This is a genomic window from Moraxella sp. CTOTU47915, assembly GCF_031986685.1.
GTDB lineage: Bacteria > Pseudomonadota > Gammaproteobacteria > Pseudomonadales > Moraxellaceae > Faucicola > Faucicola tetraodonis.
Genome location: NZ_DAMAAE010000003.1, coordinates 1 through 115,343, shown reverse-complemented (window position 1 = coordinate 115,343; position 115,343 = coordinate 1). Strand labels below are relative to the sequence as shown.

The 115,343-nt window shown below is 44.6% G+C and carries 95 protein-coding genes and 1 pseudogene; 33 read left to right on the top strand and 63 right to left on the bottom strand.

Features of this window, described 5'->3' with window-relative positions:
* Positions 1-92 precede the first annotated feature (92 nt).
* Positions 93-1,241 carry a metallophosphoesterase gene (locus RTL34_RS03825; protein ID WP_157796996.1) on the bottom strand — a complete coding sequence of 383 codons (1,149 nt, stop codon included), beginning with the start codon at positions 1,239-1,241 and terminating at the stop codon, positions 93-95.
* A 519-nt stretch (positions 1,242-1,760) separates the two neighbouring features.
* On the opposite strand from RTL34_RS03825, the gene nadB reads away from it, so the two are divergent.
* Positions 1,761-3,458 carry an L-aspartate oxidase gene (gene nadB, locus RTL34_RS03820; protein WP_267284284.1) on the top strand — a complete coding sequence of 566 codons (1,698 nt, stop codon included), beginning with the start codon at positions 1,761-1,763 and terminating at the stop codon, positions 3,456-3,458.
* Between the two features lie 96 nt (positions 3,459-3,554).
* Here the strand turns inward: nadB and tmk are convergent, their stop codons facing one another.
* The 4 genes from tmk to RTL34_RS03800 form a co-directional block, all read right to left on the bottom strand.
* Positions 3,555-4,196, bottom strand: coding sequence for a dTMP kinase (gene tmk / locus RTL34_RS03815; protein WP_312114710.1), 642 nt, complete (start codon positions 4,194-4,196; stop codon positions 3,555-3,557).
* A gap of 12 nt (positions 4,197-4,208) precedes the next feature.
* Positions 4,209-5,525 (bottom strand): endolytic transglycosylase MltG, encoded by a 1,317-nt coding sequence (mltG, locus tag RTL34_RS03810; protein ID WP_312114708.1) that lies wholly within the window; start codon positions 5,523-5,525, stop codon positions 4,209-4,211.
* 86 nt (positions 5,526-5,611) lie between these two features.
* Positions 5,612-6,538 carry an aminotransferase class IV gene (locus RTL34_RS03805; protein ID WP_312114706.1) on the bottom strand — a complete coding sequence of 309 codons (927 nt, stop codon included), beginning with the start codon at positions 6,536-6,538 and terminating at the stop codon, positions 5,612-5,614.
* A gap of 60 nt (positions 6,539-6,598) precedes the next feature.
* A complete protein-coding gene (locus tag RTL34_RS03800) occupies positions 6,599-7,375 on the bottom strand; it encodes a hypothetical protein (protein ID WP_157819351.1) in 777 nt (258 codons plus the stop codon).
* Between the two features lie 226 nt (positions 7,376-7,601).
* Between RTL34_RS03800 and aroE the strand changes: the two genes are divergently transcribed.
* On the top strand, positions 7,602-8,420 hold the full coding sequence (gene aroE / locus RTL34_RS03795; RefSeq protein ID WP_312114702.1) for a shikimate dehydrogenase: 819 nt from the start codon (positions 7,602-7,604) through the stop codon (positions 8,418-8,420).
* A gap of 136 nt (positions 8,421-8,556) precedes the next feature.
* Here aroE and RTL34_RS03790 read toward each other — a convergent pair whose 3' ends face one another.
* From RTL34_RS03790 to rlmE, 6 genes are all read right to left on the bottom strand, one after another.
* Positions 8,557-9,279, bottom strand: a complete 723-nt coding sequence (locus RTL34_RS03790) for a YidB family protein (RefSeq protein WP_312114700.1) — start codon at positions 9,277-9,279, stop codon at positions 8,557-8,559.
* Positions 9,280-9,465: 186 nt separating this feature from the next.
* Positions 9,466-9,987 (bottom strand): hypothetical protein, encoded by a 522-nt coding sequence (locus tag RTL34_RS03785; protein WP_312114699.1) that lies wholly within the window; start codon positions 9,985-9,987, stop codon positions 9,466-9,468.
* Between the two features lie 9 nt (positions 9,988-9,996).
* Positions 9,997-10,263, bottom strand: coding sequence for an FAD assembly factor SdhE (locus RTL34_RS03780; RefSeq protein ID WP_065253600.1), 267 nt, complete (start codon positions 10,261-10,263; stop codon positions 9,997-9,999).
* A gap of 50 nt (positions 10,264-10,313) precedes the next feature.
* Positions 10,314-11,192 (bottom strand): dihydropteroate synthase, encoded by an 879-nt coding sequence (gene folP / locus RTL34_RS03775; RefSeq protein ID WP_312114697.1) that lies wholly within the window; start codon positions 11,190-11,192, stop codon positions 10,314-10,316.
* A 104-nt stretch (positions 11,193-11,296) separates the two neighbouring features.
* Positions 11,297-13,198, bottom strand: a complete 1,902-nt coding sequence (ftsH, locus tag RTL34_RS03770) for an ATP-dependent zinc metalloprotease FtsH (protein WP_040403605.1) — start codon at positions 13,196-13,198, stop codon at positions 11,297-11,299.
* 243 nt (positions 13,199-13,441) lie between these two features.
* Positions 13,442-14,074, bottom strand: coding sequence for a 23S rRNA (uridine(2552)-2'-O)-methyltransferase RlmE (rlmE, locus tag RTL34_RS03765; protein ID WP_007116170.1), 633 nt, complete (start codon positions 14,072-14,074; stop codon positions 13,442-13,444).
* Positions 14,075-14,404: 330 nt separating this feature from the next.
* Between rlmE and RTL34_RS03760 the strand changes: the two genes are divergently transcribed.
* A complete protein-coding gene (locus tag RTL34_RS03760; RefSeq protein WP_082168297.1) occupies positions 14,405-14,722 on the top strand; it encodes a YhbY family RNA-binding protein in 318 nt (105 codons plus the stop codon).
* A gap of 7 nt (positions 14,723-14,729) precedes the next feature.
* A complete protein-coding gene (locus RTL34_RS03755) occupies positions 14,730-15,500 on the top strand; it encodes a DOMON-like domain-containing protein (RefSeq protein ID WP_312114694.1) in 771 nt (256 codons plus the stop codon).
* Between the two features lie 87 nt (positions 15,501-15,587).
* Here RTL34_RS03755 and RTL34_RS03750 read toward each other — a convergent pair whose 3' ends face one another.
* Entirely contained in the window at positions 15,588-16,283 is a 696-nt protein-coding gene (locus RTL34_RS03750) for a M23 family metallopeptidase (RefSeq protein ID WP_312114692.1), read from the bottom strand.
* A 191-nt stretch (positions 16,284-16,474) separates the two neighbouring features.
* On the opposite strand from RTL34_RS03750, the gene RTL34_RS03745 reads away from it, so the two are divergent.
* A complete protein-coding gene (locus RTL34_RS03745; RefSeq protein WP_312114691.1) occupies positions 16,475-16,963 on the top strand; it encodes a hypothetical protein in 489 nt (162 codons plus the stop codon).
* A gap of 338 nt (positions 16,964-17,301) precedes the next feature.
* Here RTL34_RS03745 and lpxC read toward each other — a convergent pair whose 3' ends face one another.
* The 7 genes from lpxC to murG all read right to left on the bottom strand — a co-directional run bounded on the left by lpxC (position 17,302) and on the right by murG (position 25,941).
* On the bottom strand, positions 17,302-18,177 hold the full coding sequence (gene lpxC / locus RTL34_RS03740; RefSeq protein WP_312114689.1) for a UDP-3-O-acyl-N-acetylglucosamine deacetylase: 876 nt from the start codon (positions 18,175-18,177) through the stop codon (positions 17,302-17,304).
* A gap of 198 nt (positions 18,178-18,375) precedes the next feature.
* Complete coding sequence (gene ftsZ / locus RTL34_RS03735; RefSeq protein WP_007116178.1) at positions 18,376-19,596, bottom strand: cell division protein FtsZ; 1,221 nt, start codon at positions 19,594-19,596, stop codon at positions 18,376-18,378.
* A gap of 149 nt (positions 19,597-19,745) precedes the next feature.
* A complete protein-coding gene (gene ftsA, locus RTL34_RS03730) occupies positions 19,746-21,026 on the bottom strand; it encodes a cell division protein FtsA (protein WP_007116179.1) in 1,281 nt (426 codons plus the stop codon).
* 25 nt (positions 21,027-21,051) lie between these two features.
* Positions 21,052-21,930 (bottom strand): cell division protein FtsQ/DivIB, encoded by an 879-nt coding sequence (locus RTL34_RS03725; protein ID WP_312114684.1) that lies wholly within the window; start codon positions 21,928-21,930, stop codon positions 21,052-21,054.
* Between the two features lie 197 nt (positions 21,931-22,127).
* On the bottom strand, positions 22,128-23,051 hold the full coding sequence (locus tag RTL34_RS03720) for a D-alanine--D-alanine ligase (RefSeq protein ID WP_312114682.1): 924 nt from the start codon (positions 23,049-23,051) through the stop codon (positions 22,128-22,130).
* A gap of 213 nt (positions 23,052-23,264) precedes the next feature.
* The gene (gene murC / locus RTL34_RS03715; RefSeq protein WP_312114868.1) at positions 23,265-24,674 is read right to left on the bottom strand and encodes a UDP-N-acetylmuramate--L-alanine ligase; all 1,410 of its coding nucleotides are present in this window, start codon (positions 24,672-24,674) and stop codon (positions 23,265-23,267) included.
* A gap of 148 nt (positions 24,675-24,822) precedes the next feature.
* The gene (gene murG, locus RTL34_RS03710; protein ID WP_007116183.1) at positions 24,823-25,941 is read right to left on the bottom strand and encodes an undecaprenyldiphospho-muramoylpentapeptide beta-N-acetylglucosaminyltransferase; all 1,119 of its coding nucleotides are present in this window, start codon (positions 25,939-25,941) and stop codon (positions 24,823-24,825) included.
* A gap of 346 nt (positions 25,942-26,287) precedes the next feature.
* Between murG and RTL34_RS03705 the strand changes: the two genes are divergently transcribed.
* A complete protein-coding gene (locus tag RTL34_RS03705) occupies positions 26,288-28,261 on the top strand; it encodes a PhoX family protein (protein WP_312114681.1) in 1,974 nt (657 codons plus the stop codon).
* A 73-nt stretch (positions 28,262-28,334) separates the two neighbouring features.
* Here the strand turns inward: RTL34_RS03705 and gshB are convergent, their stop codons facing one another.
* The 8 genes from gshB to RTL34_RS03665 form a co-directional block, all read right to left on the bottom strand.
* Positions 28,335-29,312: a glutathione synthase gene (gshB, locus tag RTL34_RS03700; RefSeq protein ID WP_312114680.1), complete on the bottom strand. Its 978-nt coding sequence runs from the start codon at positions 29,310-29,312 to the stop codon at positions 28,335-28,337.
* 42 nt (positions 29,313-29,354) lie between these two features.
* Positions 29,355-29,936: a hypothetical protein gene (locus RTL34_RS03695; RefSeq protein ID WP_312114678.1), complete on the bottom strand. Its 582-nt coding sequence runs from the start codon at positions 29,934-29,936 to the stop codon at positions 29,355-29,357.
* 67 nt (positions 29,937-30,003) lie between these two features.
* The gene (gene pyrE, locus RTL34_RS03690) at positions 30,004-30,756 is read right to left on the bottom strand and encodes an orotate phosphoribosyltransferase (RefSeq protein WP_312114677.1); all 753 of its coding nucleotides are present in this window, start codon (positions 30,754-30,756) and stop codon (positions 30,004-30,006) included.
* A 36-nt stretch (positions 30,757-30,792) separates the two neighbouring features.
* Positions 30,793-31,728: a hypothetical protein gene (locus tag RTL34_RS03685; protein WP_312114676.1), complete on the bottom strand. Its 936-nt coding sequence runs from the start codon at positions 31,726-31,728 to the stop codon at positions 30,793-30,795.
* A 67-nt stretch (positions 31,729-31,795) separates the two neighbouring features.
* Positions 31,796-32,710 (bottom strand): Rossmann-fold NAD(P)-binding domain-containing protein, encoded by a 915-nt coding sequence (locus RTL34_RS03680; protein ID WP_312114675.1) that lies wholly within the window; start codon positions 32,708-32,710, stop codon positions 31,796-31,798.
* Between the two features lie 67 nt (positions 32,711-32,777).
* Positions 32,778-33,671: a carboxylating nicotinate-nucleotide diphosphorylase gene (gene nadC, locus RTL34_RS03675; RefSeq protein ID WP_219333805.1), complete on the bottom strand. Its 894-nt coding sequence runs from the start codon at positions 33,669-33,671 to the stop codon at positions 32,778-32,780.
* Positions 33,672-33,733: 62 nt separating this feature from the next.
* The gene (locus tag RTL34_RS03670; RefSeq protein ID WP_312114672.1) at positions 33,734-35,401 is read right to left on the bottom strand and encodes a DUF3999 family protein; all 1,668 of its coding nucleotides are present in this window, start codon (positions 35,399-35,401) and stop codon (positions 33,734-33,736) included.
* Positions 35,402-35,934: 533 nt separating this feature from the next.
* Positions 35,935-39,093, bottom strand: a complete 3,159-nt coding sequence (locus RTL34_RS03665) for a DUF2339 domain-containing protein (protein WP_312114670.1) — start codon at positions 39,091-39,093, stop codon at positions 35,935-35,937.
* A gap of 186 nt (positions 39,094-39,279) precedes the next feature.
* Here RTL34_RS03665 and ampD point away from each other — a divergent pair, with 186 nt between their 5' ends.
* Together ampD and murJ are read left to right on the top strand one after the other, a co-directional pair.
* Positions 39,280-39,864: a 1,6-anhydro-N-acetylmuramyl-L-alanine amidase AmpD gene (gene ampD / locus RTL34_RS03660; protein ID WP_138018726.1), complete on the top strand. Its 585-nt coding sequence runs from the start codon at positions 39,280-39,282 to the stop codon at positions 39,862-39,864.
* Between the two features lie 171 nt (positions 39,865-40,035).
* Complete coding sequence (gene murJ, locus RTL34_RS03655) at positions 40,036-41,622, top strand: murein biosynthesis integral membrane protein MurJ (protein ID WP_312114668.1); 1,587 nt, start codon at positions 40,036-40,038, stop codon at positions 41,620-41,622.
* 131 nt (positions 41,623-41,753) lie between these two features.
* On the opposite strand, the gene fur is transcribed toward murJ, so the two are convergent.
* Positions 41,754-42,191 (bottom strand): ferric iron uptake transcriptional regulator, encoded by a 438-nt coding sequence (gene fur / locus RTL34_RS03650; RefSeq protein WP_201664863.1) that lies wholly within the window; start codon positions 42,189-42,191, stop codon positions 41,754-41,756.
* Between the two features lie 321 nt (positions 42,192-42,512).
* Between fur and RTL34_RS03645 the strand changes: the two genes are divergently transcribed.
* On the top strand, positions 42,513-42,896 hold the full coding sequence (locus RTL34_RS03645; protein ID WP_007115778.1) for an outer membrane protein assembly factor BamE: 384 nt from the start codon (positions 42,513-42,515) through the stop codon (positions 42,894-42,896).
* Between the two features lie 87 nt (positions 42,897-42,983).
* Here RTL34_RS03645 and RTL34_RS03640 read toward each other — a convergent pair whose 3' ends face one another.
* The 6 genes from RTL34_RS03640 to RTL34_RS03615 all read right to left on the bottom strand — a co-directional run bounded on the left by RTL34_RS03640 (position 42,984) and on the right by RTL34_RS03615 (position 48,259).
* Positions 42,984-43,259: an RnfH family protein gene (locus tag RTL34_RS03640; RefSeq protein ID WP_312114667.1), complete on the bottom strand. Its 276-nt coding sequence runs from the start codon at positions 43,257-43,259 to the stop codon at positions 42,984-42,986.
* Positions 43,256-44,347, bottom strand: coding sequence for a hypothetical protein (locus RTL34_RS03635; protein WP_096488447.1), 1,092 nt, complete (start codon positions 44,345-44,347; stop codon positions 43,256-43,258). The genes RTL34_RS03640 and RTL34_RS03635 overlap by 4 nt, the downstream gene beginning before the upstream one ends.
* A 301-nt stretch (positions 44,348-44,648) precedes the next feature.
* Positions 44,649-45,257, bottom strand: a complete 609-nt coding sequence (locus tag RTL34_RS03630) for a TerD family protein (RefSeq protein ID WP_007115781.1) — start codon at positions 45,255-45,257, stop codon at positions 44,649-44,651.
* A gap of 91 nt (positions 45,258-45,348) precedes the next feature.
* On the bottom strand, positions 45,349-46,101 hold the full coding sequence (locus tag RTL34_RS03625) for a TIGR00266 family protein (RefSeq protein ID WP_312114666.1): 753 nt from the start codon (positions 46,099-46,101) through the stop codon (positions 45,349-45,351).
* A 193-nt stretch (positions 46,102-46,294) separates the two neighbouring features.
* Complete coding sequence (locus RTL34_RS03620) at positions 46,295-46,870, bottom strand: TerD family protein (protein WP_065254149.1); 576 nt, start codon at positions 46,868-46,870, stop codon at positions 46,295-46,297.
* Positions 46,871-47,185: 315 nt separating this feature from the next.
* On the bottom strand, positions 47,186-48,259 hold the full coding sequence (locus RTL34_RS03615; RefSeq protein ID WP_312114664.1) for a DUF475 domain-containing protein: 1,074 nt from the start codon (positions 48,257-48,259) through the stop codon (positions 47,186-47,188).
* Positions 48,260-48,533: 274 nt separating this feature from the next.
* Here RTL34_RS03615 and RTL34_RS03610 point away from each other — a divergent pair, with 274 nt between their 5' ends.
* Complete coding sequence (locus RTL34_RS03610) at positions 48,534-49,445, top strand: LysO family transporter (protein ID WP_007115786.1); 912 nt, start codon at positions 48,534-48,536, stop codon at positions 49,443-49,445.
* 19 nt (positions 49,446-49,464) lie between these two features.
* Here the strand turns inward: RTL34_RS03610 and RTL34_RS03605 are convergent, their stop codons facing one another.
* Positions 49,465-49,836, bottom strand: a complete 372-nt coding sequence (locus tag RTL34_RS03605) for a hypothetical protein (RefSeq protein ID WP_312114662.1) — start codon at positions 49,834-49,836, stop codon at positions 49,465-49,467.
* Positions 49,837-50,045: 209 nt separating this feature from the next.
* Positions 50,046-51,170 (bottom strand): N-ethylmaleimide reductase, encoded by a 1,125-nt coding sequence (nemA, locus tag RTL34_RS03600; protein ID WP_076775105.1) that lies wholly within the window; start codon positions 51,168-51,170, stop codon positions 50,046-50,048.
* Between the two features lie 407 nt (positions 51,171-51,577).
* Between nemA and RTL34_RS03595 the strand changes: the two genes are divergently transcribed.
* On the top strand, positions 51,578-52,756 hold the full coding sequence (locus RTL34_RS03595) for an iron-containing alcohol dehydrogenase (protein ID WP_095356124.1): 1,179 nt from the start codon (positions 51,578-51,580) through the stop codon (positions 52,754-52,756).
* Between the two features lie 66 nt (positions 52,757-52,822).
* Here RTL34_RS03595 and RTL34_RS03590 read toward each other — a convergent pair whose 3' ends face one another.
* The 6 genes from RTL34_RS03590 to RTL34_RS03565 form a co-directional block, all read right to left on the bottom strand.
* The gene (locus RTL34_RS03590) at positions 52,823-54,331 is read right to left on the bottom strand and encodes a cation:proton antiporter (RefSeq protein WP_312114658.1); all 1,509 of its coding nucleotides are present in this window, start codon (positions 54,329-54,331) and stop codon (positions 52,823-52,825) included.
* A gap of 170 nt (positions 54,332-54,501) precedes the next feature.
* A complete protein-coding gene (locus tag RTL34_RS03585) occupies positions 54,502-56,169 on the bottom strand; it encodes a GAF domain-containing hybrid sensor histidine kinase/response regulator (RefSeq protein WP_312114656.1) in 1,668 nt (555 codons plus the stop codon).
* Positions 56,170-56,214: 45 nt separating this feature from the next.
* On the bottom strand, positions 56,215-56,994 hold the full coding sequence (locus RTL34_RS03580; protein WP_472796813.1) for a tRNA threonylcarbamoyladenosine dehydratase: 780 nt from the start codon (positions 56,992-56,994) through the stop codon (positions 56,215-56,217).
* Positions 56,995-57,023: 29 nt separating this feature from the next.
* Entirely contained in the window at positions 57,024-57,950 is a 927-nt protein-coding gene (locus RTL34_RS03575) for a TatD family hydrolase (RefSeq protein ID WP_312114652.1), read from the bottom strand.
* Positions 57,951-58,436: 486 nt separating this feature from the next.
* Complete coding sequence (locus RTL34_RS03570) at positions 58,437-58,688, bottom strand: hypothetical protein (RefSeq protein WP_312114650.1); 252 nt, start codon at positions 58,686-58,688, stop codon at positions 58,437-58,439.
* Positions 58,689-58,921: 233 nt separating this feature from the next.
* Entirely contained in the window at positions 58,922-60,502 is a 1,581-nt protein-coding gene (locus RTL34_RS03565) for a peptide chain release factor 3 (protein WP_007115798.1), read from the bottom strand.
* A 230-nt stretch (positions 60,503-60,732) separates the two neighbouring features.
* Here RTL34_RS03565 and RTL34_RS03560 point away from each other — a divergent pair, with 230 nt between their 5' ends.
* Complete coding sequence (locus RTL34_RS03560; RefSeq protein WP_172823606.1) at positions 60,733-61,881, top strand: AI-2E family transporter; 1,149 nt, start codon at positions 60,733-60,735, stop codon at positions 61,879-61,881.
* Positions 61,882-61,894: 13 nt separating this feature from the next.
* Here RTL34_RS03560 and RTL34_RS03555 read toward each other — a convergent pair whose 3' ends face one another.
* Complete coding sequence (locus RTL34_RS03555; RefSeq protein ID WP_312114646.1) at positions 61,895-62,998, bottom strand: RNA-guided endonuclease InsQ/TnpB family protein; 1,104 nt, start codon at positions 62,996-62,998, stop codon at positions 61,895-61,897.
* A gap of 446 nt (positions 62,999-63,444) precedes the next feature.
* On the opposite strand from RTL34_RS03555, the gene RTL34_RS03550 reads away from it, so the two are divergent.
* Positions 63,445-63,933, top strand: a complete 489-nt coding sequence (locus RTL34_RS03550; RefSeq protein ID WP_065254139.1) for an FKBP-type peptidyl-prolyl cis-trans isomerase — start codon at positions 63,445-63,447, stop codon at positions 63,931-63,933.
* A gap of 308 nt (positions 63,934-64,241) precedes the next feature.
* Positions 64,242-64,451 (top strand): CsbD family protein, encoded by a 210-nt coding sequence (locus RTL34_RS03545; protein WP_060995603.1) that lies wholly within the window; start codon positions 64,242-64,244, stop codon positions 64,449-64,451.
* Between the two features lie 329 nt (positions 64,452-64,780).
* Here RTL34_RS03545 and RTL34_RS03540 read toward each other — a convergent pair whose 3' ends face one another.
* Both RTL34_RS03540 and RTL34_RS03535 read right to left on the bottom strand, forming a co-directional pair.
* Entirely contained in the window at positions 64,781-66,964 is a 2,184-nt protein-coding gene (locus RTL34_RS03540; RefSeq protein WP_312114642.1) for a carboxy terminal-processing peptidase, read from the bottom strand.
* Between the two features lie 151 nt (positions 66,965-67,115).
* Entirely contained in the window at positions 67,116-68,876 is a 1,761-nt protein-coding gene (locus RTL34_RS03535; RefSeq protein WP_007115431.1) for a proline--tRNA ligase, read from the bottom strand.
* Between the two features lie 283 nt (positions 68,877-69,159).
* Between RTL34_RS03535 and RTL34_RS03530 the strand changes: the two genes are divergently transcribed.
* The 4 genes from RTL34_RS03530 to RTL34_RS03515 all read left to right on the top strand — a co-directional run bounded on the left by RTL34_RS03530 (position 69,160) and on the right by RTL34_RS03515 (position 75,038).
* Positions 69,160-69,864 (top strand): DUF4230 domain-containing protein, encoded by a 705-nt coding sequence (locus tag RTL34_RS03530; protein WP_312114640.1) that lies wholly within the window; start codon positions 69,160-69,162, stop codon positions 69,862-69,864.
* Between the two features lie 341 nt (positions 69,865-70,205).
* Complete coding sequence (locus RTL34_RS03525; protein WP_312114638.1) at positions 70,206-70,676, top strand: hypothetical protein; 471 nt, start codon at positions 70,206-70,208, stop codon at positions 70,674-70,676.
* 887 nt (positions 70,677-71,563) lie between these two features.
* A complete protein-coding gene (locus RTL34_RS03520) occupies positions 71,564-73,969 on the top strand; it encodes a sensor histidine kinase (RefSeq protein ID WP_312114636.1) in 2,406 nt (801 codons plus the stop codon).
* A gap of 139 nt (positions 73,970-74,108) precedes the next feature.
* Complete coding sequence (locus RTL34_RS03515; protein WP_216635196.1) at positions 74,109-75,038, top strand: response regulator; 930 nt, start codon at positions 74,109-74,111, stop codon at positions 75,036-75,038.
* Between the two features lie 136 nt (positions 75,039-75,174).
* Here the strand turns inward: RTL34_RS03515 and glyA are convergent, their stop codons facing one another.
* The 3 genes from glyA to RTL34_RS03500 all read right to left on the bottom strand — a co-directional run bounded on the left by glyA (position 75,175) and on the right by RTL34_RS03500 (position 78,622).
* The gene (gene glyA / locus RTL34_RS03510; protein WP_312114634.1) at positions 75,175-76,434 is read right to left on the bottom strand and encodes a serine hydroxymethyltransferase; all 1,260 of its coding nucleotides are present in this window, start codon (positions 76,432-76,434) and stop codon (positions 75,175-75,177) included.
* Between the two features lie 368 nt (positions 76,435-76,802).
* Positions 76,803-77,384, bottom strand: a complete 582-nt coding sequence (locus tag RTL34_RS03505; RefSeq protein ID WP_312114632.1) for a chorismate--pyruvate lyase family protein — start codon at positions 77,382-77,384, stop codon at positions 76,803-76,805.
* Positions 77,384-78,622 (bottom strand): GNAT family N-acetyltransferase, encoded by a 1,239-nt coding sequence (locus RTL34_RS03500; protein WP_312114630.1) that lies wholly within the window; start codon positions 78,620-78,622, stop codon positions 77,384-77,386. The genes RTL34_RS03505 and RTL34_RS03500 overlap by 1 nt, the downstream gene beginning before the upstream one ends.
* A 240-nt stretch (positions 78,623-78,862) precedes the next feature.
* Here RTL34_RS03500 and RTL34_RS03495 point away from each other — a divergent pair, with 240 nt between their 5' ends.
* The 3 genes from RTL34_RS03495 to RTL34_RS03485 all read left to right on the top strand — a co-directional run bounded on the left by RTL34_RS03495 (position 78,863) and on the right by RTL34_RS03485 (position 81,037).
* A complete protein-coding gene (locus RTL34_RS03495; RefSeq protein WP_309592900.1) occupies positions 78,863-79,582 on the top strand; it encodes a pseudouridine synthase in 720 nt (239 codons plus the stop codon).
* A gap of 52 nt (positions 79,583-79,634) precedes the next feature.
* Positions 79,635-80,342: a DUF1345 domain-containing protein gene (locus RTL34_RS03490; RefSeq protein WP_099833424.1), complete on the top strand. Its 708-nt coding sequence runs from the start codon at positions 79,635-79,637 to the stop codon at positions 80,340-80,342.
* 194 nt (positions 80,343-80,536) lie between these two features.
* Positions 80,537-81,037, top strand: coding sequence for a YfbM family protein (locus RTL34_RS03485; RefSeq protein ID WP_312114626.1), 501 nt, complete (start codon positions 80,537-80,539; stop codon positions 81,035-81,037).
* Between the two features lie 119 nt (positions 81,038-81,156).
* Here RTL34_RS03485 and RTL34_RS03480 read toward each other — a convergent pair whose 3' ends face one another.
* Positions 81,157-81,807, bottom strand: coding sequence for an OmpA family protein (locus RTL34_RS03480; RefSeq protein WP_007115417.1), 651 nt, complete (start codon positions 81,805-81,807; stop codon positions 81,157-81,159).
* A 568-nt stretch (positions 81,808-82,375) separates the two neighbouring features.
* On the opposite strand from RTL34_RS03480, the gene RTL34_RS03475 reads away from it, so the two are divergent.
* From RTL34_RS03475 to minE, 5 genes are all read left to right on the top strand, one after another.
* A complete protein-coding gene (locus tag RTL34_RS03475; protein WP_007115416.1) occupies positions 82,376-83,344 on the top strand; it encodes an acyltransferase in 969 nt (322 codons plus the stop codon).
* A gap of 148 nt (positions 83,345-83,492) precedes the next feature.
* Positions 83,493-84,554 (top strand): hypothetical protein, encoded by a 1,062-nt coding sequence (locus tag RTL34_RS03470; RefSeq protein ID WP_312114624.1) that lies wholly within the window; start codon positions 83,493-83,495, stop codon positions 84,552-84,554.
* A 181-nt stretch (positions 84,555-84,735) separates the two neighbouring features.
* Positions 84,736-85,737, top strand: a complete 1,002-nt coding sequence (gene minC, locus RTL34_RS03465; RefSeq protein ID WP_312114622.1) for a septum site-determining protein MinC — start codon at positions 84,736-84,738, stop codon at positions 85,735-85,737.
* A gap of 255 nt (positions 85,738-85,992) precedes the next feature.
* Positions 85,993-86,805, top strand: coding sequence for a septum site-determining protein MinD (gene minD / locus RTL34_RS03460; RefSeq protein ID WP_062332529.1), 813 nt, complete (start codon positions 85,993-85,995; stop codon positions 86,803-86,805).
* Between the two features lie 3 nt (positions 86,806-86,808).
* Positions 86,809-87,084: a cell division topological specificity factor MinE gene (gene minE / locus RTL34_RS03455; RefSeq protein WP_007115412.1), complete on the top strand. Its 276-nt coding sequence runs from the start codon at positions 86,809-86,811 to the stop codon at positions 87,082-87,084.
* Between the two features lie 88 nt (positions 87,085-87,172).
* On the opposite strand, the gene RTL34_RS03450 is transcribed toward minE, so the two are convergent.
* The 9 genes and pseudogenes from RTL34_RS03450 to pilG form a co-directional block, all read right to left on the bottom strand.
* The gene (locus RTL34_RS03450) at positions 87,173-87,730 is read right to left on the bottom strand and encodes a cytochrome b (RefSeq protein WP_062332532.1); all 558 of its coding nucleotides are present in this window, start codon (positions 87,728-87,730) and stop codon (positions 87,173-87,175) included.
* Between the two features lie 104 nt (positions 87,731-87,834).
* The gene (locus RTL34_RS03445) at positions 87,835-88,398 is read right to left on the bottom strand and encodes a hypothetical protein (protein WP_312114617.1); all 564 of its coding nucleotides are present in this window, start codon (positions 88,396-88,398) and stop codon (positions 87,835-87,837) included.
* A 57-nt stretch (positions 88,399-88,455) separates the two neighbouring features.
* Entirely contained in the window at positions 88,456-89,409 is a 954-nt protein-coding gene (locus RTL34_RS03440; protein ID WP_312114615.1) for a chemotaxis protein CheB, read from the bottom strand.
* Positions 89,410-89,437: 28 nt separating this feature from the next.
* Entirely contained in the window at positions 89,438-96,148 is a 6,711-nt protein-coding gene (locus tag RTL34_RS03435; RefSeq protein ID WP_312114613.1) for an Hpt domain-containing protein, read from the bottom strand.
* Between the two features lie 256 nt (positions 96,149-96,404).
* A complete protein-coding gene (locus RTL34_RS03430; protein WP_309597125.1) occupies positions 96,405-96,623 on the bottom strand; it encodes a hypothetical protein in 219 nt (72 codons plus the stop codon).
* A gap of 96 nt (positions 96,624-96,719) precedes the next feature.
* Positions 96,720-97,754, bottom strand: a pseudogene (locus RTL34_RS03425) (methyl-accepting chemotaxis protein); the annotation flags it as partial.
* A 419-nt stretch (positions 97,755-98,173) separates the two neighbouring features.
* Positions 98,174-98,710: a chemotaxis protein CheW gene (locus RTL34_RS03420; protein WP_312114608.1), complete on the bottom strand. Its 537-nt coding sequence runs from the start codon at positions 98,708-98,710 to the stop codon at positions 98,174-98,176.
* Positions 98,711-98,715: 5 nt separating this feature from the next.
* On the bottom strand, positions 98,716-99,078 hold the full coding sequence (locus tag RTL34_RS03415; RefSeq protein WP_312114606.1) for a response regulator: 363 nt from the start codon (positions 99,076-99,078) through the stop codon (positions 98,716-98,718).
* A gap of 246 nt (positions 99,079-99,324) precedes the next feature.
* The gene (gene pilG / locus RTL34_RS03410) at positions 99,325-99,711 is read right to left on the bottom strand and encodes a twitching motility response regulator PilG (protein WP_007115403.1); all 387 of its coding nucleotides are present in this window, start codon (positions 99,709-99,711) and stop codon (positions 99,325-99,327) included.
* A gap of 490 nt (positions 99,712-100,201) precedes the next feature.
* Between pilG and RTL34_RS03405 the strand changes: the two genes are divergently transcribed.
* From RTL34_RS03405 to RTL34_RS03375, 7 genes are all read left to right on the top strand, one after another.
* On the top strand, positions 100,202-101,422 hold the full coding sequence (locus RTL34_RS03405) for an efflux RND transporter periplasmic adaptor subunit (RefSeq protein WP_312114604.1): 1,221 nt from the start codon (positions 100,202-100,204) through the stop codon (positions 101,420-101,422).
* Between the two features lie 64 nt (positions 101,423-101,486).
* A complete protein-coding gene (locus tag RTL34_RS03400; RefSeq protein WP_312114602.1) occupies positions 101,487-104,669 on the top strand; it encodes an efflux RND transporter permease subunit in 3,183 nt (1,060 codons plus the stop codon).
* Between the two features lie 302 nt (positions 104,670-104,971).
* Positions 104,972-105,709, top strand: a complete 738-nt coding sequence (locus RTL34_RS03395) for a response regulator transcription factor (protein WP_312114600.1) — start codon at positions 104,972-104,974, stop codon at positions 105,707-105,709.
* 169 nt (positions 105,710-105,878) lie between these two features.
* Complete coding sequence (locus RTL34_RS03390) at positions 105,879-107,483, top strand: sensor histidine kinase (protein ID WP_312114598.1); 1,605 nt, start codon at positions 105,879-105,881, stop codon at positions 107,481-107,483.
* A gap of 168 nt (positions 107,484-107,651) precedes the next feature.
* Positions 107,652-108,389: a methionine ABC transporter ATP-binding protein gene (locus RTL34_RS03385; RefSeq protein WP_312114597.1), complete on the top strand. Its 738-nt coding sequence runs from the start codon at positions 107,652-107,654 to the stop codon at positions 108,387-108,389.
* 67 nt (positions 108,390-108,456) lie between these two features.
* On the top strand, positions 108,457-109,146 hold the full coding sequence (locus RTL34_RS03380) for a methionine ABC transporter permease (RefSeq protein ID WP_312114595.1): 690 nt from the start codon (positions 108,457-108,459) through the stop codon (positions 109,144-109,146).
* A 162-nt stretch (positions 109,147-109,308) separates the two neighbouring features.
* A complete protein-coding gene (locus RTL34_RS03375; protein WP_312114594.1) occupies positions 109,309-110,286 on the top strand; it encodes a MetQ/NlpA family ABC transporter substrate-binding protein in 978 nt (325 codons plus the stop codon).
* 147 nt (positions 110,287-110,433) lie between these two features.
* On the opposite strand, the gene RTL34_RS03370 is transcribed toward RTL34_RS03375, so the two are convergent.
* The 5 genes from RTL34_RS03370 to rpmI all read right to left on the bottom strand — a co-directional run bounded on the left by RTL34_RS03370 (position 110,434) and on the right by rpmI (position 115,086).
* Positions 110,434-110,751: an integration host factor subunit alpha gene (locus tag RTL34_RS03370; protein WP_095356749.1), complete on the bottom strand. Its 318-nt coding sequence runs from the start codon at positions 110,749-110,751 to the stop codon at positions 110,434-110,436.
* Positions 110,752-110,874: 123 nt separating this feature from the next.
* On the bottom strand, positions 110,875-113,289 hold the full coding sequence (gene pheT / locus RTL34_RS03365) for a phenylalanine--tRNA ligase subunit beta (RefSeq protein ID WP_312114593.1): 2,415 nt from the start codon (positions 113,287-113,289) through the stop codon (positions 110,875-110,877).
* A 9-nt stretch (positions 113,290-113,298) separates the two neighbouring features.
* A complete protein-coding gene (gene pheS, locus RTL34_RS03360; protein WP_312114591.1) occupies positions 113,299-114,369 on the bottom strand; it encodes a phenylalanine--tRNA ligase subunit alpha in 1,071 nt (356 codons plus the stop codon).
* A gap of 114 nt (positions 114,370-114,483) precedes the next feature.
* Positions 114,484-114,843: a 50S ribosomal protein L20 gene (gene rplT / locus RTL34_RS03355; RefSeq protein WP_007117209.1), complete on the bottom strand. Its 360-nt coding sequence runs from the start codon at positions 114,841-114,843 to the stop codon at positions 114,484-114,486.
* Between the two features lie 48 nt (positions 114,844-114,891).
* Positions 114,892-115,086 carry a 50S ribosomal protein L35 gene (gene rpmI / locus RTL34_RS03350; RefSeq protein WP_036604595.1) on the bottom strand — a complete coding sequence of 65 codons (195 nt, stop codon included), beginning with the start codon at positions 115,084-115,086 and terminating at the stop codon, positions 114,892-114,894.
* Between the last annotated feature and the right edge of the window lie 257 nt (positions 115,087-115,343).

Genomic DNA, 115,343 nt, shown 5'->3' with positions numbered 1-115,343 from the left:
CTATAGCAAATCAGGTTATAGACCCCATTCAACCCGATAATAAGGCAGCAGCTGGTTTATAGTGGCTGGTTTACAGTGGCGAATGGTATGGGTTAAGCATCAACCGTTTGAACCTGGATAGTTAGCACATCAATGGTGGGCGGGCAGTTAAACCGAAACGGCAACCCTGTCATGCCAATCCCAGTATTCACCCATACTTGGTAGCGTTTGCTGGGTTTGTTAGCCGCATTGAGTGCTTTGGGATGATAGTCGGATTGTTTGGGTATATCGGGTTGACGTAACCCTGCCGCCAGTTTATTACCTGTCAATGCTCTCACCATCAGCGGTGTCAGTATAGGTATATTGACCTGCCCACCATGGGTTTGCCCCGCAATCACCAAAGTATCGTTGTTGGCGTCACTTAACGTTCGCGGATTGGCTTCTAACTGCTTGATATCATGGGTGGCAATCACTAATGGCTGCCCCGCGCCGCGCTGCTGTTCAATCACGCGCGGTAAATCCATTGTACTGCCATTATGAATGCCTATGATTTTTATCCCGGCAATGCGCAAGCCTTGCTCAGGCAATAATTGAATACCGAAGGTTGGCAAAATATTCATTAACTGCATATTGCTAGCAGGTTCGCTATTTTGTGCATCATCGACAACCTGCTGGGTATCGGCATCGCTAAGGACGGTATAGCAAGGCTTGTTCAGCGTTTTAAATGGGCTTAGATGGGCATCCAAAGTTGTCGCTTGATATAACCAATCACCCAAAATCAGCACCGCATCAACATCTAAGCGGTTAAGGCATTTCACCAAACGCGCTAACTGATGGGGGTTAGAAAATATACCAATGTGGATATCACTCAGCACCGCAATTTTTGCAGCTTGTCGTTTGATAGATTGTGATAATGGCGCAGCCAGTGAAATATCGGTCGCAGGTTGATAGGTCGCAGATACGGTCAAATTGATTGAAAAATGCGAAACGCGCAGCCGATTGGGCTCAACCCAGCTCATATAGATATACAACAAGGATAACGCGATAAGCAGCCAGTAAATAATTTGGTTGTCATACAGCAGTTGCACGTTTGCCCACACCAACAACCAAACAAACCAATAGCGCGCGTAGAAACTGACCAGTTGCAGCAGGATTTGCAGATTATCTGTTCGCGCTTTGAGTTGCACGGTTTTTAGGCACGACCATAGGATTACCAAAACGGCAATGAGCGCTCCAAGATGACCTAGCCAACTGCCAATCATGCTACCACCCATATCAAGCGTTACCTAAATTTACTGAATAATCAATAATTTGCATGACAAATACGTATAAAAAAAGCGCCCATTATAAATGGCAATGATGAATATGACAATTTAAACTGTCATCATATCGCAAAAAATGGATTAACAGCTAGGCGAGTTTTTTGTATTAAATTGCTTTAAAAAACGCCTGACTTTGCATTTTCCCCCATTGTCTGTCAGCGACGGCAAAACAAAGACGAGCGCGTTTGCATACGTCGTACCCTGTTTAGCCTTAACCATGGGCTATTTAGATGGGCTAGCTACTTAAAAAACAAACCATAGAAAAAATCCGCCATCATTTATAAAAGCTGATATGATAGCTTATTTTCCCATGGCTTTTTAACCATAGCCTTTTAACCATAGCTTTTAAAATAGCCTTTTAAACACAGCCTTTTAAATGTAGCACGGTGACCCAATTTGCTCAGCGCTTGCTTAGATTTTTTGGCTCTTTAACTCATTAATTTGAAGGACGTCAGCGTTATGACAGCAAGCGTTAATGTGTCAAACTCCCCTATCAAAGAAACTCTCCAGCCGCAAGCACAGGCTAACCATCGCCACGCGTTTGATGTGGTAATTGTTGGCAGTGGCGGTGCAGGTTTATCGTTAGCTTTATCCTTGCCAAGCCATCTATCGATTGCGGTTTTGGCAAAAGACAAGCTCACCGAAGCCAGCACTTTTTATGCCCAAGGCGGCGTGGCAGCAGTACTATCGGATGATGACTCGGTTGATGAGCATGTCGATGATACCTTGATTGCAGGGGCAGGTCTTTGCCATGAAGATGCGGTACGTTTTACGGTAGAGCATAGCCGAGAAGCGGTGGAGTTTTTGCTCAAACAAGGTGTCAAGTTTACCTTGGATGAGAACGAAACCTTGCACCTGACCCGTGAAGGTGGTCATACCAAACGTCGTATCATCCATGCGGCAGATGCCACTGGGGTGGCCATTTCTACCACGTTAGTCAAACGTGTCAAACAATGTCCGAATGTCAAACTGTTTGAGTATGTCGCTGCCATTGATGTCATCACCACCAACAAACTTAGCAAACACAACTACAGTCCGATTAGCGAGCCCAATCGTGCCGTGGGGCTGTACGCCCTTGATTTGGCCACCAATCAAGTCATTACCTTTACCGCGCCCTTTATCGCCTTAGCATGCGGCGGGGCATCAAAAGCGTATTTGTATACATCTAACCCAGATATTGCCACGGGCGATGGTATCGCGATGGCATGGCGCGCAGGTTGCCGCGTTGCGAATTTGGAATTTAATCAGTTCCATCCTACTTGTCTATATCATCCAGAAGCGCGTTCGTTTTTAATCACCGAAGCCATGCGCGGTGAAGGTGCCTACCTGCGCCTGCCAGCAACCAAAGAACATCCAGAAGGTGAGCGCTTTATGCTTCGCTTCGATGAACGGGGTGAGCTGGCACCGCGTGACATCGTGGCTCGCACCATCGATTTTGAGATGAAGCGTTTGGGAATACGTCATGTTTGGTTAGATATTACTCATAGAGACCCAGCGTTTATTAAAGGTCATTTCCCTATGTTATATGAGCGGCTACTAGAGCTGGGCATTGACATGACCCAAGATAAAATCCCCGTGGTACCCGCCGCTCACTACACGTGTGGTGGGGTGATGGTCAATGAAAATGCCCAAACCGACGTGCTTAATCTATATGCCATGGGCGAAACGTCCTTTACCGGTCTGCATGGTGCCAATCGCATGGCGAGTAACTCGCTGTTAGAATGTTTTGTGTACGGGATGAGTGCAGCGCGGCATATTGCCGCTGCATTTGCAGAAAATCGCGTTCCCCCCATTCCTACTATCCCTGACTGGGACAGCCAAGATGTGACCGACCCTGACGAAGAAGTCATCGTGCTACAAAACTGGGATGAGCTGCGCCAAAGCATGTGGCACTACGTTGGTATTGTGCGCTCAGACAAACGCCTGCATCGCGCACTCAACCGCATTTTGTTGTTAAAACAAGAAGTCAATGATTACTACGCCAACTTTGTGGTCAGTAAAAATCTGATTGAATTGCGTAATTTGCTGCTAGTCTCTGAGCTGATTGTCCGCTCGGCGCTACTTCGCCACGAATCGCGTGGACTGCATTACAACAAAGACTTTCCACAAACTTTGCCAGTGGCGGCAGACGTGATTTTAACCCCATCTATGCCATAGTATGGGTTAAATAAAAAAGGGGAAGTTTATCATCCCCTTTTTTTATAATAATTCTAAAAGCTTTATGATACTAAGTAATAACACTAAATAACGACATTAAATACCCAGCTGTGTTAGCACTTTTGCCAACACTTCATCAGGTGTACCCTGCGCATCAATGCGTTTGACGCGCTGCGGTTCTTGCTGTGCTTGATAAGCAAACCCTTGATGCACCCGCTCAAAAAACGCTAGCTGATTTTGCTCAAAGCGGTCTAGTTTGCCGCGATTTTTGGCACGGCTCATCCCTTCTGTCACCGGTAAATCTAGCCAAATGGTCATATCTGGCATTTTTGCCACAAACTGTTGAATCAGTAATTCAATTTTGCTAAGTTCTGCCCTATCGCCCTGTTTGCGCCCAAACCCTTGATAGGCAATGGTGGAATCGGTAAAGCGGTCGCACAGCACCCATTTACCCTGAGCGAGCGCTGGTAAAATCACTTGCGCCACATGATCGGCACGTGCCGCAAACATCAATAAGAGTTCACTGTCCTCTGTCATGGTGGTTGCAGGGTCAAGTAACATGGCGCGTAACTGCTCAGCAAACGGACTGCCGCCCGGTTCACGGGTCTGGATAAAGTCGATGCCTTGCGCGGTCAAATGCGCTGCGACATTGGCAATCAAGGTGGACTTACCCACCCCTTCGGTACCTTCAAATGAGATAAATTGTTCGCTAATAGGGGCTTTCGCAGCTGTTTGCATGGGTATCGTTTTTTACTGACCTGATTGGCTGTTTTGGCTGGCGCGTTTTTCACGCATCACCCGCAAATAGTCTTGCACTGCTTGGTTATGGTCTTCTAAATTACTGGTAAATTTATGACCGCCATTGCCCGTTGCCACAAAATACAGCGAATCGGTTTGATTTGGGTTAAGTGCCGCTTTAATCGATGCAGTACTTGGTAAGGCAATCGGTGTTGGTGGTAAGCCGTCAATTTGGTAGGTGTTGTAAGCGGTTTTTTCTTCAAGGTCAGATTTGCGAATATTGCCATCGTAACGATCGCCCATGCCATAAATCACGGTAGGGTCGGTTTGTAGGCGCATATTTCTCTTTAGACGATTGACGAACACGCCTGCGACTTCACCACGCTCACTTTCGACACTGGTTTCTTTTTCAATAATTGATGCCATAATTAGCGCTTCATACGGTGTCTTGTACGGCAAATTGGCTTGTCGATTGTTCCAATTTTCCATCAGCGCCGTGTGTTGACGGGTAAATAAATCCGTTAGCACTTTTTTGTCACTACTGCCTTCATTAAAGTAATAGGTATCCGGTGAGAACCAACCTTCAAGGTTGCCATTCGGGTGATAGTCAGCAGGGATATTGAGCCCAAGTTTCTCAACGTCAACTTTGCTGCCCTGGATAACTTCGTTTTTAATCCCTTTATTGTCCATCAAATGTTGATATAAATCTTTGGCTGTTTTGCCTTCAATGATTTGCACTTTGATAAAAGCGACTTTTTCACCTTGTTGTAGCATGGCTAAATAATTGGCAAAACTTGGATTTTCAGGCAGTTGATAGACCCCTGAATGGAGCGGTTTATCCACCGTCATTTTGATATATAGTTTGGCCAGTGGCGCGACGAACAGCTTTTTCTTTTTATCCCAGTCGTCTACCAGCGCATAGTAGGTTTGACCTTTATTAATAGTCACCATCTGCTTAGGCTGGGTGATAGTGCCATATAGGGTGTTGTACCAAGCAAATAACAACCAGCCTAGCACCAATACAATAAACCCCACTAGCCCCAGTAGACGGTATTTATTTTTTTTGTTTCTACCGGTGATGTGGTCATTGAATTCTCGCGTTGAACGATTAATCAGACAAGCATCATTAATATTGACGTTTTTGCTATGCGGGTCTTCGTCATCCTTATCATTGATATCCTTGTCATCGATACCCTTATCTTTGCTATGATTGTCCTGCAATTGAGAATCTGGAATATCCGCGGCGTGAGGGGCGTCACTGTGCTGAGTAGGATGATGCTCAGAACCGTCTGAGTTACTAGACATATTATTATCAGATTGGTCGTTCATAGAGAAGGCTTATATTGACTCAATAAGCGAGAATTTAACAATTAATGACAAAAATAGCAATTTTTTTTAGTTACCAGCAACACGATTTAAGTGAATTTTTGCGCATAGATTGGGGTCAAATCAAGCGCGGTTGACTGCCCATTAGGTAGCATCAATGCCTGAATGGGCAAAATCCCGCGTACAGCATTGCAAAAGAACAAGCTTGTGATATTGGCTAACTCCTCGCTGGCTAAATACCGCTCCTCATGAGCCCTATCAGAGTCGGCAAACTTAGCCAATAACACCTGCCGCATCACCCCTTTTACCCCTGAGCGGTTGATGGGCGGTGTGTACCACACGTTTTCATGATTAAGCTGATAAAACACATTGCAAAAGGTACCTTCTACCCAATGCCCCATCACATCTTGTACCAGCCCATCAATCATTTGCGCATTTTGAGTTTGGTGCTGCCACAGCTCGTGACTTGCCATCACTTTATCTTGGGCGTTTAGTAGCTTAAGTCCTACCAAGGGTTTGGGTAGACACGCAATTTGCTGCGTAAGACAGATGGCGGTAGCGGCAGATTGGATGATGACTTGATTGGCTTGCTGTGATAATGGCTTATCCGTGCGCATAAGCTTAATAAAAGCGTCAAATTCAGAGTTACAAAATCCATAGCCTTTGATAGGTTGGTTTTTTCGGCAGACTATCAGCTTGAGCATACCGTGATTGAGGGTTTTAGCAAAATTGGCTAACTGACTATTAAAGTATGCGCGAATAGTATGATTGGGGGATTCTAAATTGGCTGCGTCTAAATTGGCTGCGTCTAAGTCCGCGTTGGTTAAATTGAGTTGTAACGCATGGGCACTCTCTTTGATTCTATCTAAATGGTAATTTAGCCAATTGATTTGTCCTGCCACCACCGCCATGGTGGTAAAAAACCCATCGCCATACGCTATCACCCGTGAGTCAATATCGATAGCGGTGATTGGCGTTTGCTTGGCATACTGAGCATCAGATAATGAATACCACATGGTTATTTGGCTACTTGATTAAATTAATAGTTGACTGTATGACAGTGAAAGCCGCAGCAATTAGCCGCTTTTTTTAGCGGTTTTGGCGGTGACAGTGGGTTTTCTGACCACCAAATCACAATGATAATTGTCACAGCGTGCTAATTCTACCAAAATTCCGTGGTAGCTCGCATTTTTAATCGGCTGTCCTTGCACCATGTGGGCAACAATGTCTGAGCCATCTTGTCCAAACCAATTTTGGGTCAGGTGAAACGCTGTTTTGGCATGCTTGATGCTGATGTTTTTAACGCTGGCATTGTCATAGGCACTGGCATAATACCACTGTACCTCGATATACATAGGCGAATCAAGCAAATCAAAATACGGCTCGCCAGTTTTGGCAAAACTATATTTACTTGCCACATTGCTTCGGTAGTCCAAACTTTGCGTATCAATGGTGATGGGTTGACCCAATAATAACGTCACAGCGTCGATATCGTGAATACTGACTTTGTTTGCCAGCGTTTGTTGCTGCCATTCATTGATGGGATAGACCACAGGTGTTGGCTGCGAGGTAGGGTTGATAGACGGATTGGCGGCTGCGGTCGATGCGGTAGTGCTAGCAGTCACACTGGCATTATGCTGTGAGGCGATTTGTTTGACCTTATCACAGCCAGTTAAGGTGAGTGTTAGAATAACGCACCCCCCGCCAAGATTTTTTAGCCAAGTGGGTTTATTTTGGGTAACGCTTTTTTGGGCAGCGCATTTTTTGGTAGCGCCTTTTTGAGTAGCGCCTATCGGATGTTCTGAGCGGTTTTGACGCGGTAAAAAAAGCGGTTTGCGGGCAATTAGCTTCATTGTGTAGTATATAACGGGTTGGTGTGGATAGCGCATTGTAACAAGGCATTGACAGCAGTTAACAGTACGCTTTTGTTGTTATTTTTAGCCAAATCGATGAAATGCTACGCTTTACACCCACCCAATCAATACCTAGCCAATCAAAACCCAGCATTGATATAGCAGCTACAGTTATTGTAAAGTGAGGGGAATTGGTAATTTTGCTCATCGTATTATAGGTTTTCCCATGTCATCAATTCCTGATTCAAACGTCCGTTATCATTGCATGGTAATCGGCAATCCGATTGCCCATAGCAAATCGCCTGATTTGCACCAAGCCTTTGCCAAACAAACGGGCATCACCTTGTCTTACCAACGCCAATATTGTCCCAACGATGTCGACAGCTTTACCGCTGTCGTCGAAGCATTTTTTGCAGGTGGTGGCACAGGGGCAAATGTGACCGTACCTTTTAAAGAGATGGCATTTGCGCTGTGCCAGCAGCGCGGTCAGCTATCTGAATACGCGCGCTTGGCGGGTGCAGTCAATACCCTTGCCATCAAAGGGGGCAAACTGTATGGCGACAATACCGATGGTCGCGGCTTGGTGGCGGATTTATTGTCGCAAGGCGTCAGGTTAAAAGACACAAATGTTGCTATTTTGGGGGCAGGTGGGGCGAGTCGCGGCGCGATTTTGCCATTGCTAGATGCGCAAGTAAAATCGCTACATATTGCCAATCGCACCGTAGAAAAGGCAAAGAATTTAACCCAATTATTTGATACTGATAAGCTCACCTTTTCAAGTTTGACGGATTTGCCCAACGATATTGAGGTGATTATCAATGCAACGTCGATAGGTCTGAGCGGTGACACCTTGCCGTTTGCCAAGGATATGACGGTCGATTTTGCCTATGACATGATGTATGGCAAACCATCAGCGTTTTTGGACTTTTTTAAGGCGAAACATGCCAAAACCTCGGATGGCTTAGGAATGCTGGTCAATCAAGGGGCATTAAGTTTTGCGCTTTGGACGGGTAAACAAGTCGATTTGACGAATTTTCACTTTTAGCTGTTTTATAAAAAAGCAGTTAGCACTCGCCTATGCTTTAGATGAAATAGACAAAACCAAAATTTGCCCAAGAGAGCGCAGGAAAACCCAATAAAAAAAGCCAGTTTTGTCACTGGCTTTTTTTAGTCAGGCTAATTTAGCGATTCGCATTCCCTAATTGCGCCAAAATATCACTGATTTCTTTATTGGCTTGGCTTTCGGTTTGGGTATCACCATGTGGTGTCAAGTTGTCAAATAACTGTGGCAAAAGCTCCGCCATACTTTGACGGACTTCGCTTTGGTCGACACCAGTTTGTGCCGCAACTTGCGCCAACTCATTATTATCAAATAGCTGATTGATATCATTGGCATCCAATGGTTGGTTTGTTTGGTCAGCACTCATCCAAGAGTTGGCTTGATGGCCAAATCCCATATTTTGGATTTTATTAAAAGCGCCTGATAGACCACCATTACGCTGAATAAACATCAACGCAATTGGCAACAAAGCCGCCATTAACATACCCTTACCACCAAAGCCACTTTGGCTTTGTGGAAATTGGTTCATACCTACGTTATTGCCCATGCCACCGCTTAGGCCGCCGCCCATGCCACCCCCTAGCACGCTACCCAGCACTTGTCCTAGCACGCCACCTTGTGACATACCTTGATTTTGGTTCATTGCCATACCGATGATATCATCCAACCCAAACCCATTAGACTGCATTTGCGGTTGCTGCACCCCGCCGCCTAAGACATTACCAAAAATATTCCCTAGGCCGCCCATATCCGCTTGGCTTTGACCGCCCATTCTGCTTTGGCCCATTTTGCTTTGAATGGCACTTTGCGCCACTTGTGTTACTAGACTTGTTAATAGACCCATGGTCGTTCCCTTTTATTTATCTTTTTCAATGATTATTGTATATCACCAATGATACCGCGCTGACGTATGCCAATTGCCAACTGCACTTAAGTTCAAGACTTAAGTTCAAACTAAAATGCGCTGTCGCCTCAACACTTGGTTGATTTAATTGTAGCAATATTGAATATAACTTATATACCATTTTTGTTATCGCCCTAGCGTGTTTGCTAGCACCTTAAATTGCCGCCATGTATCGCGGTCCACTTGGTCTTGCCAAATGGTTACGCTGATTTTAGTTGGCGCTGATTCTATCAAGCCAAATGTTAAAATCACTAGGCACCCCATATCAGCGATGCCCAGCAAGCTTGCCTGCCACACCGCTTGCTTATGATGTATAGGCACTTTGACAACCCCACGTACCCACTGGATTTGCCAAGTTAAAAAATCAAAGTTGTCATAGGGTAAGGTTTGATCGTTCGTTTGCGGTTTGGCGTGTAACGATGAAATAGCCAATAAGTGACAACTAGAGACTTGCCCGAACCAAAGACTGGCTATAGCGACCATACCTAGCAAAATTTTGTAGGTAAGCGACAAAGGTACGAGTGCCAAAATACCAACAACCACCCATAAACAAGCCCCCCAAAGCAGTTTTTTATCCACACTGGGTTTGAGCGTGGCATCAATGTCAATAAATGAGGTATTATGACGCGATAAATAGCGCTCGTTCATCTAAATCAATTAAGAAGAAGCTTTTAATGATTTGAGCTTGGCTATCAAATCAGCAAATTCTGGCTTGGTCGGATGATTGTGTAAAAACCAATCCAGCAAATCAGGATCTTCTTCTTTCACCAATTCTGCAAAAATTTGCTGCTCTCGTGAGTCGGCTTTTAGATAGTGCGCTCTCACATACGGGTCAAAATAATAATCGAGTTCTTTTAGACCGCGTCTGGCACGATAGATGACTTTGCGCTGCTCTAATGTAGGTTCTGGCTGATTGTCACTCATGATAAATCCTTGTCGTTGCGCGTTAAATTCATGTATTTTTTTACCTGTTATTAAGCTTTTGCCTGTTGCGTCGCTTGCCACATCGCAAGCCCTGCTTTAGTCGCTGCTACATTATGGGTGCGCAAGATACACGCCCCTTGCTGCACAGCAAATAGCCCTGCAACCATACTAGCAACATCTCTATCGGTAGGGTCATGGGGTAGATTGGCTGACTTGAGGACTTCCCCAACAAAGCGTTTACGGGATAATGCCACCATGACAGGTAAGTTAAACGTATGCAACCGATAAAATTCATTCAGCCATGCCAGATTTTGCTGGGCGTTTTTGGCAAAGCCAAACCCTGGGTCAATGATAAGATTGTCACGTCTGACCCCACCCTCCATAACCTCATCAATGCGCTGCTGTAACTCGCTAATAACATCGGTATATAAATCTTGATAATTATCTAGCTGATTCATGGTCGTTGGCTCACCGCGCATGTGCATGAGCATGACAGGGATATCGAGTTTGGCAGCGGTAGCAATGGCATCGGGGCGCGTCAAGGCTCGTACATCATTCCAAATTTTGGCGCCGACTTGACTGGCGAGTGTCATCACGGTCGGGCTACTGGTATCGACCGACACCCACACTTGCTCACCAAAGTTATGATTAATCGCTTCAACCACTTTGATGACGCGGTCAACTTCTTCTTGCTCACTCACAGGGCTGGCATTTGGGCGAGTAGATTCACCACCCACATCGATAATCGTCGCCCCGTCTTTGATCATCTGCTCGGTATGACGCAAGCCTTGGTCGATATGATTATATCGACCACCATCAGAAAATGAATCTAGGGTGACATTTAAAATACCCATGATATGGGGATTAGATAAATCGAGCGTTTGATTATGATAATGAATGGCAAAGTTGGGAATGGGCTGTAACTGCATGATGTCCACAATGATTGCTAAAATTTTTTACTATTTTAAGTGAAAAACAAAAAAACCGCTATCAAGTTGGTAGCGGTTTTTGAGTAACTCATATCATGGATAATTTACATTGCAGGTAACGGCGGCGGGGTTAAGCCCGACCCACTTGACGGTGGGTTGCTTGGTTTATCGAAATTTACTCTAACAGGCTCTTGATAAACTTTAGGCTCGCGTGGTGGAATACCTGCCATAATATCTTGCAATTGGTCACGGTCGATAGTTTCCCATTTCATTAACGCGTCGACCATGGCATGCATTTTGTCCGCATTACCTTCAATTAATGCACGTGCGATATCATACTGCGCTTCTAGGATACGACGAACTTCGTCGTCCACTTTCTGCTGGGTCGCTTCTGAAATAGTGCGAGATGAGGCACCAAAGTAACCTTGGTTTTCATCTTCTTCATACACCATCACACCCATGGCATCTGACATACCGTATTTGGTAACCATGGCACGTGCCATTTTAGTAGCACGTTCAAAATCATTTGACGCGCCAGTCGATTGCTGATTGATAAACACTTCTTCGGCGATACGACCACCAAACAAAATCGCAATATCATTTAGCATTTTTGACTTATAAACGCTGGTCTGATCATGCTCTGGCAATTGCCAAGTAACACCTAATGCCCAACCACGCGGCATAATAGTGACCTTATGGACAGGATCGGTACCCGGTAGCATTTCAGCTACTAAGGCATGCCCTGCTTCATGATATGCCGTTGCACGACGCTCTTCTTCACGCAGTACCATCGATTTACGTTCTGGACCCATATACAGCTTGTCTTTGGCTTCTTCAAAGTCGTTCATATCAACTGACGCTTTATTGTTACGTGCAGCAAATAGTGCCGCCTCGTTCACCAAATTCGCTAATTGTGCACCACTAAAACCTGGGGTACCACGCGCCAATGAACGAATATCGACGCCAATTGTTGAGGGCAATTTTTTCATGTGTACACGAAGAATTTGCTCACGGCCTTTGATATCAGGCAAGCCAACTTGTACTTGACGATCGAAACGACCTGGGCGCAACAATGCTTTATCGAGTACATCGACTCGGTTGGTTGCAGCAATCACGATTACCCCGTCATTGCCTTCAAAACCATCCATCTCAACCAATAACTGGTTCAAAGTTTGTTCACGTTCGTCATGACCACCGCCCATACCCGCACCACGATGACGACCGACAGCATCAATCTCGTCAATAAAGATGATACAAGGGGCATTTTTCTTGGCTTGTTCAAACATATCACGCACACGGCTTGCACCGACACCCACAAACATCTCAACAAAGTCAGAACCTGAAATTGAGAAGAATGGTACTTTCGCTTCACCTGCAATCGCTTTGGCAAGCAAGGTTTTACCAGTACCGGGTGGACCTACCATCAACACACCACGTGGAATAGTCGCGCCAAGTTTGGTAAATTTTTCTGGGTCACGTAAGAAGTCGACAATTTCTGTTACTTCTTGCTTGGCTTCATCACACCCTGCCACATCTGCAAATGTCACTTTGATTTGGTCTTCTGATAGCATTTTGGCTTTAGATTTACCAAAACTCATCGGACCCATGCCGCGACCACCACCTGCACCACCGCCGCTCATATTACGCATGATGAACAAGAACAAACCAATAATCAATAGCACTGGGAAGCTTGCAATCAGTAATTGCATCATCACACCTTGACGTTCAGGGGTGGCGCCTTGAACTTCAACATTATGCTTGATAAGCTTTGGCATTAGCTCAGTGTCAGTGACCGCAGGACGCACTGTCTCAAAAGTTGAGCCGTTTTTCTTTTCGCCAGAAATTTGCTCACCGTCAATCTTGACACTTTTGACCTGGTCAGTTGCCACCGCAGTGACAAATTGGGAGTAATTGAGCTTATCAGGTTCATTGCGGGTATCAAAATTGCTAAAGACTAGCACTAATACCCCTATCACAACTAACCACAATAAGGTATTTTTTACCATGTCGCTCACGTTGTTTTTCATCCTTCGCGTTAGGGGGTTGATTAAAAAGTGGGGTTAAATCAAAATGTTTACCAAAGATAGATAGATTTTTCACCAAAAATAGACGTTATATTAATCTTTCAATATAGCATGATATATGGATTTACCTTAACATTATCAAGCGAATTCTCTGTTATTTTCTAGTAAAAACATATTACCAATTTTTATCCAGTTAACTTCATGGATAGACTAAAGCAAATTACCTTATTTGGTGGCAATCCAATACATTTCTTTTGAGCGCGCGCGTGACGCTGCAGGCTTGATACTGCGCACTTTACTAAAACGCTGCTGCATATTTTTTCGTAAAGCATCAGAGCCTTCGCCTTGGAATACCTTAATCACTAAGGTGCCACCTTCAGGGAGCACTTGCTCGGCAAAGTCCATGGCAAGCTCACACAAATAAATCATTCGTGGCTGATCGACTGCAGAAAACCCTGAGGTATTAGGCGCCATATCAGATAGCACCACTTCCACTTTTTTATCGGCGACTTCTGCCATGATGTTGTCAAACACTGCTTGCTCACGAAAATCACCTTGGATAAAGGTCACATTCTCTAGCGTATCCATCGGCAAGATGTCTGAGGCGATAAGTTTGCCAGTGTCACCGACTAGTTTACCCGCAACTTGCGACCAGCTGCCTGGGGCAGAACCCAAATCGACCACCGTCATGCCTTTTTTAATCAGCTGCAGTTTTTCGTTGATTTCTAGCAATTTGTAAGCCGCTCTTGCCCGATAGCCATCGCGCTGGGCAAGTTTGACATAGTGGTCGTCAATGTGCTCTTTCATCCACGCACGGCTACTTTTGGACAATTTTTTGTTGGTAATACGCGTTGCCATAATTCTCTACAAACTACCCTTTATATATAGTTTAAAAATTCTTCATTTAGGATTTGGCTAAAAAACCCAAAGCCATCCTAGAATGACTATCGGTAAATTTTGACAATCTCAAGACTTAAGGCTGTTATTTTAGCATATTTCATCAAGTTAGCTTGTGTTAACTCATGGATTGGCTATTGATTTTTTTAATCCAGTGATTTTTGTAGATTGATAAGTCATGGCAGCGTTTTTGCCTATGTGTTTTTGCCTATGTATTGCCCATAATTTATTAGGCAAAATGATTAATATGGTATAATGCTAGCTAATTTTCTTATAGGTCAATTGACAGTTATGGCAAATTCAAGCTTATCAAATGCTGATATCAAACATTTAAAAGGCATCGGTCACCAGCTGAACCCGGTGGTAATGATTGGTGGTCAAGGCGTTACCCCAACCGTTATTGAAGAAATTGGGCGCGCACTGACCGATCATGAGCTGATTAAAGTAAAAATCCCAGCCGGTAGCAAAGCAGATCGTGACGCTGTGGCAAATGCGATTGCTGAAGCCACTGATGCGATTTTGGTCACCAGTATCGGTCGTATGGTGCTATTATTACGTCGCAATCTGGACGCCAATCCTAAGTTATCAAACTTGGTACGTTTTGGCTAAGGCTACAATGGACACGTTACAGGGTGAGACATTCGCACTGACGAGCACGGTTGAACCATTCACCGTATCGGCAATACTGGACTACCAGCTATCAGTACATGTGGTCGCTGATAGTAAATTTTTAACTATCTTATTTGATGCTGCCCATCCCAAGATTGATGATAGTCAAACCGCTCTACAAGCTGGTCTATGGGCAAATTTTCCGACATTTAGCCCATCGGCACTTCAACGTGTAATGCGTCAAGATTATTTATGGCAAGCAGATTGTTTTGAGTGTTTTATTGCCAAAGATAGCCAAGCGGATAGCCCGTATCTTGAGGTCAATTTGGCGACCAATGGTGAGTTTAATCTTTATTATTTTGACAGCTATCGGACACCGAATGCATTACCCCCTCGGCGCTTGCCTATCACAGCGCTGACTTATGGTGAGGATATCAATTTTTTTAGCCAGGCGGTTACACAAGATAGCGAGCTTCCGCTTGTTTTTTGGTGTTCTGCAAGTCCATTACTCCTCACCCATGTACGAGCGGTACAGCAGCAATATGGGTTTAGCGTTGGTACTTTTCGTGTCGGTATGACATTTGCCAAATCAGCATTGGATAAGTTGGTTGGTGCAAATGGTAATTATGCGCTAAATCCAACGCGTGTGATTCAGCAACCGCCAGACAGCGGCTTAGCAGATAACTCAGCTCCAACCGTCGATGAAATGAGTTATTGGGCCATACAGCATGCACATCCAGCGGACTTTCATAACAAAGCACACTGGATAAACACCTAAATTATGATAGTTTTAAACCATAGCGCAGCGAAAAATAAAAAACTGGCATATAAGCCAGTTTTTTTATATATCGAGATATTGTCACGATTAACGCGCTGGCGCCATTGCTAAGTAAGTTTGCGGATTGACAGCTTGACCATTTTGGCGTACTTCATAATGTAAGTGGGCGCCTGTTGAACGACCCGTGTTGCCTACCGCCGCGATTTGCTGGTTTGCATACACCGTATCGCCAACGTTAACATAGTTTGCAGAGGTATGTGCGTAACGCGTGACAGTACCGTTGCCATGATCTACTTCAACATGACGACCATACCCTGTACCCCAACCTGAGAAAGTCACCACACCATTACCTGTGGCATAAATAGGGGTGCCGATGGGAGCAGCAAAGTCCATGCCTTTATGAAACTGTGATTTACCAGTGACAGGGTGGATACGATAGCCAAAACCTGAACTCATGCGCGCAGATGAAACAATCGGACGTACGGTCAACATGCCATTACCTGCATAGCTGCCCATGGCAGGCATGTTGATAATGGTGGTTGGCTGAGTCGATAGCTTTTGTGCTAAACTTGCGAGGCGGTCTTCTTTTTGCTGGGTTTGCTGGCTTAGGTTTTTGATGGCCGCATTGACGGCATCTGAAGGCAGATAATAATCTTCACCATCATCTTCACGAACAATAACTTGACTGGTTTTACCGGCATTGGTAATCGATAGAATTTGAGCTTGTGCAACACTCATTGTGGTTAAAGCAACAACTGGTAATGCGATTAGAGCTAATTTCATCTTTTATCCTTTGTTAAACCTTATGCTATTAAACCCTGTGCCAATGTCATGTGAACGCTACTTGAACGCATTGGCAAGATTTAATTCACTATAATTTGGTCTTAAAATCACCTACACTAACACTAAGACCCAATACTAAGACTACATCAAATTTTTTGTCGCTTAACTACCCACCACACTGCTCATTGACTATGAAAAAACCAACCAACCATCTTGCTTCTCGCACTGAGCGTCTTGCCAACTATCAATTACCGTTTCAAAAAAAGCTGCAGCAATTACAGCAATTGACGGACGATGTTCGCAGTGCTTGGCAAAACGTATTGACTGAGGAAGTCTTAGCAAGCTTACAAGTGATTGCTTGTGAATCCTTTATACTTGTGGTTAGTACAAATAGTCATACCCTTGCCAATCACCTCAATTACAACCAGCAGCACCTACTGTCAACCCTGCAAGCGTTCGATAACAATTTTCATCAATTTAATCAGTTACGTTTTCGCGTGGTGATTGTCAAAGCTAGTTATGACTCGCAAATGCCAAATTTACAGTGTAATCACAATGTTAGCAATGTAAAGAAGTGTGAGCTAAGCGAATCTACGAAGCGAAATATAACACAGCTATGTGACCTTGTCACGGATAACGAGCCGCTTAGAATGGCGTTACAAAAATTGATAAAAGACTAAAATAACCAAGTTACAATGTAATTTTATGTAAATTATGTTACTGATATCGCAAGATTTATCAATAGATTCATGGCTTATGCAAGTGAAAGTAAAAATATAGGAAAAAATTTACAATTAATAGGATAGACAAAGATATCTTTTTTTTTATTTTTAGTGCGCTTATAGTAGCCAATGGCCAAAAAAAGATATCCAAAAATTAAATGATAAAATTGAGTGGTTGGGTTTAGTTAGTGTAATAAAATGATAACTTCTTGATGAAAAAATGTTACTAATTAACCTGTATGTAAAATTTTTTGATTAGTGAAAATACACAATAAAATTAATAAAGTTAAATAAATCTAGTTAACATTGTCATTCTTTGTTACAACTTTATAGTTAGTTTCATCGCTAAATAAAGCCTGTAACAATTTATTATTGAGCGCATGCCCTGACTTATACGCATAAAACTCGCCCAAAATCTGGTGCCCGGCAAGGTATAAGTCACCAATCGCATCTAGTACTTTATGGCGTACAAACTCATCATCAAAGCGTAACCCTTCAGGATTAAGCACCCCATTGTCATCTAAAACAATGGCGTTCTGCATACTCCCCCCCAGCCCTAAGTTATTGCTTTTTAGGTATTCAATATCTTTTAAAAAGCCGAATGTGCGCGCTTTGGCAATATGCTCGATAAAATTGCCTTCATTAAAATCCAATTTAAACGTTTGATGTGAGGCATTAAACGCAGGGTGATTAAAGTCAATTTGAAAATCTAATACAAATCCATCGTAGGGACGAAATCCAGCGACTTTATCCTCCACGCGAACCTCAATTGGTTGCAACACCTGAATATAGCGTTTGGCAGACGTTTGCTCGGCAATACCCGCTTGCTGCAATACTTGTACAAATTCGATGGCACTACCATCCATGATTGGAATCTCAGGGGCGGACACTTCGATTTGTAAATTATCAATTTGAAGCGCAGCAATTGCACTCATCAAATGCTCGACTGTCCCAATGCGCTGACCTAGCTCATTGGTGAGATTTGAGGACATCATGGTATCGGTTACCGCATGATAGATAGCGGGAATGGGCTTTGCCTGTGCCACATCACTACGTAAAAATTGAATCCCATAGTCAACGGGTGCAGGAGAAAAGCGCAGGTGTACAGGGTTACCACTATGTAAGCCGATGCCTTCAAGATTGATGGGTTGTTGAATAGTACGCTGCTGCATAATGCCCCTTAGTAGATTGCATTCATCCTTAGCCAAAGCTAGGTTGATATAATTTGTTACATTTGGCTATTCTACCATTGTCCCTTTCTACATCATAGTGATGCTTGATTGATTTTATCGACCTTTATGATTGACTCCATTGATAAAAAAACCTCACAACAATTAAGCTGTGAGGCTTTTGAAAAATTATACGGTATCTTAGCGATTTTGCTGGCGACGTAGATAGTCTTGAATACTGTTGCCTGTGCGTTGTGGCTGCGAGGATTGCGGTTGTGCTGGCGCAGGCTCGATAGCTTGCTGTACAGGTGGCTGAGGTGCAGGGATGGATTGTGGTATATCACGGCGTGCCGCATACGCAGGTTCATGCGTGCCTGCTTCCACTTTGTGGGTGCTAGAGGCATCTGAGACAAAATCTCTAGCTGGGTGCTTTGGGGTATTATCTAGCGTAAGACCGGTTGCCACCACGGTCACTTGGATTTCATCGCCCATGTCTTCATCAAATACCACACCGTAGAAGATGTTGGCTTCGTCAATATCCACCAAGCTATGCACTTTTTGGGTGATGCGTTCTTGCTCTTCAAAATTGAAATCTGAGCTAGCCACCACGTTGACCAATAGACCTTTGGCATTTTTAAGTAATAAATTGTCAAGCAATGGGCTTTTGATGGCTTTTTCAGCAGCGATCTCAGCGCGGTCTTCCCCACTGCCTTTACCGATACCCATCATCGCATGACCCCGTGAGGTCATTGCCGTGCGAATATCGTTAAAGTCGATATTAATAAAACCATCTTTTGAAATCATATTAGAGATACCTTGCACCGCTTGAAGTAACACTTCATCGGCTTTTTTGAAGGCGTCTTTCATAGAGATTTTGCCATACACTGTCATCAATTTATCGTTGGGGATAGTGATGATGGAGTCGACAAAGTTAGAAAGCTGCTCAATACCTTCTCTAGCCACTTTATTACGTCTGCCACCTTCAAAGGTAAATGGCATGGTCACTACCGCAACGGTCAAAACGCCCAGCTCTTTGGCAAGTCTGGCGATGACTGGGGCAGCGCCTGTACCCGTACCACCGCCCATACCCGCGGTAATAAATACCATGTCAGAATTTTCTAACAATTGGCGAATTTGTTCTTCATCGCTCTCGGCTGCTTCACGCCCTACTTCTGGGTTGGCACCTGCGCCCAAGCCGCGGTTGTTATTTTTGATACCGAGCTGGATTTTATTGGGCGCTGACAGGCGGTCAAGCGCTTGTCTATCGGTATTGGCACAGACGAAGGTAATGCCTTTTACACCATTTTGTACCATGGTTTCAACGGCATTGCCACCGCCGCCACCGACACCGATAACGGTTAAACGGGCTGAATCGGCAAATGTATCAGTGTGATCTTGTACAATACTAAACTTCGCTTCCATAATTGAAAATCTCCGTATACTGTCAAGTAGGCTTGAGCAGCATAAATAGCAAACATATTAAATTAAATATCAATTAAATCATTACACAATTAGTGGATTTTAGAGTTAATCATAACATGAGCACTCTTAAAATACTAAATATCTCTTTTTTAGAAAAATTTACCAAAAAATTTATTCACAGTTTTGAGTTTTTCTCGCATGGGCTTAACTTGCAAAGAGTCAGGTGAGCTTTTCTCGCTATGATGAAACGCCTCACTTTGGCTATATAACAGTGTGCCAAACGCGGTTTGGTATTTACGCTCACCAATCATTGCCGCAATGGTGCGAAGCTTGTCATCATCACCATATTGGGTATAAGCAGAAATCGCTGAGTGTTGATTGACCTTGTTTACTTTATTGGCAAAGATTTTTTTGGCTAATGGCAATAATCCACGCATTTCAGCACCACCGCCCGTGATCACATAGCCTTGTTGTAAAAACTCACTTAGTCCTTCTTTATCCAGCTCTTTTTTAATATGACCTAAAATACTGATATAGCGGGCTTCCGTGACTTCAAGGAGCTCAAGCATATTAATGGTTTTTTCATCGTCATGCTGTGAACGCTTGATGGTAAAAAATTGGCTTGAGTCAATCCCATGACGATCAACATTGGCTTGGGATTTTTTCATATTCTCTGCTTCAGCAATGGTGACATCTAGCAGCATAGAGATATCCAGTGTTGCGTGATGTCCGCCTTCGGCAAAACAATGGGTATAAATCAGCTTATCTTCACGGTAAACGCAGATACTGGTCGTCGATGCCCCAATATCAATCAGACATACACCATGGTATTTTTCTTCGGGTAATAAACCATATTCGGCGGTAGATACGGCATCAAATAGCATTTGGTCGATACTGACATCACATTCTTGCAGCAGTTGCTGTAAATTCTGGCGACCTTTGACCGGCATCATCATCAGATGATAGAGTACCATCAAGTCACTCGCTTGCATCCCAATCGCATCATCAATCATCTCAGCATTGCCATCTAAAGCAATACCTTGCTGGGCATAATGCATCAAATACAAATCATCTTGGAGATGTTTATTTTTGGCTTGGGTTAGCGCGGCGACCACGTCTTTGGCTTGTACGATATCGTGTTTGATTTTGACTTCGCCCACACTATTGACGCTTTGTAAATCTGGGGTAGAAAAACTAAGCCAAACACTGTTTACGCGGCAATTTGCCATGTCTTCAGCGTTTTGAATAGATTGTTTGATGGCAGATTTTAGACGTTCGCGGTGGCGAATGGTGCCTTGGGCGAAATCATGGTTTTTGACGGTAGATAAACCGATAATACGAATATCTTGCGCACTGTGGATTTGACCAATCACAGTATGAATAGCGGTAGCACTTAGGTGGACGACGACGATCAGATCTGGCTTTTTCATAGAACACTACAAAATTATGTTTCACCTAATGGCTGGGGTTGGCGGTGGTTTTTAAGGCGTTAGTTTTCGAATCGGTTGTTGAGTTGGCATCGGTCACGGATTTAGTATCATCCGATTTGGCATTGACGGCAGCTGTATCACCAGCTTGCTGTATCACAGGTCGTTTGGTAATTGCCATGCCGTTTTTATAGCGTAAATCCACCGTTTGCAGCGTTTTGAGCTGTGGTTTAAGCTGATTTTGTAACATGATGCTTAGTCGATACAGTTTTTCTGACGTATTGTCATTATCAACCAGTACCCGAAGTCCGTTATCAAAGCGAAATAACCATGCCATTCTGGGCGTTACGATGACTTCTTCAATTTTCATACCCAGTGGCATAAACCAATCACTAACTTGCTTGATTTGCTGCATCATGACAACGGCATTTTGGCTATCGCCTTGTAGCTGCATCAAGCTGGCATTATTTAAGTCATTGCTATCGGCAGGTTTAAATACCGTACCATTGGCATCGACTAAACGTTCACTACCAAACTTGGCAACGGCTTGGCGCGGTACTACATTGACCACAATACCTTGTTGCCAATCGCGGCGCACATCGGCTTGCCCTACCCAATCTACTGTCTCAAGTTTTGCTACATAGCTTTGCAAATCAGCCTTGAGTAAGTTTGTGTCTGCTTTTTCGCCCAATAATTGCTGAAGCTGCAGGGTTTGCTGGGCGTTTAACCCTTTATGCTGCAAACTAATCGCTGCATTGGGTAATTTGTTGAACACATTAATCGCCAAAGCCGCTAATATCAGCAACAATAACACAACGCCAAGCATTAATAACTTTGGCAGCAGCTGATGAAAGCGATTAGGGAGCGTAGTATCTAGAGAAGCAGTTGCCACAAATGAATTTGCCATATTGACCAATCATCACTCGGTCTAAAATTATTAATTACTAAAATCTCAACAACAAAAATCACAATAACTAAAAATATTACAAGGATTTATGCTTAGAAGCATATCATAGCAAATTCAATGAAATGAATGGTAAATAGATAATACGCTTCTAGACAATTCAAGTACTTTTTTTGTAAACAAATATAAACGAAAACGACTTATTTGCTCAACGTTTGTTCTAAGATACGCACGCATAGCGTCGCAAAATCCATGCCACGGGCTTTGGCTGCCATCGGCACCAAACTATGACTGGTCATGCCGGGCACCGTATTGAGTTCAAGCAGATATAGCGTGCCTTCGTCATCTCGTAAAAAATCCACACGTGACCAACCTTTGCCCCCAATGGCAGCAAACGCTTTTCTTGCGATTTGGTGCATGGTTTGTTCTTGCGCCTCGCTCAAATCTGATGGGCATTGGTAGACGGTATCATCACGATTGTATTTGGCTTCGTAGTCATAAAATTCGGTCGTAGGGATGATACGAATACTGGGCAATACCTCATCACCGAGGATTGAGCAAGCATACTCACCCCCTGTGATGGCTTTTTCTGCCAAAATAGCGCCGTGGTATTGTTTGAGCTGTGGGTAGGTCTTGGCAAGCTCACCCACTTCTTTAATTTTAAAGACACCGACACTACTGCCTTCAGCGGCGGGTTTCACAAATAGCGGTAAACCTAGCTGCTGTTCGATAGCGGTAAAATCGGTATTGTCATCAAGCACGACATAAGGTACGTTTGGTAAATCTAACGCTTGCCAAACTAGGCGATTGCGAAACTTATCCATGGCAATTGCAGAGGCTAACACGCCACAACCGGTATACGGAATATTAAAACCGTCTAGCACCCCTTGCAGGCTACCATCTTCGCCAAAAGTGCCATGCAGTACATTAAATACACGGTCATAGTCGCGCAGTTTTGAGATATCTGTTTCCTTGGGGTCAAAGTGATGGGCATCCACGCCTTTAGCGAGTAGCGCATCAAGCACAGCTTGCCCACTCGTCAGTGACACCTCACGCTCGGCACTCCAGCCGCCACAGACAACCGCCACTTTACCAAATTGTTTGACATCGATAAGCTCTGACATATTGATTCCTAATCTTTTGTTAACCGAATTTATTGCTATAATTATTTCACACAAATTTTTAAACTATTGCTTGGCTATGACTTGGCAATTTTTTTCACCCATAAAATAATCGCCTGCTGGCAGCATGGGCAAGCTAAAATAGCTTTTCAATAGCTTAGTTTCATAGCCGTTTACCGCGTGGTTTTTCAATCAAGCGATTGTTCAATCAAACGGTTACTTATCCGCTAGAAATAAATTGTTTTTTGCCAAATCTAGACAGAGTTGACCCACGTTACCCGCCCCTTGGGTAATCAGCAAATCATTGCCTTTTAACATACTACCTAGCACCTGACGGATTTGATCCATGTCATTGATGTTCAGCATAATTGGCTCAACTTGTCCGCGGGTGCGGATGGTACGGGCAAGACTACGACTATCCGCGCCTTCAATCACCGCTTCACCCGCGCTATACACATCGAGTAGCATCAACACATCGACTTGTGACAATACGTCCACAAAATCATCGAAGCAATCACGGGTACGGGTAAAACGGTGAGGCTGGAAAATCATCACCAAGCGGCGATCGGGATAGCTTTGGCGAGCCGCTTTGATAGTCATTGCCACTTCGGTTGGGTGGTGACCATAGTCGTCAATCAATAGCACATCGCCTGCGCCATCTTTGACAGGGTAGTTACCATTGTTTTCAAAACGTCTGCCCACGCCGGCAAATTTTTTGACTGCTTGGCAAATGGCTTCATCACTGACACCTTCATCGGTGGAGATGGTAATAGCCGCTAAGGCGTTATAGACATTATGAATACCAGGAATGTTCAAAGTAATCGGCAGTGGCTCATGGTCTTTACGCAGTACGGTAAAATGGGTTTTGGTGCCGTCTGCCACCACATCAATGGCTTGTACATCGTTATGTTTTTCCAACCCATAAGTCAACACAGGGCGCGCGATTTTATCAATCAGTCCGTACAACTCTTTGTCATCACCGCACAATACTGCTAACCCATAAAACGGCATATTTTGTAAAAACTGCACATACGCGGCTTTTAGTTTGTCAAAACTGCCGCCATAGGTTTCCATATGGTCTTGGTCGATATTGGTGACAATCGCTGCCATCGGACGCAGCGATAAAAACGACGCATCTGACTCATCCGCTTCCGCCACCAAATAACGGCTTTGACCTAATGACGCGTTTTTGCCTGAGGCGTTAAGTTTACCACCAATCACGTAAGTAGGATCCAAACCCGCTTCGGTTAAAATCATGGTAAGCAAGCTAGTGGTGGTAGTCTTGCCATGCGCACCCGCTACTGCAATACCATGACGGTAACGCATGAGCTCACCTAACATATCGGCGCGGCGTATCACAGGAATACGTCCTGACAAGGCGGCTTGAATTTCTGGATTGGTATGATCAATGGCTGATGACACCACGACCACATCGGCTTCACTGATATTTTTGGAATCATGCCCGATAAACACTTGAATGCCCATTTGGGTCAAACGGTCGGTCACTGGGCTTTGTTTGATGTCTGAACCGCTAACCATATAGCCATGATTATGGACGACTTCGGCAATACCGCACATCCCTGCCCCACCAATACCGACAAAATGCACGTGGCGAATACGGCGCATCTCTGGAATTTCGACCACACGCTTGGTAATTTTTTTGGTGACACGGTTGGTTTTTTCAGGTTTTTCAGTGGATTGGGCAGTGGCAGTTTTGGCTGATTTTGACATAGACAGGCTCAATGATAAATGACTTATAAGTTGTAAAAAATAATTAGGGTTTTAACTGGGATAAAATGGCATCGGCAGCCAGCTGTGTGGCATTGGGTTTGGCAAATTCACGCGCTTTTTCTGCCATCGCTAAAATTTGATGACGGTCGAGCTTGGCTAAAATCGCACTTAAACTCTCTGCCGTTAATTCTTTTTGCGGCATTAAAAACGCGGCGCCATGTTGTGATAGGGTTTTGGCATTGGCCGTTTGGTGATCATCGACTGCATGGGGCAACGGCACAAACACCGCAGGCAATCCAACCGTGGCAACTTCTGTGACCGTCAGCGCCCCAGCACGGCAGACTATCACATCTGCCCAGCTGTATGCTGCTGCCATATCTTTGACAAATGGCAAAATCTCATACTGGGTTGATTGGAGTTGTGCTTCGCTATATACCGCTTGGGTAGCCTCTTGGTTGTTTTTACCACATTGATGCCGCACTTGCCACGGCTTGGCGTCTGGCATACTTTCTAGTTTTTTTAGCGTGGGCGCGATATGATTATTTAGTGCCTGAGCACCCAGAGAACCGCCAATGACCAATAGCTTTAAAGGACTGCTATCATTGACATCGATACGGGCTTTTGGTGGCGGTACTTGTACGATAGCCTCACGTACGGGGTTGCCAACTGTCATTACTTTATTAGAAGGTAGTTCGGTGAAGGTGTTTGGGAAGGCTTCTAACACTTGATTAGCAAGCTTAGATAGATAGTTATTACTCATGCCTGCGATGGCATTTTGTTCATGAATCAAAATTGGTATTTTACAAAATTTGGCGGCCAATCCGCCAGGTGCGGTCACATAACCACCAAACCCTACCACGATGTCGATTTTATTGGTTTTGATGATTTTGATAGCCGCTAATGTTGCTTTAAGTAAGGTTGACGGGGCTTTAAATAAGCGTTTGATACCGTTACCGCGCAATCCCTGCATATTGATGGCATGGTAGGTAAAGTCGTAATGTTGTAGCAACTCATTTTCCATACCGACTAGGGTGCCAAGCCAATGCACTTGGGCACCTGATTGTTGTAACGCTTGAGCCACCGCAATCGCGGGAAACACATGCCCACCCGTGCCTGCTGCCATCATCAGCACGCGCGGTTTTTGCATCGTTGGCTCACTCATCTTATTATCCTTGACCAATCCAATCTAGGTGAGGTGAGGATTCGAAAACCTCGCATACCTGACCGTTTATCGGGAAAAACAATCACCATAAAAATGGCAAAATCATAGCATTATTTCACCCAATAATAAAGTAAATCACTTGAATTGCTAAGTAGCGTGAAGATTTTGCAGCCATGGTATCACTTTATATTCAAAGCGGATGATTAGTTGTCACAGTTCTGTCATGAATCAGTCAAGCCACTGTCACATATCCCCTTTACCATACTCAGCATAATTGTTTCTGCATTATTTCAAAAAAATTTATTTCGTAGCCAACTGCTAACTGCTATCAGCAAGGAATTCACTCATGACTGAAGTTAACCAATTAAACCAAACCATTAGCCGCCGTAATGTCATTCGTTTTTTGGCAGGGGTGCCTGCGTTGCCACTTGCCACAGGCTCTGTTGCCACCTTATTGACAGGTTGTGGGAGTGATAGTGATAGTAATAGCACAGCAGGCATACTGAATAATACACGAAAAACCATCAAATCCACTGAGTTTGTTGGTATGGCTGCACCAAATTTATCAAATCCCGCCAATATGGCAACGGTGTATGTCGATTCAAAGCTAAAAGCAACCTTTGATGACAATACCACGACTGAATATAAGCTACAGTATCAACCGTTTTTTAAAACAGGCGATAAATTAAAAGACTTAAAGGGTAATGACATCATTGCAGGCGGCTATTTTGATATCTATAACAAGCCTATCATGGATAGCTCAGTGCTAGCCTCTACGCGCCAGTTTTTCTCTGATTGCCCAGATGGCTCTTCATTATTGACAGTTAAAGGCGCACGTGTTGCGGGTGTAACAGGTAATACCGTATTTGCGGTGGTGCAATTTGAATATACCAGTAAAGACCAAGCCGGCAGCAATACTTACGGTACACTACCTTCACCCATTGCGGTAGTGACACTTGACCAAAACCCACAAACAGGCGAACTCAAAGTCGTCAAATACCACAATGTGGATATGTCAAAAGTGTATGGGTTATGGATTACTTGTGGTGCATCCCTCTCACCATGGAATACGCATTTGTCATCAGAAGAGTATGAACCAGACGCTTTCATGGCTAAAAATAGCGCCCAATTTAAAGCATTTAGTAAAAACTTATACGGTGATGAAACCAAAGCAAACCCATACCATTATGGTCATTTACCAGAAATCGTAGTCAATGCGGATGGGTCTGGTATCGCGAAAAAACATTTCAATCTAGGTCGTATCTCTCACGAACTGATTCAAGTGATGCCTGACCAACGTACTGCGTTGATGGGCGATGACTTCACTAACAGTGGTTTATTTATGTTTGTTGCCGATAAAGCAGCTGACCTATCTGCAGGTAACCTCTATGTTGCCAAAATCAGCCAAACGTCAGCCAAAGGTGGCCCTGCGGCTGCCAGTGATTTTAGCATCAAATGGATTCATCTAGGACATGCGACCAGCGCTGAAATCGAAGCCTTAGCCAATACGGTAGTACCAACCGATATCATGGATGTCAAATACACTGATCCCAATGATACTTCTTACAAAAAAATCGGCTATGACGGGGCAAGTAACTGGGTAAAACTTGCACCAAATAGCAAATTACCGGCAGACAAACTCGCCCAAGCGGCGGCATTTTTAGAGACCCACCGCTATGCAGCGCTGCAAGGTGCGTCAATGGCGTTTACCAAAATGGAAGGCACCACGGTCAATATCAAAGATAAAATCGCTTACTCTGCCATGTCGCGCATTGAAAAATCCATGACCACGGACGAGTACGATGTCAAAGTGGCTCAGTTAAAATCAGGCGCCGTGTATGCCCATGAGCTTAAAGGCGGTCAGGTTGATAACAATGGTAAAGCGATTAACTCTGAATGGGTCTCTACCCGTATGTATGTACCTGAAGGCTTAGCAGGGGAAGACATTACCAAAGATGCGCTCGGCAACACGTCACACATTGACAAAATCTCTTGCCCGGACAACCTAAAATTCTCTGAAAAAATGCGTACCTTATTTATCGGTGAAGACTCTGGCTACCATGTTAACAACTATCTTTGGGCATACAATGTTGATACCAAAAAATTAGCGCGCATCCTGTCAACACCAGCGGGCGCTGAGTCAACGGGTCTACACGCGGTCGATGAAGTCAATGGCTATACCTATATCATGTCAAACTTCCAACACCCAGGTGATATGACATTTGTCCCCGCCGTTGAGACAGCAGTTCGCCCGCTCATTAACCAAAACTTCAAAGATGGCTACAGTGCTGCGGTGGGTTATTTGGCGTTTAAAGCTTAATACCCTGCCAAGCGATAATATAAAAAACCCAGTCAATGACTGGGTTTTTTATATTATCGCTTGGCAATGACAGCTAGCGAATTTGCGTTTCAATATGGGTTTCAATATGATGCGATTCAATAAACGCAATAAAATCCTCTGCGATATGCGTGCCGCATTGGTCGTCAATCTCACGCACGCAGGTGGGACTAGTCACGTTAATCTCTGTCACTTTGCCACCAATCACATCAAGTCCGACAAAGTACAAGCCTTTTTGTAGTAGCACAGGCGCCACTTGCTCAGCAACTTGGCGCTCTTGCGCTGACAGTGGCATGGCGACCCCACGACCACCTGCGGCTAGATTACCGCGCGTTTCGCCTTGGCTTGGGATACGCGCCAAGCAATAATCCACGGGCTTACCACCGACAATTAAAATGCGTTTATCCCCATCCTTGATTGCGGGCAAGTATTTTTGCGCCATTACAGGCAAGCTTTCAAGCTGGGTTAGCATCTCAAGGGTTGAGCCGATATTAGGGCTATCGGCGGTCAGACGAAAAATACCCATCCCCCCCATGCCATCAAGCGGTTTGACGATGACATCTTGGTGGGTTTTGATAAAATCACGGATATGGGTTTGTTTGTTGGTGACAATCGTCGGTGTCATCAGCTCAGGGAATTGCGTCGCAAACAGTTTTTCGTTACAGTCACGTACGCTTTCTGGGTTATTGACCACCAATACGCCAGCTCGCTGAGCGTATTCTAGCAAGTACAGGCTATACAAAAACTGCATGTCAAACGGCGGGTCTTTACGCATCAAGATGACGTCAAACGCCGTAGCGGGCTGCGTGGTTTTTTCACCAAGCTCATAAAAATGTGCAGGGTCTTTAAACGTTTTGAGCGATTGGCTATCAATTTGCAATGCGCCATTATCGAGCCACAAATCGTGAATTTGGCAATAATGCGCTGTGTGACCACGATCTGCAATCGCCCATAGCATCGCGAGCGTGGTGTCTTTTTTGTAGTTGATGGTGTGGATATCGTCCATGACGATCAGAAAATTCAGTGGTTTCATTTATGATCCTTGTTCAATTTTTATCAATTATTCGTTTTGCTATTAAAACATCGATTCGACCGCATTGCCATTACTATCGTAGCGCATACCGCTGGTCGGTTGTTCATTGGTAAACCAAAAATGATATTCAGGATTTCCCACTTGGCTGTAAACAATCGCTTCTTGGACCACACCCTGACGGAACAATACTTTTTGTTTGATACGGCTATCGGACAATCGATACGTCACCCAACCATTATATAAACCGTTAACCAAGTCGGTGCGAAGCTGGGTCACAAAGTTTGGGTAGTACACCACCAAAAATTCATCGAAGTAACCGTTCTTCACAAAGGTGGTAAATTGCTCGCCTTCTGGCATTACGCCATTATAAGGACCGTCGGCAATGCCTTGTGGCGCAGCTTGCGGTGATTTTGGCGGCAAGATAAGGCTATTTAACGCATCATAAAACGGCTGTTGGTCAGTTGCCACATTGACAATCGCAGGCGGTTTGCTACCCTCCGCCATCAGTTCATTGATACTACTACAACCTGCAAGCCCAAATAATATTGCCGATAAGGTGAGTGCAGTGCCGACACGCAAAAGATGCGCCGTGGTTAGTGTGGTGGGCAAGGCTTTTGTCAACATAGCCGTCCTCTTCAATGGTTAATTTAAAAACAATCTATCGTTAGCGGGGTTGGGTGATAGCAACCGCTTATTGAACGCCATATTGCTCGCGGTAGGCTTGCATTTTGGCAAGTTCCTCCTGCGTGCCATTTTTGGCGACATACTCAGTAATGTCATCCATCGTGACCAAGGCAAGTACCGGCACATTGAGGCTTTGCGCCAATTCTTGAATGGCAGATTGTTCGCCTTGACCTTTTTCTTTACGATCTAGCGCAACGATGATTCCCGCGACTTTGGCGTCTGATTTTTCTAGTAGCACAACGACTTCACGCATCGCCGTACCCGCGGTCATCACATCATCAATTACCCAAACCGATTTGCCCTTGAGATCGGCGCCAACCAGCATACCGCCTTCACCGTGGTCTTTGGCTTCTTTGCGGTTGTAGCCCCAATCGGCATTGATTTGGTGATTGTTCCACAGTGCTTGTGCGGTCGCCGCCACAAACGGAATACCTTTATATGCCGCCCCAAAAATCACCAACTCGCTACTGTCGGTAGATTGTAGCTGCTTGGCAAGGGCATCGGCATACCCATTTGCCAACACCGACAATAGCTCACCGGTTGATAACAAACCTGCATTAAAAAAATACGGGCTTATACGACCTGATTTTAGGGTAAATTCGCCAAATTTTAATACATTGTTTTTGAGTGCCACCTCAATAAAATACTGAGGAATAAACTGCGTTGCGTGAACGGCTTGGGTTTGAGAGGATGGGATTTGAGATGCTTGGGTTTGAGATGCTTGGGCTTGAGATAATTGGGTTTGAAATGATTGGGACATACGCGACTCCAAAAAAGAACAAGTTAAAAAATACCATTAGCCGCCTGTGATGGGGTTTTGCGAGCTCATGGTGACAGTACGTTTGCTGATGGCTGTTTGCTTACCCACTTGCCAATCCATGGCAAGGGCGGCGAGTGCAACATGCGTCGGCTCGATATATAAATCGTCATGCCGGGTCAAAAACTGCAATTGGGTGCGATGCGCCTCGATGTATTGATTGATAGCGTCAGCCAAGTCTTGCAAGGTGATTTGGGGGTTGAGTGATTTGCGTGATTTGCATTGGCATAGCAAAAATACACAAAGCGCAAGATGGTACATTTGTCCCATCAGATACAGTTTGGTTTCGATATTGAGTAGCGCTTGGTTATAGGTGGCGTCAGACTGTGTGCTGGGGGCATTGCTAGCTTGATGTTCATAGGAATTTTGCAATGTCTGCTTTGGTAAGGATGTGGTAAGCGTATTCATACGCGCTAAATGCGGGTATTGACCCATCACCGCTTTCATCAGTGAAACACTACTGTCATTGACGAGCCTTGGCAACAAAGATAGCGGTAAATGCAATGATGGGTGTTTGCTTTGGCTGCTATTGGCCTGCTGTTGCTGCTGCTGGATAAAGTGCCGCATCTCAATGCTTTGCTCAGATAGTAACTGCTCTAGCATCTCAGATTGATGACTTTGCGGATTTTTTTTAAGGATTTTTGTTGTGTTATCCCTCATTCGGTAGGGCTTGGCAACCTCTTTTACACTAGCGGCGAGATTGTTGTTGCTATCCGCCACTGGCAATGAAAGCGGTTTTTGCATATAGACGTCAATGGTATGACGCGCGGGTATGACGCGCTTATCAATCGGGCGACAAGGATCGGGCAAAGCCAATCTTTCTGCCTCAGTCATCACATTGGGATGGCGTAGCTGGTCTTGGTCTTTAATAATTTGGCTTGTTGCGGCTTGGCGCTCGGTGTTGGAATAAGTCATGGCATACACGGCTATAAAATCACTGATAGGTAAATGCTGAAAAATTTTTGTTGAAACCCACCACCCATCACTCATCGCCTAAAGTCGACAAAATATACTGATAGCCTGAATGCCAATCTGGGTAGTTGAGCCAACTAGCTGGCAAGTTAGTGATAATGCGTTTGCCCGTTGTTGGCTCCATACAGGGCAGCGATAAGCTCAAGCCCTGTGCAGTCGCCAAATAGTTTAACACAGTATAGAGCGGGACTGGCGCGTTGTCTGTCGCCAAGTAAACTGGCACGGTTTCATCCGCATTGATGACCTTGACAATGATGCTGACTAAGTCTGTGTCCATAATACGATTAGTCCATGTGTTACTCGGATAATCGCTCGCCGTATTTGCCGACTGCGCTGCGAACTGTTTTGCCATGGTCAGTAGACGCAGCCGTGACTGCCCATAAATCCCACTTGGGCGTATGATAACGCGCTTATCCTCAAAATGCTGCTGCAACAACTGCTCAGTTTGCAAAATCACTTGAGAGGTGGCGCTCGCTGGCGCTGACACAGGGGTATTGATATCAATGACTTCGCCCGCGTTTTGTCCATAAACGCCTGTCGAAGAAATAAATACCACACGCTTGAGGTTTGGCAGATGGTCACCCAATCGCACCACATTCTCGGCAATCGCATAATAACTGTCATGGTAACCTTGTAGCGACAGGGTATCTGGACTGACAATAATGCAGATTTGGTTAATTTGGCTTGTCCATTGACTTAGCTGCGCAATGATTAACGCGCGCGCATCACTGGCAACAAAATGTAGATTTTTCTGATATAGATGGTCATTATCGGGCGGCAACTTGGCTGTCATGGGGTTACAGAAAGCCAAATCTGTCGGCATAGAGCGGCTGACACCAATCACGCAGTGCCCCTGCATCGCTAATTGCTTAGCAACTGGTAAACCAATTTTGCCCAGTCCAATCATTAAAATGGTTTGCATCATGCTATGACCTATCGCGAATGGCATTAAAAAAGCCGACTATTTTTAATCGATGTATTTTTTAACCGAGTTATTGTTGAAAGCGCATCGACAAATCAATGGCTTTGATATGCTTCGTCAATGCACCCATCGAGATAAAATCCACCCCTGTTTCTGCCACTTGGCGTAGATGGGTAAGGCTAATATCGCCTGAAGCTTCAAGCTGGCAAGGCTTACCAAGACTAGCAACCAGCTCGACCGCTTTTTGGGTATCTTCAATGGTAAAATTATCGAGCATCACGATATCAGCATTGGCAGCGATGGCTTGATGCAACTCATCAAAATTTTCTACTTCAACTTCCACTGGCTTATTGGCAATCTGACGCGCCTGACTGACTGCTTGGGCGATACCGCCACACGCCATGATGTGGTTTTCTTTTATCAAAAAGGCATCGTATAGCCCGATACGATGATTATTGCCGCCGCCGCACAGCATGGCGTATTTTTGCGCATGGCGCAGCATTGGGAGGGTTTTACGCGTATCTAACAATTTGGTCGGTAGTTCTGCGATGACCGCCACATGGTTGGCAACCACAGTGGCAGTGGATGATAAAGTCTGTAAAAAATTGAGCGCGGTACGTTCACCCGTCAGTAGCGCACGGGTGTTACCGATGAGCGTCACCAAAACTTGATTGGCTGCCACAGCGTCACCGTCTTTGACTGCCCAATCAAGCTGCATATTGGGGTCAAGCTGGCGAAATACTTCATCCACCCATGCCTTACCCGCAACTACCATCGGTTCACGACAAATAATGGTTGCCGTATCGCACTGTGTTTCGGGTATTAACTGCGCGTTAATATCCCCAGTGGCGATGTCTTCTTGCAGCGCAAGTGCGACTTGTTTGGCGATTTCAATACGTAGTAGTGAGCTGATTTGGGGCGTGGTGGCCGAGGTGTCACTAATGGTTTGGCTAGCAGCAGACATGCAAATAATCCCTTATTGTCGATGGGGTATTTTCGATGAGGTATGTTCGATTGTATTATCGCCTATTCTTTGGGGGCTTGGGTAGTAGTTTGTTGATATAAACGCAGCGCAATCAACGCCAAAGCGGCCACAATCGCGGCAAGTACACCCCACAGTGCCCATGTTTTGTAGCGTTCAAACGACGCGTTGGGATTGTTCAATGCCTCGATATTTTGCATTTGTCCTTCAACGGTATTGCCAAGGCGGGTAAGTTGTTGGTCCGATAGCGTGATATTGGGTTGTTGTAATACGCGCGGCTCGTTGATTACCAGTCGATAAGGCGCTGTGCCTTGCGCCAAAAAATACATCTCATACATGGGCGTTAACAGATCAACCGGTAAATCATCTTGCTGCATTTGACCACCCAATTGCAGCGACTTGGTCAATGTGGGTTGCCAACTGACCGTGGTATGGTTTTTATCAATTTGTGAATTGGCTAAAGTTTTATCATTACTTACATTGGCGGTTTTGTTGATTTTAGCCAATTGATTGGCTTCTTGTTCAGGTACGTTGATGCTCACTTGCCACAGCTGATTTTCGGGGACAAAAAAACTCACTCCTGTGGTCAACATGGGCTGAGCAAGGCTAAGCCGCCATTGGTTGGCGTCATCTTTGGTTTTTGAAAAACTGGCACGGGTCAAGAAGAAACTTGGCTCACTCACCCTGCGATTTAAGCTGGCTGCCTCAAGATTGACAGGCTGATTTGCCACCACTTGCCAATACCGATAATTGGCTTGCTGCGGCTCGATGGCAATCGCATGGCCTGTCGCTATCGGCTGATTGCTGCCGTCAGCTTGCGCTGCTACCATTTGGCTAGATTGGCTAGGTTGGGTAGCCTGGCTAGGGCTAAAGGGGCTGACCACGGTTTGGCTGACCATCTGCCAGCTTTGCAAGTCATCACTGCCATAAATTTGCAGTTGCAGTGGGCGCTTGCTGGGCTGGGCTGCATTTACAGGTAAAAATTTTAGCCAAAGATTGACCGCTTGCTCGGTTGATAAAGTAGGTTCGGTTTTGGCAAAGTTGGGATTGGTTAACCACCAAGTTCTGACTGGACTATTGGTAACGGCGGCGACTGGGTTTGAAGGTAAATTGCTAAGGTCAATGTTAATCGATGGTTGGTTGTCTGGGTTATCAAGCTGTACGGTCAACGCATGGCGTAATTTTTCCACCGCATTGGGGTTATCTGTCTCCACGCTCACTACTTGCAATACTTGATTGACGGATGATTGTTTGCTGACAGGACGAATCGCCATCGGCATAATATGACCTTTGGCATCAATCAAGCGGTAATTTTGTTTATCACTAATAGTTGCCCCATTTTGCTGCATGATTAAAGCCAACAAACTGGGCGTTAACGACGAAAATTTTACCAGTTGGGCGCTGTTGGGGTTGTCCGCTTGATTTTCTCCCGGTAAATCAATGTCGATTGCAAAGCTATTTTGCAATGCCTCAAAGCCATAGCTGATACTGTCAGTGTCATGCTCTTGCTCTGAGTTGCCAACGATGGCGGGCGCTACCCTGGTGGTGGTTTTTTGCGAGGCAACAGTGACGGATGCCGTTTGCGTAGGGTTTTGGGCATCTGCTTGCGTGTAAATGATAGCTATTAACAATAGCGGCGAAAATAAGGTTGCCGATAAAATACAGGCGCGGTATTTGGCTAATTTAACGTGACAGTGCTTATTGTTTTTCATTTTTACTTCATTGTTAATTCATGGTTACTATAGAGTTAACAGTTCCTATATAATTGATATGATTTTATAAGCTAACCGATTGTGATGGCCACTCACAAAAACTCAGACCAATTAGACCAAACCAAAAAGCCGCATAGCCCGTGTTTGGGCTATCGACATAAAGCCGTCAGTCATAGTTAATCTAAATAATTTGAAAACCCTAACATCACATGGTTAGCATCAGTAGGCAGTATCAACCTTAATTTGTTATGTTAGAAAAATAATAAATAGCATTCTAACTCATTGATAGTAATTAGATTTATAATTTGGTTGACATAAAGCTTTGCCCTATAAGGATATTAACAATACCCACTCAAAACTTCTATACCGTGCTACAAACCACTAACAAGAGAGCCGATATTTTGGATAAATTCTAGCCAGATGTTACAATTTAAAGACAATTAGGCAGCAAGTCTTTGTGCATTTAGCTAAGGGCGCCTGCAGTAAATACGAAAAATAACCCACGTTATTTACGATTTTTAGCAGGGGGTCACTTAGCTTTTTTTGGCTGCATTGGGTTTGTCTGGCTTGAGTTTGCCTAACCTCGGTTTACCTACTTTGGGCGGTAAGGGCGCAAGATAACCAATGACTAGCATCAACAAGCCTGCCCCGATAAAAGACACCACACGCAGTACCGCACTGGTATTTGACATATCAATCAATACCAACTTGGCAACCACCATGGTCAATAATGCGATACCGGCAAACCATACCAAGCGAATGGCTTTTTTGTTTGCCAAGAACATCAATACCATTGCTATGACAGTCCATAAGATAGTCAGCCCCGTCTGTACCATACTGACTGACCAAGCACCCTGTTCCCAAGTTGGTGTGCCCCAAACGCTGGCAAACCCACGCACCAACATACTACTGACCGTCACAAATGCCCCTAGACCGCAAACCACCAAAACGATAGTACGATAGTTGCTATCAACTTTGAGTGCCACATAAGATTGGTACAGTAAAATACTGATTAGGGTCAAATCCAGCGGATTGAGTAGCGGCAGATAAACGCCCAATAGCTGACCGTCTAACGAGAAATTGGCAGATAAACTCCAAATAAAGGTCATCGGTACCAAAATATAAGCGCTGTGTTTCAGTAGCGTATCAACTTCTAACCAACCAAGCAAACGAGCGCTCAGCGCCTGAAGTTTTGGCAGCAACAACAAACTCATCAGCCCGAGTACAGCCAGCACGGTCGGTAAAATAGTGATAATGGCTCGAAGCTCTTGGGCATGCTGCCAATAGTTAAATGGCACTTGTTGCAGCATCCAAGTTAGCATGGCAATCAGTACCAAAAACCAAACGAGCGCGTCAACGCTTGTATCGAGTCGGTCGCGGTGCCAGCGACTAAGCAGCCACGCCCCTAGCAATTTTGCGATGGCTAAACAACCGAGCATGGCGAGCAAATAACGCCCCAACCCGCTAAATGCTTTGATGTGATAATCGTTTAGGTCTACAACCGTCTCGACCTTAACATGGGTGAGACAGACTAGCACCCAGCTCATCATCGCAAACGGTAAAATCAAGCGGCTCACCTTACGCATACTGCGCCAAACAAAACGCTGATGCATCAGTTGCCCCACAATTAAAAATACCGCCATAGCCACGGCAAGTTTGATAGTGGTGGTTTTGCCACCGTTGTTCCAAAAGGGGTCAGCGGATAAAATCGCCGACAGATACAGCACAAACCCGACAACCACAAGCGCGGTCGCAACAAAGCTGTGACTGGCATTATCAGCAATTTGTTGAAACCTTTTATGCGTCGTTTTGACTGCCGCAGGTTGAGTTTGAGGCTGAGGTTGAGGCTGGGCTTTAGCTTGGAGTGTGGCTGCCGTTTGGGATGTGGCTGCCGCGATATTGGCTCTACCGTGACGCAAAATAAAAGCAGACAGCAGCACACACGCTGTCAATACAGTCAGTGGCAAGGTGGATGAAGCCGCCACTATAGACGTTTGGTGCGGAATAGATAATTGATCCAGTAGCCCATACCAATGCCGCATTAGGGTATCAAAGCCTGCCAATAAAACAATACTAAAGCCTTGCAATGCCAACCCAAAATATACCGTCCAGCGTCTTTGGGTACGCGCACCGAGCCACACCAATGCAGCACCCTGCACTGCCCAACCGATACTAATCCATTTGGCTGATAGCGCCAGTGGTATCACCAAAGCCAAAAACCCACAGCCGAGCGCAAGGCTGGCTTCAATGAGCAGCTCAAAGCTGTTATCAAATTGGTTATTGGCTTGTCGGTCGCCTACGATGCTACGGCGATGATGTTTGAGCAGCCACAATCCTAGACTCAAATAAATAGCTGATAACGCACTGCTAGCAAAGGCCAGATGATAAGGCAAATCATTAAGCAAGCTTGCCATCAGCCCAAACCCTAGTAACGCGGTGCCAAACAACAAGCCTGAATCTATCGATAGAATCGGGCGTTTGGCTACCCCCCTGTTCATTTGCAGCAGCGCTTGGTTATAACTCACGACCTGCTGAGAATATCTAACCGCAATAAACAGATACAGCGCCATGTGCCCAACCACTAACCCGAGCAGTTGCCAGCGTAATGACAGCCAGCCTGCACCTGCACTATTACCACTAAATGCGCGAAATCCCCACACATACGCAAGCCCAAAAGTCACCGCTAGGCTTAGCGCATTGAGCAGTTTCCAAGTGCGATAATGGGCAATCACCGCAACCGCTATATTGAGTAATAAATAATAACTAAATAGCATCACCACACTACCGTCAGGTCGGCTGACCAGTATCGGCGCAAAAAACGCCCCACCGAACGCCAAGACCGCAAGCGGCAGCGCATTTTGCCACACCGAAAACATCACTGTTAACCCTGCCAGTAACGCAAGCACGCCGAAAGTTAAGGTTGATGGCAATAGTCCATACAATTTAAAACTCGCAAACACCGTCAAATAAATCACCGCAAAGCCGACGCCTTGCAAGGTTAAACCGTAACTGCGTTTTTTGGCAGTGGTGCGATAGCCGACTACCGTTATCACAAAGCCACCTAACGCTACCAGCGCCATGCGCACGGGCATCGATACCTCAATATATTGGCTGGCAAGTTTGAGTAATAGCACCACGCCCACTAGCAACACCAGTGCACCGACACGCACCACCAAGTTTTCCCCAAAGAACCATTGGGTGGCACTTGCCCAAAGCGATGTCACAATATTGGTAGCGCTTTCATCATCTCTTAAAGAATGAGAAGAAGGAGATGATGACTGTGGCAAAGTGGGTTTATGCGGTGGGGCTGCGTCATTCACGGACGGCTGCGTTGCCGTTGGCGCAGTTGAACTAACCGAAGCGTCAAGCGTGTTCGCCATTGGCAAAGAGGCAACTATTGAGAGGGGCGCTGGGGAGGGCGTTGGGACAGGGGCTTGACTGATGGGCTGCGTAATGGGGTCAGTAATAGGGTCAGTGACAGGCTGATTTTGGCGGCTATCGCTTGCCGATTGCTGGCTAGATGATGGCTTTGCCTCGCTGCTTAGGATATACACGGTTGCCATGACGTCAGCGAGTTGTTTTTGCAGATTGTCGAGCTTGGATTCAAGCCGGGTAATTGCTTTTTGTTGGGCAAAAATTTTATAAAGCGCCCCCACGACTGCCAGTATCAACGCCGCTATAATCGTATCCATCAAATGCTCTACCCTTGTTATCAGCTTAGCGATAGCATACCATTTTTTTGCAAAATTGCTTTTTTTTAACTGTGTCTTTCGGTTAAGGTGATGATAAGCCCATTTTATGCTAAATTAGCCACATGATTAAGTAGCGTTTTACCAACTATTTGAAACACCATTTTGATGATTGGGCGGGGTATGGTTATGTCGAGATTTAGCATTGAGCAGGGTTTGTTAAGCCCATGCGAGTTTGTGGCGTCACCCAATTTTGGACAACGCCCCGACCCTAACGATATTCACCTCATTGTGATTCATAACATCAGCTTGCCGCCCAGTGAATTTGGTCTAAAAAATGACCAAGGCGAGCATTTTGTTCGTGCATTTTTTCAAAATCAGTTAGACCCCAATGCCCATCCGTATTTTGCAACCATTTATCAGCAGCAGGTCTCCGCGCATTTGTTTATTGAGCGCGATGGTAGGGTCACACAGTTTGTGAGCTTTGATGAGCGTGCTTGGCATGCTGGCAAATCTAGTTATTTGGGCGTACCAAACTGCAATGACTATTCGATTGGGATTGAGCTGGAGGGTGATGATTATAGCGAGTTTGATGACAGGCAATACCAAGCTTTAAGTGGCGTGATTGCCGCGATTTATCAAGCTTATCCCAAAACCATCAATCATCTAGCCGGTCACAGCGATATCGCGCGCGGCCGCAAGTCCGACCCGGGGCTGTATTTTGATTGGGTGAAACTAAGAAAAATGGTCAATAAAAGTGAAATCAGCCATTAGATTCCATTAGGTGACTTTCAAAAATTTATCCTATGGCAATTTTGTAGGATAACGATTTTGAAAGATAACATTTTTGCAAGATAACGATTTGGCAAGATAATAGTGCCCAAATCAAACTACAAAATTCAATTATCACACCCACTTCTCGGCAAAACTTGCAGCGATTCTTTCATGTCAAAACTTATCAAATCCACCGCTATTGTTAGTTTTTTTACCTTATTTTCACGTATCTTGGGCATGATTCGCGACATGGTATTGATGAGCGTATTTGGCACAGGTGGCATGATGGATGCGTTTTTGGTAGCCTTCAAATTGCCCAATTTTTTGCGGCGGCTGTTCGCTGAAGGCGCTTTTGCCCAAGCTTTTGTCCCTGTACTATCCGATTATCAACACCAAGCCCAAAATAACGACATGACCGATAGCAAAAAAGCCTTGCTCGGCATTCAAATTCTTATCAGTCGGGTGGCAGGTACGTTATTGTTGATTTTATCAGGCTTAACCGCCGTGATAGTCATCTTCGCGCCCGCCGTGATTGCTGTGTTTGCGGTCGGTTATCTGCATGAGCCTAGCAAATTTGTAACGGCAGTTGAGCTACTTCGTATCACTTTTCCTTATTTGTTATTTATCGCCATGACCGCGTTCGCTAGTAGTATTTTGCAAAGCGTGGGGCGGTTTGCCTTGCCTGCCTTTGCACCGGTGATTTTGAATGTGTGTATGATTGTGGGCGCGATTTGGGTAGCACCGCTGCTTGCCAAGCCAATTTTGGCAATCGGTTATGCAGTTGCGGTGGCAGGTTTGCTGCAGCTATTGATTCAATTACCCCAATTGCACAGCCATCAGCTGCTGGTGATGCCAAAGGTTAGCTTTCGTCATCCTGGCGTGCGACGGATTTTAAAACTCATGCTCCCTGCGCTGTTTGGGGTCTCGGTCACCCAAATCAATATGCTGGTCAACACGGTGCTGGCTTCAACCATGGTCGATGGCTCGGTCTCTTGGCTGTATACCGCCGAGCGGATGAGTGAGCTGCCACTAGGACTGATTGGGGTGGCGATTGGCACGGTGATTTTGCCCAGTCTATCCAAAAGTATCGCAAGCGACGACCATCAACAATTTGGACACACCCTAGATTGGGCGACGCGGCTAACAGTGTTGGTCGGCGTACCTGCATCCATCGCGCTTGGCATGATTAGTAATGTACTTATGATATCCCTATTTGAACATGGCGAATTTGTGCGGCAAGATGCCATGATGAGCGGACTTGCGCTACAGTGCTTAGCGGGTGGGATTTTGGCATTTATGCTGATAAAAATATTTGCCCCGGCTTTTTTTGCCCGTCATGACAGTCGCACCCCTGTCAAAGTCGGTGTGATTAGCGTGATTGCCAATGTCGTGCTAAGCCTCGTACTGGCTGAGTTATTTAAAAAGTGGCAAATCGCGCCCCACGCCGGGCTAGGACTTGCCAATACACTGGCGTCTTTTATCAATGCGGCGCTGTTATATTTTTATTTACATACCCAAGGTATTTATCGCTTTGGTGCGGCTTGGCGACGATTAGCGATTATCTTTGCCATCGCAAATGGGGCAATGGGATTGGCACTTGCCGCTGGTATTCATTTTTTCCCGGTTACTGCGCATCAAGGTATTCGTATTGTTGCGCTAATGGCGCTGTGTGTGGCGGGCGCTGTGGTGTATGGCGCAGCGCTATTAATCGCTGGCTTTAAGCTATCAGAACTAAAGCCGCATCATAGCGTTCAGTAAAAAACGAACAAAAAAGCGGCTAAATAAAATTTATCTAGCCGCTTTTTTTAACTGAAGTTTTTAATTGAGTTTTGTGACTGATCTTTGCACGTAAATTTTTTAACCTATTCATCTATTAAGGCGCCAATGCATTAGCGCTTTATCGAATTTTGGCAATCTTTATTGTCACAAATTCCATATAGTACCAGCGAATGCCCTGATAGGGTAAAGCCAAAGTCTTTGGCGACTTTTTCTTGCAGCGCTTCGATTTCTTCATTGTGAAATTCAATGATTTTGCCGCATTGGTCGCATACCAAGTGGTCATGGTGCTCATCTTTGGCGATTTCAAACACTGACAAATTGTTTTCAAAATTGTGACGCTCGACAATCCCCGCTTGTTCAAACTGGGTTAACACGCGGTAAACAGTCGCAAGCCCCACGTCTTCACCGTGCTCCATCAAGGCTTTATACACATCTTCCGCGCTCATGTGATGGGATTCGGCTTTTTCTAGCAATTCTAAAATTTTCAAACGCGGTAACGTGACTTTCAAACCGGCACGACGCAAATCTTGGTTGGTAAAAGACGACATACAAATCCTCACACCTATTAGGTGTCGCTTATAAACTGAAAATTATAACTATAATAACAAATTCGATAAAATCCCACAGTAAAAAAACGTGACACCACTGGCAAAAGCGCCCGTTGACAAATAACGGGCGAATACAGGCTAAAGACAAAGTACGCCAACCACCAGAACGCCGAATACCAAAACACCACGGCGTTTTACACCCAAATATTAACTGTATGTAAAATAATTTAAATTTTGCGGTCAATAGGTAGGCAAAAAAACCCAAATCACGTATGATAAGTCGTAAATTTTATCGTTCACCATCTCAAAGCGGTTTGACAAATGACATCTATCACAACACTATCAAAAAAACTGGCAGTCCTGCCTTTGGTTGCCGTAATTAGCAGCGTCAGCGTATTACCAGGTTGCTCATGGTTTAGCGTGTACAAAATCGATATCCCACAAGGCAAGCCGATTCATGAAGACAAATTAAGCCAAGTGCAAGTGGGTATGAATGCCAATCAAGTGCTGTATATACTAGGTAGCCCAACCTTTAGAGACACTCTAAATCCGGTACGTTGGGATTACCTGTATGATTTTACCCCAGGTACTAACGCCAAACGCGCCAACAAGCCCGCGATTCACAACGCCCAACAATACGCCAAAATTTATTTTGACCAAAATGGTATTGTCACCAGTATCGAGCGCCCAGCGGTGACTCAGTAAGTTTTTCTGATTAAAAAAGCCAATCATTGCCGTGATGCTGTGATTGGCTTTTTTTTGTGAGATACACAAGAATACTGGGTCACGCCCTCATCGGTTGGATTTTTTGGACAGTAATTTGCGTTTGTTTTGCGGGTCGATGGTCAAAGGGCGATAGATTTCGATTCTATCACCTGTGTTGATAGCACTTTGCCAGTCTAGTTTATGGGAAAACACACCGACACTATAGCTAAAAATCTGCGGATACCGCTGTTGCCAGCCTGTAGCATTGACGGCATCAATCACGCGGCTATTATCGGCAAGTTGCAGGGTTAACCGCAACTGTGTTTGGCTATCGGGCGCAAAGGCTATATCAACAGTAATCATTTTGCCAGTCCTAGCACCCACCCCACCATCGCCAAAATCACCGCCAATGGCACAATAATACGCACCGCAATGCGCCAAAGGTTATATAAGCCTTCCGAGCTAAAATTCAATGATTTGCGCAAATGGCTGATTTTCATTTGCCAGCCTGCAAATACGGCTAGCCATACCGCCGTGACTAAACTAATCACGATAATCAGCTGATTGAGCCAAGCGGTTGGCACCATGGCTAGCGCAAGACTAAGCACTGCCAATACCACCAATGCCAAAAAATTAAATTGCTGTTGTTGCAAGCGTAGTGACACTTGATGGGTCAAGATATGCAGTAAATACGCCGCCCCTGCCAGCATCGCCAATGCATTCAGCACTGCCGCCATCGCGCTGTTTGGCGATAAAGTTATGGCAATCAGCGCACCCGCTAATAACTGAAAACTCCACACCGGTAATACATAGCGACTCGCGGATTCGCGTGCGTCATCGGCAGCCGTGTTGCTCATTGTGAGCATTTGGTGGGTGCGCGCATGCCAGTATAGTCCTGTACCTGCGCCAACACAGACTAGCGCCAACACGACCGCCCCTGCCCACTCCGTCAAGGACGTGGCTGTCATCTGCCACGCCACAAACCCACCCTGCATGACATTGACAACCAACGCGGCAACAGCAAAACCGACCGCCAACCAACCTGCCAAATGCTTGATAAAACTCAAACCAATTACTATCAGCACCATGATGGCTAGCAAGGCAGGCAAAGCAATATTGCTTACTAGCGGATGGATAATCTCGCCACTACTTGCCAGTAAATGCCCCACGACCGCCAGCAGCAGCACAATAGTCAGCCAACCAAACCCGCGCCAAACCGTTGACACGTCAGCTTCACGGGTCAACATGGGCAGACCGACCAGCGGAGAGGTACCACTACGATGCGCCAAACCAATCTCTGCAAACACTAATGGCAAGCCGACCAAGGTCATCGCCACCAACCACAACAACCAAAAATCAATCTGCCCAATGTAGTCACGGCTAAACCAAGTAAAAACCAGCAGCGGCAGCAAGCTTGCTATCAACATCGGCTGTAAACGATTAAATGGCATGGTGTTGGATTCCTTTGTAGCGGTAAGTTGTTATCATAAAATTGTTTGAGTCGCTAAAGTGATTTTAAAAAAGTGACTGTAAAAAAAGCGACTTTGAAAAACTGATTGTAAGAAAGTGATTTAAAATTAAACGCTGCAAAAACTAAATCGCCGCTATTTTAGCAAACCCACACCGTATGCAAAACCCACCAACGCAAAATCCACACAAACTTATCAAAAATAGTAGTCAAAATAAAAAACCCTGCGTATCACAGGGCTTTCTTTATGGCTGCGCATTATTGCTTAACATCAAAAAGCGCAGTTACACATGCGGTAAAATCGCAGGCATTAAATCATGAAAGGTACGACCTGACGCGGTTTCACCAATGGCATGCATTTTCCACTCACCGTTATGACGATAAATTTTTGCCAAAATCAGCGCTGTATGACTGCCTTGGGCTGACAAATCATAACGGGCAACTTCACTGTTATTACTAGCATTCACCAAACGACAAAACGCATTATTGACCGTGGCAAAAGTTTGACCTGTGAAGCTATTGACAGTAAAAACCAAGGCTTGCACATGGTCAGGGATACGAGATAAATTAACATTAATCACTTCGTCATCGCCATCACCAGCACCAGTGCGATTATCGCCTGTGTGTTGTATGCTACTGTCTTTTGACTGCAATTGTCCAAACCAAATCGCATCCACCATTTGTTTGTTGGCATCAAGCATGATACACGACGCATCCAAGTCAATGCTGCCGCCTGCGCTGCCACCACCACCGAACAAGCCACCCAAAAATCCACCTGATTTTTGCGGCGCAGCACCGACATCCCAACCCAGACCCATTTTGATTTGGCTAAGTGCGCCACCTGCTTCTTTTTCTAGCGAGATTTTTTGACCTTTCGATAAATTCACTGCCATGTTGGTTTCCTTATTTTATTTTTTTACTATTCTATCTAGCTATGTTTTAAGCTATGTTTTAAGAGGTTAATAACGGTTTAGCACAAATTGATTATAACAAACCGCCCAAAATACCTTCATTGCCACCGCGTCCGCCTGAGTTTGACCCCAATAAGCTTTGAATCCAGCCTTGGTAAGTATCACGGTTGCGCGAGCAAATCACTACTTTGCCCTGACCTGAGAACTTTAGTACCATGCCTTCGCCGCTCGTGACTGAATTGATGATATTGCCCAAAAAGCCTTTTTTCTGGCTGGTTGCCATTGATAGGCTATATTGCAGTCGGCTATCCCAGCATACCACGTGACCATTATCAATAATCACATCTTTATCAGTCGTGACATCAATCTCAAACAAAGAGCCAAACCCCGATACCACGAGCTGACCTTGACCTTGCGTTTGCATGACCATAAAGCCACCCGTATCCCCAAATACAGCGCCGCCTAAATTGCGCTGGATATTGGCACGCAAATCAACACTATGGGTCGCTGCCACAAAGGCACCGTCACTGAGCGTATACTGATTGGCACCGACGTCTAAAATTTGCATATCACCATCAAGTGTGGGCGCCAGTAAGCAGTCACCCTCACCATTTACCGCTTCAATTTGCTGTTGAAAAATCGACTCGTCATTGGCAAATCGGCGCATCAAAGCTTGCATGATGCCGCCACGCATCTGACCTTTGAGCTCAAGATTTGACTCCATCATGACCATGGCATTGGATTCACAATAAATCGAATCGCCTTTTTTGAGATTACAATGTAAAAATGGCTCAATCGTCCCAATCATACTAAACGTCGCTGCCATAGGTTAATGTATCCTTATAAACTAAGTGGCAAAAATGATGATAAAAGTAGCTAAGTTTGAAAAAGCCCTTAGGCTTAAAAAAGCGCTCAAGCTTAAAAAGCGCTCAGGTTAAAAAAATGGTTATGTTGAAAAAAAGGGGCAAGCCGATGCCACCCCATTGTTAAAAAAATGTTAAAAATTTTTAGCCAAAAAACTAAACAGCAACGCCATATGACGCAGCCAATGGCCCTAAACCGCCAGCAAAACCTTGTCCAACCGCGCGAAATTTCCACTCGCCATTGTTCTTATAAAGCTCACCAAAAATCATCGCTGTCTCGGTGCTACTGTCTTCTGACAAATCATAACGAGCCACTTCAGCGCCGCCTTGGGTATTCACGATGCGAATATAAGCGTTTGCTACTTGACCAAAGTTTTGGTTACGCGCTTGACCATCATAAATCACCGCACAAAATACCACTTTGCTTACATCGGCTGGGACTTTCGTTAAATCTACTTTGATGACTTCATCATCGCCATCGCCTTCACCGGTGCGGTTATCACCCGTATGCTCTACTGAGCCATCGGATGATTTTAGGTTGTTAAAGAAAATAAAATCTGCATCGGCCCGTACTTTACCCGATTCATTGACCAAAAACGCGACCGCGTCTAAGTCAAAGGCTTGCCCGTCAGTGGCACGTGGGTTCCAGCCAAGACCAACGGCCATGTTGGTTAAATTCGGTGCTTCCTTTGATAAATTAACATTACCACCTTTGGTTAAGCTAATTGCCATTGTTTTATCCTTTGTAATAAATTTTTGAAATCAAATAAGAAAATCGATGTCCGTTTTCATGCGCTGCGCCTTTCGCTATCAGACCAAAAGCGCGCCCAGACTAAAAGCCTTAGACACCGTAAAAAATCGCCTAAAAAAACAAAACGTGAGCCGAAACCCACGTTTTAACTATACCTTTGGTGGTAGAATTTGTCCACCATTCGGCTACATTAAGCTGTTATATTTATGTGTCAAAAGCTTAAGGGATATTAAGCTCAAGCCAGCATCTTAAATACCGCTACGGTTACGCATGAGCCCCAGTCTGTTTAGCGTCTTTTAGTGTTTCGCTAAGGCTTCTTCGCGCTTACGGTAGCTGATAGAATTAATCACTGCCCATACGATAAAGGCGATCCCAATCAAACCCGTCACAATTTCTGGCACTTCGATATGCACAGTTGCCAATAGCATGATGACCGCCAACGCACCAATCGCATAATGCGCGCCATGCTCTAGATACACAAACTCATCAAGCGTGCCTTTTTCTACCAAGAAAATGGTCATGGATCGCACAAACATCGCACCAATCGCCAAACCGAGCATGATGATAATCACATCACTGGTAATGGCAAACGCACCAATCACCCCATCAAAACTAAACGACGCATCGAGTACTTCAAGGTATAAAAATCCTGCAATACCGCCTTTGGCAATCGCGCCAGCGACTTCTTTGCCTTCAATCACATCGGGGGTTGATTCATCATCATCGTCCGCCCCTTCTAAAAGGCTTGATAACACATTGGTGGCTAGATAAATCAAAATACCAAATACCCCTGCGGTCAAGACAGCGGCTTTACGCGCTGGATCTACCCAAAACAGCGCCATCATCAATAACGCCAATGCCACAAACACGCTCATGGCATCGACTTTGCCAAAGCGCGCAAGCTTACGCTCAAGCCATTTAAACCACATCACTTCTTTTTCATCAAAGATGAAGTTTAAAAAGACGAGCAACAAGAACATCCCACCAAACGCCGCAATCTCTGCATGGTGCTCAATGAGCTTTGCCGAGTATTCTTTCGGGTTGTTGAGCGCCATGTTGATGACATCCATCATGCCCATATCCGCAGTCACCGCGACGATGACAATCGGAAATACCAGACGCATACCAAATACCGCGATGAGCATACCCACAGTCAAGAAAATCATTTTCCAAAACTTATCCCAGGTTTTGAGTACCGAGGCATTGACCACCGCATTATCAAACGATAGTGAAATCTCCATCACTGCCAAAATCAGCGTGACAAACAGCGCCGACATCATAGTGCTAACGCCACCATGCGAAAAACCCCACCACGCTGCAATTGCCAGGGCAATCGTGGTAAAGACAATATCAAAATAAAAATGTCTCATAACAATCCTACAAATTGAAAAAATTAACGGCTAATAAAGTCATCTAACGCGTAAGATGATTGGATGTGTTTATCTTACACAACTATTTGCTCAATCATACTACAAATGTGTTACCAAGCAATTGATTGCACGCTTAAACCACGCATTATGGCAAATATTCGCCAACTTGATGCATTTATGGGTACAATAGCCACTTTTAATTTTTTAAACCAAGTGCTAACTGCAAAATATTGCGATTAGCCTGTGTTTAAACCCTGTTTGGAAGCGTCGCGGTATGTTAGAAAACTTTATCACCCTTGTTCTGATTCTTACCCCTTTGGTGGTCGGGTTTTTGCTGCCATTACCGCAACGATTCATGCCGCTGGTAGACAAGCTACTGACCAACTTGGTGTTTGTGATTTTAACCTTTATTGGTCTTTCGTTGTCGCAGATTCCTGACTTATGGGCGCAGATTGGGTTTATTGGCACCAATGTGGCGATATTGGCGATTTGTACCCTAGGGGCAGGTTTTATCAGTTTGCTGATATTTGACAGGCTGCATCCTTGGCAACGTGCCCTCCCCCATGAGCATAGCCAAGCAGGTTTTAGCATCACCGGAAGTCTCGTTCAGTTGGGCTGTGTGGTATTGGGTTTTGTACTAGGCAAATTATTGCCAATAACGGATTTGCCGATTGATGGCATCATCAAGGGCTTGTTGATTTTGCTGATTTTGTTGGTGGGTTTTCAGTTGTCGCATTCGGGGATGACGTTGCGGCAGGTATTGGTCAATAAACGCGGCGTACAAGCCTGTGTGATTTTTTGTCTCAGTGTGGCAGTCGGTGGTTTAGTGTATGCACTGATAATGCCTGATGTGACCTTTACCCAAGGCTTAGCGCTATCTTCTGGCTACGGCTGGTATTCGTTGTCGGGAATTATCATGACTGATGCGTATGGCGCCGTTTGGGGAAGTGTGGCATTGCTCAATGATTTGTTACGTGAGTTCACGGCGCTACTGTTTATCCCTATGCTGATTCGCAAATACCCAACCACGGCGGTGGGTTTAGGCGGGGTGACCACCATGGATTTTACCTTGCCGGTCATCCAAAGCTCAGGGGGAAATGAAGTGGTACCGCTTGCCATGAGCTTTGGATTTTTGGTCAATATCATCTCACCGGTGTTAATGGTGGTATTTTCAAGTTTTGGCTAATAGCACAATCCTTATTAAATTAATATGCGCAAAACTCAACTTGTTGGTCGCCATATGGACTGCGTACTGTCACATAATGCAGACCTTTGGTGCGCGTATGAATACGATAGGTATTGTCGTCAATCCATTGACCTCGCAGCACACCCCGTGCATCTCTGATGTGGATACCGTCTTCCATATTGGCGGCTTTGACTTCAAAATCTTGGTTTTTTAGCAGATACAGACTGTAGGTTTTACTTTTGCTAAAATTGCCTGAATAACTGGCGCAGTAACTACCCTTTGGGAAAATAATTTTGGTAGCTGTCGCGGCAGTGGCAGTTTGGGTGGTTACCGCTACCGATAGCATGGCTATAGCTGCGCCAAATAAGGGGGCTGTAAAACGTGTTTTCATTTCGTTCTCCTTGTCTTTGTTTGACTATTTTTTGATATGACAATTTCCTATTACCGCTTGATTATTATTAGCAGATTTTCTAGTCACTTTCATGATAAGTTTAGTAAAAAACATTTGTTTGTGTTATTAGCCCAATAAAAAACCCCGCTCATGTCGTCACACAATCGGGGTTTTCATATTCGCTAATACGATTATTTTTGCTAGTACAATTATTGGGCTAACGCAGGATAATCCGTATAGCCCTCTTGATCGCCACCATAAAAAGTGGCTGGGTTTGGTTGATTAAGCGGCGCATTTTGCTGAAAACGCTCAACCAAATCTGGATTTGCGATATAACTGCGACCAAAAGCGACCGCATCAATTAAGCCATCACGAATTAGCGCGTCTGCTTTTTCTGCCGTATAGCCACCTGCACCGATAAGCACGCCGTGATAAGCATCACGAATTTGGCGACGGAATTCTGCGGTAAAGGGTTTTCCACCTGCCCAGTCTGGCTCAGAAATATGTAAATAGGCTAGGTTAAAGCTATCAATCAGTTTGATGATTGCTAATGCATCGTCTTCGCTACCGGCATCCACACCATTAAATTGACCCAGTGGCGAGATACGGATACCTACTTTGTCACTGTCAATGGCGTTAGTGACTGCGGTCAAAATTTCTTTCAAAAAGCGCATACGGTTCTCTAAGCTACCACCGTATTCATCGCTACGTTGGTTGACGCTCTCATACAAGAATTGATGAATCAAATACCCATGTGCACCGTGGATTTCAATAACATCCATGCCCGCTTCAATCGCATTACGCGCGGCGCTGGCAAAATCATCGACGGTTTGTTTGATTTCTGCGGTGGTCATCTCACGCGCTGGCGTGGCAGTCACACGGTATACTTTGCCTTCGTCATCTTTTAACGAGGTGCGTACCGCATCACCCAAATCCACGGTCGATGCTGATACAGGCGGCTGACCTTGTGGGCGTAAGCTATAATGCGATACTAGCCCCGTGTGCCATAGCTGCATAGCGATATGACCGCCTGCTTGGTGTACGCTATCAGCAATCATTTTCCAGCCTGCAATTTGTGCGTCACTAAAAACACCGGGCGCACCTGCGTAGCCTTTGGCATCGGCTGAGATATCAGTGGCTTCTGTGATAATCAAACCACTGCTAGCGCGCTGGGTATAATAGGTTGCCATGAGTGGCGTTGGCAAGCCACCAATATTTTTTGTTCCATTTGGCAAATCAGCACTACGCAGACGGGTCAATGGCGCCATAAAGACGCGGTTTGGCAAGCGCATCGCGCCCACGTTAATCGGTGATAGAAGAGCGGAGTAAGACATACATTCCTCGTGATTGTTGATTCATCTTTCGTTGAGTTATTGGACGCTGCTAGCTTCAAGTTATAACAAAAAGTCATAACAAACTTGATAAAAAAATTGTTGCAGCATCCTTGTTTATAAGGATTTTAGACTTATATACGTTGCTATCAAACTTCGTCACAGCATAATTTTCACAGGTTAATCTGCTGTTAGAAGCTTGAGCAAAGACTACGTTTTAGCAAGCATTTGTTTTACAAATCATTTGTTTTTAAAAAGCTTTTGCGAGTTTTAGACAAATTATTGCAATTGCTTTCACTATTTTATTCTATGATAGCGCTGTGTTTGAGCGTAACGTTTACTTAATAAGTGCCATGGTGCATTTTTACAAGTGGCAATGTTTTAACAATAACAATTTCTTAAGGATCGGCATGAATAATTTCCAATATTACAACCCTGTGCGTATCGTATTTGGCGAAGGTCAAATCAAAGAACTCGCCAATCTTGTCCCTGATAATGCCCGTGTACTTATCACCTATGGCGGCAGCTCTGCCAAAAAAACCGGCACACTCGATGAGGTCAAAACCGCGCTACAAGGTAAACAGCGTGAAATCTTTGAATTTGGCGGCATTGAGCCAAATCCAGAATTTAATACCTTGATGAAAGCCGTCGATATGGTACATGCCAACAATATTGACTTTTTGCTCGCTGTCGGTGGTGGCTCAGTACTGGATGGCACCAAATTTGTTGCATTGACTGCCACCTTAGATGACGACAAAGACCATGAAAAAGCGTGGGAAGCGTTAAAAGGATATACCCGTGATATTCAAAATGCGCTACCGCTCGGTACTGTACTCACCATTCCTGCAACAGGTTCAGAGATGAATTCAGGCGGCGTTATCAATCATAGCGAGCGTCATGCCAAATTGCCTTTTGGTAACCCGCTAGTATTCCCACAGTTTTCGATTCTTGACCCTGCCAAAACCTTAACGCTACCTGAGCGTCAAGTGATGAATGGCGTGGGCGATGCGTTTGTGCATGTGATGGAGCAGTATCTGACTTACCCAGTCAACGCCAAAGTCCAAGATAGTTTCTCTGAAAGCCTGCTCAAAATTTTGATTGAAGAAGGCCGTGCCGTTAAAGCCAACCCTAACGACATGGAAACGCGTAAAAACATCATGTGGACAGCGACAATGGCTCTCAATGGTCTTATTGGCACTGGCGTACCACAAGACTGGACCACCCATATGATTGGGCATGAACTCACGTCCCTACACGGCATTGACCACGCCCGCACCTTGACCATTGTGTTGCCTGGAGTGATGCGTGAGCTCAAGGATAGCAAAAAAGACAAGCTGCTACAGTACGCCAAAAACGTTTGGCATATCACTGAAGGTAGCGATGAGGATAAAATCGAACAAGCGATTATTAACACCGAAAACTTTTTCCGCGAGCTTGGCTTACCGGTGAGATTGTCAGATGCCGACCTTGATGCGTCTACAATTGCGCCAATTTTGAGCCAATTAGAAGAACATAATATGGTCAAACTTGGTGAACATCGTAGCAATGATTTGGCAGTGTCTGAGCGGATTTTGCGCGCAGCGATTTGATGATATAAAAAATGGTATAAAAAAAGACCTAGCCATTTGCTAGGTCTTTTTTTGTGGTAGCAACAGTTAAAAACCATTGGGATGGGCTAATTCATCGTGCCCATCTTTATCAATCACTTTTGGCAGTGGCAGCGCCATACCGACACTACTAGGCGTCTCTTGAATCACTACAGGCGGGGGCTGATAGCGGGTAATCACTTCATTGCCCTGCTCATCCTCGCTGAGCACATACTGGTAGCCTTTGCGATTAAAGCGTTTAACTAGCCTTTGATACCACCCTGCAAAACCTGTTGTGCGTTCGTTGGGATTGTGATAAAACGCATTCATCACCGCAGGTAGCCCAAGACCACATACCACGCCCGACATCAATACTACGATAAAGGTATAACCCACCAAAAAGCTGCTATATGGCTGCAATTCAGGCACGTTAGAAACCGATAAAATCAACGCCAAAGAAATCGCCCCGCGTACCCCGCCCCACGATAAAATCGTCAAACTGCCGTTATAACTGGTTTTTCGGACATCAGATAGCAGGCTAAATGACGCAAAATTTGCCAAAAAACGGGATAAATGCAGACAGATAAATGCCACCACACCGCCCAAAATCAACGAGGTGTTCAGCTCTAAAATAAATAGCTCCAGACCAATGAGGGTGAATAAGAATGAATTGATAATCCCCTCAATGGCGTGCCAAAAGTGATTCACATAGGTGATTTCACCTTCGTCTAAAATCTGGTGCCAACGGTTACCGACAATCAAGCCCCCGACCACACAAGCAATCGGCGCGGAAGCATGCGCATACAATGCCACCAAATACGACCCACACGCCAAAAATGCTGTGGTCAAAATCAGTGACTCCATCTCGTGTTTACCGCTTAAAATTCGCAGCGTCATCTGCCCAAAAAACCAACCAATAACCCCGGCGACCACGATTTCATACAACAACACTTCTACTGTGGTCACGATGCTAAAACCATCACCTTGCAGACCATGCAAAATAGTCATAAATAGCGCAATACACACTGCATCATTGAACAGCGATTCGCCTTCTAGCTTAATCATCAAATGGCGCGGCGCTTTGATAGAGCTAAGCACGCCTTTGATGCCAATCGGGTCAGTCGCGCCCAGTGCTGCACCCAGTAACAACAATACCGCGAACGGAATACTTGCCCCTATAAGCCACTGAAAGCCAAACATAAGGCTTGCAAAAAACAGCGCACACAGTGCCAATGCGATACTTGCCAAAATCCCAATCGGTTTCCAATAGTTTTTCAGATCGGACACCTTAAACGTCAGCGCCGATGACGTCAAAATAAAACAAATCACCCCATTGATTAAAAAATCGTAAAAATCGATATCACGCACCGCATTTTGGATACTGGTGATATTGATGGTAATAAACTCGTTGCCATTGAGCAGGCTTGCACTCCACTGCAAAATAAAAACCAGTACCGCCGACACAATGGGCACCCCAATGGCTTGTGGAAAGTCCAAAATCCGCTTGTTAAATAGCGTGGTAATGATGGACAAGGCACAGACAGCTGCCAAAATTTGTAAAAAAATAAAATTTCCCATAGGCGTTTTTTTAGCTCTTCATTCTATAAAACACTGTCACCAAAGCCATTTTTAGCCGTGACAAAGCAAAAATACTTCAACAAAAATAAAACCCTACCACAAACTGTGGTAGGGTTTTACCGTAAGCAATTGTTTGCGCAAATACAAGCAAATTTTGTGATTAATATCTCTTAAATTTTGTTGGCGACATGATGCAGCCAGCGCTGAATCATCACATCAAGCGCTTCAGGCTTATAAGGCTTGGTACAGTAATCTTGCATACCCGCGTTAAGATATATTTCTTTGTCCCCATGCATGGCGTGTGCCGTCACTGCAATGATAGGCGGCAACTGACTGAACGACTGTTTGAGTATTTTGGTGGCTTCCACCCCATCCATGATGGGCATTTGATGATCCATCAAAATGATGTGATATTTGCTAGGGTCAGCCTTATAAAAATTGACGGCCTCTAACCCATCTTTGGCTCGGGTGACTTCATAGCCATATTTTTTTAGGCTTTTGACCGCGACCATGGCATTTAGCTCATTGTCTTCTGCTAGCAGAACATGGGCAGGCAGACGTTCTAGCGGTTGTATTGTGGTTTCATCATGACGTTGGTGCCACTGCTGATAGCTGATTTCATCAGTTGCTATCATTGGTAGAGATAGGGTAAAGGTTGAGCCTTTATTTTTTTCACTGGTTACCTTAATCGTGCCGCCCATCCCTTCTGCTAACGCTTTGCACACAGATAGCCCTAGCCCTGTACCACCATATAACCGATGGGTAAACTTATCAGCTTGATTATAGGCATCAAAAATCACTGCCAATGATTCAGGCTTGATGCCAACGCCCGTATCAATCACATTGAATTTGATTTGGTGCTTATCACCGCCATTCATGGCTTGAATGGTCACTTTACCTTGTTTTGGGGTAAATTTGATGGCGTTATTGACTAGATTGATTAAAATCTGTCGCACCCGCACCGGATCGGTGTTGACATATTTGGGCAAGTTATCAGGGTAATCGAAGGTTAGTTCCACGCTGTTGTCTTTTGCAGTGGCTAAAAAGCATTGATACACGTCTTGGCATAGCTGTGCTAAATCAACCGGGATACTCTCAAAACGTATCTTACCTGATTCTACTTTGGATAAATCCAAAATGTCGTTGACGATGGTAAGCAGATGCTCATTGGATGTTTTAATCGATTTGATATAGTGTTGCTGCTGCGTATCAAGCGGTGTCTGCTCAAGCAATTCAAGTATGCCCATGATACCATTCATCGGCGTGCGAATTTCATGGCTCATATTGGCCAAAAATGCGGTCTTTACCTCATCGGCGCGCTCAGCTTGGTAACGCTGCTGACGTAATTTTAAGGTATCACTGACCATCGCCGCCAAATCTGCTAGCACGTGTTGTTGATTGGCATCAAAATCTTGATGCGGCTGGTCGTCAATCACACACAGCGCACCCAAAGCAAATTCCCTACCTTGACTGTCGTGAACCACGATGGGTGCACCAGCATAAAACCGAATATAAGGGTAACCGGTAACCAAAGGATTGTTTTTAAATCGGGTATCTTGGTGAGTATCGAGCGTGACAAAGGTGTCGTTTTGTGTAATGGTGTAATTGCAAAAAGCAACATCACGGCTGGTTGAAGGTTCTTTTAGACCAATTCTTGATTTAAAAAATTGTATATCAGCATCCAAAAAAGTAATGGCGACAATCTTAGTACCAAAAAATGCCTTAGCCAAAGCGCTAATACGCTCAAATTCGCATTCTTTATTTGTATGGATGATATGGTATTCATCCAATACCGCTAGACGCTGTTTTTCATTGCTTGCTATAGGATATGATATCATCTTGTTAACACCGTCCTACTACGTGATAAAAATTAAACGCTGAGGTTATTTTAACGCTTCAGCCACCAACATCATGCCCACCACTGAGGTCACTGCAACGGCCGATCCATAGCCGCCACAATGCAAACCACCTGTTTGACAGGACTTATCAACAATCGGCGGCTGTGATGAAAACACACAGCGAATACCGAATTTCTCTTTCATCGTACGATTGATGCCATAATCTTGACGAAGTCGCTGTCTGACTTTAGCCAGTAGCGGATCTTGGTAAGTATCCTTAAGATCTGCCACCTGAATTTGGGTCGGATCCGTCTTGCCACCTGCCCCGCCCGCCATAATTAACTTTAATTTATTAAATCGGCAATGCAGCGCAAGCGCAAGCTTAGCATTCATATCATCGACACAGTCTAATACTACAAGCTGTTTACCTGACTGTTTAAGCTGTGATTGCAAAGCACGATTAGGTATTAACAATTTTACGTTATCTTGGCTCAAAAAATCGTCAATCAAATGTAATTTGATATGGGGATTGATTTCTTTGATACGTGCTGCCATGGCTTCAATTTTGCTTTTACCAAAATTGCTATCGGTAGCAGGTAATTGTCGATTGACATTGGAAGCTACTAGCACATCCATGTCAATTAATGTCATCTCGCCCACACCTGTGCGAGCCAGTCCCTCAGCTGCCCACGAGCCCACCCCGCCCACGCCCACCACATACGCATGCAGATTCTCAAACTTACTAAATTGCGCGGCGCCATACAGTTTTTGGGTGCCAGCAAAACGGCGTTGGTATTGGGTGTCAATTAATGTCACATCAGGCATCATATCAGCTGTCATTGTCATGGTTTATTTTAATCTTGGTCAGGTTTTATGTTCAATTTGCTTGGGATAGGATAATCCCAGCTGACTTGCAGCGCAGCGCAGCTATTTTGCCACAACTGTTGGGCGAGCCGGGATTGATCTTTTTTTAATAAGTGTGATAACCCTGTCAACACGTACGGCAGATTGGCAGGTACATTGCGCCTACCGTGCGTCCTATGACAGGGCAGCGGCGTAAAGTCTGGGCAGTCCGTCTCAATCACAATAGCATCAAGTCCGACGGTTTTGACAAGCTCTGTAAGGGTATGGCGTAGTTTTTTGGCATTCGGATTGGTCACTTGCCCGGTGATGCCGATTTTAAAGCCCAAATTTACCAGCGCTTTGGCTTCTTGGATACCGCCACTAAAACTATGGGCAATCCCGCCCTGGGTGAATTTTTGTGCTTTTAACATCTTAATCACATCGCCATGCGCGCGGCGAATATGTAGCAGCGCAGGCAGTTGGTGTTGTTTTGCCAATTCAAGTTGCTGACCAAAAAAATCCTGCTGGCGAGTATAGTTCTCCGCAGTTTTCATCGGCGCAGTAAAAGTATCAAGCCCGATTTCCCCAATCGCAATGGGTGAATATTGCTGAATAAACTGCTCTAGCCGCTGCAAATCGTTGTCTTTATGCTCAGTGATATAAAAAGGATGCAAGCCAAAGGCTAAATGCGCCAAAGGTGTGGCTTTGCCTTGCTGCCCATAGCCTTGCATTTGCTGTTGGCATGCCACCATTTGTGCAAAATACTTTGCTAGAAAACCGATTAAAACCAGATGACGAACGCCGTTATCCCATGCCAACTGGGATTGGATCTCGCGGTCATGATCGAAGCTATCCACATCAAAATGGGTATGCGTATCAATTAATGGTAATGGTAATGGCAAATCAAACGAGCAAGCCGTGTCATTTATCATAGTCATATCATTTCAAATACTGTGGTTTGACATTGCCGTTTAGCTCGCTGTAAGGCACCGTCAATTGCGGTGCAGCCCACGCACGTCATCTATTTATCCTTTATTTGTTATCTGCCCATAGCTTTACATAAAAACTTTAGCCATTGTTTTAGTTATGGTTATCCTGCTTAGTATTTCTATTGATAGGCGGCTCAACTGTGTTTTTAGCGGATAGACTTTTAGGCGACTTGGTAACTTTATCAGCCCGTGGACTACTACGTCTAGGTATCAACAATAAAGCTGTCGCAGCAACCCCTAGTTTAATTACCCTCGACATTCTCATACCTCGCCTCGCCTTACCTTGGTTTTTAAACCTTAGCTTTTAACAGTATTGCCATAAAAAAACCCATCAGTCGATACCCGTTTAATGGTGGACTAATGGGCTGTTTTCAAATGCCGTTATAGTAAATAGCTGTTATATAACAACGTAATTTTATAAGTATTCGATAACTATTAGAATTTTTTGCCCAATACTTTAGCAGCTAATTCTTTACCCATGGTAAATGCGGTAGTCTTGGCAGGTTTCGTGCCATTTGAATTTGCCGCAGCATTATCAGCATTCTCATTGTCAACCGGTGCCGGATTATTTGCTTTGTTTTCAATGGTTGGCTGGGTTTTGTTACGACCTTTTAACATATAGTAAGCGGCACCAAGTACGCCAAGTTTAATAAGGTTTGATTTGGTTACACCATTTGGGAATTGCATAGTATCCTCACTCTTGTTGTAGTTGTTAAAATTTTTAATTAATAGTTATCGCTAATGGGTTAATTGTAGCCAAAACTTAAGCTTTTTACTAAAGTAATTAGGTTACCAATATTTATTGTTTGCACTCATTGGGTTATCGTTTGGTAAATTGGGTAAAATCCTTTGAAGATTGAAAAAAAGCTGACAGGGTTTGTCAGCTTCTCTGCGGTTATCACGATGACTGTATCAATTTATCAGTGCTCACGGGTGGCGCTAAAGGTAATTTCTGGATAACGCTCTTCCATCAATTTAAGATTAACCCGGCTTGGGGCAAGATAGGTCAAATACCCACCACCATCAACAGATAACTGGTCGTGGGCTTTTTTCTTAAACTTCTCAAACGCCACTTTGTCATCGCAATGCACCCAGCGCACCGTCGCAATCGACACAGGCTCAAAGGTACATTGCACTTTATATTCTTCAAGCAGGCGATGCGCGACCACCTCAAATTGTAGCACCCCTACCGCGCCCAAAATCAAATCATTGTTGATTTGCGGCATAAATACTTGGGTGGCGCCTTCTTCTGATAGCTGCTGTAGACCTTTTTGCAGTTGTTTTGACTTAAGCGGGTCTTTGAGTACCACACGGCGAAACAATTCTGGCGCAAAGTGGGGAATGCCTGTGAAGTTTAAAGTTTCACCTTCGGTAAAGCTATCGCCAATTTGGATGGTGCCATGATTATGTAAGCCGATGATATCGCCCGAATATGCTTCTTCCAGCGCTTCTCGGTCACCTGCCAAAAAGGTCAAGGCATCTGAAATGCGTACTTCTTTGCCCAAGCGCACATGTTTCATTTTCATGCCTTTTTCGTACTTGCCTGAACACACCCGCATAAAGGCAATACGGTCACGGTGTTTTGGATCCATGTTGGCTTGAATTTTAAAGACAAAGCCCGAGAATTTTTCTTCATCGGCTTTGACGGTGCGTTCAACGGTGTCATGGTCTTTAGGGGCTGGGGCGTATTGGGTCAGTACATCAAGCACCATGTTAATCCCAAAGTTACCCAACGCAGTGCCGAACAGCACAGGCGTTTGTTTACCGGTCAAAAATTCATCGACATCCCAATCTTCATGTGCCATTTTTGCAAGCTCTAGGCTTTCTTCAAATTCACGGAAGGCAATTTCACCGATTCTCTCGCGGACATCTGGATAGTCATAGCCATCACGGCTCTCAATCTCGACAATCTCAGTACCATGACCTTTTTGATAAAAGTAAGTTTTATCTTCGCTGATGTTATACACCCCAACAAAATGCTGACCTGTACCAATCGGCCACGTCATCGGCACACATTGGATTTTGAGGACGTTTTCAATTTCATCAAGCAGTGATAACGGGTCACGGATTTCGCGGTCAAGCTTGTTGACAAATGAGATAATCGGCGTGTCACGCATCCGACATACTTCCATCAGCTTGATAGTTCGTTCTTCGACCCCTTTTGCCCCATCAATCACCATCAGTGCGCTGTCCACCGCGGTTAAGGTACGATAGGTATCTTCTGAAAAGTCGGCGTGACCTGGGGTGTCTAGCAGATTGACCATGTTGTCGGCATAGGGAAACTGCATCACAGAAGTGGTAATCGAGATACCACGCTCTTGCTCCATGCTCATCCAGTCAGATGTTGCGTGTTTGTCGGTTTTGCGTGATTTGACTTCACCTGCGCGCTGAATTGCTTGCCCCCACAGCAGTAATTTTTCGGTCATGGTGGTTTTACCGGCATCGGGGTGCGAGATAATAGCAAAAGTGCGGCGTTTAGCGATTTCAGAATGTAGTGACATAGTGTTTGACTTATTTGACTTAAAAGTAGCGAGGCTTGATAACTGATAAAAGAAAGAATAAAAAATATGGCATATTGTAGCCGATTTTACGTTTGATTGCGATTTTCATGGGTGATTATTGCGCATTGTGCGCGCGATTTTGACAAAATTTTGTCATAAATCTAATACTTTAATCACTAAAATTGTGTTAGTTTTATCTCATCTTTTTTTACCTTATTAAGATGTTATTTATGACCGCTGAACCACTTGGCAACAATCCTGAACCCGCACTTGAAAATAAAAACAAAGTTTCGACCAGTGCTCATTTGAGCGATTCTTTTTTGACCAACGATCGGTTACAGTGGTCAGATATGAAAAGTTTTTTGTTAGCGATTAGCAGTGTGATTGTTGTCTGGCTGCCTGTGCTATTGCTCCACCTGACTTTAGTGCTTTTTGCCACCTTAATTACTTATGCACTGATTCGCGGCATTGCTGGTTGGATTCATCGGCATGTCATTGCCTATGTGCATAGCGCCTCGCGTCAGCAGCGTATGGGTAAAGTCGCAGAATGGTTTGCTATTGCCATTTTGGCGACTTTGATTTCACTTACTGTGTATGTATTTGGCGATTGGATTGCTGATAAAGCCAGTGTTGATGTCTTTAATAAGCTTATCCGACAGATATTGGACATATTTGACCAGCTTCATACCCTACTACCCGCAAGTATCTCTCAGCATCTACCCATTTCGGTCAGTTCATTTCAAGCTATGCTCATGAGTACTATCAAAAGTCATGCGCCACAACTACAGCTAGTGGGTATTCATACGTTACGCGGGCTTGGTTATGTGCTAGCGGGTGTCGTGATTGGTTGTATTGTGGCATTGCAAGTACCTGTGAATAGTGCAGCGCATAAAACCCCATTTACCCAGCATTTGCGCCAAAAATTTGATGAACTTATCATGGGGTTTAATGATGTGTTTTTTGCACAAGTCAAAATCTCTAGTATCAATACCATCTTAACCTCGGTGTTTTTGCTAGGCATATTACCGCTACTCGGTCATCCGCTACCGATGGCTTGGACCGTTGTGCTTATCACCTTTTGCGCAGGGCTATTCCCTGTCGTTGGTAATTTGGTCTCAAACATTGTTATCGTTTTGCTCAGCCTCACTCACGGGCTTGGCATCAGCATTTTATCGCTTGTGTGGTTGGTGAGCATTCATAAACTTGAATACTTTTTAAATGCGCAAATCATTGGTCACAAAATCCGAGCGTCTGCTTGGGAATTGTTGTTATTTATTTTGGTGCTTGAAGCAACGTTTGGGTTAGCGGGACTGATCAGCGCGCCAGTGATTTATGCCCAAATCAAACGCATTTTGGCAGATAGGGGCTGGGTTATTTGACTTCCTCCCCTCCCTAAAGTGAGGGGATTCCTTCTGCAAGACGGTCAAGCCCGACCGCAAGAATGTTCCGACTGGCATTAATATCTCTATCATGCCATGTGCCACACTTTGCACAAGTCCATTCTCTTATTCGCAAACCTGCTCTACCGCTCAAGCTACTGGACATATCGCCACAGCACGAGCAAGTTTGGGTAGTGTATCGCTCTGATACGATTTCAAAACGACAACCTGCGTTCTCGCACTTATAGGTCAGTTGTCGTTTCAATTCAAACCAACCTGCATCGTAAACCGACTTGGCTAGTTTGCCTTTTTTATTGTTAAATTGGGTGGTTTTTACATCACCAACCACGATTAGGGCGTTATTCTTAACTAGCCCTGTGGTGAATTTGTGTATGAGGTCTTGGCGTGTATTTTTAATTTTGGCATGGATTGCCTTGACACGCTGTTTGTTTTTGGCACGTTGAGCGGTAGCTAATGCTTTGGCATATTTGAGCGTTTGCTTGATGGTGAGTTTGTCACCGCTTGAGGTAGTGGCACTGTCTTTAAGCCCTAAGTCAATGCCTACGCTACCCGTTCCGCATTGTGTCTTGGGATAGTCTTTGACGGTGATACAGGCATACCAACGGTTACGGCTGTCTTGGACTAGCTCGCAAGTGTTGATTTGATATAGGCTAAGGTTGTAGCTGTCCCATAGGTCAATGACTAGTTTTTGTCCTTTGGCTAAACTAAGCTGTAAGGTGGATTTTAAGCCTTTTTTACCAATTTGGTGTGTGGCGATGTGTTTGATGGCAGATTGTTTAAACGGTAGCCAACCTAAGCTTTTACGCTTAGAGCTTGGGTTATTGGTTCGCCAGTTTAGTTTGGCTTTTTTGAATTGGCGACGCGATTTGGCGTGGGTTTCGTTAATGGCTTGAATAGTTTGACTATGCAAGCCTAGCAGTTCACCGCTACCTTTGGTGTATTCGTTTAGATCATAGGCACAAAAGAATTTCCCAGTTTTTTGCAGATGCTTGTAACTCAAGTCATTGACGTAGTTCCATACGAAATTGACCGAACCACTTAGGCGGTTAAGCTTTGCTGTGTGTTTATCTCGTATGCGTAGCTTGAGTGTTTTCATGCAAATTATTTTAGCAAAATTTATGCAAGCGTTATAGTGTACAAGTTGCCTTATATCCACCGCCTAAAGGCGGTGGTTTTACGGCAACGGCTGATAAAATCACCTACTGGCTACAGGACACATTAATAAATAATTTGCCCAATAAATTGAATTTTTAAATCTTATCGCCATTAATAACAGAACACGGCTTTATTGTTACAGTGTTGTATGGTTGAATGATTAAAAATGTGTTTTAAAGTCTATCAACTGCCAAACTTTTAATGATTGATGTTACAATTTACATTAACATTTTTTGGCGTATTTTGAGGTTTAACCAAAAGTTGAAAGATTTTCACAGTAATTGTAGTGAAAAATCCTAGCAATTTTTAATTTCTAGCAATTTTTAATTTATTGTGCCAAAAAAGCGATTTGCCAATCCATTCATTGATTCATAAGGAATTTTAGCGATGTCTACTATCAATAATAACAACGTTGTACATTTTCATTACACCTTAAAAGACGACGAAGGTAACGTCATTGACCAATCACCAGAAGGTCAACCTTTAGCGTACTTACATGGTTACCAAAACATTATTCCAGGTCTTGAGTCACAATTAGCGGGCAAATCAGTGGGTGATAAATTTACTGCAAGCATTGAACCTGCAGATGCTTACGGCGAATTCGATGATGCTGCAGTACAAGAAGTTCCACGCGAAAATTTCCAAGGTGTCGAAGATATCCAACCAGGTATGCAGTTCCAATCGCAAACTGAAGACGGTCATGTGATGTTAGTCACTGTGAAAGATGTACAAGAGGACAAAGTGATTGTTGATGCTAACCATCCCCTAGCAGGTAAAAAACTTCATTTTGATGTGGAAGTGGCAAGCATTCGTGATGCATCAGATGAAGAGTTACAACACGGTCACGTACACGGTGCAGGCGGTCATCACCACTAAGTTATCATTAAAGCTTAGAAAGATTAAATGGAAGGCTATATTTATAGCCTTCTTTTTTTGTGCAAAATTTTACCCTATGAAATACTCTTACGGGGTGTAAGAAACGCTTGATATTATTTACAAAATCATTGATTTAGTTACGTTTTTTGATGCTTTACTACAGTTTTTACCACACACTGTGCGCTAGATTTAGGCATAATAGTTTTATACCCAACAAACAATCCAAGCAATAATAAAGACGCAGGATTGGGTATATATTTTTAATTATTTATATAGCATTAAATTAATTACAAAAAAGGATACTACTCATGAACGAGAATACAATTAAAGGTCAATGGGAACAAGTTAAAGGCGCTGTAAAAGAAACTTGGGGTGACTTAACTGATGATGAAATTACCCAATTGGAAGGTAATCGCCAAAAGCTATCAGGTAAAATCCAAGAGCGTTATGGCCGCGCCGAAGATGTGGTAGAAAAAGAAATCGACGACTGGTCAGCCCGTCATGACTATCGTTTCTAGAATAGATTAACTCCTCCTCCAAAGTAAAAAAGCCATATCAGATGATATGGCTTTTTTACCTGCTATCCTAGCATCACTGACCTCATCCTTAAGGTCCTTACTAACTGGTAGTGAATTTCTTGACTCATCCTAAGTCTCACTCCACGTGTTTATCAAGCATCATTCCTTAATACTACGATAAACCATTCCTTTATTGGCAATTCTGTCCCTATCTCAATCCTTGAGAACCATCCCTGTGCCGTTGAATGTATTATTACAAAATTTACCATTCGGTAACAGTCGTACAAACGTCAATGCATGTAAGCTTTTGCTTACACACATTTTTGCCATTAGGGGCGTTGGTTATTGGCTGTCTGTGCATCAAGCATCACATTAGCCGCTTCAATCACAAAAGCTTCACTTTCAGGCAGCTTTGGACGTTCGGCTTGTTTTAGACGGCTACGGACTTCTAACTCTGCATCTTGCGCAGCTTGGTACGCTGTCCACGTGCTATAGGGGCTTTCCCCATTGGCTTGGCGTCTCGCATTTTCTGCCGCCAACATTTTTGCCTCAATGTTTTTGCGGAAAGTACGGCGGTCATTGATGTCTAATTTGACAGGTTTCTTATCATCTTCCTCATTACGGATTCTGTTGAGTTGGCTTAGATAAGCGAACTGGGCATTGGCTGCTTGACGCTGCTGTGACAAGGCATTGAGTGATTGCAAGGTCTCACCGGAATAGTTGCCCGCAGGTTGGTACGGCGCGGCACGAATGGTATCCCATGCCAGTGGGTTTTTCATGCTACGTTCACCAAACTCCATGCCTTCATAGATATTGACTAAGCGCACATCGGGTACAACGCCTTTATTTTGGGTACTGCCGCCTGTGATACGGTAGAACTTGCGCTGGGTTAAGGTCGCTGACCCTAAGGCAAGGTTATCAAGCTGAATTTGTGCTGAGCCTTTACCTGTGCTCGTGCTGCCGACAATCAGACCGCGACCATAATCTTGAATCGCTGCGGCAAAAATCTCGCTGGCTGAAGCCGAGCCTTGGTTAATAAGTACGGTCATCGGGCCTGTATACAGCTGCTTACCTTTATCTTCGTCTTCATACACTTGGATATTGCCGCGGTTATCACGAATCTGTACCAGCGGACCTGACTTGACGAACAAGCCAATCATCTTGGCGACTTCATCGAGTGAGCCACCTGGGTCATCACGCAGGTCTACCACTAGGCCATCAATGTTTTGCTGGTTCAAGGCTTTTAACGCGTTTTCCGTATCAATGCTGACGCTACGATAGTCTTCTCCCGCACGGCGGGCTTTATAGTTGAGATAAAAACTTGGGATTTCTAGCACACCGATTTTTTTGGCTTGTCCGTTTTTATCTTTGACACTAATCACCCGATGATTGACGCCAGATTCTTCTTGCTGAATCACATCACGTATGAGGGTGACATTACGCGCGCTACTGTCTGGGGTGTTAGGTGCTTTGACGCGTACGGTGACGGATGAACCTTTTTTACCGCGAATGAGGTTCACCACTTCACGTGTCGAATAACCCACGGTATCGACCATGCCTTTATCTTCAGTGGATACGCCGATGATTAAGTCATTGGGTTTGATTTGCCCCGAACGAGCGGCAGGCCCGCCATCAACTAGGCTGATGATACGGGTGTAGTCAGGATTCTTGCGATCGGGCTGAATAGAAACGCCGATACCGACCAATTCAAGGGTCGATTGGATTTGCATCTCATTGGCTTGCACGGGGGCAAAATAATTACTGTGCGGGTCATAGGCTGCCATCGCTGCATTTAACAGGGTTTCAACGATTTGGTCGCTATCGATACGCTGTAGCTGCGCATATTGGCGCTTTAAACGCTGGGCCAGCACTTGGCTTGGTGAGCGCGTTTCGTTTTTGACTAAATCACTGGCGTTGTATTTATCGGCATTTTCTTGCAAAAACTTGTCTTTGTTTTTGTCTTCATCTTGATTGATGGTCATGCCAATTAATTGGTAGGTCAGCTGTTTGCGCCAAAAATCGCGTTGCTCGGCAACGGTTTTAAAACGTGGCAATTTTTCACGGTTCATAATGACCGTTTCATTGCTCTGTAAGTTCACAGGAGATTTTAACAAGCTATCGGCAAAGCCGTAATACGCTTTTGAGCGCTCAATAAAACGCTGATAGATTTCAAAACCCGCTTTTAAATCACCGCGTTTGAGATAATCGGCGAAACTATTGCCATATTTTTGGGTGAATTCATCAATATCGGACTGTAAAAACACGCTATGATTGGGGTCCAGCGCATCAAAATAGTCGCCTAAAATTTGCTTGCCCGTTGCAGCGTCCATTTTTTTATCTAGATAATGGCTACGATCCAATAACGCTGCGACTTGCCGAGTCACCTGCCGCTGCTCGTTATTGATCTGTCCGACGCTCGTCGACGCTGCAATGGCGGTTTGGTAACTTTGTCCCAGTATCGCCCCACCCATCAACAGGGCAAATACACTGGCGGTAAGTTGTTTGTATTGCATGACTTTCCTTACTCTATTTAATGAAGCGATAAACAGAAAAAACTGACAGCCCATCTTAGCACTGCCAGTTTTTCCACACCATACAAAACGTGTAAATGTTCGACTCAAATCATCTATCAAACCTCACCGTTTGTAGCGGTAAGTTGTTGTGTTAGCCAATCAATTGATTGTCTTTAAACAGTTGGTTTAATTGCGCGGCAGTGAGCAATTGTTTTTCACCATCTTGGCGATTGACATATTCGTATTTCACCTCGCCTGTTTCACTGATATTTTTCTCTGAGATAACAATACGATGAGGAATGCCGATGAGCTCTAAATCGGCGAATTTTACCCCCGCACGCTCGTCTCGGTCATCAAGCAGCACATCAACACCTTGGGCTTTTAGCTCTGTGTAAAGCGCTTCGGCAAGCTGCATTGCTTTGTCTGTCGCGGCATCTTTCATTTTGCCTTTAATCATCGGCACAATCGCCACAGTGAATGGCGCAAGGCTCTCACCTGTGCTACTGGTTTTCCAAATGATACCATTGTCATCGTGGTTTTGCTCAATGGCGGCAGCGACGATACGGGTAACCCCGATACCATAACAGCCCATCATAGTAATGACAGGTTTGCCCTGCTCGCCCATCACCGCACAGTTTAATGCTTTGGCGTACTTGTCACCCAATTGGAAAATATGACCGACTTCGATACCGCGGCGGATTTGTAAAGTACCTTGTCCATCTGGGCTTGGGTCGCCTTCTACCACGTTGCGAATATCGGCAATTTCGGTAATGGACGCATCACGCTCCCAGTTGACGCCCGTGGTATGAAAATCTGGCTTGTTGGCACCGCTAACAAAATCTGATAACACCGCAGCAGCACGATCTACAATCACTGGCATGTTCAAATCAAATACCCCGATAAACCCTTTGTGCAGGCCCGCTGCTTGCATCGCCTCTTCGCTCGCCATGGTGAGTGGGGCTTTGACTTGCGCCAATTTTTCGGCTTTGATTTCATTTAGGGTATGATCGCCCCGTAACACTAACGCGACTAAGGTGGCTTTACCTTCTGCGGTAGCTTCACCTTCGACGATTAAAGTTTTGACCGTCTGTGACAATGGCAAACCTAAATGCTCAGCCACTTGCTCACAAGTTGGCATATTGGGCGTACTGACCGCTGTTTTATTTTGCGTTGCGGCGGCGCGTTCGCCCAAAGTGACTGCCTCAGCAAGCTCAATATTGGCCGCATAAGCTGAGCTATCTGAAAATACAATATCGTCTTCACCACTGCCAGCTAGGACTTGAAACTCATGCGAGGCAAATCCACCAATCGAGCCAGTATCGGCTTGCACCGCACGAAAATCTAACCCAAGACGGGTAAAGATATTATGATAAGCGCGGTACATATCATCATAGGTGCGCTGTAGTGAGGGCTGGTCGATATGAAATGAATAGGCATCTTTCATGATAAATTCACGCGAACGCATGACCCCAAAGCGTGGGCGAATTTCATCACGAAATTTGGTTTGTACTTGGTAGTAGCTCACAGGGAGCTGTTTATAGCTTTTTAGCAAGTTACGCGCGATATCGGTTATCACTTCTTCATGCGTTGGGCCTAACACAAAGTCGCGTTGGTGACGGTCTTTAAACCGCAGCAGCTCAGGACCATAGGCTTCCCAGCGACCTGATTCTTGCCAAAGCTCGGCTGATTGCACCACAGGCATTAGCAGCTCTTGGCAGTTGATGGCATCCATCTCTTCACGGATGATTTTTTTGACTTTTTGTAAGGTTTTTAGACCCATCGGTAGCCACGTGTAGAGACCCGACGCAGACTTACGAATCATCCCTGCACGGAGCATTAATTGGCTGGAGATGATATCAGCATCACTTGGGGTTTCTTTTAACGTTGCAAAAGTAAATTGACTGGCTCGCATGGCACACCTTGTTTGTACGGCTTGAAATAAGAAAAACGAGAATGGATAGACTATTTGGTAAACCGATTATCTTATTTTATGCCACTGGGTGGTGCAATAGTTTTTTTAATTTTTGCCAAATCGATGCAGTATTTTTGGTCTTAGCATTTTTATAAATTAGGACAATAATTATGACAATTTGGTCATACCCATTGGCTATTTAAACTAGCTACATTGAAATTATGGCGAGTCATAACCATACAAAATAGCATCCACTATTAAATAAACGATTAGGAATGGATACATGACCCAACTCCCCACTTCGTCTTCCACGCCATCACCTGAGGCAAAACCGACTACGAACTTGCCAGAACCGCCCGCATCGGGCAACAAAAAGCCGGTTTCTTTTTGGGTGAGTTTATTTTTACTGGCTGTGATTGCGGTGGCGGGTTGGCTATTTTTGCAATGGCAACAAAAAAATACGCCTAAAAAAGTTGAGGTATTAACCCGCGAAGGGGTGGTCACTAAGATTCAAAGCCTCAATCGACTACAAACCGTGGCGTATAATGTCGATACCGTTATCACCAGCCAAAAAGAAGGCAATTGGTACGCCCTGTGGCAAGATCAACAAAAGGGGCTTTTTGTCGCTCATGGACGGGTGACCGCGGGCATTGACTTAAATCAATTAAAACCTACTGATGTACAAGTGACCCCAGATGGTAGCCATGTCAGTATCACCTTGCCCGCTGCGCAGATTTTGGATAGTTATTTAGATAACATTGAAGTGTATGATATTCAAACAGGGGTATTTGGCATGGTGCAAGCCGACCCGCAAATATTTAACCAAGCCCAAGTGGCTGGCAAAGACCAAGTGCTCGCATCGGCTTGCCGCTCTGGCATTCTACAAACTGCCAACGATAATGCCCAAAAACAAGTGCAATCGCTATTTGCACTGGCAAATGTACAAGTCACAGTGAAAGTCACCGCGCCCACTAACAATTGTCGTTAAACCGATTTTTTGCGCCTAAATAACATTAATCTAAGGATAAAAGCGATTTTTAGTTTTGTATTGTTTTTTTGCCCTGTCAGAATTGGTATGAAAGGCATAAATAATAGATATGTAACCTACCTTAATAATAAGAATGTTGCTAAAATCTCAACTTTATAACCCGCTAGATAGTCCGCTAGTTTTAGACGACATTTATTTGCTACTCTCATCAAAAATTGCAATAATAATAGCTACTTAACGTATCCATTTCACCAAGGGTTACGTTAATTTATTGCAAGGATGCTTGATGGCGTTTTAGTTGTGTAAAAGATCAATTCGCTAGCTGTTGGAGAGTTTACTGGATGAATGTCACGTCTGCCTCAGATCGTCTAAAAAAAGTGATGCGGATTGCTTTGGTTGGCATCAAGCCTGGCGACCAAGTGATGCTAAAAGGCTATCTACGCCTCTTGCTTAGACTCGAAGCAGACCTTGAATGGGTATCAGCGAACAATCAGCAAATTGATTTATTCATGGTCAATCATGATTTGCGTCATGCTGAAAGCGTTCAACAGTTAATTAGTAGCAAACCCAATACGGCAACTATTTATACTGCTCGTAGTGAGACGGAAAACGGCTATTTATCGCAAGATTTATTGGTGTTACCCATCAAAGATTTATCGCCATTGAGCGAGTGGTTGTTTTCACAATTGCCGTTCTTGTCTGGCGTACCTGTTAGCAATAAGGCATCTACTGCCGCTAAGCTCACCGCTGATGCCGTTGACGCTTATCAATCAGCGACAGACAATACCTTAACACTAGCGCTTAGTCTTTAATGCGCCTGCTCGAGTTGGCAATCCATCATCTGGTGTTGCCCAGCTTACGCAAGTTTTAGCTGTTATAACCAGTGATACCCCAATGCCCCTAACCCACTTGCCAAAACTAGTCAGTCGGTGAATTGGCGCTAGAGGGCGGCATTAATATTGGCTATATGGCACACCTGGGCAGGAACGCTTTAGCTTTATTTGGCCGATGTTATCGCAAAGCGATGGGCATTTTTAAAACCGTTACGCTAGTAAATATTTGGATACAAATATGAATAATTAGTTGTTTCAAATGGACAGCCGTATTAAGCCCAGTGAGCCATTTACTGTGCTATCTAATGAAGGATTGCACGAATTAATCCATACCATAAGTGGCTATGAATAAAGCAGCTAATCGTTTGACAGAGCACGATAAAGCATCTCATTAATGTAGCGTTAGTTTACACGGTAACCATTCACCATTAACTATTAGCCATGGAAAAGCGCTCAACAGCATTCAGGGCTTTTTTCATGTCCATCCTATTACATCACGCTATCACACCATCCTATCACACAATGAATTCGTAACATTTTTCTGCATTTCATCCGAATTTTTATACAACTTAAGTTTAATAATTTAGCAAAATGTGATTTAAAAATTGCTATGGATTGCCCCATTACCTTTCATCGGTATAATTCATCATTTTGTCATATAACCTGACTACACTACCGTCACCGACGGACGATGGTTTATCGATTTTCTCAATAGGATGACGCAATTTGGGAAATTGAGATAAACCATCGTTTTTATTTTGTGTTAACGGCTGCTGTTAGAGTTTGTAAGCTTTTTTACTTGGGGCTAAGCGATGCAATAGGTCATTTAATTAGCCAATCAATTTGCCAACAGATAAGTGACAATGATGAATTTTTCCAACCTTACCACACGTTTGCTATGCGTATTATTGCTGGTTTTTTTGGTGTTTTTGGCGATGGTGTATTGGATTATTGACCAGCAAGCCAAGCCTAACGTCGCCAAACTGACCTCTCAGACTATCATTGAAACTGGCAATGAGGCGGTGAATGGTATTTTGTCGCGTGTGAGTCAAATTGATGGCATGGCAGTGACAGCGAGCCGTATGACCGGCAGTTTGCCCAAGAATGCCGATATCATCAACACCAGTGTTGGCAATTTAATGGCAAATATGGATAAAGGCATTGTCGGTGGCGGTGTGTGGTACGACCCTTTAATGTACAAACCTAACGTCGATGAAGCCGCGTTTGTTTGGCAACGCGATATGCAGGGTGTCATGCAATCTGCCAGTCAATATCAAGCCATCAATCCTGGCTATCAAGCACCAGCCAAACTTACCGCAAATCGGGTAGCCGACCAAAAAACCCAACCACAGCTTGCCATGCCCTATTACCGTGATTGGTGGTATGTGCCCGCCGTGTATGCCAATCATGACCACTGTGTGTGGAGCCGTGCTTATATTCACCCGGCAACCAAACAGCCCGTCATGACCTGTGCCAAGGCGATTTTTAATGCGCAAAACAATGGCTTTGAAGGGGTGGTGAGTTTTGATGTGCTGCTCGGGCGTATGCAGTCGATGGTCAAAGAATGGCAGCGCAAAACAGGCGGTTATGTGTTTTTGGTCGATATGAACAACAACTTTTTGACTTTCCCCAATGAAGCCCAAGTCAAACAAGTGACTGCTAGTAACCCGCAAGGCGAGATGATTGATGTCAATAGTTTTGCCAAGAAAAACCCTGATTTTGCCCCCATTGCCAAAAGCTTAGACAACATCAATGACAACATCATCAAACAAGCGCAAAAAATAGACGGTGGTAAATTTGATTTTACGACCAATACGCTAGTGAGTAGTACCAACCTACAAAAAATCTCTCCCTCAGAAGCACGCATCATTTCAGCCATGCTAATGACCCAAAGCGGGCAAAATGAAAATCTCAACGCCACCCATTTTGTCGAACAAGTCAGCTTAGACAACGATTTATTGCTCAAAACCCCTTCCACAGCGTTTATTTTTGCCATGCCGATGACCAATTGGAAAATGGTCATCGTCAAACCCAATCAAGAACTGATGTTATTTGCCAATCAGTTAGGTAAACAGCTGCAATGGTATATGTTATTGGGTTTCTTACCGGTACTGCTATTAAGTGGTTATATTTTCCACCGTATTTTGGCGGTACCGCTGCACCAAGTCGCTCGTAACGTCCGTGAAATCGGTCAGTTGATTGCACAAAAAAAATATCTGTCACTCAGTGATCACAAATTGCCACCGGCAAACATTCAAGAAATTGGCGTGATTACTGACTCGATGAACCAGCTGGTTGATCGGGTGGTCGAGAACGAAGGCGCATTAGCACAAGTCAATGAACGCTTAGAGCAGCAAGTGGCAGAGCGTACCGAAAACTTGCACCAAGCATTAAAAGATTTAAAAGCCTCTCAAGTGCAGTTAGTACAATCAGAGAAAATGGCAACCATCGGTCAAATGGTCGCAGGTGTTGCCCATGAAGTGAACACGCCATTGGGCTATGTGGGTAGTAACTTAGAGTTGATTGATGAAAATATCGTACGTTATGACGAATTGATTGACCATACCCAGCAGCTCAAACAACTGATGCAAGCGTCGCCGACTGATACAGCAACCATCAATCAAACGATTGAACAAACCATTGCTTGCAGTGATGAATTGGTCGCCGATGCGGTGAGTGATGATTTGCATGGATTGGTGGATGATGCCAAATTTGGGGTTAGCCAAATCTCAGAATTGGTCGTCAATTTACGTGATTTTTCTCGCATCGACCAAGCCAAAATCAAAGCCGTCGATATCAACGACTGTATCAAAAACTCCCTAGTCATTGCCCGTAACAATATCAAACATTTAGAGGTGATAACTGAGTTAACTGCTATCGAACCGGTTAGTTGTAACCCATCCCAGATTAACCAAGTGCTGCTAAACCTATTTAATAACGCAGCACAAGCGATGGGGCAAACTCAGCACCCTACATTACACATTACTAGCACAGAAGACGGCGCCAATGTGTATATCAGCGTGGCGGACAACGGTACTGGGATGAGCGCTGAGACCCAAGCCAAGATTTTTGAACCATTCTTTACCACCAAAGCGGCAGGCGAAGGTACGGGACTGGGTCTTGCCATTTCGACCCAAATCATGGAACAGCATAACGGCGATATTCATGTGCAATCACAACTTGGCGAAGGCACGACATTTACCATCAGATTGCCCAAAACAGCGATTAGCAGCGAGCAATCACCCAAGCTTTTAATCGCAGAAGAAAGCTAATACTAATGCTAATGTTAGATAACCAATAACCGATGGCTGACAGGCAATCTGCTCAGCCATACACGAGCCACACTTGATTGTGGTCAATCTTAATTGTAGTCAACCTTGATTTTAGTCAACATACCTAAGTGACATGACCATGATAACGACTGTAACCAAACCCAAAATCGCCTTTATCGATGATGAAGACCGCATTCTACGCAGCCTAAAAATGCATTTTCGCGCCACCCATGATGTGTTTACCACTACCGAGCCCGATGAGCTACTAAGCTATGTGCAAAATAACGAGGTCCAAGTGGTGATTAGCGACCAACGCATGCCAAAAAAACTGGGTGTCGAAGTACTAAAAGATATCAAAGACGTATCACCCCATACTATCCGCATCTTATTGACCGGCTATGCAGACTTAACTGCGGTAATTGACTCCATCAACGAAGGAGAGATTTTTCGCTACATCACCAAACCTTGGCAGACGGATGAGCTTAAAAATATCGTCAACCAAGCCACCCAAATCGCGCTGCAAACCAAAGATGTATTCAAAGAAAATCTACAGGCCACTCAGCCAACCATCGCCAAACGCAAAGTGTTGGTGATCGATGACAGTGAGATGGTATATTTACAGATGCAGCAAAAATTCACCCAGTTTGAAACGCACTGGGCAAATTCATTAGAAAAAGCGATTGAGTTACTTGAAAATGACCGTTTTGGCGTGGCAATCACCGATGTGTCCTTGGGTGGCGAGAACATTTCACCCGTGATCTATGCGTTAAAACAAAGTTTTCCAGATTTAGCGGTATTGGTACTCACCTCACTCAACGATAGCCACACCTTAATCGACTTGATCAATAAAGGGCAAGTATATCGCTACCTGCCGCGTCCCAGTAATTTGTTGTTACTCGAAATCAGTATTCAGCGCGCTTATGATTATCACGAAACCTTAGTCAATCAACCAAAATTACAAGCGCGACATGTCGTTGATGCGGTCACTGAAGTTGAAACGCGTAGTTTTGGTAATAAAGTCAAAAAATTCTTATCACGCTTTGGTATTGGTAAATCGCGCTTTGCCTAGCTTAAAATCTAGTGGGTAAGATAACAGGTTCAAAGCGTCGCATTTGAGCCGTCTCAATCAATGAATGTTAGCCATAAAAAAACCGCCCAGAGTCACGACTTAGGCGGTTTTTTGAACGGTTTTTAATAGCCGATGATTAAGCTGTTTGCTCGTACACTGGGTGTTTGGCGCAAATTGCTTGGACTTTTTCACGCACTTCGCCGATAACTTTTTCGTCACCGCGGCTATCGAGCACATCACAAATCCAGCCAGCCAATTCTTTTACTTCTGCTTCACCAAACCCACGGGTAGTGACTGCGGGCGTACCAATACGCACTCCTGACGTCACAAACGGTGATTTAGGGTCATTTGGTACCGCGTTTTTGTTGACGGTGATGTGGGCATCGCCCAACCATTTATCCGCTTCTTTACCGGTGATTTCTTGTTTGATTAAGCTAATCAGCATTAAGTGATTTTCTGTGCCGCCTGAGACGATGTCATAACCACGCGACATGATGACGTCTGCCATGGCTTTGGCATTTTTAACCACTTGTTGTTGGTAGGCTTTGAAATCATCGCTTAACGCTTCTTTAAAACACACCGCTTTACCTGCAATCGCATGCATTAATGGACCACCTTGGTTGCCAGGGAACACAGCAGAGTTGAGTTTTTTCTCAATCTCTGGGTTGGCTTTTGCCAAGATTAAGCCGGAACGTGGACCGCGTAGGGTTTTGTGGGTGGTGGTGGTAGTAACGTCAGCGATTTGCACAGGGCTTGGATAAACACCTGCAGCAACCAGTCCGGCTACGTGCGCCATGTCGACCATCAAGTATGCGCCAACGCTGTCTGCGATGTCACGGAATTTTTGCCAATCAACCACTTGGCTATAAGCAGAAAAACCCGCGATAATCATTTTGGGTTGGTGCTCTTTGGCTAGGCGTTCGACTTCATCATAGTCGATAATGCCCGTTTCTTTGTTTAAGCCATATTGTACGGCTTTATAGTTGATACCAGAGAAGTTTACATGCGCACCATGCGTCAAGTGACCGCCATCAGCAAGGCTCATGCCAAGTACCGTGTCACCCGCTTTTAATAAGGCTAAAAATACCGCGCTGTTGGCTTGGCTACCCGCGTGTGGCTGAACGTTGGCATAGTCTGCGCCAAACAATTCTTTGGCACGGTCAATCGCTAATTGCTCAACCACATCAACATATTCACAGCCACCGTAATAACGTTTGCCTGGATAGCCTTCGGCGTATTTATTGGTCAATTGGCTACCTTGCGCTTCCATCACCGCTGGTGAACAGTAGTTTTCTGAGGCAATCAGTTCAATATGGTCTTCTTGACGTTTGGCTTCATTGTCCATCGCTTGGGCAAGTTCAGCGTCAAACTGGTGAATAGTGACATTTTTAAACATGGCAATTTCCTTTTAAGTGAGTCAAAAAATGGGCGGATAAAACCGAAAATATGGCTTAGTTTAGCATGGTTTGGTTGTTTGGGTTAGCATAATCCACAGGTTTGGCTGAATTTGTCTCATCATTCGCCTGCGATTTTTGAGGTTATTTATCAAGCATTGGGCTAACCAAAGCGGCTCAAAAAATCGTTCGATACTGCGATTAACACGATATTAAAAAGTCACCGTAAAAAAGACAGCCGCTGCGACTGTCGATTTTTGGTTGGCTGTGTTTATTTTGCTATATTTTTTAGCGATGTTTTTTAGCGATGTTTATTTGGTTATGTTTTTTGGCCGGGTAAAATTAGTGCAAGGCACAGTGGTTTTTGTACTTATCCTTCTCGTTTGTCAGTGCTGACATGAATCATGCCGTTTTCTTCTTCACCCATAAGGCTATTTTCAAACGCAGGTAAAAAGGTTTCACTAATCAAAAAATTTCTGCCCTGCCATTGGTAAAGGGTGGTGCGTCGCCAGCCTTGCGCTGTCACATCAATCCAGCGGTTGGTCATCGTGGCGCCATGCCGACGAAACAGTATATAGCCAATCGGTGTTGTGCCCAGATTCGCCAGTTTTCGCGCATTACCAATGAGACTGGCAAACGGAAATACGGACCGCGCCGCCACCCACGCATCTTGATTAGGCTTGCCAAATAATAAGGCTTCGCGTACCCATGCCGATTGCCTCATACCAAGCGGTAACTGCAATTGGCTCTTTTCGCTCAAAGACAAGGTTTGCCGCCCTTCAAACGTCGGCTGTACGATGAGTTTATGCTGAGATAAGGCTTCAAATTTGGCGGTGAGCGACCCTGTTGACGTCAGCCAAGGGATGAGTTTCGGCGGTATCTGCTGTTTATGTGCCGCGCTCAAATGGGCGCCAGCCAAGTTTAGGTTTAGGTTTAGACCAACATTTATCATTATATTTTCAAAAACTCATTATCGGGTATTGTGCCTTGCGCGGCAACATCGCCAAAAAATTGGCTTTTATAGGTGTCATTAAAAGGTAACGCGGTCATCGCATCGGCTTGGTACGCCAATATAGCGTGCTGTTCGTCTTGGCAAAACTGGGCAATGGCAGGGGCAAACACCTTGTCGTAGACACAGTGTAGCGAATGAGTCAACACCGGATAAAAGCCGCGAATCAACTTGTGCTCCCCTTGGGTACCAGGGTCAAAGTAGCGAAGGCCATGCTTGATAGCAAATTCAATGCCTTGGTAATAACACAGCTCAAAATGTAAACAATCATATTCTTCTAGGCAGCCCCAATAGCGACCATATAACGTGCTGACAGCGGCATTGTCATCGAAAAAAAACAAACTACAAGCCACGATATCACCATGCGCGTTATGCGCTTGAGCGAGCATCAGCTTGTCTGCCATAGTCTGCCCAAGCTGCTTAAAAAATGCCAAGTTCAAATACGGCTGCCGCCCTCTCACCAGATAGGTCATGGCATAGCATTGATAAAACACCGCCCAATCCGCCTCGGTGATATCGTCACCAAGTTTAATCTGACAGCTTAGATTTTGTTTGAGCACCTTTTGGCGTTCAACCTTAATTGACTTGCGTTTTTTGGCAGTTAATGTTGCCAAAAACTCATCAAAATTGGCGCATTTTTTATCCTGTAGATTGCGATTTTGCCATAAAAACTGACAGCTTAGCCGCTCGCAAAGATTGGGCACATTTTGCAACGCTTGGACATTTTTTGGGGAGAAAAACAGTCCGTGCCAAGTGGATGCTTGATAGCGACTTGCCAATTCATCCATCGCTTGCAGCAAGGTCTGATACAGTGGCGCGGTTAATGACTTGCCTTGTGCCACCCAAATCCGTTCGCCGGTGACGGGGGTAAAGGGCACGCTTGTCACCAATCTTGGATAATAATTTCTACCATAGCGCTCAAAGGCTTCTGCCCAGCTAAAATCAAACACATATTCGCCTTGGTGATGCTTTTTGATAAACACGGGCATCACAGCAATCAGTTGAGCACTGTCATCGACAATCTGCACATACTGCACCCACCAGTCGCTGCGCCAGCCAATCAGCTTTGCATCTATCAGCGCTTGCCAAAAATCAAAGTGCATAAAGGGCGTATCAGGCGTCTGCCACTTTGTCTGTGAGCGCCAGTCAAACTCAGTGGTAAATTGATAGTGATAGGACATATGTTAGTATTATTGTAGTTTTATGAACCGATTATTATACCTTGTTTTTAGCCAAAAATACGGGCTTATCCTTTTACGCAATCTGGCACAATTTGGCACAATTTTGCAAAATATGTATGGCGTTGCGCGGTATGGTTTATAACGGTGACTTTGTTGCAATAACCAAATTGCAATAGCCAAAATTAGCGTTTACACTGAGTCACTTATCTGCTAGATGCGCTTTAAGCTTTTTTCACTCACTTGTCATCCTCTACCATGCCGACACTGATTTTATTTAACAAACCTTATGGCGTACTCAGCCAATTTCGCAGCGATGATAATAACAACTTTGCGACGCTCAGCGATTATTTTAGCGACAAAAGCCTACGCGTGGCGGGGCGATTAGATGCCACTTCCGAAGGATTGCTACTGCTAACCGCTGATGGACAAGTCAATAAAGCCTTGACCCATCCACCCAAAGCCAATGCAGGCAAACAACAAGGCAAAACCTACTGGATACAGGTGGAAGGCGATGCAAGCGATGCCCAGTTACAACAACTACAAACAGGGGTGCCACTCAAAGACGGTATCACCTTACCTGCCGAAGTTGTACGGCTAAGCGAAACACAAATTGCCGAGCATATTTGGCAAGCGCCGGACAAGATTGCCAAACGCAAAGTCACCACGTGGCTCGCCATTACTATTTTTGAAGGTAAAAATCGTCAAGTACGTCGCATGGCGGCCCATGTGGGACTGCCTTGTCTTCGGCTGATTCGCATGGCATCAAGTGGCTTTAGTTTGGGAAATTTAGAGGTTGGCGCATCCACACAAATACATTTATCACCTGCCGATTTAAAGCGACTGGGTGTCCAACCTTTATCCGCAGCAACCACAAAGCCACAATCGCGCAAAAAACCTCGCCTGTTAACGCCTAAATCGCCACAATCAAAGCACCCAACAAGCCGACACAGACAGCCCTGAGTGAACAGCCGTGAGCAGACAACCGTAAGGAAACCGCTATGAGAAAACAGCCATGATCGGTTACATCTATCGTTTTTTTCAAAGCCGCCCTCGTCTACTGTTAGGGTTTGCCACCATGGTGGTGGTGTATTTTGGGTTATCGACGCTGGTTGGCCTATTGCCCAAAGATTGGACGTTTGCGGTAGCCTACGATAAATTGAAGTTTGTGACGCAATTTTTGCTGGCTTGGAATATCGGAATTTGGGTATATTTATTGGCTATTTTTCGGATGATGTATAAAGCCGATCAACATGCAATTTTGGATAAAGCCCATGCTGAAGACGAAGGCACGGTGTTAATGCTGATTTTGGTTTTTGTCACAGCGATTGTCAGTATGCTAGCGATTGTCGTAGAGTTGGGCACGAGCAAGGACGCCAAAGGTGCTTTGATGCTGTTTCATATCGCGCTCACCGCCATGACGATTTTGACGGCCTGGCTGTTTATTCATACCATGTTTGCTATTCATTACACCCACGAGTATTTCTTGCTTAAAGAAGAAAAAAACACAGAAATGCTAGATTTTCCTAACGATGACGACCCCGCCTACTGGGATTTTTTATATTTTTCCTACATCATTGGCACATCTGGTCAAACAGCGGATGTCGCCTTCAACACCCAGCAAAGTCGAATCATCGGTACCATTCATTGTGTGTTATCATTTTTCTTTAATACCGCAATTTTAGCCTCATTAATCAATATGTCAGCGGGTCTAATCGGTTAAAGTTAAATAAGTCAGCTAAATGAGTCAGCCCAATACAGCTAAATGAGTCGGTCAATTCAAGTGAATACATCGTCAAAATCGCTTGCTGTATGAGTTATACTATCTTCGCTTGTGGTCCTCGTCTTAACATAAAGTGATAGGACTGTCATATCCCACTACGCTAATATCTCGCTACTTTATAACTAGGAAATTGTATGATCGCACAATATTTGATGGTCGATAACGCCCTGCTCGAGCAACTGCAAAATGCCACTGATACAGCGCGAACCGCGTTACTTGAAAGCATGAGTGAGCAGCCTCAAGCACAATTGGTAGATTTGGGCAAACTGTGGGACATCATCCATTTTGTGTTAACCAAACACAGTGCCACCGAGCCTGTACCTGATGAGCCTGTCAGCGAGTTTGTGGTGGGTGTGGAAACTTTTAGTGACAGTGAAGATGCCGATTTTATTGCTTTTACCCCGTGGGCACATATTGTCGAAATCGTTGATGTACTAGAACAAATTAACTTTAAAAAACGCTTAGAAAAAGTTTCGATGAAGTCACTACGTGAGCAAGCTATTTTTCCACCCAATATTTGGCAAGACAAAAAGGAAAACTTGGATAAAGAATTGCTGGCTTCATATAATGAGTTATTGGGGTTTTATAATGACGCCTTAGACAATGGCAATAATATTGTGGTGAGTATTTTATAACGCCGATATAGTCCTTTTTTCATTTTTTGAACCAAAAAAGCACCTTATAAAAGGTGCTTTTTTTATCAATGCGCGGATGAAAATATCATCTAGCTTGACTTGATTAGTTAACTGACTGGTTAGTTAACCGATTGCGGTGCAAGGATAATCATCTCTACACGGCGGTTTGGTTCATAGCTTGAGCCAAATTGTGTTGTCGCACCGCGACCAATAGCGCTGATACGGTTACCAGAGATGCCACGATTGACTAAGTAATTAGCGACTGCTGATGCACGGCGTTGTGATAACGCTTGGTTTCTATTTGCATCACCTTCCACTGAGGCGTAACCATTTACTTGAATGTTAGTTTGGTTATAGTCACGTAGTGTGGTAGCTACTTTGTCTAACGTATTATAGAAGTTAGGTAGAATAGTAGAATCACCAACGCGGAAAGTTATCGCTTCTGGGATAGACAAGTTAATGTTATTAGTCACTGGGTCACGTGTTACCGTCACGCCAGAACCTGCGGTTTCTGCACGAAGTTTAGCTTCTTGTTGCTGCATGTAGTAACCAACACCAGCACCTAGTACACCACCGATTGCCGCATCACGACCGGTTTTTTCACCGCCCGTTGCCTTTGAGACACCCGCACCTGCGGCTGCCCCTAATAGACCACCAATAAGCGCTTTATTGTCGGTAATGCCTGTTGTTGTCGTACCAGTTGGCGTTGTTGCACAACCTGTTAAGATAACACCTGATGCTAAAGTAGCTGCTAATAATTTAGTACGCATGAGTAATCTCCTTTGAATTCCTCTAGTTATAATTACTTAGTTATAATTACTTAGTTATAATTGTCACGCACCAACTTGTTGTTTTTATCTCATTTGCCAGATAAACCTGACAACACTCAGTTGCTTTGTGATTGAGCTCATTATGCAATAAACTTTTCCTTTATATGTAATGATTTGTCTTAAGGATGTTGTAGGATGGCATAATTTGTTACAAAATATTTTCAAGTATTCATTATTTATATTATTTATTCTTATATATTAAATGCTTTGTGATTTTGTTGAAAACTATGCTGCATAGTCAACCTATCATCTACAGATTATTCAATAACTTGTTAATTTTTAATAAAAATTTTTGACAATTAACTTTACTGGGATTTATAGCGTAGCATCGTTAAACTCGAAAGATTTGTGCTTGCCAGTGTATAAAAATTTATTAGTGAACATTTTTGACGTTTGCTAAACTAACACTTATTTTTACAATTAACGAAGCCAAATTAATGAAGCCAAGTATTTTTTCTTATGTCTCATTCAAATAAGCTTTTTTGAATAAGCTTTGTGGGAGCCAAATATGACAAATAACAATAAACCATCATTGCTCAAAAACACGTTCAACAAACTGCGTAAAACATCATTACCTTTGGCGCAAAACGCCAGCTTAGCGGTGGCGGCAGGCACCATTACCGGCAATTCAGTGCTGTTTAGTCTACCGCTTTGGGCGATGGGCGCGGTAAAAACATTAACGGGTCATACATTGGCAGATAAATCCGTGTTAAAAATAGCCAATCACTGGATCAATACCAACAATCGTTTGATTGACAACATCCTGCCCGATATTGATTTTCGCGTCAACCTGCCTGATGACTTATCGGTCGATGGCAAATATATTTTGCTGAGTAATCACCAATCTTGGGTCGATACCACTGTCATTCAATATATCAGTGAAAACCGACTGCCATTAACGCGATTTTTTGCCAAATACGAGCTACTGTATATCCCAATTGTGGGACAAGCGTTTTATTTTTTAGACTTTCCGATGATGAAACGCTACTCGAAGGCAGCGATTGCTAAAAATCCAGCGCTAGAAGACCGCGATATCATCGAAGCCAAACGCGCTTGTCAAAACTTACTCGACAAGCCTTTTACCTTACTTAACTTTATCGAAGGCACGCGGTTTACCCAAAAAAAACATGACTTGCAACAATCACCGTATCAACATTTGCTAAAACCCAAAGCGGGCGGCATTGCGCTTGCATTGGGTGCGTTAGGTGACGATTTAGACGCGGTGCTTGACATGACGATTGTGTATCCTGACGGTATTCCTACCTATCAGGATTTGTGGCAAGGTAATATCAAACGCATCGGGGTGGATATTCAAAAAATTGCATTGCCAGATGATTTGCTACAGCGGCTCATGGATGGAAAATACCAACAGGATGAACAAACCAAAATAGATATGTACCGTTGGCTTGATGATGTGTGGCAGCAAAAAGATCAACGTATCCAAGCCATGCTCGATGATTTTACCCGTCATCCCTAGCAACACATTATTAGCGACACATGACTAATGACATATCACTAGTGACACTGCTAGTTAAAATCTCAGGTGAGTCATGCAAGGTATGACTTACCTGCCTTGTCCTCATTCACATTTTTTGCGGTATTGACCCCATTTTGAGCACTTTTTTATGCCAACTGCTAATTTAGACCCAAAATCCAGCCCAACGCCAAGCTCGAATATTAGCCAACCGCTCGCTGCTCACCCTGCCAAACCCAGTCGTTGGCAGTTAGCCTACGATACCATCATGATGATTGCCATTGTGTTGGACTTGCTGCTCATGGGGTTTGACACTTTGATGCTAAGTAGCTTTATGGCAAAAATAGCAAGTTGGATGGGGTTTGTTGACAGTATCGTCAGTTATCAGCAAGGATGGCACGAGCCGCTCAAAGTGGCAGGGGGTCTGTTTACCATCTTTTTGGTAGCAGAGCTTGTGGTTCGCTGGTTGATTGCCATCGTCCAAAAACGCCATTACCGCTGGTTTTTCTTTCCATTCGTGCATTGGTATGAAGTGTTGGGCTGTGCACCGCAGCTGCGCGCATTGCGACTGCTGCGCGTTGGCGTGATTGGTTATCGTCTGCATGAACTGGGCTACAAAGTTTTGCCCGCCAGTTGGCTTGCGACGATCAAATTTTATTATCAAATGATTATGGAAGAGATTTCTGATCGGGTGATTTTAACTGCGATTGACAATATCCGCACCGAAATAAGCAACACCGATGGGCATTTGGTCAAAAACATCATCGACAAGCATCGGGATGACATCCAAAAGGTCATTGTCGAAGTGCTGCAGCAAGAGGCCACACCGTTATTACAATCCACGCCCGCCAATCCTGCCATCTTTGCCAAACCTTTGGCAGAACAAGTTGGCATTGCCATTCAGCAAGCGCTAACCGATACGCCCGAGTTGCACCGCATATTACGATTGATACCGATTGCAGGTAGTCTAATAGAAAACCAAATGCACAGCATCGGGCAACACATTGGGGAAAATCTGACATTAAGCTTGACCACCAACCTTACCAAACCGCAAACGCTCACGCTGATGTATGAAGAAATCGCCAAAAGCTTGGTGCAAATTGATGTCACTAGCCCTGCGCTAGAAAAATTAGTTAGCGATATTATTGATGATAGTTTGACGTCACTTGCCAACCAAGTTCGCATTCAACAATGGAAGCACCAAATACGCTGATTCAATCCACCAATTTGGCTAGCAGCTAACGGCTGTACAACGCTTTTTTTATCGCCCTATTACGGCTTTGGTTGCCAAACAATAAATAGCGCGGTGAATGGTTGTTGTTTTAAATAATACTTGCTAATATGCGGTATGAATCGATTTTGATGTATAAAAAGTTATTATAAAAAGGTTTTTCATGACACAGCCCGCTGCCCTTGACTTGACCCAAGATAGTTCATCACAAAACTTACAAAACCTTAACGTATCCGAGCAGGATTCACCGCAAAGTCAGCAGCCAGCCAACCCATTACCTACCGACCCTGTAGCCACTAGCGTGAAACTTACGGGCAGGCTACTGAACTTTACCCGCCTAAATATTGAAGGCAATGATATCAAAGTAATTTTGACAAAGATTGCACAAAAGCTAGGTCGTCAACGCCAGTCCAACTTACCAGTGATTGTCAGCTGTCAACAGCCATTAAATTTAGCCCAGCTTTGGGGCGGCTTATGGGTACTAGGGTTACAGCCGATTGGGTTGGTCACAGGCGCCAATGATACCCAAGCCAATCAGCTTCGCATTGCCATTTTTCCAGCAGATGGGCAGCGCATTGATGGCAAAGTACCAAAAAATGTGGCGACGGGTAGTGAGCAAAAATCAGACAGTACAGCCAATACTCCATCCTCTCAGCACGTTGCGCAGTCCCCTAACCAATCACCCGCATCCGACAGTCAAGCGACTCAGCGACAAAGCCAAACCGCCAGTGATATCGTAACCAATAAAACCGCAAGCCATGAGACCACAAGTAATGATACTGGAGCTGCACCTGAAAAATTTGTCGCCTCACCGCATCACCAATCGCAGCTTGAAGGCGATTTGGTGCATAATCAAATGTTGCGCTCAGGTCAAAGTATCAACCACGTTGGTGGCGACGTGATTTTGACCAAAGGCATTAATGCCGGCGCGGAAGCGATTACCGATTATAGCCTACACGTGTATGGCAAAGCCGAAGGGCGATTGGTGGCAGGGGCGACGGGCGATACCAATGCCAAAATATTCTGTTTGCGTTTTAACCCCTCACTGGTGTCAGTTGCGGGGACTTATTGCCTAAAAGAAAATATTCCTACTGAGTATTTGGATAAAGCGGTACAAGTCAGCTACTTGGATGGACAAGGCTTGGTGTTTGAGTTGATGGAATAACAATCACCTAAACAACCACTTGTACCACAATCTATGCAAAAATCGTCAATCTCTCGATTAACTTCGAAAAGTTTTTTATGCTAAACTAGTCCAATTAACCAAATTTAGGCTAACTAAAATTTAAGTCTTAATTTTTAACGATTTACGTTAATTTATATCCATATTTTTCAAACCAGTTTAGCGTGAATGTGTGTATGGCTTGAATGATTCAATACCGCCTCACTGACACCGTGCTATGAATAGGAGTATGCCAAAGTGGCAAAAATTGTTGTTGTAACTTCAGGAAAAGGCGGGGTAGGTAAAACCACCACCAGTGCCTCTTTCGCTACGGGTCTCGCCGTTCGCGGCTTTAAAACTGTGGTGATTGACTTTGACGTGGGTCTTAGAAACCTTGACCTCATTATGGGCTGCGAAAACCGTATCGTGTATGACTTTGTTGATGTTATCTCAGGGAACGCGCGCCTGTCACAAGCATTGGTAAAAGACAAACAACTCAATAACTTGTTTATCTTACCTGCCAGCCAAACGCGCGACAAAGACGCCTTGACAGACGAAGGAGTCGCGGAAGTCATTAATGAGTTAGCCAAACAATTTGACTACATCGTGTGTGACTCGCCCGCCGGTATCGAGCGCGGTGCCCAGCTTGCTATGTACCATGCCGATGAAGCCATCATTGTGACCAACCCAGAAATCTCATCGGTGCGTGACTCAGACCGTATCATTGGTATTTTGCAAAGCCGTACCAAAAAAGTTGAAGAAGGTACAGGTGTGGTACGTGAGCACTTGGTCATCAACCGCTACAACGCTGAGCGTGCAGAGCGCGGTGAGATGATGGATATTAATAGCATCTCTAATGACATCCTAAAAGTGCCACTACTTGGCGTGATTCCTGAAAGCAATAGCGTACTTGAGGCATCAAACCAAGGTGTGCCTGTGGTGCTAGATCAAAATTCAAAAGCCGGTCAAACTTATGATGACATGGTCGCTCGTTTCTTGGGGGAAGAACGTCCCTATCGCCATATCGAGGTGAAGAAGAAAAGTTTCCTACAACGCTGGTTTGGAGGTTAGGCTATGGGATTTTGGAGTAATTTATTTGGCGGTGAGCAAAAGTCAAACAGTGCCAATACTGCCGCAGAGCGCCTAAAGGTCATCGTTGCCAGCGAAAACCGCTTGCACAATCGGTTAACCCCAGAGCGTATCGAAAAAATGAAACGTGAGATTTTGGCAGTGGTCAATACCTACGTATCAGGTGTCAACATTGATGACGTCAATATTCAACATCACAATGAAGCAAACATGGAAGTGCTGGAGATGAATATCAGCTTGCCTGATAGTACACGCCAATAATTCATGTTGCGCTTAATCTAGGCTGCATTTAAAAAATTGTGACTAAAAAGCCCATGATGACATGGGCTTTTTTATACTATGGGCTGACTTAGCGCATACGGCGAATCAAATGGTCTTTTTGGATAAATTGGTGATACAGCGCGCCGATGATGTGCAAGGCCGTGAACACCAGCAGCAACGTCCACAACAGATTTTTATGAATTTTTTCTAACGTGCCTGACAAATCACTGTTTTCACTGACAAAGGCTGGGATATCAAACAGCCCAAACATACTCACCCCTTCCCCATCAAACATAACAGAAAACCAGCCCGCCAAAGGCATGGCAAGTAAAATCAAGTACAGTGCCAAATGCGTTAAATGCGATAGTTTATTTTGCCATTTTGGCATCGGCACATCGGCAGGTGCTTTGGTGACAAAACGATTGATAATCCGACCTACTGTCCAAAATAACACACTGAGTCCAAACGCTTTATGCAAATCAAAATAGGTAAAGTCAGTTGCATCTTCATTCAGCTCAATCATTGCCCAAGTCGCAATCAACAATACCACACTAATCCAATGGAAAATACGTGACGATAGCGACCATTTGTTGATACCGTGTGGGGCAATCGGCTGTGGCGCTTCATTTGCAGGAAATAATGCCATAATGGATTTTACCTTATCATGATTTGTTTTGGGTTATTCTAGCAATGTTTGGGCAAAATAAAAGTAACAGACTGTTGGCAAAATAGCACAAAGGCGGACTGCGTCTAACTATCTAAATCCACCAAGAAATGCGATAGCTTGTCCAAATCTGGCACCACACATAGCTCACCTGCCAACATGACTGGCTGAAAAATATAGTCCTGCTGTAAGCTATAGTCTGCCAAATTCGGTGCGCGTGAGCGCTCGACGACCTCATCATCTGGCGCGTTTAAGGCGGCTAATAAGTCAGGGTAGTGAGTCGCTAATTCAGCTTGGTAAGTCGCGTCATCAGCGTCTTTGAGATCAGCAATACGCACAGAATGAAAAGTCACTTCGCCATGAATCTGCAAGGCAATCCGATGGATATCGGTGACGCTTTCTAACACCACTAAGTGGGTGGGCTGCTCATCTTTTGGCAACAAGTGATACACCGGCACTTCTTGACCGCGCCAAATATAATTCCAAATGCGCTCATCATAGTTATCAATGCTCAAAATCAAGGCTTGCGGCACAATCCAGTCAGGCGAACTGCTAGAAGGAATTCGAGCAATGGTTAATTGACCTGTGGTGATACTTAGGACGCCTACATCTTCATTTTGCTTAAAGTAACGGTTTAACTCGTTTGCCATGGCTTGCTCATTTTAGTGATTAATAAGAAATTTAGCGGTCGCTACCAGCCTATAGCATTAGCCACACAAGGCGATTAGCTGCTCAGCTAACTGCTTAGGGGTGCCAACAAAAGTAACTTGATTGCTTTCAATCATGCTTTGTGGCTGACTGGCGCAGGTGCTGCTATCAGGGGTTTGTGCCCAAATAATACTGCCATTTTTTTTGACCGTCGCTGCCGCATCACTACCATCATTGCCCATACCGGAGAACACGATAGTGATTAAGTTGTTGCCAAACGCTTCGCTGCAATTACGCATGACCTCACTGATTGGGGGTTTGTAACTGCCTTGCCAAGGTTTGCGCTGCAAAATTACCCGTCCATTGGAATCACACACCACGCTGTGGTCAATCGGTAAAATCAAACAACGCCCTGACAATAATTTTTGGGTATTGGTCACTATGTCACAGCGCCACTCGTTGTGACGATTTAAAATTCTTGGCAAGGTGTTGAGCATATTTTGGTTGAAGTGCTGCGCTAGTAACAGGGATACTGGCAAATCTTCGGGCAAATTATCTAAAAATTCCTTAATGGCGAGCGGTCCGCCCATTGATGCTGCGAGCAATACCACATATTTCCACGGTTTGATTTCACGCTTGGCAGCCTCATAGTGCGCTAGCAAATCGCTACGTTCTAGCATTATAGCGATTTTTCGCTTGAGTTGGCGTTGCCATTTGGCATATAACAGACTTTCATTGATATAAGGTGCCGTGACAAAGCCCAGTAATACAATCTTAGTCAAATTGACATTCAGCTGTTTTTCAACATTTTGAATGACTGCGTAATCATCTTGGGTATCGACTAGCCATACATCCACTTTTTGCTGAAAATGTTTTTCGGTCAGCTGTGACGCTACCAAGCATTCCACGATTTCAAATCCCCAAGAACGAATGGTATCGCTAAAGGCAAGCCGTTGCTGATTTTCCTCAGCAACGATAAAAAATCGCAGCGGCGGTGAGTGCTTTGACAGCATGAATGATTGTATCCTTTACATGGTCGGCTTAGTCAGTTTTTGCTTGTTGGGTAAAGCGCGCTAACGTGTCTAACAGCATTTGTTCTTGGAATGGTTTACCCATGTATTCATTCACCCCGATATCAAACGCGCGTTCACGGTGTTTTTCACCGGTACGCGATGTAATCATGACAATAGGAATATGCTGGAGCCGTGAATTATGGCGAATATGGTTGGCGACTTCAAAGCCGTCCATACGTGGCATCTCAATATCCAATACAATGACTTCCGGTAGCATTTCTTGCAGTTTTTCTAGCGCATCAATACCATCCGTTGCCACTTGGGCATCATAGCCGTGACGTTCTAGTAAGCGCGAGGTGACTTTACGTACGGTTACTGAGTCATCCACAATTAGTACCACGGGTTTGTGCGCTTGTTTGACCGACTTATTGGCTTTTTGCTGCTCGACTTTGGCGATATTGCTGACATTACGCATCAATGCCACCAAGTCAAGAATGAGCATAACCGAACCATCCCCCATGATGGTAGCAGCCGAAATTCCATCAATATGTGAGAGCTGACGACCAAGCGGTTTGACAACCACTTCAATACGAGAGCCTGCAATCATATCGACTTGCAGCGCCATGCGCTGACCTAAGTCAGTACGAATAATAATCACTGGTACACTGCTTGACTGGTGTGCTAGTGCATCTACCGGGTCGCTACCGTATAAAATCTGATTAAGATAGCGCAGACGATAGGCTTGTCCATCGATATTGATAGTATCGGCATTCGTGGTATAAAAATTAGCAATCGCATCGATATTGACCCGCATCACACGTTCAATTTGCACCAATGGTACAGCAAAGTATTTATCCCCTGCCCTAACCATTAAGGCATCAGACACCGCAACCGTCAATGGTAAACGCATGGTAAAGCGTGAGCCTCTGCCACTTTCAGAGTCGACGGTGACTACACCACCCAGCTGCTTGACCTCACTTTGTACCACATCCATACCGACACCACGGCCTGAGATTTGTGATACGGATTTGGCGGTGGACAGACCTGCGTTAAAGATATACTGCATGATATCAAGTGTTTTTAGACTGGTATCTTTAGCAGAAATCAAGCCTTGCTCAATCGCTTTTTGGCGTACGGCATTGACATTAATACCGCGCCCATCATCGATTAAATTGATAACGATTTCACCACCTTCACGCAGCACTTCAAGCGTGATTAAGCCTGTTCTTGATTTACCACTTTCAATACGTTCTTGCGATTTTTCAATACCATGGTCAACGGCGTTACGTAGCATATGCTCAAGCGGCGAGGTAATACGCTCAAGGATATTACGGTCAATTTCACCTTCATCGTTTAGGATTCGCAGTTCAACAGATTTACCCAGTTCGGTTGCTATTTGACGGACGACCCGTTGCAGACGTGGCGTGATACGCGAGAATGGCACAGTACGTGAATCCATCAACCCCTCTTGCAAATCGGACTGGGTGCGTGATAACTGCAGTAGCAAGTTTTCGGTTTCACGGGTTTTATCGAGCATGGTCGTTTTGATGTCTAACAAGTCCGATGCTGATTCCGAGAGCGATTTTGACAATTGGTTGAGCGATGAATATTGGTCCATCTCTAACGGGTCAAAGTCACTTTCTAACGCATGCTCATCACCAATTTGTGACAAGATTTGAATCTCAAGCTCTGTTTCCATACGGCGTAGCTGATCTGCTAGACGCTGTACAGTTTCGCCCATCTCTTCGATATTGTTCGATAGACTTGATATACCCATCTCGATTCGCGAGCGGTTAATCGCGGACTCACCTGATAGGTTAATCATGCGCTCCATAGCACTTGCAGAAATCCTAAGTGTCTCAGCATGAAGGTTCGATTGATCTTGCTCAGATTCAAAGTTACCCGTCATCAGCGGCATGACGCTTAGGTCGCGCTGTTTGACTTCTAACGTGTTTTGTCCCAAACTACTGCGATAGATATCAATTTGCTCAATTTGGCTGGTGAGGTTAGCATTGGGGATTTCTTTTAAGCTATCAGGTTTTCGCGAGAATTGTTGCAGCGCAGCAACCAACGCCACAGGCGTTTGTGGGTTAAATTTATTCTCTAATACATAAATCGCATTTGCTAACCAGTCATGACACACCGCCAATAGGTTGCCAATCATACGCGTCGCAGGTTTGCGGCGGCTGCCTAGCTCTTCGTAGATGGTTTCCATTTCGTGAGCCAACGTGGCAATCCCTTCAGCTCCGACCATTCTTGCGCCACCTTTGATGGTGTGCAATTCACGTTGCAAGGCTTGTAAGGCTGCAAGATCACTGTTATTACTACGGAATTCTTGTAGATGCTGGCTGCTGCTATCGATCAGTTCTTTGGCTTCTTCAAGATAAATTTTTAAGATATCTTCGTCAGGCTCTTGACCTTTCCAAGTCTCTAAACGACGCCCTTCAAAGTTATTAATAATTTCTTCGATGTAGAGTGGGTCATTTTTTGCAATCGCGCTATCACCCTCTTGGGCAAGTTGTTTTTGCTCCATCAACTCTTCAGGATTGGCTTCAACAATCATCGGCACTGCAAATACCAAGTCTCGACTTTGCACTGTACCAGCGATAACCTCATCAATTTGCTGGGCAAAATCTGTGGCTTCAAAAGAGCGACTAAATTGTCGAACTTGCTTGAGCTGCGAGGCAATGGTTTCATGCAGCTTTTGCACCAATGAAGCGGTATCGGCATCACTCGCTAAAATACCTTTATCAATGGCATCATACACTTGCTCACCACGTAGCGCCATCTCGGCAATACTCGTTACCCCGAGTAGCTCTGCACCCCCTTTTAACATGTGCATATAATTAGCTAGTTCTTTGGTGACCGCTAAATTGCTAAGGTTATTGAGCCATTGGTCGTAGTAATTTTGCACGTCGGGCTGAATGGTTTGCACTTCATCCAAGAAAATTTGCAATAGTTCATCATCTGTAGCAACTGGTTGGTACTCGATAGCATCCATCTCGGCTTGGTACTGATTTTTTGCCAATAATTTTCTTAAGGTTTCAATCGCCTCTTCATCGATATTGACGCGCAGGCCTGCTGCAATGGCGTCAAACATATTGATGAGCTGATTATGTAAGCCCATTAAGGCATCATAAATGGCTTCATTTTTGGCAAATTGCGGATAATCAGTCAGTTTTTTATAGGCAAACTGTAAGGTGCTTGGAATGATAAAATAGCTCAAACCTTCAGACGCCTGCGCAAGCCTTGCTGCCTGTTGTTCAAGCTGCTGGGCATAGGCAATAACTTGTTCATTCTCGCCAGCAAACTTAGCTTGCGCTTGCTGATCGGCAGCGAGTAAGTCATCAATCCCAAGCGCTATCAAATCTTTGACAGTCAGTTTTGTGCTTTCATAAGATTCGGCATTAGCATCTGTTAGACGCTCAATCAAGTCAGCAACAATGTCAGTGTTATCTTCCACAACCGTCACATCATGATGGATTTTATGCTTATCAATATAGGTTTGCAGCAGATCTTTGGCCTCTTGCAGGGTCAATAACTGGCTGGCGGTGAGCGGCATTTCATTATGTAATAAGTCGCCCAGTGCTTCTTCTACCGCAGCGCTTAAGCGATAAACATTGTCGAGTTCAATCAGCGCTGCGCCACCACGCAAGGTATGAAATGCCCGTAATATGGCATCAGGCACATGCGTTGCAGGCTCACCCAAATGCTGGGTGATAAAGTTATCAATATTGACCAATAACTCGTCTGCTTCTTCAATAAATACGTCATCAGCGACATCCATTTCACTACTGATGTCACTAATGCCACTGACATCCTGTAGCGCTTGCGTTTGTGCGGTGGCGTTAGTAGACGAAAGCGCCGCATCAGTGTGTGGCGCACTTGAGTGTGACGCACTTGGCGAAGCTGCTGCCTGTCCCGCGAAAGCGGATAAGGCTTGATGATAGCTAAAGCTGTCGCCATGTTTTTTGGCATAGCTATTAGCGACGGCTTGCCATAATTGAATCACTGCGGGATAATCTGTACGATTTTGGGCAAAAATCGTGATGAGCCCGCCAAATGCCTCAATGACATCACCAACTAGACGTAAAACCCCCTCGTCTACTGTTATGGTATGATCAAGCACGCGATTGAGCATGTTTTCAATCGACCAGGCAAGCTCGCCTAGCTGATTGGCGCCAACCATACGACCTGAGCCTTTTAAGGTATGAAAACCTCGGCGGATTTCTTTTAAGGTATCAAAATCATTGGGCTTAGCTTGCCAAGCTTGGTTAAGCGGTGCAATTGTCTCAATCACTTCATTGGCTTCTTCGATGTAGATTTCTTGAATATCGGGATCGCTGACTGCATCTGTAATCGTCGTTAGCTGCTCATATTCGCGAGCCACCACTTCAGGTAAGGCATAAATATCCCCTGTGGTTGATGGCGCAGTGTCGCTCGCAGCTTCATTGCCTTGAGCCACATTATCACTGTCTTTAGCCACACTAGCACTGACTGGTACAAGGCTATTTAAGCCATTGGTTTCTGGCAGACCTGTGTTAATCGGCTGCTGCTGTAATAGATTAGTCGCTTGCAACACGGTAACCGCAGGGTCAATACTTGGTGCCCGCTGCTGCTGAAAATCTTCAACCAGTGTCGGCAGTTTGCGATGGGTATCTTTGATAAAGCCCACTAACGCATCACTAACCGCTAAAGTACCATCTAGCACACGGTTGAGCATGTTTTCTACTGCCCAACACATCTCACCAATTTGATGAGCGCCCACCATACGACCTGAGCCTTTTAAGGTATGAAAACCTCGGCGGATATCTTTGAGCGCGACTAATTCATGGGTATCCACTTCCCATACGGGAATTTGCTCACCCAACTCAGCGAGGACTTCTTGCGCCTCTTCAATGAAAATATCTCGGATATCTTCATCCATACTATAGTCATCATCTTTGAGGGCTTGCCTTGCAGCCGCCAGCGCTTGCGATTCTTGCACGCCAGTCGTTTGCATCATAGGCGTTTGCGTGACAGGCGTTTGCGTGGTAGCCATTTGCGTGTTAGGCGCTTCTGCAGCAGTAGCTAGCACTTGTGCTGGTGATTCAATATCACTGGCAATACGTTCGCCTTCATCATCGTAAATCACCGTATCTCTGCCAAAGTGCTTGGTGGGTGCTACCACTTCAGCGGCGGTTAATGGCGTTTCGATTAAGCGATTAAGCAATAAATTGGCGCGGTTAAGCTGTGTTTGGGTTTCATCCAAAAATTCTTCATTGACAGACTGATTGGATAAATAATCCAAAAATAGCTCAAAGCGGGCAATCATGTCGGCGATGGCATCACTGGCTTCCCAGCTTAATACCTGTACCGAATTTTTATGGATACGGCTAAATAATAAGCGAATTTGTTCGACCAATTCTTTGGGACGTGTTAAGCCTAATGCCCCAAAAACTTGAATGGTGGCAATCAATTCTTCATTGGCTGTTAACTTATTTAAATCACGGGTTTGGATATATTGATTAAACGACCGCTTGATATGTTCAACATGCACGCGCGTTTGCCGCACCGCTTCATTTTGCGGATTGCTGGCATAGGCAAAATGCTGTAAGCCAATTTGGCTATCAAGGGTTTCAACCGTTGACAACAACTGGCTATAAAAATCTTGCAGCTGGCGTTCTACCTGCCAAGTCAGTGATGACGCCATAAAAGTATCTTGCGTCATCAAGCGCACATCATCGATAATTTGCGCCATTTGGTTTTCATAAAACACCCAACCGCGATTTGCCAAACTGTTTTTGACCGATTCAAGCAGCGGCAAAATAGTGAGCGGCTCATGCACTTGATGAATAATTCTTTCAAGTTTTTCTAATACTTGACTAAATAGATTATCAAGCGTGTCACTACTATTGATATCCAAGCTTGATAACAGGGCTTTAGCGTCATGCGATTTGTGGGTTAACGCATTGAGCGCTAATAACACATCAACCCCCAAACGAGACACGGTAATATCAGGGGTGAGAGTCAAATCATGCGTCAGCACCAATGACAGACTATTTAATAGCGAAGCATAAGCGGTTGGCGCAGGCTGCTCATTAAGGGTTAGGTTATTGCACCACACTGCGACCAACTGCCAAAATTGACGCCAAGCAGGGTAGATGGCAGCTTGGGATAAATAGCCAGCAACCTTGGTCAGTGCATCTAAATGTTTGCTGTCGTTGGTCGCGTTTTGTAGTAGTTGCAAACTGGTATAACGCCAAACTTTGAGTAACTCATCGGCTTGGGCACTGTCCCATGGGTGTTTGATGTCTGGCGTGGCTAATTGGCTTAAAAATAATAAAGCATTGTCTGTGACAGGTGGGATGGGCTCATAAGTTGATGCTATGCCAAGCAGCTGCTCAAAATAAGCGATTCGGTCATTGACCCAATCGGTATGAATCTGCTGTTTAGCTTGTACTTGTTCAATGTCAAATTGCAACAACCTCACCGCATGGCTGATTTGACTAAAATACTGCGGGGATAAAGTCTCTTGCTGAATGGCGATAGTGGTTTTATCAAGCGTTTTCGCCAGTTTTGATAAGGCAGGCTGGTTGGCAAGCGCGAGCGCACCGGTGATTTGGTGCAAATGTTGACCGATTAACTGCCACGCTGGCTGCGCGTCATGTCGTTGTAGCAACTGGTTAAGCTCACCAAATACGTCTTTTAAAACAGGCATCAACCAGTCTAAGGCGATCAAATTACGTTGTTTACTCATACCATATTCCTAGGACAACGACTGTCAAAAACGATGACGATTTTTATCGATTTTAAGGTAGCTGTAACGCAGTCGTTTATTAATTTCTTATATCACTTAAAATAACTTACCCGCTGTCTGGCGTCAACTCAGGTTGATACCTTTTATAAGTTATAATGTTCACCCATTCGCGCTGCGATATTTGCCAATGCTTTGAGCCAATCTAGGACAACCGTTTTGCAATCAAATAACGGGCTAAATAACGCACGATATCGCGCTACTCAAATTGCCAAAAATCATCAATTAACACATTGTTGCGGGCAACCAGTTGGCATTGACCTGCCTCTAAAGGCATCGGTTGCTGCGCATCTACCAAATTTTTGCTAAAGAACTGCCATTGTGATTTTTTTGTAGGGATTAGCGAAAATTTATCCCTGCCAACGTCTTTAAGGTAGTGATTAAAACCACAGCGTGCAACCCCTGATCTAACACACATAAGAGCTAACACGCATAAAAAGAAAGGTGGTTAAAACCACCCCTTACTTTTCTAACTGTTGAGTACTAAGCCTAATTAGCCATCAATCATTACCCATTAAGCATGTGCTAAAGCATCATCTGGCAATTTAAAGCCCGATACTGATTCTTGAAGCGCCGCCGCCATTTCATTAAGCTGACCAATTGAACGAGCGGTTGCCATGGTACCTGATGTGGTTTGCGAGGTAATATCTTGAATGATGTTCATGGTATTTGAAATATGACCCGCTGAGGCCGCCTGCAGACGCGCCGCATTTGAGATACTCTGAATCAATGATGCCAAGTTGTTCGATACAGTTTGTACTTCTTCAAGCGCCTCACCCGCATCTTTTGCAAGTTTCGCACCGCGTACAACTTCTGCCGTGGTTGATTCCATCGACATCACGGCTTCGTTCGTATCTGCCTGAATGGTTTTAACCAGTGTTTCAATCTGTTTGGTCGCTGTGGCTGAACGTTCTGCTAGGCGCTGTACCTCGTCAGCAACAACCGCAAAACCACGCCCTGCTTCACCCGCCATCGATGCCTGAATTGCCGCATTCAACGCCAGGATGTTGGTTTGGTCAGCAATGTCATTAATCAGCCCAACGATATCGCCAATCTCTTGCGATGATTCACCAAGGCGCTTAATACGTTTTGAGGTTTCTTGAATCTGGTCACGAATGGTATTCATACCATCGATGGTACGTTGTACCACTTCTGCCCCGTTATAGGCAATCGCAACCGAACGGTCCGCAACCGCAGCAGATTCGGCGGCATTTGAAGATACTTGGTCAATAGACACCGCCATCTCATTAATCGCTGCAGAGGCTCCCGCAATCTCTTGCGCTTGGCTTTCAGAGGCTTGGGCTAGTTCAACTGCCGTTGCCTGGGTTTGGTCAGAGGCGCGAGCGACTCGCTCTGCGGTGACGTTAATCGCAGAAACCAGTTGACGCAATTGGTCAATCGCAAAGTTGACCGAGTCTGCAATCGCACCTGTAAAGTCTTCTGATACCGTTGCGTTCACGGTCAAGTCACCTTCCGCTAAGTCACCTAACTCATCAAGCAAACGCAAAATCGCCATTTGGTTACGTTCGTTTTCTTCTTGGATTCTGCGGGCACGTTCAGATTCAACCTCCATCTCATGACGCTGACGCAGCGTTTCACGTTCACGTTCTACCATTTCGCGATGGGTTTTGGCACTAATCTGGCGGGTCAAAAAGTAAATCGCCCCAATGACGCCTAATACAATCAAAATAGAGGGCAACCAAATCGTCAAAAAATTATGGGCAACACTATTCTGTTGACGTACCAAAATCATCAATTGGTAGAGTCGATAAATAAATGCCAAACTAGCAACACCACCACAAATACTTGCCCAAATAATCCAGTTGATTGAGTCCCCTCTATTCAAACGATAATTACTCTTGCTAGGCCCGACCGCGACAGGGGAGTTGGTATTGGTACTTAGGGTCGAAGTTTTAGTATCCATGATATGGTAAACCCTCAATTGTTTTAATGAGTTAGAAAATTAGGTTATAACGCTGCTTCTAAATAACGCGTGTCTTGCGCCAATAAGCTTGGCATAAACACATACCAAATCTGCTCGTTTTGTCTAAAACGACCATGCGTATACTGCGCGAGCGGCGAATCGTTCGGCATCTCGATAGGCTGATATTGCCCACGACTAAAGGTTTGGATACCCAATACCTCATCAACTTGTAAGCCACTAAAGAGCTTGGGTTGATCAATCACCAAAATCTTTTGATTGCCTGATTGGTAATTTAAACCTGATGGATGTAAACCTAAGAAGTTTGACAAATTGGTAATCGGTAATAACCGTCCCCGAACATTGGCAATCCCTAGCAGCCAAGGTTTTGACAAAGGCACCGAGGTATAGGCAGGCAAAGATAGTACCTCAGCCACATCACCGAGTGGGGCTACCAAGTGGTGACCACCGAGCGAAAACGCGACCCCTAGCCACTGATTTCTTTGGTCAAAGTGGGTACCTTTTTGTCGTTTGATACCGCGGTCAGCGAGTCGTAAAAGCTCGATAAAGCCGTTTGAGGACACGAAACCTACTCCATCACGGCGCAGATTACAGTGATTAAGGCTTCTTCTGTAATCGGCTTGCTGAGATAATCCCGTGCGCCTTGGCGCTTGCCCCAGACGCGGTCAGCTTCTTGATTTTTAGTACTGATGATGATGACAGGGATATGACTGGTTTTTGGGTCACGGGTAAGTTTGCGGGTTGCTTGGAAGCCGTTCATCTCTGGCATGACCACATCCATCAAAATCACATCGGGGAAAAACTCATTGGCTTTTTGAATTCCATCCTCGCCTGTATGCGCTTCAATGACTTCGTGCTGATGACGAGTCAAAATATCTCGAAATTTTGCCATTTGTGATGGTGAATCATCAACTACTAAGATTTTGGCCATACACTTACCCTTTTACCTAATTATTGATTGCATTAATATTTTACTGTTTTGTATGTCGGTGGGAATAAAAACCCAACAGCACAACGGTTAAACTAAACACGCATCCCAAATCTACGTCTAGCTAGGTTGCAATCTGGGCTTATATTTCAGTCATATCGAGTGATTGCAGACTTTAGGGGTTAACAACAGTTGCAAGCAATGGCATGCTGTTTAGCTTCAACCTAGCGCATGAAGAAGCACAGCGCATTAAGACGCAGGACGATGACGCTCAATGGTATCAAATAGCTCTTCTTTACTAAATGGTTTGGTCAAGTACTCATCTGAGCCGACGATACGACCGCGCGCTTTATCAAACAAGCCATCTTTTGATGACAGCATAATCACGGGCGTGGCAGCAAAATCTGCGTTGTTTTTGATTAGTGAACAAGTCTGATAACCGTCGAGGCGTGGCATCATGATATCGACAAAAATCAAATCTGGGTTGGTATCCGCAATTTTTGCCAACGCATCAAAGCCATCAACGGCCGTAATCACCTCACAGCCTGCTTTGGCAAGTAACGTCTCTGCGGTACGACGAATGGTTTTTGAATCGTCAATAATCATGACTTTTAGGCCTTCAAAATTTGCATCCATAATATTTTCCTAATGGTTGTTTCGCTATGATTTTGCTACCCATTGTCCTATAGCGATTGCTCAAAACTTTAAGTTATAGGCGTTGGGGCAACTATCAAATGATGCCTCAACCCTCAAAAGCAACTGGTACAATTTTTGACAATCAAACGAAGCTATTGTAAATAATTTTTATAAGATATAACAAATATTTCACACAGTATAGTTACAAACCAACTGTATGCTGATTATTTTTAAAATACTACCATACTTTTTTGCTGCAAAGTATGCTTAAATCGATGCACTTATCGTTCATTTTTAACATCCTATGATGATTCAGGTTTGATCTATTGACTGCTTTGTAGATTGCCCATACACCCATGTTAATATACACGGATTCCATGATGCTAGTGACACATCTTGAGATAAGCTTAGAAAAGTTTATTGCACTGGCTATTTCTACATCGTTTTATATTTTTTTAAGTTGATTGTTTGCGCTGAGGACGTCTCATTCATGATAACACCGAAGTTTATCACCAAAGTTCTACCATTAGGCCTAGCCGTGGCTAGCGCTGTTATGAGTTTGAGTGGCTGCCAAAAACAGCAAAACGACAGCAAAAGCCCGCTGTCACCCCAAAACACTCAAGTCACCACGGCGTCAGCCACCACGCAAATCGCCAATAACGAAATTCAGCTATTAGCCGCTGATGTCATCACCGCCAAAGCAGACCGATTTGAACCGAGCGTCACCGTGACAGGGACACTGCAGCCTTCAGACCACACAGTGGTACAATCAACCGTGAATGCACAAGTGCAGCAAGTGCTCGCTGATGTGGGCAAAACCGTGGCAAAAGGTGAGCCACTGGTGCGACTTGATATCAGCGATAGTAAAAACCAACTCGCTCAAGCGCAAGCCGATGTTGCCGCCGCCCAAGCACAAGCCATCGTCGCCAATAAACTTGCTGAGCGTAATAAAATTTTGCTCGAGCAAGGCTTTGTCTCACAAATAGAGTATGAGCGCAGTGTGGCAGATAGTATTGCCCAGCGTGAAGCCATCAAAGCCAAACAAGCCCAATTAAGTAGCGCACAAAAAATGTTTGGTGATACCACTATTTATGCCCCTACCTCTGGGATTGTCAGCAGTCGCAGCGTCAATGTCGGACAGGTAGTTACGCAAAACCAAGCCTTGATGGAAATCATTGACCCCAATAAACTTGAGTTTGCCGCCAATGTCCCTAGCGAAGCACAAACACAGCTACAACTCGGTCAACAAGTGCCTTTTACTATTAGTAATCAAACCAATCAGTACATCGGACAAATTAGCCGCATTTCACCCCAAGTCGATGCCGCCACTCGCCAGCTGACCATTTATATCGCGGTTAAGCCTTCTCAGCGTAATCGTGGACTTCGCCCAGGCATGTATGCCACGGGCAAGCTTAATTATGGGGTTGCACAAGTTGGGGTATTGGTGCCGATGTCAGCGGTAATGCTCGAATCTGGAGCAAAAGGCGCAGCCAATAACTCCAGTGACCAATCCGCCACAAGTCCAACCTTAGAAGCTGGCACGATTTTGGTGGTCAATAGAGACAATGTGATTACCAAACAGCCTATTAAGGTACTCAAACACCTTGACGATACCAGTCAGTATTTAATTGCTGGCATCGAGCCTAACACCACAGTGATTGTGGCAAATCTCAATGCCAATGATGTGGGTAAAAAAGTCGTGCTCAAATAGCTTACTGATAGTGTTTCATTCAATCATTTTATATTGTTAAAAATTTTAGTATTAGGAATTTGCTATGTGGCTTACCCGCGTCAGTATCAACAATCCTGTGTTTGCCGCCATGATCATGCTCGCGCTGATGGTCATTGGATTACTGGCAACATTTCGCATGAAAGTTGAGGAATTTCCTAATATTGAATTCCCTTTTGTGGTGGTCAATACCGTTTATAGTGGTGCTTCGCCTGAAGTCATCGAGACCGACATTACCAAAAAAATTGAAGACCAAGTCAATACCATCGCCGGTGTCAAAGAAGTGACCTCCGTCACCCAACAAGGCCTGTCACAAGTCATCGTGCAGTTTGATTTAAATATCCCATCCGATGTTGCCGCGCAAAACGTGCGTGATAAATTGGCACTGGTGACCCCCACCTTTCGGGATGAAGTCACCACGCCTATCGTTGCGCAGTACAATCCTGCCGACGCACCTGTAGTGTCTGTCACGTTTCGCTCTGACAAAATGTCGCTTCGGGAATTATCCACTTATTTAGACAACACGGTCAAAAAACAGCTACAAACAGTCACAGGGGTGGGTCGTGTCGATATCTTGGGGGGTCGTCAGCGTCAAATCCGTGTGCTACTCAATCCCACCCAAATGAATGCCTATAAAGTCTCAGTCAATCAAATTAGCAATGCGCTACGCTCAGAAAACGTCGAATTACCTGTTGGTACTATCAACAATCAAAACCAAGAAATGGTGATTCAAGTCAACGGGTTGGTCAAAACACCCAATGAGTTTAACCAAATCATTGTCGCCCAAAATCGTTCAAGCACGGGTGCTATCGTGCCTGTGTACTTATCGCAAGTTGCCCAAGTCGTTGATGGGCAAGCCGAGGCTGAGTCAGCGTCGCTACAAAATGGTCAACCTGCGGTGGCAATGGATATTATCAAAATGTCGGATGCCAATGTGATTGATGTGGTTGATAAAACCCAGCAGCGTCTGGCAGAAATCCAAGCGACCCTACCCTCAGGTGTCACTATGACGGTGGTGGCTGATAGCTCCAAAAGTATTCGCGGCTCGTTAAATAATGTGGTACGCACCTTGATTGAAGGGGCGATATTGGCGGTGTTTATTGTTTGGTTGTTCTTAGGGTCGTGGCGCTCGACCATTATCACAGGATTGACGCTGCCCATTTCGCTGCTCGGTACTTTAGCGGCGATTTGGACGTTTGGTTTTTCCATCAACATGATGACCCTACTGGCGCTGGCATTATGTATCGGACTACTGATTGATGATGCGATTGTGGTGCGGGAAAATATCGTACGCCATGTGGGTATGGGCAAACATCACCGCCAAGCGGCGCTTGATGGCACCCAAGAAATCGGGCTTGCCGTGCTAGCGACGACGCTGGTGATTGTGGCGGTATTTTTACCCGTGGCTTTTATGGGCGGGATTATCGGACGCTTTTTTTATCAGTTTGGCGTGACCGTTTCCACCGCTGTGTTGCTGTCGTTATTTGTTAGTTTCACACTTGACCCGATGTTGTCTTCGATTTGGCCAGACCCAGATGCCGCGCACCAACATGACCGACTCAATGGGCGGGTATCGTTTCGCAAGCGACCGATTGCTTGGCTATTAGCGGGTTTTCAGCGCCTGTTAGATCGGTTGACCAATCTATATAGCCATATTCTTGCGTGGAGTCTACGCCATCGTTTGATAACGGTGCTTATTGCAATTGGCTCACTGGTTGCCGCGTTTTTTGCCGTGGGGTTGGTGGGCAAAGAGTTTGTCCCGCAAGCGGATATGAATGAAATCAAAGTCAAATTTGAAACACCTGTTAATGCCAATCTTGACTACACCCAGCAAAAAGCAGCACAAGTCAATGCGGTATTACAAAGTTTTCCTGAGGTTACCAATACTTATGCCACGGTTAATGCGATGTCCTATAGCGGTAACAATCGGGTACAAGTGAATGTATCGTTAGTACCCAAAGATGAGCGCACGCGCGGACTAGATGCCTTAAACCGTGCCATGCGTGAGCAATTGCAGCAGGTAGGCGGCATTAAAGTCACCTCTGTGGCAGCCGCTGCCATGGCGGTCAGCGGTGGTCTTAAGCCGATTATGATATCCATCAAAGGCAATGATTTAAATGAGCTGCAACGTTTATCCAATGAGTTTATGCAAAAACTCTCAAACGTCAATGGCTTGGTAGATTTGGAAAGCACGCTTAAACAGCCCAAATCAATGGTCAATGTCACCATTAACCGAGAAGCAGCAAATGACGCCGGTCTTTCGATTGGGCAAATCGGACAAGCATTACGCCCGCTGCTGGCCGGTGACAATGTGAGCACCTTTAAAGATGACAACGGCAACAATATCGATGTCAACGTGCGCTTAAATGACGACAACCGCCAGACCATCTCGCAACTACAATCCATGTACTTGTCATCAAGCCGTACGGATCAAAATGGTCAACCAGTGCTAGTGCCGCTATCGCAAGTGGCGAATTTTAGTGAAACCTTAGGTGCACCGCAAATCAACCGGCGTTCGCTGTTTCGTGAGGTGGTAGTCCAAGCCAACACGGACGGCAGACCGGCAGGTGATATCGGCGCGGATATCACAAAAATCCAAAACGAGATGAAACTGCCGCCCGGTTACAGCTTTGCGGTACAAGGCTCTAATAAAGACATGGCAGAATCCATTGGCTACGCAACAACCGCACTTGGACTGGCAATCGTGTTTATTTATATGTTGTTAGGGTCACAGTTTAATAGCTTCTTATACCCTGTGGCGATTATGGCGTCGCTGCCATTATCGCTAATTGGGGTGTTCTTTGCGTTATTTTTATTCGGTTCTAGTCTTAATATGTTTTCTATCATCGGTATTATCATGCTGATGGGATTGGTGTGTAAAAATGCGATTTTGCTCATTGATTTTATTAAAGAATCTTTATCAAAGGGTTTGAGCCGAAATGAAGCTATTATGCTCGCGGGTCAAACGCGCCTGCGCCCAATTTTGATGACTACCGCTGCCATGGTGATGGGGATGGTACCGCTGGCACTGGGCATTGGTGAAGGTTCAGAGCAGCAAGCACCGATGGCACACGCCATTATTGGCGGGGTGATTACTTCAACCTTATTGACCTTGATTGTGGTGCCTGTGATTTATACCTATTTAGATGATGGCAAACAGCGGTTTTTTCGGTTATTGGCTAAAAAGAAAGCAGCAACCCCTGAGATAGAGCGCCACGACTCACTTTAAGCAATAATTCATTACAATTTTATACAGTGTAAAGAAACTTAAGAATGAGTAGCCCAGTACAATTTTAAATTGGGCTATGCATTAATTGGATTAATTGGGCTGTGTGATTGATAGCTGTATGATTGGCAGCTAAGAAGTTTTATAAAACTGTGTAAGACACTATCATATTGGCACTCTCTTGCTTTATGATAATAATCTCTTGCTTATGATTATAGGCTCTTGATTGATGATAGCAGCCTAGCTTTGATAAGCAAAAGCAATAATAACAACTGATTTATTTTAGAAATTTTTTGGAGTTGGTGATGGAAGATAATAATAGTGGTACTAAAACCGTACTATTGATTGAGGATGATCCAGATTTAGCCGAGTTGATTAGCGAATATTTGGGCATGAACTACTATGAGGTTCAGCATGCCCCAACTGCAACAGAAGGGTTAGAGACACTATTTAACCCTGCCAAATCCATTGATTTGGTGATTTTAGATTTGATGTTGCCGGATATGGATGGCATGCAAGTGTGTCAACGTATTCGTCAGCACAAAGATAGCCGTCTGACGCAAACGGCGATTATCATGCTCACCGCCAAAGGTGACACCACTGACCGCGTGCTGGGTCTTGAGATGGGCGCGGATGACTATGTCTCAAAACCATTTGAACCGCGTGAACTATTGGCGCGTATCCGTGCAGTCATGCGCCGTCACGACCTGCCGCTTCACCAGCAAAAAGAAGATAACTTAGTATTTGGTCGCTTAAAGGTTTACCCAGACAGCCATGAAGTGACGATTGATGATGAGCCGGTGCGTTTGACTACTCATCAGTTTCAGTTATTACATTACTTTGCTACCCACTCAGGTAAAGTACTGAGCCGTGAACAGCTGTGGCATGCGATGCCAAACGATGACAGTAGTGATAACATCGACCGTGCCATCGATGTGCATATTTCACGTCTGCGCGCGCTGATTGAAGACAATCCTCGCCAGCCAAAACGCATCATCACAGTGCGTGGTGTCGGCTATCAGTTTGCCACTGACCAAGTGTAAGAGTGTAAGATTGCTTGACAAATTTAACACGCAAAAGGTCATTATCCTTGGTTATTTATGCTAGCAAAGCTATTATAATAGCCTGTGATGACCCACGATTTCTGGATTCTGTGTGCGATTGAGCGGCATAAAATTTAATAGTGTATTTAGCAAGTTATTTGCCAGCGTTATGCTGGCATTGGTCATTTTTGCTGGGGCAATGGTAGTTTTAAGCCACTTGGTACACGATACTTCTGCCAACACCCGCCACCAAGTCATTGCCAGCCAAGTCACCCAGCAGCTAGACCCGCTACTAGTTGAGCTGCGCACGGCACAGAACCAACAAAAAAATCTCGAAACCCGTTATCTACTTGCCCTCGTACGCCGTAGTTTTAATATCTATAGCGATTCACTCAACGCCAAATTTGGTTTATATGATGGCAAAAGTGGCGAAGCGATTATGATCATGCGTGGGCTGCCTGCCACCTTACCGCCAAATCCGCCATTTTTTTTATCTCTATTTCCTAGAGATGATCCAAAACACCCGACCGAAATTCAAGTTAATAGCCAATCAGGTTATGTGCTATTATACCAATCAAAACTTAGTAACCGCCGTGCGATTTCGCCCGCGATTAATTTATTGACAGGCACCTTGCTACTGCTGCTCATCATGTCGGGCATGTTATGGATGATTGCGCGCACCATGACATGGCGTATTAATCAGCTAAGTCGGCAAATCACCCAACTGGGTGATGGCGATTTCTCTGCCCGTGTCACGCCTGTAGGCAATGATGAAATTACCATTTTGGCACGTGGTTTTAACCAAACCGCCGAACGTATCGAAACCTTGATGAATGCCAATAAACTGCTGTTAGCCCATGCCTCACATGAGATTCGTACACCGATTACCCGTATTCGTCTACAAGTTGAAATGATGACGATGCTGGCAAGTCAGTTTGACAAAACGATACAAGATAAAGTACAAAAACGTGCTGATGCCATCAACCGTGATTTAACGGGTCTTAATGATTTGGTGGAAAGTATTTTGCTCGTCAGTCGTATGGATGCCGGTCATGCGATAGAAAAAGTAGAAGACGTCGATTTATATGAGTTAATTAAAAACGAGATTCAGCACTACCCACAAGCTAGCTTTGCAGGTGGTCATATTATCATCCAAGGACAAGCCAAACTTCTCACCCACCTCGTGCGTAATTTGCTCGACAATGCCCATCTTCATGGCGTCCCACCTGTGAGTGTACAGCTGTATGCCATTGATGATGCGGGTAATCAACTGGCAATTGATGCCCCACCAGCGATGCAAGAGAGTACAAAAGATACCGATACTCAAAAAGATAAAGTGGCTTTGCCCGTCTCTATAAAAGATACCACCAGTGACCCCACAAACGGCGATGACATCACCGTTGACCCTGAAATGTCATCGACAAATAGTCCCGCCGCAACGGACACAGCAGCTAGCGAGGCAACTTCGAGCAAACTGGCTAACAAACCAAAAAATAAATCGTCTATTTTTTCCCGTAAAAAATCTGACGTTGTGCACCTGCCAGAATTTCATCAGGTGTGTATTGCGGTTATCGACCAAGGTACAGGCATTCCTGAAGACAAACGCACCGATATTTTTAGCCCATTTGTACGGTTACAACAAGAGAAAAAAGGTTCAGGGCTCGGGCTATCTTTGGTCGCGCAGATTGTCAAAGCCCATGGCGGTAGTATTATCACCGACACAGTGCATGGTCATACCCGCTTTTTGGTCACATTACCTATCACCCAATCGTAACCGCTTTTATCTCTGCCTATGGCTTTGTCAAAATTTTTTCGGTTTTCTCCTCTATTATTTAATTAAACATACCATTCGGCATTTATTTATTCGTTAAAGCGACTAAACGCTGACGACGAGCTGTGCTAAAATTACCTTCTTTTAGCCACTGCAAAATTTTTTATTATCATGATTACCATTGATAACGTTACCAAACGTTTCCAAACCCAAGATGGCAACTGGTTTACCGCGGTAGAACCGACATCGCTCACAATCCAACAAGGCGAGATCTTTGGCTTGATGGGTTATTCTGGCGCAGGCAAATCTACTTTGCTACGCTTGATTAATTTACTTGAACGCCCAGATAGCGGCACGGTCACCATTGATGGCAAGGAGCTGACCTCGCTGTCCACCCACGATTTGCGCCATGCCCGTCAAAATATCGGGATGATTTTTCAGCAGTTTAATCTGATGGCAAATCGCACGGTGGCACAAAACATTGCCTTTGCCCTAGAAATTGCCGGGTGGGAAAAAGCAGCCATCAAGCCGCGGGTGATGGAATGCCTTGAAATTGTCGATTTGGTCAATCGCGCCAACCACTATCCCGCCCAGCTCTCTGGCGGACAAAAACAGCGGGCAGGTATCGCACGGGCGTTAGCACCCAAGCCTCATGTAATGCTTGCCGATGAGCCTACCTCTGCACTCGACCCTGCGACGACCAAATCGGTGTTAGCCTGTCTCAAGGATATTAATGACAAGTTTAACGTCACTATCGTGATTGTGACCCATGAAATGTCCGTGATTCGCAAGCTGTGTAACCGCGTCGCCCTGCTTGATAAGGGCAGATTGCTTGAGGTCGCTGACGTACATTCGGGGCAAATTCATGCCACCACGCCGATTGGGCAGCTGCTGATTAGTGATGATTAACGGCGCACAAACATGGTCGATGGCTGGATAATCTTTTAAGTTTTAAATTGAATCGTTGGGTAATTTCATGGCAAATACATTAACTTGGCAAAGCGCGGTTGATAATCTTTTGGGGATGAAAGCAGAAATTTGGCAAGCGTTTTGGGAAACGCTGATTATGGTGGGTATCTCAACGGCTGCGTCAGTCATCTTTGGTACATTGCTCGGCGTCGCGCTATTTTTGACCAGTAAAAATCAGCTCGCCGACAATAAATCGCTGTATGCAGTACTTAGCAACTTTACCAATATCATGCGTGCTTTTCCGTTTGTGATTTTGATGATTGTGATTATTCCTGTCACTCGCCTCATTGTCGGTACCACCATTGGTCCAATCGCGGCATCGCTTGCTTTGAGTGTCGCCGGTATCTTCTACTTTGCTAGGCTCGTTGAGCAAAATCTGCGTGATGTGCCAAAAGGGATCATCGAAGCGGCGTTATCAATGGGTGCAAGTACTGGGACGATTATTCGTAACGTGTTATTGGTCGAGTCACGCTCAAGTTTGATTTTGAGTATTACCACCTTGATGATTAGTTTACTCTCTTATAGTGCGGCAGCAGGTATGATTGGGGGTGGCGGTCTTGGTGATTTGGCGATTCGTTATGGTTATAACCGCTATCAAAATGACGTGATGATTTTTATGGTGATTTTATTGGTGGTGATGGTGATTATCATCCAATCGGTTGGTAATATTTTGGCGCACCGTCTGGATAAACGTTAATTTTAGCTGATGGCGGTTTAAAAAATTGTTATTGATGGTTTTTCTAGGAATTATGAAAAAATTTCATATCCATAGGTTAACTCTCAATAACATTTTTTTTATGAATATGTTAAGGTAAGCTGATTGTTTTATCCGTTTATTTTTTCATTTTTGGAGGAAGGTATGAAATTAACGCATTTATCAAGCCATATCGCGCAGCTATTAGCAACTGTAGGGGTGGCAGGGATTGCCTTAGTCGGTTGTAGCAAACCTGAAAGCAAAACCGAAACCACAGCACAAGCCAGCACCACCACAACTACGACCACGACCACCGCAAGCTCAACGACTACCACAGCAGCGGTAAGCACAGGTATAGACCCGAACAAATCTGAAATTGTGATTGGTACTACTGTGGGCGACTTTGGTGACATGGTTAAAAACTCTGTAAAACCGCAGTTAGAAAAACAAGGCTATAAAGTCAGATTGGTTGAATTCTCTGACTATGTGCGCCCAAATAAAGCCTTAGCCGATGGCGATATTGATATCAACGTGTTCCAACACAAACCTTATCTCGACACCTTCAAAAAGGATAACAACCTAGATATCGTTGAAGCCTTCCAAGTGCCTACCGCACCGCTTGGCATCTATCCAGGTAAATTAAATGACCTAAAACAAGTCAAAGACGGTACCACCGTGGCTGCACCGAACGATCCAAGCAACTTTGCACGCGCGCTGGTAATGCTCAACGAACTAGGCTGGGTAAAACTTAAAGCCAATATCGACCCATTGACCGCATCAAAAAATGATATCGCAGAAAACCCAAAAAATATCAAATTGGTAGAGCTAGAAGCGGCACAATTACCACGTGCGCGCTCTGACGTTGACTTTGCAGTCATCAATGGTAACTATGCGACCAGCTCAGGTATCAAATTGACTGAAGCGCTGTTCCAAGAACCTAGCTATGCGTATGTCAACTGGTCAGCGATTCGCACCAAAGACAAAGACACACAATGGGTAAAAGACGTGACCAATGCGTATAATTCAGAAGAATTTAAACAATACGCCCACAAAACTTTCCCAGGTTACAAATACCCAGCTATCTGGGGTGAAAACCCTGCGACACCAGCAGCTGCCAGTGCAACCGCCTCTGCTGCCAAATAGTGGCATGATTGGCATAAAAAAAGAAGCATTAAGCTTCTTTTTTTTATGGTTAAAATTTATAGACAGAATGTTTTATGGTCAAAATGCGTTAATTGATTTTAAAACGCCTAAATTAACTGGAAATAATCTAAAAAATAATAAAGCGCGTTATTCTGTGAATAGTTTATCTTCAATACTGCGACGCATTTTTTGCCCCGCTTTAAAGGTAACAACGCGGCGCGCTGTGACATGAACCATCTCGCCAGTCTTTGGGTTGCGACCTGGACGTTGGCTTTTATCCTTAATCTCAAAGTTACCAAAACCCGATAGCTTGACTTGGTGACCTTTGATCAACGTCTCTGACAACTCTGAAAAAAAATTCTCCACAAATGCGCGGCTGTCTTGGCGCGTCATGCCCAAATTTTCCATCAAATGATTGATCATTTCTAATTTGGTTAAGGTTTTTCCTTCAACTTGCATATTCATTATCATACCCACCCTACTAAATGTTCCTATTCTAGCGATTCTAGCAAATACAGTCGATAGTTATTTTTACTTTAAAATCAAAGAAAAACATTGTATCGACTGTCATAATTTGCTAGTCCAAGATTACATACGTAGCGTTGCGTGATACTGCTCATGTAGCGCAGCGATGACAGCTTCCATTTGTGCATTAATACGCTCGTCAGAAAGCGTGGCTTCGACGTCTTGCCACACCAGTGCAAAAGCAAGCGATTGTTGGTTTTCAGGCAGGTTACTGCCAGCATATACATCAAACAACCACACATCTTTTAATAGCTCGCCCCCGACTTGTTTGATAGTATCCTTCATTGATTGCATAGCAATCGACTTATCTACCACTACAGCGATATCACGGCGTACTTGTGGGAATTTACTTGGCGTCATGATGGTCAATGCCTGCTGGTGCATGTCAATCACCGCCTGTATATTCAGCTGTGCCACCCAAGTGGTCGGCAAATCCAAGGCTTTGGCAATCTGTGGGTGCAACTGACCTAACCAGCCAATCACCTTGCCTTGATAGTGTACATCGGCACTTTGACCGGGGTGTAAAAACGGCTGCTCGCTACGTTGATAACGGATAGCAGACTGCGCAAACCGCGGAAAAACCGATTCGACGTCATTTTTTAGGTCGTAAAAATCCATCACACGATTGTCATGATGCTGCTCTGGATAGGTGCTGCCGACTGCCACCATCGCCAAAGTGTCAACTTGGTTTAAGCTTGCGATATCACTGCCATCAAAACGCAGACCCGTCTCAAACAGACGCACGCGGTTTTGTTGACGGTTTAAGTTATATTGCACACAAGGCAACAAACTAGACAGCAAGGTACGACGCATGACCGCTAAGTCACTTGAGATTGGATTGGCAAGCGCGAGTGGTGCAGCAAAATGCGCCCCATCAAACAAAGCTTCGACTTTGGCATCACTAAAACTAAAACTCACCGCTTCAAAATAACCTTGATTGACCAAGCTCATTTTTAAGTTATGCAAATCATTTTGGCGTTTATTGTCAAACAAGTTACTGGTAAACGCTGGCAGTTTGTTGGCAATATTGTTATAGCCGTAAATGCGGGCGATTTCTTCAATCAAATCTTCGGGCAAGGCGATATCAAAACGATGACTTGGCGGCGTGGCAACCAGATTTTCGCCTTGTAACTCGGTGCTGATTTGTAGACTATTTAGAATCTCAATGGCTTTATCTGTGGCGATATCCGCGCCTAACAATTTGTTGATACTGACAATCGGTAGCGTCACTGGCGTACGTTTTGGCAGTTCAGCAGTGTTTTCAACCAGCGTGATTTGACCGACCCTAACCTCACTTGAGCTATTGCCAAATGTCGCTAATAGACTGACCGCGCGGTCGAGTGCCAATTTTGGCAATTCAAAATCAACACCCCGCTCAAAACGCTGTGACGCATCGGTATGCAAGCCAAAACGGCGTGCTTTACCTGCAATCGCCAACTGTTTGAAAAATGCGCTCTCGATTACCACTCGGGTCGTGCTATCGGTCACTGCGGTGCGAAGCCCACCCATAATCCCTGCTAACGCAATGACGCCTTGTTCATCGGCAATCACCAGCTCATCACCTTGTAAGGTAATGGTTTGCTCATTTAAAAGCTCAAGGGTTTCGCCTTTTTGGGCATGGCGCACGATAATTGCGCCCACCAACTTGTCGGCATCAAACGCATGCAGCGGCTGACCGAGCTCAAGTAATACGTAATTGGTCACATCCACCAGTAAATTACGTGGCTTGACGCCTGAGGCATTTAGGGCTTGTTTCATCCAATCAGGTGATGGCGTCGTGCCTGTCAGTCCACTGACCAATTGCGCGTAATAACGCGGGCAGTCCGTGGTCTCTACGCTAACCGCTGGGCTATCGTTGTCAGTCACAGCTGCGGTGATGTGGTCAAAGGGCAGTTGAAACTCTAAATCATTGAGCACTGCAAGCTCACGGGCGATACCGCGCACACTAAAACAGTCGCCACGGTTTGGGGTGATTGAAATATCTAGCACATGATTGTCTAAGCCAAGATACGCTCGGATATCCATGCCAATCGGGGCGTCTTGTGGCAACAGTAGCAAGCCATCAACACCATCATCACAGTCAATCTCACTACCACCACACAGCATACCGTGCGATTCTACGCCGCGCAGTTTACCTTTTTTAATGTTAAAGGGTTCATCCCCTTGTGCGGGCGGCAGTTTGGCACCCACCAGTGCCACAGGCACACGCACGCCAGCGGCGACATTGGGCGCACCGCAAACGATTTGTAAGGGTGTTTCGCTATGCTCACCGACATTCACTTTGGCAACGCGCAATTTATCGGCATCGGGGTGTTGGGTGACGTCAATCACTTCACCGACCACCACACCACTAAAGTCTTTGGCGACTTTATCCAAGCTATCAAGCTCTAATCCTGCCATCGTCAGTTGTTCGCCAATTTGCTCAGCGCTTAAGTTTGGGTTTGCCCATTGGCGTAACCAGTTTTCGCTAATTTTCATTGTTTTCCCCTAAGCAAACTGCTTTAAAAATCTGACATCATTTTGATAGAACAAGCGTAAATCATTTACCCCATAATATAACATGGCAAAGCGCTCAATCCCCATCCCAAATGCAAAACCTTGGTATTTGGTCGGGTCAATACCGCTATCGGACAACACTTTTGGATGCACCATACCGCAGCCCATCACTTCTAGCCACTTGCCCCCACCTGCATAAGTATCGGCAAGGATATCCACTTCCGCAGACGGCTCAGTAAATGGAAAATACGATGGGCGAAAACGCACCGTGAGTTTGCGACCAAAAAACGCCTGCAAAAACTCATGAATCAAGCCTTTTAACTCAGCAAAATTAGTCGATTCGCTGACGTACAAACCTTCAAGCTGATGAAACATCGGTGAGTGCGTTTGGTCGCTGTCGTTGCGATACACACGTCCTGGGCAGATGATACGAATCGGCAGGTTGCCCTTTTCCATCGTGCGAATTTGCACCGAACTGGTATGGGTACGTAGCACATAATTGGCATTAAAATGCTGTTTTTCAAAATAAAAGGTATCGTGCATGGCGCGCGCTGGGTGATGGCTTGGAATATTTAGCGCTTCAAAGTTATAGTAGTCGCTCTCAACTTCAGGGCCTGTTGCGACTTCAAAGCCTGCTTGACGGAAAAACCCTTGCATACGCTCAGCGGTCATGGTGACAGGGTGCAAATTACCCGCTTGTTGTCCACGTGCTGGCAGGGTGATGTCAATGGATTCACTGGCAAGTTTGGCAGCCAAGGCTTTGGCTTCTAAATCGCTTTGCGCTTGTTGTAGGCTGTCATTGATTTGGGTACGTACTTGATGCAGCATGCCACCGATGGTCTTTTTACCGTCCGCATCGAGTCCGCCTAGCTGTTTCGACCAAGTGGTCAAATGGCTTTTTTTGCCCGTTAAAGTCACGCGGATGTTTTGTAGGTCTTGGGGGTTTTGTGCGGTGCTAATTAAGGCTTTGGCATCTTGAACAAATTGGGAAAATTGGTCTTGGGTGATATCGGTTAAATTTTCAGAATATTGGGTAAGTTTGTCAGTCGTTATTTCTGTCATGAGCGTTGCAATCTTGGTTATCAATAGTGATAGGCATTTTAACTAAAATATGGCGATAAAAAAAGCCATTAAGCTTGCACTTAATGGCTTTTTGAAAAATCGCTTTAAAACAAATTAAGCAGCCAGTGCTTGTTTTGCTTTTTCTGCCAATGCCGTAAAACCTTGCGCATCATGCATAGCGATGTCTGCTAATACACGGCGGTCGATTTCGATGCTAGCTTTTTTCAGACCGTTAATCATACGGCTGTAGCTTAAGCCATTTAAGCGCGCACCCGCGTTGATACGTGCAATCCACAGACGGCGGAATGAACGTTTTTTGTTACGACGGTCACGATACGCATATTGACCAGCTTTGGTAACTGCTTGTACAGCAACACGGAACACACGAGAACGCGCACCGTAATAACCTTTTGCACGAGCCAATACTTTTTTATGACGGCGATTTGCCTGTACACCACGTTTTACACGAGCCATAATTTACTCCTAAAGTTTTGTAATATCAGTTGATTGAGTACCTATAAATTATAGGTAAGGACACATACGGTAAACACGTTTCTCATCAGACACGTGTACCAATTTGCATCCACGTAATTGACGGATACGCTTAGGAGATTTTTTGGTCAAAATGTGGCGTTTGAATGCTTGTTTGCGTTTGATACCGTTACCAGTTTTTTTGAAACGCTTGGCAGCACCACGGCGAGTTTTTAATTTCATGATAGCCTCTTGTTCGTTTTTGACAGAGATTAAACATCTTTATCAAGTGAAGTTAACCTGTTTGTCAAAAAATCCTCATCACACTGGATTTTTTGCCTTGAGGTGGGAGGCGGTATTTTATCAAAAATCATTGGTGAATGCACGCTATTGTTAAAACTAATTTTTTCTTTGACATCCATGTTATTTATGCTACTTTAACATTTTTTACTAGGTTGTGTTGAACATTTAATATACAAAAGGACATAATGAGGAAATTTTGA

What these genes read in the sequence shown, in the direction of transcription:
- RTL34_RS03825 (WP_157796996.1), bottom strand. Translation starts at nt 1,241, where the DNA reads ATGATTGGCAGTTGGCTAGGTCATCTTGGAGCGCTCATTGCCGTTTTG.
- nadB (WP_267284284.1), top strand. Translation starts at nt 1,761, where the DNA reads ATGACAGCAAGCGTTAATGTGTCAAACTCCCCTATCAAAGAAACTCTC.
- tmk (WP_312114710.1), bottom strand. Translation starts at nt 4,196, where the DNA reads ATGCAAACAGCTGCGAAAGCCCCTATTAGCGAACAATTTATCTCATTT.
- mltG (WP_312114708.1), bottom strand. Translation starts at nt 5,525, where the DNA reads ATGAACGACCAATCTGATAATAATATGTCTAGTAACTCAGACGGTTCT.
- RTL34_RS03805 (WP_312114706.1), bottom strand. Translation starts at nt 6,538, where the DNA reads ATGTGGTATTCATTATCTGATGCTCAGTATGCCAAGCAAACGCCAATC.
- RTL34_RS03800 (WP_157819351.1), bottom strand. Translation starts at nt 7,375, where the DNA reads ATGAAGCTAATTGCCCGCAAACCGCTTTTTTTACCGCGTCAAAACCGC.
- aroE (WP_312114702.1), top strand. Translation starts at nt 7,602, where the DNA reads ATGTCATCAATTCCTGATTCAAACGTCCGTTATCATTGCATGGTAATC.
- RTL34_RS03790 (WP_312114700.1), bottom strand. Translation starts at nt 9,279, where the DNA reads ATGGGTCTATTAACAAGTCTAGTAACACAAGTGGCGCAAAGTGCCATT.
- RTL34_RS03785 (WP_312114699.1), bottom strand. Translation starts at nt 9,987, where the DNA reads ATGAACGAGCGCTATTTATCGCGTCATAATACCTCATTTATTGACATT.
- RTL34_RS03780 (WP_065253600.1), bottom strand. Translation starts at nt 10,263, where the DNA reads ATGAGTGACAATCAGCCAGAACCTACATTAGAGCAGCGCAAAGTCATC.
- folP (WP_312114697.1), bottom strand. Translation starts at nt 11,192, where the DNA reads ATGCAGTTACAGCCCATTCCCAACTTTGCCATTCATTATCATAATCAA.
- ftsH (WP_040403605.1), bottom strand. Translation starts at nt 13,198, where the DNA reads ATGGTAAAAAATACCTTATTGTGGTTAGTTGTGATAGGGGTATTAGTG.
- rlmE (WP_007116170.1), bottom strand. Translation starts at nt 14,074, where the DNA reads ATGGCAACGCGTATTACCAACAAAAAATTGTCCAAAAGTAGCCGTGCG.
- RTL34_RS03760 (WP_082168297.1), top strand. Translation starts at nt 14,405, where the DNA reads ATGGCAAATTCAAGCTTATCAAATGCTGATATCAAACATTTAAAAGGC.
- RTL34_RS03755 (WP_312114694.1), top strand. Translation starts at nt 14,730, where the DNA reads ATGGACACGTTACAGGGTGAGACATTCGCACTGACGAGCACGGTTGAA.
- RTL34_RS03750 (WP_312114692.1), bottom strand. Translation starts at nt 16,283, where the DNA reads ATGAAATTAGCTCTAATCGCATTACCAGTTGTTGCTTTAACCACAATG.
- RTL34_RS03745 (WP_312114691.1), top strand. Translation starts at nt 16,475, where the DNA reads ATGAAAAAACCAACCAACCATCTTGCTTCTCGCACTGAGCGTCTTGCC.
- lpxC (WP_312114689.1), bottom strand. Translation starts at nt 18,177, where the DNA reads ATGCAGCAGCGTACTATTCAACAACCCATCAATCTTGAAGGCATCGGC.
- ftsZ (WP_007116178.1), bottom strand. Translation starts at nt 19,596, where the DNA reads ATGGAAGCGAAGTTTAGTATTGTACAAGATCACACTGATACATTTGCC.
- ftsA (WP_007116179.1), bottom strand. Translation starts at nt 21,026, where the DNA reads ATGAAAAAGCCAGATCTGATCGTCGTCGTCCACCTAAGTGCTACCGCT.
- RTL34_RS03725 (WP_312114684.1), bottom strand. Translation starts at nt 21,930, where the DNA reads ATGGCAAATTCATTTGTGGCAACTGCTTCTCTAGATACTACGCTCCCT.
- RTL34_RS03720 (WP_312114682.1), bottom strand. Translation starts at nt 23,051, where the DNA reads ATGTCAGAGCTTATCGATGTCAAACAATTTGGTAAAGTGGCGGTTGTC.
- murC (WP_312114868.1), bottom strand. Translation starts at nt 24,674, where the DNA reads ATGCGCCGTATTCGCCACGTGCATTTTGTCGGTATTGGTGGGGCAGGG.
- murG (WP_007116183.1), bottom strand. Translation starts at nt 25,941, where the DNA reads ATGAGTGAGCCAACGATGCAAAAACCGCGCGTGCTGATGATGGCAGCA.
- RTL34_RS03705 (WP_312114681.1), top strand. Translation starts at nt 26,288, where the DNA reads ATGACTGAAGTTAACCAATTAAACCAAACCATTAGCCGCCGTAATGTC.
- gshB (WP_312114680.1), bottom strand. Translation starts at nt 29,312, where the DNA reads ATGAAACCACTGAATTTTCTGATCGTCATGGACGATATCCACACCATC.
- RTL34_RS03695 (WP_312114678.1), bottom strand. Translation starts at nt 29,936, where the DNA reads ATGTTGACAAAAGCCTTGCCCACCACACTAACCACGGCGCATCTTTTG.
- pyrE (WP_312114677.1), bottom strand. Translation starts at nt 30,756, where the DNA reads ATGTCCCAATCATTTCAAACCCAATTATCTCAAGCCCAAGCATCTCAA.
- RTL34_RS03685 (WP_312114676.1), bottom strand. Translation starts at nt 31,728, where the DNA reads ATGACTTATTCCAACACCGAGCGCCAAGCCGCAACAAGCCAAATTATT.
- RTL34_RS03680 (WP_312114675.1), bottom strand. Translation starts at nt 32,710, where the DNA reads ATGATGCAAACCATTTTAATGATTGGACTGGGCAAAATTGGTTTACCA.
- nadC (WP_219333805.1), bottom strand. Translation starts at nt 33,671, where the DNA reads ATGTCTGCTGCTAGCCAAACCATTAGTGACACCTCGGCCACCACGCCC.
- RTL34_RS03670 (WP_312114672.1), bottom strand. Translation starts at nt 35,401, where the DNA reads ATGAAAAACAATAAGCACTGTCACGTTAAATTAGCCAAATACCGCGCC.
- RTL34_RS03665 (WP_312114670.1), bottom strand. Translation starts at nt 39,093, where the DNA reads ATGGATACGATTATAGCGGCGTTGATACTGGCAGTCGTGGGGGCGCTT.
- ampD (WP_138018726.1), top strand. Translation starts at nt 39,280, where the DNA reads ATGTCGAGATTTAGCATTGAGCAGGGTTTGTTAAGCCCATGCGAGTTT.
- murJ (WP_312114668.1), top strand. Translation starts at nt 40,036, where the DNA reads ATGTCAAAACTTATCAAATCCACCGCTATTGTTAGTTTTTTTACCTTA.
- fur (WP_201664863.1), bottom strand. Translation starts at nt 42,191, where the DNA reads ATGTCGTCTTTTACCAACCAAGATTTGCGTCGTGCCGGTTTGAAAGTC.
- RTL34_RS03645 (WP_007115778.1), top strand. Translation starts at nt 42,513, where the DNA reads ATGACATCTATCACAACACTATCAAAAAAACTGGCAGTCCTGCCTTTG.
- RTL34_RS03640 (WP_312114667.1), bottom strand. Translation starts at nt 43,259, where the DNA reads ATGATTACTGTTGATATAGCCTTTGCGCCCGATAGCCAAACACAGTTG.
- RTL34_RS03635 (WP_096488447.1), bottom strand. Translation starts at nt 44,347, where the DNA reads ATGCCATTTAATCGTTTACAGCCGATGTTGATAGCAAGCTTGCTGCCG.
- RTL34_RS03630 (WP_007115781.1), bottom strand. Translation starts at nt 45,257, where the DNA reads ATGGCAGTGAATTTATCGAAAGGTCAAAAAATCTCGCTAGAAAAAGAA.
- RTL34_RS03625 (WP_312114666.1), bottom strand. Translation starts at nt 46,101, where the DNA reads ATGGCAGCGACGTTTAGTATGATTGGGACGATTGAGCCATTTTTACAT.
- RTL34_RS03620 (WP_065254149.1), bottom strand. Translation starts at nt 46,870, where the DNA reads ATGGCAATTAGCTTAACCAAAGGTGGTAATGTTAATTTATCAAAGGAA.
- RTL34_RS03615 (WP_312114664.1), bottom strand. Translation starts at nt 48,259, where the DNA reads ATGAGACATTTTTATTTTGATATTGTCTTTACCACGATTGCCCTGGCA.
- RTL34_RS03610 (WP_007115786.1), top strand. Translation starts at nt 48,534, where the DNA reads ATGTTAGAAAACTTTATCACCCTTGTTCTGATTCTTACCCCTTTGGTG.
- RTL34_RS03605 (WP_312114662.1), bottom strand. Translation starts at nt 49,836, where the DNA reads ATGAAAACACGTTTTACAGCCCCCTTATTTGGCGCAGCTATAGCCATG.
- nemA (WP_076775105.1), bottom strand. Translation starts at nt 51,170, where the DNA reads ATGTCTTACTCCGCTCTTCTATCACCGATTAACGTGGGCGCGATGCGC.
- RTL34_RS03595 (WP_095356124.1), top strand. Translation starts at nt 51,578, where the DNA reads ATGAATAATTTCCAATATTACAACCCTGTGCGTATCGTATTTGGCGAA.
- RTL34_RS03590 (WP_312114658.1), bottom strand. Translation starts at nt 54,331, where the DNA reads ATGGGAAATTTTATTTTTTTACAAATTTTGGCAGCTGTCTGTGCCTTG.
- RTL34_RS03585 (WP_312114656.1), bottom strand. Translation starts at nt 56,169, where the DNA reads ATGATATCATATCCTATAGCAAGCAATGAAAAACAGCGTCTAGCGGTA.
- RTL34_RS03580 (WP_472796813.1), bottom strand. Translation starts at nt 56,994, where the DNA reads ATGCCTGATGTGACATTAATTGACACCCAATACCAACGCCGTTTTGCT.
- RTL34_RS03575 (WP_312114652.1), bottom strand. Translation starts at nt 57,950, where the DNA reads ATGACTATGATAAATGACACGGCTTGCTCGTTTGATTTGCCATTACCA.
- RTL34_RS03570 (WP_312114650.1), bottom strand. Translation starts at nt 58,688, where the DNA reads ATGCAATTCCCAAATGGTGTAACCAAATCAAACCTTATTAAACTTGGC.
- RTL34_RS03565 (WP_007115798.1), bottom strand. Translation starts at nt 60,502, where the DNA reads ATGTCACTACATTCTGAAATCGCTAAACGCCGCACTTTTGCTATTATC.
- RTL34_RS03560 (WP_172823606.1), top strand. Translation starts at nt 60,733, where the DNA reads ATGACCGCTGAACCACTTGGCAACAATCCTGAACCCGCACTTGAAAAT.
- RTL34_RS03555 (WP_312114646.1), bottom strand. Translation starts at nt 62,998, where the DNA reads ATGAAAACACTCAAGCTACGCATACGAGATAAACACACAGCAAAGCTT.
- RTL34_RS03550 (WP_065254139.1), top strand. Translation starts at nt 63,445, where the DNA reads ATGTCTACTATCAATAATAACAACGTTGTACATTTTCATTACACCTTA.
- RTL34_RS03545 (WP_060995603.1), top strand. Translation starts at nt 64,242, where the DNA reads ATGAACGAGAATACAATTAAAGGTCAATGGGAACAAGTTAAAGGCGCT.
- RTL34_RS03540 (WP_312114642.1), bottom strand. Translation starts at nt 66,964, where the DNA reads ATGCAATACAAACAACTTACCGCCAGTGTATTTGCCCTGTTGATGGGT.
- RTL34_RS03535 (WP_007115431.1), bottom strand. Translation starts at nt 68,876, where the DNA reads ATGCGAGCCAGTCAATTTACTTTTGCAACGTTAAAAGAAACCCCAAGT.
- RTL34_RS03530 (WP_312114640.1), top strand. Translation starts at nt 69,160, where the DNA reads ATGACCCAACTCCCCACTTCGTCTTCCACGCCATCACCTGAGGCAAAA.
- RTL34_RS03525 (WP_312114638.1), top strand. Translation starts at nt 70,206, where the DNA reads ATGAATGTCACGTCTGCCTCAGATCGTCTAAAAAAAGTGATGCGGATT.
- RTL34_RS03520 (WP_312114636.1), top strand. Translation starts at nt 71,564, where the DNA reads ATGAATTTTTCCAACCTTACCACACGTTTGCTATGCGTATTATTGCTG.
- RTL34_RS03515 (WP_216635196.1), top strand. Translation starts at nt 74,109, where the DNA reads ATGATAACGACTGTAACCAAACCCAAAATCGCCTTTATCGATGATGAA.
- glyA (WP_312114634.1), bottom strand. Translation starts at nt 76,434, where the DNA reads ATGTTTAAAAATGTCACTATTCACCAGTTTGACGCTGAACTTGCCCAA.
- RTL34_RS03505 (WP_312114632.1), bottom strand. Translation starts at nt 77,384, where the DNA reads ATGATAAATGTTGGTCTAAACCTAAACCTAAACTTGGCTGGCGCCCAT.
- RTL34_RS03500 (WP_312114630.1), bottom strand. Translation starts at nt 78,622, where the DNA reads ATGTCCTATCACTATCAATTTACCACTGAGTTTGACTGGCGCTCACAG.
- RTL34_RS03490 (WP_099833424.1), top strand. Translation starts at nt 79,635, where the DNA reads ATGATCGGTTACATCTATCGTTTTTTTCAAAGCCGCCCTCGTCTACTG.
- RTL34_RS03485 (WP_312114626.1), top strand. Translation starts at nt 80,537, where the DNA reads ATGATCGCACAATATTTGATGGTCGATAACGCCCTGCTCGAGCAACTG.
- RTL34_RS03480 (WP_007115417.1), bottom strand. Translation starts at nt 81,807, where the DNA reads ATGCGTACTAAATTATTAGCAGCTACTTTAGCATCAGGTGTTATCTTA.
- RTL34_RS03475 (WP_007115416.1), top strand. Translation starts at nt 82,376, where the DNA reads ATGACAAATAACAATAAACCATCATTGCTCAAAAACACGTTCAACAAA.
- RTL34_RS03470 (WP_312114624.1), top strand. Translation starts at nt 83,493, where the DNA reads ATGCCAACTGCTAATTTAGACCCAAAATCCAGCCCAACGCCAAGCTCG.
- minC (WP_312114622.1), top strand. Translation starts at nt 84,736, where the DNA reads ATGACACAGCCCGCTGCCCTTGACTTGACCCAAGATAGTTCATCACAA.
- minE (WP_007115412.1), top strand. Translation starts at nt 86,809, where the DNA reads ATGGGATTTTGGAGTAATTTATTTGGCGGTGAGCAAAAGTCAAACAGT.
- RTL34_RS03450 (WP_062332532.1), bottom strand. Translation starts at nt 87,730, where the DNA reads ATGGCATTATTTCCTGCAAATGAAGCGCCACAGCCGATTGCCCCACAC.
- RTL34_RS03445 (WP_312114617.1), bottom strand. Translation starts at nt 88,398, where the DNA reads ATGGCAAACGAGTTAAACCGTTACTTTAAGCAAAATGAAGATGTAGGC.
- RTL34_RS03440 (WP_312114615.1), bottom strand. Translation starts at nt 89,409, where the DNA reads ATGCTGTCAAAGCACTCACCGCCGCTGCGATTTTTTATCGTTGCTGAG.
- RTL34_RS03435 (WP_312114613.1), bottom strand. Translation starts at nt 96,148, where the DNA reads ATGAGTAAACAACGTAATTTGATCGCCTTAGACTGGTTGATGCCTGTT.
- RTL34_RS03430 (WP_309597125.1), bottom strand. Translation starts at nt 96,623, where the DNA reads ATGTGTGTTAGATCAGGGGTTGCACGCTGTGGTTTTAATCACTACCTT.
- RTL34_RS03415 (WP_312114606.1), bottom strand. Translation starts at nt 99,078, where the DNA reads ATGGCCAAAATCTTAGTAGTTGATGATTCACCATCACAAATGGCAAAA.
- pilG (WP_007115403.1), bottom strand. Translation starts at nt 99,711, where the DNA reads ATGGATGCAAATTTTGAAGGCCTAAAAGTCATGATTATTGACGATTCA.
- RTL34_RS03405 (WP_312114604.1), top strand. Translation starts at nt 100,202, where the DNA reads ATGATAACACCGAAGTTTATCACCAAAGTTCTACCATTAGGCCTAGCC.
- RTL34_RS03400 (WP_312114602.1), top strand. Translation starts at nt 101,487, where the DNA reads ATGTGGCTTACCCGCGTCAGTATCAACAATCCTGTGTTTGCCGCCATG.
- RTL34_RS03395 (WP_312114600.1), top strand. Translation starts at nt 104,972, where the DNA reads ATGGAAGATAATAATAGTGGTACTAAAACCGTACTATTGATTGAGGAT.
- RTL34_RS03390 (WP_312114598.1), top strand. Translation starts at nt 105,879, where the DNA reads ATGCTGGCATTGGTCATTTTTGCTGGGGCAATGGTAGTTTTAAGCCAC.
- RTL34_RS03385 (WP_312114597.1), top strand. Translation starts at nt 107,652, where the DNA reads ATGATTACCATTGATAACGTTACCAAACGTTTCCAAACCCAAGATGGC.
- RTL34_RS03380 (WP_312114595.1), top strand. Translation starts at nt 108,457, where the DNA reads ATGGCAAATACATTAACTTGGCAAAGCGCGGTTGATAATCTTTTGGGG.
- RTL34_RS03375 (WP_312114594.1), top strand. Translation starts at nt 109,309, where the DNA reads ATGAAATTAACGCATTTATCAAGCCATATCGCGCAGCTATTAGCAACT.
- RTL34_RS03370 (WP_095356749.1), bottom strand. Translation starts at nt 110,751, where the DNA reads ATGAATATGCAAGTTGAAGGAAAAACCTTAACCAAATTAGAAATGATC.
- pheT (WP_312114593.1), bottom strand. Translation starts at nt 113,289, where the DNA reads ATGAAAATTAGCGAAAACTGGTTACGCCAATGGGCAAACCCAAACTTA.
- pheS (WP_312114591.1), bottom strand. Translation starts at nt 114,369, where the DNA reads ATGACAGAAATAACGACTGACAAACTTACCCAATATTCTGAAAATTTA.
- rplT (WP_007117209.1), bottom strand. Translation starts at nt 114,843, where the DNA reads ATGGCTCGTGTAAAACGTGGTGTACAGGCAAATCGCCGTCATAAAAAA.